Genomic DNA, 112220 nt, shown 5'->3' on the forward strand with positions numbered 1-112220 from the left:
ACGTGATGCACATCGTCTCCAACGTCACCGGCCAGCTGAAGGACGGCGTCTCCGCGATGGATGCGCTGCGGGCGATCCTGCCGGCGGGCACCCTGTCGGGTGCGCCGAAGATCCGTGCAATGGAGATCATCGACCAGCTCGAGCCGGTCAAGCGTGGCGTCTACGGCGGTGCCGTGGGTTACCTGGCCTGGAACGGCAACATGGACACCGCCATCGCGATCCGCACGGCGGTCATCAAGGATGGGCAACTGCACGTGCAGGCTGGCGCCGGCATCGTTGCCGACTCGGTCCCCGCACTGGAATGGGAGGAGACGCTGAACAAGCGCCGCGCCATGTTCCGTGCCGTGGCGCTCGCCGAGCAGACCACCAAGACCGACGCCTGAGGACCCTGCCATGTTGCTGATGATCGATAACTACGACTCCTTTACCTACAACGTGGTGCAGTACCTGGGCGAGCTGGGTGCCGATGTCCATGTGATCCGCAATGACGAGCTGAGCATCGCCCAGATCGAGGCGCTCAAGCCCGAGCGCATCGTCGTCTCCCCGGGCCCGTGCACCCCCACCGAGGCGGGCGTGTCACTGGAGGCCATCCTGCATTTCGCCGGCAAGCTGCCGATCCTGGGCGTGTGCCTCGGCCACCAGAGCATCGGCCAGGCCTTCGGCGGCGATGTGGTGCGGGCGCGCCAGGCGATGCACGGCAAGACCAGCCCGGTCTTCCACCATGACCAGGGCGTGTTCCAGGGCCTGAACAATCCGCTCACGGTGACTCGCTACCACTCGCTGGTTGTCAAGCGCGAAACCCTGCCGGAGTGCCTGGAGATGACCGCCTGGACCCAGCATGAAGACGGTTCGGTGGACGAGATCATGGGGCTGCGCCACAAGACCCTGAACATCGAGGGTGTGCAGTTCCATCCGGAGTCCATACTCACCGAGCAGGGGCACGAGCTGTTCGCCAACTTCCTCAAGCAACAGGGCGGGGTACGCTGACATGGACATCAAGGAAGCCCTCGGCCGCGTGGTCAACCAACTGGACCTGACCACCGAGGAAATGCAGGCGGTGATGCGCCAGATCATGACCGGGCAGTGCACCGACGCGCAGATCGGTGCCTTCCTGATGGGCATGCGCATGAAGAGCGAGACCATCGACGAGATCGTCGGGGCCGTGTCGGTGATGCGTGAGCTGGCCAGCCGGGTGGAACTGTCGAGCCTGGATCGCGTGGTGGACGTGGTCGGCACCGGTGGCGATGGCGCCAACATCTTCAACGTGTCCTCGGCGGCGACCTTCGTGGTCGCGGCGGCAGGGGGCAAGGTGGCCAAGCACGGCAACCGCGCGGTGTCCGGCAAGACCGGCAGCGCCGACGTGCTGGAGGCCGCCGGTATCTACCTGGACCTGAAGCCCGAGCAGGTGGCCCGCTGCATCGAGCATGTCGGCGTCGGCTTCATGTTCGCCCAGGTCCACCACAAGGCGATGAAGTATGCCGCCGGCCCGCGCCGCGAGCTGGGGCTGCGCACGCTGTTCAACATGCTCGGCCCGCTTACGAATCCGGCCGGGGTGAAGCACCAGGTCGTGGGGGTGTTCAGCCAGGCGCTGTGCCGGCCGCTGGCCGAGGTGCTCAAGCGCCTGGGCAGCCAGCACATTCTGGTGGTGCATTCCAAGGACGGGCTGGACGAACTGAGCCTGGCGGCACCGACCCATGTGGCCGAGCTGAAGGACGGAGTTGTCACTGAATACCAGGTGCAGCCGGAGGACTTCGGCATCAAGAGCCAGAGTCTGATCGGCCTGACCGTGGACAGCCCGCAGCAGTCCCTTGAACTGATCCGCGATGCCCTGGGGCGTCGCAAGACCGAGAACGGCCAGAAGGCCGCAGAGATGATCGTGCTCAACGCTGGCGCCGCGCTTTATGGGGCGGACCATGCGAGCACCTTCAAAGAGGGTGTGCAGTTGGCCCACGATGCCCTGCACACCGGCCTTGCCCGCGAGAAGCTGGAGGAGCTGGCCTCCTTCACCGCGGTGTTCCGAGTGGAGAACGAAGCGTGAGCGTCCCGACCGTCCTAGAAAAGATCCTCGCCCGCAAGGCCGAGGAAGTCGCCGAGCGGCGTGCCCGCACGTCGCTGAGCCAACTGGAAGCGCTGGCCCGTTCGGCCGACGCACCGCGCGGGTTCGCCCGGGCCTTGCAGGACAAGGTGGCGCGGCGCGAGCCGGCGGTCATTGCCGAGGTGAAGAAGGCGTCCCCGAGCAAGGGCGTCATCCGCGAGAACTTCGTGCCCGCGCAGATCGCCCGCAGCTACCAGGACGGTGGCGCCACCTGCCTGTCGGTGCTCACCGATGTGGATTTCTTCCTGGGTGCCGACGAGTACCTGAAGGAAGCCCGGGCGGCCTGCTCGCTGCCGGTGATCCGCAAGGACTTCCTCATCGACCCCTATCAGGTCGTCGAGGCCCGTGCGTTGGGGGCCGATTGCGTCCTGCTGATCGCTGCGGCGTTGTCCGACCTGCAGATGGCGGAGCTGGCTGCCACGGCGAAGGACGTGGGGCTGGATGTGCTGGTGGAAGTGCACGATGGCGATGAGCTGGAGCGGGCACTGAAGACCCTGGATACGCCGCTGGTGGGCATCAACAACCGCAACCTGCACACCTTTGACGTGAGCCTGGAGACCACCCTGGACCTGCTGCCGCGCATACCGCGCGACCGCATCGTCGTCACCGAGAGTGGGATTCTCAACCGGGCGGATGTCGAGCTGATGGAAGTCAGCGAGGTCTATGCCTTCCTCGTGGGCGAGGCGTTCATGCGTGCCGAGGAGCCCGGGACCGAATTGCGTCGGCTGTTCTTCCCGGAGCGTGGGCGGGTCAAGCTGAGCGCCGACCCGAACTGATCGATGTGCACATGGAAAAGCCGGCGTCCTGCCGGCTTTTTCATATGCGCGTCTCAGCGGGTCCCGAAGACCACCATGGTCTTGCCCTTGACGTGCACCAGGCCCTGTTCCTCCAGGCTCTTGAGCACGCGGCCGACCATCTCGCGGGAGCAGCCGACGATGCGGCCGATTTCCTGACGGGTGATCTTGATCTGCATGCCGTCCGGGTGGGTCATGGCATCGGGCTGCTTGCACAGGTCCAGCAGGGTGCGAGCGACACGGCCGGTCACGTCGAGGAAGGCCAGGTCACCCACCTTGCGGGTGGTGTTGCGCAGGCGGTCGGCCATCTGGCTGCCCAGGGCGTAGAGGATTTCCGGGTCCTGTTGCGTCAGTTCGCGGAACTTGGCGTAGCTGAGCTCGGCCACTTCGCACTCGGTCTTGGCGCGGACCCAGGCGCTGCGCTCTTTCTCGGCGCCTTCCTTTTCGAACAGGCCCATCTCGCCGAAGAAGTCCCCGGCATTGAGGTAGGCGATGATCATTTCACGGCCGTCGTCGTCCTCGATCAGGATGGTGACGGAACCTTTGATGATGAAGAAGAGCGTTTCACAGCGGTCGCCCGCATAGATGATGGTGCTCTTGGCGGTGTAACGGCGGCGGTGACAATGCGCGAGAAGCTTGTCGAGGTTCTTGATCTTTGGAGTGAGGGTAATAGCTACCATGCCCGAGTCCCGAAATATAAATAGATAAGCCCTTGTCCAACAGGCACTTTCTTATTAGTTATCTGGCTAAGTGTGCCAGTTATCCGACGTCAGCTTAACAGACGCACCGTGACCGGTGAGCCGATTTTGAGACGCAGATAACAACTGCCGGGGAACTATTCGACCAGCGTATGTGACGCCGGGGTGCCGCCAGGCGCTGTGATAAGCTGGCGCCCCTTTTTCTCAGAGCCTGGAGTCTGGTGATGAAAGCGCGTATCCAGTGGGCGGGCGAGGCCCTGTTCCTCGGCGAGTCCGGCAGCGGCCATGCGGTGGTGATGGATGGTCCGCCGGAAAGCGGTGGCCGCAACCTCGGCGTGCGGCCGATGGAGATGCTCCTGCTGGGGCTGGGCGGCTGCACCAACTTCGACGTGGTGAGCATCCTCAAGAAGTCGCGCCAGCCGGTGGAAAGTTGCGAGGCGTTCCTCGAAGCCGAGCGTGCCGACGAGGACCCGAAGGTGTTCACCAAGATCCACGTGCACTTCGTGGTGAAAGGACGCGGTCTCAAGGAAGCCCAGGTCAAGCGGGCCGTCGAACTGTCCGCCGAGAAATACTGCTCCGCCTCCATCATGCTGGGGCGGGCGGGCGTCGAGATCACCCACGACTACGAGATCGTCGAACTCGGCTGAGCCATCGACATCCGATCATCATATTGGGGGCGCAAACTCTGGTAGATGGCTTTCGTCATCTGCATAATGCGCCCCCTCGAATTCCAGGGGCCTTCAGCCCCAGAACCGATAACCACAATCGCCATCGCGAAGAGGTGTAAACCGTCCTACGCAGAAGTGTCGTGCGCTTCTGACGGGCATGCTCAACCACGCGGCAGAGCCGCACACGACGAGAGTTCACAAACGGTGAAAAGCAAACTCAAGCTCCACGGGTTCAACAACCTGACGAAGACCTTGAGCTTCAACATCTATGACATCTGCTACGCGGAAACCCCCGAGGACCAGCAGGCCTACGTCCAGTACATCGACGAAGAGTACGACGCCGAGCGCCTGACCCAGATCCTCACCGACGTGGTCGACATCATCGGTGCCAACATCCTCAACATCGCCCGGCAGGATTACGATCCCCAGGGTGCGAGCGTCACCATCCTCATTTCCGAGCAGCCGGTGACGCCCACCGACAGCCAGATCGAGGAATCCCCCGGCCCGTTGCCCGAGACGATCCTGGCCCACCTGGACAAGAGCCACATCACCGTTCACACCTACCCGGAGATCCATCCGGTGGAAGGCATCGCGACCTTCCGCGTGGACATCGACGTGTCCACCTGCGGCGTGATTTCGCCGCTCAAGGCCCTGAACTACCTCATTCACCAGTTCGACTCCGACATCGTCACCGTCGACTATCGCGTGCGTGGCTTTACCCGTGACGTGGAAGGGCGCAAGCACTTCATCGACCACGAGATCAACTCGATCCAGAACTACCTGTCCGACGACACCCGCGACGCGTACCAGATGACCGACGTGAATGTGTACCAGGAGAACCTGTTCCACACGAAGATGCTGCTCAAGGACTTCGAACTGGATAACTACCTGTTCGGCGATGCCACCTCCAACCTGACCGCTGAACAGCGCCAGCAGGTGGAAGAGCGCGTGCGCCACGAGATGCTGGAAATCTTCTATGCCCGCAACATGCCCCGTTGAGGGCAGCGAGCTGGAATGACAAAGGGCGCCGAATGGCGCCCTTTTGTTTTCACGTGCTGTGTCCGGATCAGATCCGGTAAGTGCTCTTGGTCATCACCTTGGACAGCAGCGTCATGCCGAACTTCACCGGGGCGGGGAAGCGCAGGCCGCCGGCTTCCAGGGCGGTGGTGGAGTGGTGTTCCTCGTCGACCCGCATCTGTTCGAGGATGGCGCGGCTCTTGGCGTCCTGCGGCGGGATCTGGTGCAGGTGCTCGTCCAGATGCTTGCAGACCTGGTCCTCGGTGGCCGCGACGAAGCCCAGGCTCACGCGGTCGCTGATCAGGCCGGCCATGGCACCTACACCGAACGACAAGCCATAGAACAGCGGGTTGAGCACGCTGGGGCGGCTGCCCAGTTCACGGATGCGCTGCTCGCACCAGACCAGGTGGTCGATCTCTTCCTCGGCGGCGTGCTCCATCGCCTGGCGCACCTCGGGCAGCTTGGCGGTCAGCGCCTGGCCCTGGTACAGCGCCTGGGCACAGACCTCACCGGTGTGGTTGATGCGCATCAGGCCGGCCACGTGGCGCGTGTCGTCCTCGTTCATCGGCGCATCGTCCTGCAGGTTGGCGGGCGACGGGCGGTAAGGCTGGCCCTTGAACGGCAGGAGTGTCTTGAGGGCGGCATCGGCCTGCAGCAGCAGGCGGTCGGCGGGTGAGTAGTGACGTTCGGTAGCCATGGGGCACCTCGACAGGCGAAAACTGGCGGAGAGTTTACTCCATTGCTCCCCGCCGGGCTTGATCGGGATCAGTCGCATTCCGGCGCTGCCCGCTGACTTGAGGCTCAGCCCGGGGGCCAGTCCAGCTGGCGCAGTCCGAGCACGTGCATATGGATGTGATAGACCGTCTGCCCGCCCAGTTCGTTGCAGTTCATCACCACGCGGAAGCCTTCCTCGCAGCCCTGTTCCCGGGCCAGGCGCTGTGCCGTGAACAGGATGTGGCCGGCCAGCTCGCGGTCATCCTCGGTGAGATGGTTGAGGGTTTCGATGTGTCGCTTTGGGATGACCAGGAAGTGCACCGGCGCCTGTGGGCCGATGTCATGGAACGCGACAACGTGATCGTCTTCGTACAACGTGCGCGCCGGGATCTGCCCAGCGACGATTTTGCAGAACAGACAGTCCACCTGGATTCTCCGGGCTGATATAAGAATCGCCCGAGTCTAGCGGCGGACCATCGACTCCGGCCAGCAGCGGAACCCCACAAGGAGCCTGTGTGAAGAACGATATCCACGACCTGGGCCTGGTGCTCGATTCCAAGGTCAAGCTCATCGTCATCGAGTCCTGGGATGAGCAGCGCGTGCTGGAGACCCTCACCACCCTCGCGGTCAAGCGGGGCATGAGCCTGTTCACCTGGTCGGTGACCGAGGGCCTGCAGCGTCTCGGCTTCGGCGGCGAGCCCCTGGGGGGCGAGGAGACGGTCGACCCCGAGAAGGCCCTGCGCCTGATCAAGGGTGACCTTCAGTCCAGCCTGTACGTGATGTGCGACTTGCACCCGTTCCTAGAGGACAACCCCCGGCTGGTGCGCCTGCTGAAAGAAGTGGCCATGGCCGACTCGCCCCAGCGCCCGACTCTGGTGCTGGTGTCCCACGCCTTGCGCCTGCCGCCGGAGGTGCAACGCTACAGCGCCCGCTTCACTTTGGCGTTGCCCAGCGAGGATGAGCTGCTGGCCATCGTCCGGGAGGAGGCGACCCGCTGGAGCGAGCGCAACCGTGGCGCCCGTGTGCGCACCGACAACCGCACCCTCCAGCAGGTGGTGAAGAACCTGCGGGGGCTCAGCCATGGTGAGGCGCGCTCCCTGGCCCGCAATGTGATCTGCGATGACGGCGCCATCACCCAGGAAGACCTGCCGGAACTGAACAAGACCAAGTTCCAGCTGCTGGATCTGGAGGGCGTGCTCAGTTTCGAATACGACACGGCACGTTTTGCCGAGGTGGGCGGCCTGGCCAACCTCAAGCGCTGGCTTGGTGAGCGCCAGGGGGCTTTCATCGACGGCGAGGCCGAGGACCGCCCCAAGGGCATGCTGCTGGTGGGGGTTCAGGGCGGCGGCAAGAGCCTGGCCGCCAAGGCGGTCGCCGGCCTTTGGGGGCTGCCCCTGCTGCGCCTCGACTTCGCCTGCCTGTACAACAAGTTCTTCGGTGAGACCGAGCGCAACCTGCGGGAGGCGCTGCGCCTCGCCGAGCAGATGGCGCCATGCGTGCTGTGGATGGACGAGATCGAGAAAGGCCTGGCCAGCGGCGACCATGACGGGGGCGTGAGCCAGCGAGTGCTCGGGACGCTGCTGACCTGGATGTCCGAGCGCAAGGCGCCGGTCTTTATGATCGCCACCGCCAACGCCATTCATCGCCTGCCGCCGGAGCTGGTGCGCAAAGGGCGCTTCGACGAGCTGTTCTTCGTCGACCTGCCGGACCCGGCGACCCGTGCGGAGATCTTCCGCATCCACCTGTCCCGCCGGGGCATGGACCTTGCCCTGTTCGACCTGTCGGCGCTGGCGTCGGCGTCCGATGGGTTTTCCGGTGCCGAGATCGAGCAGGCCGTCGTGGGCATGTACTACGCCGCTCAGGCAGCGCAAAGCGATGTCAGCCAGGCGCTGCTCCTGCAGCAATTGCAGGGGACGGCGCCGTTGTCGGTGATCATGTCGGAAGAGTTGGCAGCCCTGCGAAGCTGGGCGGCCAGTCGCTGCGTGCGCGCGGACTGAGCGGGCGCGTTCAGCCGGCCACGAAGCGGCGATTGATGCGGGCAGTGAGGCGACGCGTCAGCCAGCGCGGCATGAAGCGTGCTGCTTTTGCCGCCAGGCGGTTGCGCCAACCCGGGATGATGATGGCGCGGTTTTTTTCCAGGGCGCGTACGGTGTACAGCGCCACCTCTTCCGCACTCATCAGCAGGGGCGAGCCCTCCAGCTTTTCCCCGGCCATGCGGGCATGGCGGAAGAAGGCGGTGCGCACGGGGCCGGGGCAGAGGACGGAGACCTTCACGCCATGGCGCTTCAGTTCCTCGCGCAAGCCTTCGGAGAAGTGCAGCACGTAGGCCTTGCTGGCGTAGTAGTTGCTCATCCAGCCGCCGGGCTGGAACCCGGCAACGGAGGCGACGTTGAGGATCTGCCCTTCGCCCCGCCCGGCCATGGCGCCACCGATCTCATGGCAGAGCCGTGCCAGGGCGAGGATGTTCAACTCGATCAACTCCTGCTCATGGCCCCACGGTTGCTGGACATAGAGGCCGGCACTGCCGATGCCGGCGTTGTTGACCAGCAGGTCGATCTGGCGACCGCCCTGGTTGAGCTCATGCAGCAGGCCGGATAGCTGGAGAGGCTCGGCGAGGTCACAGGTGCGGTAGAGGACCTCGACGCCAAAGCGTTGGGTCAGCTCATAGGCGATGCTCTCGAGCGCATCACGCTGGCGAGCCACCAGGATCAGGTGGCGACCCCGGCGAGCCAGGGCCTCTGCGAGGGCCAGTCCCAGGCCGCTGGAAGCGCCGGTGATGAGGGCATAGCGGGGCATCGTGAATCTCCTGGTGGGGCCGGGTTGGACAGCGCCGGCCCCGGGAGGTTGCTCAGTTCGACTCGTAGTCGTCCTGTTCAGCCGGTGCTTCGGTTTCCACTGCCTGGTCGTCCGAGTACTCCGCCTCGTCGGCGGGGGCGGCGGCATAGTCGCTGCCGTCCACGTCGGCCGGCATCTCGTAGCTGCTGTCGGAGAAGTCGGAGTCCAGGGCGCTGAGGGCACCGACGCCGGCGAACATCAGAACGCCGATGATCGCCAGTACGCTGAGGATTCCGGTGCCGATGGAGATCCAGGCCATGACCAGCACCGAGGTGCTGTTCGGCGGCTGGATCTGGCCGTAGCGGTTGGGGCCCTGGGTACCGGGAATCACCATCATCAGCAGCGGGAAGACCGAGCCTACGAAGGGGACGAAGTTCAGCAGGTACAACCAGCCCGACCAGCCGATGTCGTGCAGGCGCTGGACGCCGAACTGCACGCTGACCACGGCCAGGGCGATGATTTCCAGCGCGAAGAGAATGCCGCCGAACACCGGGAACTGCGACATCAGCAGTGCGGTGAGGCCCATGACCGGCAGGGCTGCGATGATCAGGACCAGCGACCAGGCGATGTAGCGCATCCGACCGATGCGGCCGGTAACGCCGAAGGGGCGCAACTCGCCGAACTCTGGCAGGGAGTCGCTGACTTGGGCTTGGGGTGTGGCATAGGGAGATGCGGCGACGGTTCCCGGTGCGACCACGGCCGGCGTGCTCTCGGCGAGCTGGGCCTGGCGGGCCAGGAATTTCTCGATGACGATGCCGCAGGCCTGGCACTCGATGGCCTTGGGCTGTGCATGGCCGCACTTGGGGCAGGTCATGTTGGACTGCTCGTCTACGGTCATGATCGGAGCCGGAGCCGGAGCCGGAGCCGGGTTAGCTGAAGGCTGCAATTGGTGATCCTCGGTCTCCACCAGGCTCAGCCCAGCGGCGATGTCGGGCTCCTTGCGGACGTTGGCACCGGCACGTTGCAGGGCGGCCAGGTACTTGTCCGCTTCGCCGTCTTCGAGGTCGCGCTTCAGGGCGACGGGGCGGCCATTGAACAGGGCGTCGATCTTGTCTGCGTCGCTCTTGAACAGGCGGGCGAGGTTCTCCTTGACCGAGTCCAGTGCCGCACCGGGCATCAGTTCACCTTCGAATACGATCTTGTAGCGAGCGTCGGACATGCGGGCATCCTTGTCGGCTGTAGGGTTGAGGATGGCAAAGCGTACTGGTGGGGGCGCCCAGGTTACAAGCCGTGGAGGCTAGAAAAAGCGGGGGGCTTCACGCTGTGGGCAAGGGTTTCCAGCGTCCGACGAGACGACCGCGTCGCAACAGGCTCATGGAGCCGAACCGGGCCAGCAGGCCCTCGGATACCTGCGGACGGAGAAACACCCAGTCATCGGGCTGCAGGCCATTGGCCGCCGAGCCTATCAGTCGCTCCTGGTTGGCACTGCGGTCATAGAGCGGGTCGTAGGCGAGCCCGGCCGGCGAGGCCGGGATGGCTTGCCAGTCACCGCCATATAGATAGAAGGCCTGTTCGCGATTCGGGTTCCATGCGCTCACAAGGCGCTGGGTGTCCTCGAGGTAGGGCAGGGTGCCGCCCCCTGCCTTGAGCACGGGGGCGGCAATCCAGCAGGCGGCCTGGTAGGCGTCGAGGCTCTCGGCATCGAAGTCCGAGGGCTTGAGCAGCACCGAACCTACGGCGATCTCATTCAGTGGGCTGGGGCCTGTCAGATGGCGCATGCAGGTGAGGCTACCGGCACCATTCAATAGCGGTGTTTCTGGCCAGGCCTTTCTGGCGTGCGTGGCCTGTTCCAGGAACTCACGGTAGCGGGCATTGGCCTGGTCGAAGGCGTCTCCGACCCAGAAGGGGGCGTGGGCCACATGGGCGTCGTAGCCCATCAGCCCGCGTAGCTTGAGCACTTCGGGGGAGTGCTCGACTAGCGCGAGGCTGGCGGCGAGACGCTCGGGCGAGCGGTGTCCGCCACGCCGCAAGCCAATGTCGATCTCCAGGGCAATGGACAGTGGGCGCTGCAGGGCGAGTGCCATGTCACGGTACTGCACCAGGCGCTCCGGGCTGTCCACCAGCCAGGTGACCTGTCGATCCGGATCGAATGGCGCATTGGCGGCGAGCTGCTGGTAGAAGGCCAGGGCGGCAGCGACCGGCAGTGGCTTGCCGAGCAGCAGGTCGCTGTCGGGGAATGCCTCGGCCAACTGGTTGGCCTGGGGCTGGTGGAAGACCATGAAGCGCCGGGTGCCGAGGCGCTTGGAGAGATAGTCGAGCAAGCCCGTGGAGGCGAGCGACTTGCTCACCAGGCGCAGCTTCATGCTGCCGAGGCGGCTGCTCAGCAGGTCTGCGTTGGCGTCGAGCCGGTCGAGGTCGATGACCAGTTGAGGCACGCCGCCGCCCTGTTGGCGCAGCAGCCCCTGCAACTGTGCGAAGTAGGGGGCATGAGGCGCGCCTTGGTCGGCAGGGCGCGCTGCCCAGAGCCCCAGTGCGCCCAGCGCGCCGAGGCCTGCGAGCAGTTGACGGCGCTTCATCCCTGGTAGGGTTGGGCCAGGCGTGCGCTGTGCTGGAGGGCGGCGCGGTATTCGCGGTCGAGGCGCTCCACCAACTCGGCGACGGTGGGGAGGTCGTGGATGTCTCCGACGCCCTGGCCCGCCGACCAGACGGTCTTCCAGGCCTTGGCTTCATCGCTCACGGGCTTGAGCTTCTCGCCGTAGTTGACGTCTGCCTTGTCGTTCAGTCGGGCGAGGTCGTATCCAGCGGCCTCCAGGCTCTGGCGCATGAAGCTGGCGGGGACGCCCGAGACGGCCGGGGTGTGGATGATGTCGGCCGCCCGTGCGTCCAGCAGCATTTGCTTGTAGGCGGCGCTGGCCTGGCTCTCCTGGGTGGCGATGAAGCGGGTACCCAGGTAGGCGAGGTCCGCCCCCAGAAGCTGGGCCGCGAGGATCTCGTGGCCGTGGTTGAGGCAGCCCGCCAGGAGCAGGGTCTTGTCGAAGAACTGGCGGATCTCGGCGACCAGGGCGAAGGGGCTCCAGGTTCCGGCGTGACCACCGGCGCCGGCTGCGACGGCGATCAGCCCGTCTACACCGGCTTCTGCAGCCTTTTCGGCATGGCGGCGGGTGGTGACGTCATGGAATACCAGGCCGCCGTAGCTGTGCACGGCGTCCACCACTTCCTTCGCGGCGCCCAGGCTGGTGATGACGATCGGGACCTTCTTTTCCACGCAGATGGCCAGGTCGGCCTGCAGACGGGGGTTGCTGCCGTGGACGATCAGGTTGACAGCGTAGGGGGCCGCATCGGCTGTCAGGCCAGCGGCGATTTCATCTAGCCAGGCGGCGAATCCGGCGCTCTCGCGCTGGTTCAGGGCGGGGAAGCTGCCAACGACACCGGCGTTGCAACTGGCCAGGGCCATGGACGGTGCCGAGACCAGGAACATCGGAGCGGTGACGAGGGGCAGACGCAGGCGATTCTCGAGCAGGGCGGGCAGTGACATCCGACGGTCCTCTAGGATGGGATCAGAAGGGCTTGACCACGACCAGAATGACGATGGCCAGCAGGAAGAGCACAGGGACTTCATTGAACCAGCGGTAGAAGACATGGCTGCGGGCGTTCTCGCCACGGGCGAAGCGCTTGAGCATCGCGCCGCAGGCGTGGTGGTAGCCGATCAGCAGCACCACGAGGGTGAGTTTGGCGTGCAGCCAGCCCTGGCTGAACCAGCCAGGGTTGAGGTACAGCATCGCGCCGCCCAGCAGGAGGGTGGCAATCATCGAGGGACCCATGATGCCGCGGTAGAGCTTGCGCTCCATGATGCAGAAGCGCTCTCGGCTGGGTTGCTCCTCCGCCGCGGCGTGATAGACGAACAGGCGCGGCAGGTAGAAGAGGCCGGCGAACCAGCAGACGACGGCGATGATGTGGAAGGCCTTGAGCCAGAGGTAGAGCATGGAAAATGTCCGTTGTGTGAGATCGGTCCGATAGTAGAGGCTCAGGCGGCAGCGCGTCACCCCGGCGGTTGGCCCATGGCGGATCGGGCTTTATCATCGGCGCCTTTGCAATGGGCCGCTCTGGCCAGGTGGTTTCGCATGGCTCTTGCCTTCTCTGTCCTGTTCCGATCCCTGGACTGCGCCCGCTGATGGCCAGTTGGGAAGTCCGTGTCAGTGATCCACGTCGTGAACGTTTGCTGAGACTGGTGCTGTGTGTGCTGGTGCTGGCGTTGCCGGCTTCCTTCTTCGCCGGTGGTTGGCAGCAGGCGGAGCGTGCCCGCGAGGCGGTCGAGCAGCGGGACCAGTTGCTGCAGCAGAACCAGGAGCAGGCCCGCGAGCTGGAGCAACTGCGTCAGCGCCAGGCGGTGCTGGAGAGTGGCGAGCGCCTGGGCCAGCAGGCCAATGAACAGAGCCGGCAGGCCATCAAGATGATGGAGGAGCAGGTTTTTGCCCTGCAGCAGGAGCTGGCGGTCTACAAGGGTGTGCTGGCTCCCGAGCGCCAGGCGGATGGGTTGCGTATTCGCGCGCTGGAGGTGCACGGCACGGACACGCCGTCCCGCTACCGCATGCGGCTGATGCTGAGCCGGGTGGGCAAGGACGAGCGTGCGCTCGCAGGGGCTTTATCGATTCGCATCCTGGGTCGCCAGGGGAACAAGGAGACGGCCTTGCTCCTGGCTGATCTGGCGAAGGACCTGCCGAAGGGCGGTGTGCCTTTTTCATTCAAGTATTTCCAGGCCATTCCCGATGCCGGGCGCTTCATCGAACTGGAGTTGCCGGAAGGCTTCGTTCCACGTCGCATCGAGGTTAGCGCGCGGGTGGAGGGGCAGCGTGAGCCGCTGACGCGCACGTTCGACTGGACCGACGAGGAGTCATGAACCTATGTGGAACAAGCAGAAACCCAAGGCAGACCTGCAGCGTTACAGCGGCAAGACCAGCATCATCGCGACCGGCGCCGAGCTGGTGGGCGATCTGCGCTTCCAGGGCGCGGTGCAGGTGGATGGGCGCCTGACGGGCAACCTGTCCGCAGTGGAGGGTATGGTGCGCATCAGCGTGGACGGGTTGGTCCAGGGTGAGATCCGTGCGCCCCACGTCATCATCGACGGTGAGGTGCAGGGTGATGTGTACGCCAGCGAGCACCTGGAACTGGGCGCACGGGCGCGGGTGAAGGGTACGGTGTTGTATGGATTGATGGAGATGGCCATGGGCGCGCAGATCGACGGGCGCCTGGGCCAGATCAAGGAGTCCGCCAAGCCCCTCGAGCTGCCGTCGCGGGTCGATGAGGCCGATGCTTAATAGTTGACCAGTTTTCTAGGGTAAGCGGATAATGCGGCGCCATAGCGCAGTATGGCGGCGTCAAGCCGGGAGAGTTGCATCATGAGTGTCGAATCCTTCACCCCTACCGCCCTGATGTTCACCCAGGGAGCCGCAAGCAAGGTGAAGAACCTGATCGATGAAGAAGGCAATCCGCGCCTGAAGCTCCGCGTCTTCGTCACCGGTGGCGGTTGTTCCGGTTTCCAGTACGGTTTCACCTTCGATGAAGACGTGGCGGACGATGACACCATCGTCGAGCGTGACGGCGTGAGCCTGGTAGTCGACCCCATGAGCTTCCAGTACCTGGCAGGCGCCGAAGTGGATTACCAGGAAGGCCTGGAAGGCTCGCGCTTCGTGATCAAGAACCCCAATGCAGCCACTACCTGCGGCTGTGGGCAGTCCTTCTCGATCTGATCGGACTTTGTCTACCGAACGCCGTGCTCATGCACGGCGTTTTCGTTTCAGGCGGGGTAGATCGCGCCGAGGATGCGGGGGCCCTGGGCGCCAGTCACGCTCGGGCGATTGGCGGGTATGCCTTCCAGGCAGCAGTGGGCGAGCCAGCCAAAGGCCATGGCTTCCATCCAGTCCGCAGATACGCCGGCTTCATCGGTATTGCAAACCCGGGTAGAGGGGAGCAAGTCGGCCAATCGCTTCATCAGGGTGCTATTTCGCGCGCCACCGCCGCACACCAGCAGCTCATCAGTGCGCGGCTGAGCCGCCTGCAGGGCGTCGATGACCGTGCGTGCGGTGAACTCCAGCAGGGTGGCCTGGACGTCCTCGGCAGAAGGCGGCGTGTCCATTCGTGCCAGCTTGTCGTCCAGCCAGGGCAGGTTGAAGTGCTCCCTTCCCGTGCTTTTGGGGCCTTGAGCGAGGAAGAATTCGTCTGCCATCAGCGCCTGGAGCAGGGCTGCGTCGATCTTGCCGCTGGCGGCCCATTTGCCATCCGCATCGTAGGGTTTGCCTTGATGGCGGGCTATCCAGGCATCCAGCAGGACATTGCCGGGGCCACAATCGAAGCCGAAGACCGGGCGCTCTGGCTGTAGGAGCGAAAGATTGCTGAAGCCGCCGACGTTCAGGACGGCGCGATGGCAGTCGTTGCCGAAAAGGGCTTCATGGAAGGCAGGGACCAATGGGGCGCCTTGCCCGCCTGCGGCCATGTCCCGGCGACGAAAGTCACCGACAACGGTAATGCCGGTCAGCTCTGCCAGGAGCGCACAGTTGCCGATCTGGATCGTGAACCTCCGGGCAGGCTCGTGGCGTACCGTCTGGCCGTGACTGCCTATCGCCCGAATGGCATCAGGGGTGAGCCCTGCTTGCTGGAGGAGTTGCTGGATACCCTGTGCCGCGAGTCGTACCCAGCGTTGTTCCGTCAGGGCTGCACGGGCGAGTTCGTCCTCGCCGGGGGAGCACAGTGCGAGAAGGGCGTCCTTCAGGTCGCCAGGCATGGGGATGTAAAGGGAGGCGAGAAGCTGTGGGCGGTTGTCTTGCGCAATCAGGGCGATGTCCAGTCCGTCCAGGCTGGTACCGGACATGACCCCGATGTAGTACGGCATGCGTTTACTGCTGCTTGTTCTGGGCAAGCATGGTGGCCTTTTCCTGATCCATGCGTGCCATGAGCGGTTTACTCAGTTGCAGGAAACGCTTCTTCTCGCTGGCGATGAGCGGATCGGCCATGGGGAGCTTCACGCTGAGCGGGTCGACGTGCTCGCCGTTGACCTGGAACTCGTAGTGAAGATGCGGGCCAGTCGAGAGCCCGGTGGTGCCGATGTAGCCGATGATCTGGCCCTGCTTGACGCTCACGCCGGTCTTGATGCCTTTGGCGAAGCCCTGCATGTGCCCATAGAGGGTGCGGTACTTGCCGCTGTGCTGGATGATAACGGCATTGCCGTAGCCACCACGGCGCCCAGCGAGCATGACCTTGCCATCACCCGTTGCCTTGATCGGTGTTCCGCGTGGAGCGGCGTAGTCGACGCCCTTGTGCGCGCGGATCTTGTTCAGGATGGGGTGCTTGCGGCCCAGCGAGAAGCGGGAGCTGATCCGAGCGAAGTCTACAGGGGTACGGATGAAGGCCTTGCGCATCGCGGTGCCATCGTCACGGAAATAGCTGGCGATACCTTGGGCATTGGCAAAGCGGACAGCGGTATAGGTCTTGCCGCGGTTGGTGAATCGCGCTGCGAGGATGGCGCCCGAGCCTACTTCCTTGCCGTTGACGGTCTTCTTCTCATAGATGACCTCGAACTCGTCGCCTTCTCGAATATCGAGTGCGAAGTCGATGTCGTAGTCGAAGATGTTGGCCAGGTCCATGGTCAGGTTGTGGGAGAGGCCGGCACGTTTGGCGGAAAGGAACAGCGAGCTGTCGATCACGCCGTGTGCGTAAGCCGAGTGGATATCAGGCTTGGCAATATCGCGCTTGAAGTCGTAGCCCTTCTCGGTCTTGGTGAGCGTGACGGCTTCCAGATCACTCAGCTGGGAATGGAGGCTCTGGAACTCGCCTTCCGGGGTCAGCCGGAATTCGAAGGGCTGACCGACCTTGAGGCGGGTGAGGGACTTGGCATCCTTGCTGCTGTCGAGAATCTCGTGAAGCACGCTCGCCGAGAGACCGACCTTGGCAAACAGCGTGGACAGGGTATCGCCGCTATCGACCTTGACGGTCTTCAGGCCAGGATCGACGGGTGTACTCGAGGAGGAGGCTGATGTGGAAGCATCCTGCTCATCCGTGCTGGAATCGCTAGCTGCGCTGTCCTTGGCATCCGCGGACGGTTCGATGGTGGCAAAGGGAGTGCTCGCCTCGCCTTCGCTGGATAGGCCCTGTCGGAGATCGTCCTTCTCCTGAATCAGCGCTTCGGCGCCGTTGTCCATGTCCAGATTGATGTAGGTCTTCTTCGCCTCGACTTCCCGAGACGGGAACACCAGCAAGGCCAGGCTCAGAAGCGCAGCTACACCGCTTGCGGCCAGCAGATGGCTCTTCGGATAGCGCGGCGCTTTGGGAACGTTATGCGTCATGGCGTGTGGTGTTATTAAGAAAGTGATCTAACTGCCTAAAATATAATCAAATAGGCCCTCAGGCAACCTCGGGAACCGACCTTTCGGCGGTCGGTCTGGCTGCGGGCGCAAAACTTGTAATTAGTCAGCGATCTTGTATGTTTGGTTCCCTTTTGTTTTTACGTGGCACGGGGCCTTACATGAAGTCGGTTGAGGAGCAGCTTGCGCTTATCAAGCGCGGTGCGGAAGAAGTACTGGTCGAGGCGGAGCTGATCGAGAAGCTCAAGACGGGGCGTCCGCTGCGCATCAAGGCCGGCTTCGATCCGACGGCACCTGATCTGCACCTGGGGCACACCGTCCTTATTAATAAGCTGCGTCAGTTTCAGGAGCTGGGGCATCAGGTGGTTTTCCTGATCGGGGACTTCACCGGAATGATCGGTGATCCCAGCGGCAAGAGTGCCACTCGCCCTCCGTTGACTCGAGAGCAGGTGCTGGAGAATGCGGAGACCTACAAGGCGCAGGTTTTCAAGATCCTGGATCCCGAGCGGACCGAGGTGGCGTTCAACTCCACCTGGATGGATCAGCTGTCGCCGGCTGACTTCATTCGCCTGTCTTCCCAGTACACAGTGGCGCGGATGCTGGAGCGGGATGACTTCAGTAAGCGCTACGCCACCAACCAACCGATTGCGATCCATGAGTTCCTCTACCCGTTGGTGCAGGGCTATGACTCTGTTGCGCTTCGCGCCGATGTCGAGTTGGGCGGTACCGACCAGAAGTTCAACCTGTTGATGGGGCGCGAATTGCAGCGTGCCTATGGGCAGGCGTCCCAGTGCATCGTGACCATGCCGTTGCTTGAAGGGCTCGATGGGGTCAAGAAGATGTCCAAGTCCCTGGGGAACTATGTGGGCATCCAGGAAGCGCCGGGCGTCATGTACAACAAGCTCGTGTCGATGCCAGACAGCTTGATGTGGCGTTACTTCGAGTTGCTCAGCTTCCGCTCCATGGATGAAATCCAACAGTTCAAGCGTGATGTTGAGGCAGGGGCCAATCCTCGTGACATCAAGATCAAGCTGGCTGAGGAAATCGTGGCTCGCTTCCATGGTGAAGAGGCGGCGGCCAGTGCTCATCGCTCGGCCGGCAATCGCATGAAGGATGGCGAGCTTCCGGACGACCTGCCTGAGGTGGAGTTGCTCGCATCCGAGGGTATGCCGGTGTCGTCTGTCCTTAATAAGGCCGGATTGGTGAAGAACGCTGCTGCGGCGCGTGATCTCTTGGCGGCAGGTAGCGTGCGCGTCGATGGGCAAGTGGTCGATCGCTCGTTCGTTTTCGAGTTGGGCAAAAGTCATGTATGTCAGGCGGGTAAGAAGGCGTTCGCGCGTATCTCGCTGAAGGCGGAGTGATTTTTCGGAAATAGGTGTTGACGCCGTGGCTGAGGTCTCTATAATGCGCACCACTCCCACGGCGGGCAACGAAAACTCCTTGAAAATCAATGAGTTAAGTGTTTGAAGTGGGGTGCGGTTCCGGAGTGGTTGCGGAATCGCGGTGATTGATCTGCTTGCTGGGTTGATTGCTGAAAAGAGGTGTTGACAGCGAGTTTGAATGCTGTATGATTCGCCTCCCGCTGATGTTGAAGAGTGTTTCGACGGATGCGCAAGTTGTTGAGTAGAAAGAAAAAATTCTTCGAAAAACAGCTTGACAGAAAGAAAGGCTGCTGTATAATGCGCGGCCTCGGTTGAGACGAAAGACTTGATCGAAACGCTCTTTAAAAATTTGAATCAAGCAATTCGTGTGGGTGCTTGTGATGTAAGACTGGTAGTCGACTGATTATCAGCAACACAAGTAACACTCGTGAATTCGAGAGTTTATTTGCGATTGCTGAGCCAAGTTTAGGGTTTTCTCAAAACCCAAGCAGTATTGAACTGAAGAGTTTGATCATGGCTCAGATTGAACGCTGGCGGCAGGCCTAACACATGCAAGTCGAGCGGATGAGTGGAGCTTGCTCCATGATTCAGCGGCGGACGGGTGAGTAATGCCTAGGAATCTGCCTGGTAGTGGGGGATAACGTTTCGAAAGGAACGCTAATACCGCATACGTCCTACGGGAGAAAGTGGGGGATCTTCGGACCTCACGCTATCAGATGAGCCTAGGTCGGATTAGCTAGTTGGTGGGGTAATGGCCCACCAAGGCGACGATCCGTAACTGGTCTGAGAGGATGATCAGTCACACTGGAACTGAGACACGGTCCAGACTCCTACGGGAGGCAGCAGTGGGGAATATTGGACAATGGGCGAAAGCCTGATCCAGCCATGCCGCGTGTGTGAAGAAGGTCTTCGGATTGTAAAGCACTTTAAGTTGGGAGGAAGGGCAGTAAGTTAATACCTTGCTGTTTTGACGTTACCAACAGAATAAGCACCGGCTAACTTCGTGCCAGCAGCCGCGGTAATACGAAGGGTGCAAGCGTTAATCGGAATTACTGGGCGTAAAGCGCGCGTAGGTGGTTCAGCAAGTTGGATGTGAAAGCCCCGGGCTCAACCTGGGAATTGCATCCAAAACTACTGAGCTAGAGTACGGTAGAGGGTGGTGGAATTTCCTGTGTAGCGGTGAAATGCGTAGATATAGGAAGGAACACCAGTGGCGAAGGCGACCACCTGGACTGATACTGACACTGAGGTGCGAAAGCGTGGGGAGCAAACAGGATTAGATACCCTGGTAGTCCACGCCGTAAACGATGTCGACTAGCCGTTGGGATCCTTGAGATCTTAGTGGCGCAGCTAACGCGATAAGTCGACCGCCTGGGGAGTACGGCCGCAAGGTTAAAACTCAAATGAATTGACGGGGGCCCGCACAAGCGGTGGAGCATGTGGTTTAATTCGAAGCAACGCGAAGAACCTTACCTGGCCTTGACATGCAGAGAACTTTCCAGAGATGGATTGGTGCCTTCGGGAACTCTGACACAGGTGCTGCATGGCTGTCGTCAGCTCGTGTCGTGAGATGTTGGGTTAAGTCCCGTAACGAGCGCAACCCTTGTCCTTAGTTACCAGCACCTCGGGGGGCACTCTAAGGAGACTGCCGGTGACAAACCGGAGGAAGGTGGGGATGACGTCAAGTCATCATGGCCCTTACGGCCAGGGCTACACACGTGCTACAATGGTCGGTACAAAGGGTTGCCAAGCCGCGAGGTGGAGCTAATCCCATAAAACCGATCGTAGTCCGGATCGCAGTCTGCAACTCGACTGCGTGAAGTCGGAATCGCTAGTAATCGTGAATCAGAATGTCACGGTGAATACGTTCCCGGGCCTTGTACACACCGCCCGTCACACCATGGGAGTGGGTTGCTCCAGAAGTAGCTAGTCTAACCGCAAGGAGGACGGTTACAACGGAGTGATTCATGACTGGGGTGAAGTCGTAACAAGGTAGCCGTAGGGGAACCTGCGGCTGGATCACCTCCTTAATCGAAGACATCAGCTTCTTCATAAGCTCCCACACGAATTGCTTGATTCACTTGCGAAAAGCGATTGGGTTTAGACCCGAAAGTGTGACGATTGGGTCTGTAGCTCAGTTGGTTAGAGCGCACCCCTGATAAGGGTGAGGTCGGCAGTTCGAATCTGCCCAGACCCACCAATTGTCGAGGGCGCAGCAGGTCTGAAGGGGCCATAGCTCAGCTGGGAGAGCGCCTGCTTTGCACGCAGGAGGTCAGGAGTTCGATCCTCCTTGGCTCCACCATCCACACAATCGCTGAAAGTTCAGAAATGAGTACCTGGTTCAGGTATTGATTTCTGGTCTTTGCGCCAGAACGTTCTTTAAAAATTTGGGTATGTGATAGAAGTGACTTGTTGAGTGTTTCACTGCACTCAGCAACTCAAGGCAAAATTTGCGAGTTCAAGCGCGAATTTTCGGCGAATGTCGTCTTCACACCATGGCCACTGGCAGATTGCTTGGGGTTATATGGTCAAGTGAAGAAGCGCATACGGTGGATGCCTTGGCAGTCAGAGGCGATGAAAGACGTGGTAGCCTGCGATAAGCTTCGGGGAGTCGGCAAACAGACTTTGATCCGGAGATCTCTGAATGGGGGAACCCACCTAGGATAACCTAGGTATCTTGTACTGAATCCATAGGTGCAAGAGGCGAACCAGGGGAACTGAAACATCTAAGTACCCTGAGGAAAAGAAATCAACCGAGATTCCCTTAGTAGTGGCGAGCGAACGGGGATTAGCCCTTAAGCTTCTTGGATTTTAGCGGAACGCTCTGGAAAGTGCGGCCATAGTGGGTGATAGCCCCGTACGCGAAAAGGTCCTTGAAGTGAAATCGAGTAGGACGGAGCACGTGAAACTTTGTCTGAACATGGGGGGACCATCCTCCAAGGCTAAATACTACTGACTGACCGATAGTGAACCAGTACCGTGAGGGAAAGGCGAAAAGAACCCCGGAGAGGGGAGTGAAATAGAACCTGAAACCGTATGCGTACAAGCAGTGGGAGCCTACTTTGTTAGGTGACTGCGTACCTTTTGTATAATGGGTCAGCGACTTATATTCAGTGGCGAGCTTAACCGAATAGGGGAGGCGTAGCGAAAGCGAGTCTTAATAGGGCGTTTAGTCGCTGGGTATAGACCCGAAACCGGGCGATCTATCCATGAGCAGGTTGAAGGTTAGGTAACACTGACTGGAGGACCGAACCGACTCCCGTTGAAAAGGTAGCGGATGACTTGTGGATCGGAGTGAAAGGCTAATCAAGCTCGGAGATAGCTGGTTCTCCTCGAAAGCTATTTAGGTAGCGCCTCACGTATCACTCCGGGGGTAGAGCACTGTTTCGGCTAGGGGGTCATCCCGACTTACCAAACCGATGCAAACTCCGAATACCGGAAGTGCCGAGCGTGGGAGACACACGGCGGGTGCTAACGTCCGTCGTGAAAAGGGAAACAACCCAGACCGCCAGCTAAGGTCCCAAAGTTGTGGTTAAGTGGGAAACGATGTGGGAAGGCTTAGACAGCTAGGAGGTTGGCTTAGAAGCAGCCATCCTTTAAAGAAAGCGTAATAGCTCACTAGTCGAGTCGGCCTGCGCGGAAGATGTAACGGGGCTCAAACCACACACCGAAGCTGCGGGTGTCACGTAAGTGACGCGGTAGAGGAGCGTTCTGTAAGCCTGTGAAGGTGAGTTGAGAAGCTCGCTGGAGGTATCAGAAGTGCGAATGCTGACATGAGTAACGACAATGGGTGTGAAAAACACCCACGCCGAAAGACCAAGGGTTCCTGCGCAACGTTAATCGACGCAGGGTGAGTCGGCCCCTAAGGCGAGGCTGAAAAGCGTAGTCGATGGGAAACGGGTTAATATTCCCGTACTTCTAGTTACTGCGATGGAGGGACGGAGAAGGCTAGGCCAGCTTGGCGTTGGTTGTCCAAGTTTAAGGTGGTAGGCAGGGTGCTTAGGAAAATCCGGGCGCTCAATGCCGAGAGCTGATGACGAGTTATCTTTTAGATGACGAAGTGGTCGATGCCATGCTTCCAGGAAAAGCTTCTAAGCTTCAGGTAACTAGGAACCGTACCCCAAACCGACACAGGTGGTTGGGTAGAGAATACCAAGGCGCTTGAGAGAACTCGGGTGAAGGAACTAGGCAAAATGGCACCGTAACTTCGGGAGAAGGTGCGCCGGTGAGGGTGAAGGATTTACTCCGTAAGCCCATGCCGGTCGAAGATACCAGGCCGCTGCGACTGTTTATTAAAAACACAGCACTCTGCAAACACGAAAGTGGACGTATAGGGTGTGACGCCTGCCCGGTGCCGGAAGGTTAATTGATGGGGTTAGCGCAAGCGAAGCTCTTGATCGAAGCCCCGGTAAACGGCGGCCGTAACTATAACGGTCCTAAGGTAGCGAAATTCCTTGTCGGGTAAGTTCCGACCTGCACGAATGGCGTAACGATGGCGGCGCTGTCTCCACCCGAGACTCAGTGAAATTGAAATCGCTGTGAAGATGCAGTGTATCCGCGGCTAGACGGAAAGACCCCGTGAACCTTTACTGTAGCTTTGCACTGGACTTTGAGCCTGCTTGTGTAGGATAGGTGGGAGGCTTTGAAGCGAGGACGCCAGTTCTCGTGGAGCCATCCTTGAAATACCACCCTGGCATGCTTGAGGTTCTAACTCTGGTCCGTCATCCGGATCGAGGACAGTGTATGGTGGGCAGTTTGACTGGGGCGGTCTCCTCCCAAAGAGTAACGGAGGAGTACGAAGGTGCGCTCAGACCGGTCGGAAATCGGTCGCAGAGTATAAAGGCAAAAGCGCGCTTGACTGCGAGACAGACACGTCGAGCAGGTACGAAAGTAGGTCTTAGTGATCCGGTGGTTCTGTATGGAAGGGCCATCGCTCAACGGATAAAAGGTACTCCGGGGATAACAGGCTGATACCGCCCAAGAGTTCATATCGACGGCGGTGTTTGGCACCTCGATGTCGGCTCATCACATCCTGGGGCTGAAGCCGGTCCCAAGGGTATGGCTGTTCGCCATTTAAAGTGGTACGCGAGCTGGGTTTAGAACGTCGTGAGACAGTTCGGTCCCTATCTGCCGTGGACGTTTGAGATTTGAGAGGGGCTGCTCCTAGTACGAGAGGACCGGAGTGGACGAACCTCTGGTGTTCCGGTTGTCACGCCAGTGGCACTGCCGGGTAGCTATGTTCGGAAGAGATAACCGCTGAAAGCATCTAAGCGGGAAACTCGCCTCAAGATGAGATCTCACTGGGATCTTGAATCCCCTAAAGGGCCGTCGAAGACTACGACGTTGATAGGTTGGGTGTGTAAGCGCTGTGAGGCGTTGAGCTAACCAATACTAATTGCCCGTGAGGCTTGACCATATAACACCCAAACAATCTGGTGTTGTTGGTGAAGTCGACAAACCGAAAGTTCGATTGAACCGCAAAGTACTGTCACATACCCGAATTCGGGTGAGCGTCTCGACGATCACCCTAAAGAATTGCTTGACGACCATAGAGCGTTGGAACCACCTGATCCCATCCCGAACTCAGTAGTGAAACGATGCATCGCCGATGGTAGTGTGGGGTTTCCCCATGTGAGAGTAGGTCATCGTCAAGCACCTATACCAAACCCCCGATCATCGAAAGGTGATCGGGGGTTTGACTTTGCGCGGATGAAAATCGAATCGACCTTTCCTGCAGCAGGGCCCACTCGTTAAGGTCTGCACCCCATCCCTTTTCTATGCAACCCAACAGGGCGCCGTTATGATGCCTGCCTCGTAAAGAGGCTGAGCGTTATGTTGAATCTGATACGTCTCCTTCAGGATGGCCAGTTTCATTCCGGAGAGTTCCTGGGGGAGGCGCTTGGCATTTCCCGTGCTGCTGTCTGGAAGCATCTGAAGCACCTTGAGGCTGCTTACGGCCTGGATATCCATAGGGTCCGGGGAAAAGGTTATCGCCTTGCTTCTCCATTCGAGCCTCTTTCCCAGGAGCGTCTTTTCGCCCTAGGTGAGCCGTGGCCAATCTTTATCCATGAGAGCATTGACTCTACAAACGCGGAAGCACTGCGCTTGTTATCCCAAGGCGTACAGGCGCCATTTGTTGTCTTGGCGGAGCACCAGTCTGGTGGGCGCGGTCGTCGAGGGCGAGCCTGGGTATCACCCTATGGTGAGAATCTCTATCTCTCATGCGTAATCAGGATAGATGGAGGCGTCAGACAGCTTGAGGGAATGAGCCTGCTGGTTGGTGTTGCCGTGTTGCGGGTTCTTCAGTCGCTAGGTGTGAATTCCGCGCAGCTCAAGTGGCCCAATGATGTTTTGGTGGCGGAGCGGAAGATTGCCGGAATTCTCATCGAGCTCGTGGGAGATCCAGCTGATATCTGCAATGTCGTTATTGGTGTCGGGCTCAACGTCAATATGTTGAGCCGACAGGCAGAAATTACCCAGGAGTGGACGTCCGTCCGTTCCGAGATTGGATCCCTTCAGGATCGCACGCAAATTGCTGCTGCTCTTCTATGTGAGCTCCGCCGTTGCCTGGGAGAGGGGTTCGCTGCTGTTCGGAGGGAGTGGGAGCTCCATCATGCGTGGACCGGAAGGGAGGTATCCGTACTAACCGCCAGCAAGCGTGTGGACGGTGTGGTTCTTGGTATTGATAAAAGTGGCGCTCTTCGCCTTGATGTGGGGGGCACCGAGTTGCTGCTAAACGGGGGAGAGCTCAGTTTGAGGTTGCGAGATGATTCTAGAGCTTGACTGTGGCAACAGCTTCATCAAATGGCGCCTGCTTGGCACCGACAGTGAAGGAGCGCTCATTTCAGGTGTTGCTGCTGATGGCGACAATGTCATCCAGGCAATCAAGGCCTCCGACTACTCAGGCATTCAGCAGTGCCGATTAGTCAGTGTGCGCTCGGAGGAGGAAACTTCCGCGCTGCTGCAGGCTCTTGAACAAGCGTTTCATGCAAGGCCTCTGCTCGCATCCTCTTCGAAGGTATTGGCGGGAGTCGTTAATGGCTATGAGGATTTCCACAAGCTTGGACTGGATCGATGGCTTGCTGTCGTTGCCGCCTACCACGTCAGCAAGAGCGCATCGCTCGTGCTTGATCTCGGTACGGCGGTAACCTCCGACTTCGTAACTTCCAGTGGCGTGCATCTCGGGGGATATATATGTCCAGGAGTGCCACTCATGCGTAGCCAGCTCAGAACGCATACGCGACGAATCCGGTATGACGACGAAGCTGCCGCTCAAGCGGTGGCGCACATGAAGCCAGGGCGGAACACCGCTGAAGCCGTTGAGCGAGGTTGCCTTTTGATGCTCAAGGGGTTCGTGCGCATGCAATTGGATCTGGCCCGACAACAGTTGGGAGAGGATTTCTGCATTTTTCTCACCGGAGGGGATGCTGCATTGGTAAAAGAGGAAGTGCCCAATGCGAGATTGGCTCCTGATCTGGTTTTCTCCGGGCTTGCGATTGCGTGTCCATTTGACTGAGGTTGTCCATGCGCTGGCTGTTCCTGCTCTTATTGGTGCTGAATCTCTTCTATTACGTTTGGCACCAACAACAGGCCCCTCTCCAGGTCAAAGAAGTCGAGACACTGTCTCTTTACAGGGGGGGGCAGCAAGACATTCGTTTGTTGAGTGAGTCCAAGGAAAATACTGCCCCTCGTGCTCAGCAGCAGTCAGCGCCTTTGCCTGATGCTCAGGTTTGTCTGTTTTTGGGAGGCCTGGATCGTGAGGAGCAAGTGAAGGGTGTTGAGCAAAGGCTGCTAGCCCTGAATATCCAGAGCAGCATTCAAAGTGTGGATGCTGCTGCAGGCGTTGACTACTGGGTCTATCTCGCTCCGCTTGCCTCCAGGCAGGCATCGTTGCGGCAATTGAAGGAGCTCCAGGCTCGCAAGATCGACAGCTACCTGATCAGTCAGGGCGACCTGCAGAACGGCATCTCACTTGGGATTTTTCCAAGACTTGACTCGGCCGAGAGTGTAATGACGCGTCTCAAGGATGCGGGGTACGAGCCTCTTATGCGTGAGTTGCCACGCGCTCACCGCGATTACTGGGTTCGCGTGGATGGAGAGGGCCGTCGACTTGTGGATGACGCTTTGCTAGCGACGCTTGTGAAAGATTTTCCGGGTCTTCAGCACAAAATTATGCCCTGCCAGGGTGTTGCATCTCACGAATAGTTTGCATAGAATGGCGCCCGCTTCGCAGGCAGGCCTAAAGAGATGTTTGCCGAAGCGCTGTCAAAAATAGCTAACCTCAAGATTTTAATGAGAAAAAGCTTGACAGCAGGGGTGGCTACGATGAAAATGCCGCCTCCCGATTGGAGGGATTCCCGAGTGGCCAAAGGGATCAGACTGTAAATCTGACGTCATAGACTTCGAAGGTTCGAATCCTTCTCCCTCCACCAGATTCAAGCGTGAGCACCAGGCTCCGCGGGTATAGTTCAGTGGTAGAACCTCAGCCTTCCAAGCTGATGATGCGGGTTCGATTCCCGCTACCCGCTCCAGGTTTGATGTTTGTGCAATGTGTTTGGCTCATGTAGCTCAGCTGGTAGAGCACACCCTTGGTAAGGGTGAGGTCAGCGGTTCAAATCCGCTCATGAGCTCCATCTTACAAAGGCAGATATGAAAATATCTGCCTTTGTTTTAATGGTGGCGTGACTCGCTCAATTCATTGATGGGAGACGTTCTCGATGGCTAAAGAAAAATTCGAACGTAACAAACCGCACGTCAACGTCGGCACCATTGGTCACGTTGACCATGGCAAGACCACTCTGACTGCTGCCCTGACCAAAGTCTGCTCCGAGACCTGGGGTGGTTCGGCTCGTGCGTTCGATCAGATCGACAACGCTCCGGAAGAGAAAGCTCGCGGTATCACCATCAACACTTCCCACGTTGAGTACGATTCCGCTACTCGTCACTACGCTCACGTTGACTGCCCTGGTCACGCTGACTACGTGAAGAACATGATCACCGGTGCTGCCCAGATGGACGGCGCGATCCTGGTTTGCTCCGCTGCTGACGGCCCCATGCCGCAGACTCGCGAGCACATCCTGCTGTCCCGTCAGGTAGGCGTTCCCTACATCGTCGTGTTCCTGAACAAGGCCGACATGGTTGACGACGCCGAGCTGCTGGAGCTGGTCGAGATGGAAGTTCGCGATCTGCTGAACACCTACGACTTCCCGGGCGACGACACTCCGATCGTCATCGGCTCCGCGCTGATGGCGCTGGAAGGCAAAGACGACAACGAAATCGGTGTCTCCGCTGTTCGCAAGCTGGTAGAGACCCTGGACTCCTACATTCCGGAGCCCATTCGTGCCGTTGACCAGCCGTTCCTGATGCCGATCGAAGACGTGTTCTCCATCTCCGGCCGTGGCACCGTTGTGACCGGTCGTGTTGAGCGCGGTATCGTTCGCGTTCAAGAGGAAGTTGAGATCGTTGGTATCCGTGCTACCTCCAAGACCATCTGCACCGGCGTTGAAATGTTCCGCAAGCTGCTGGACGAAGGCCGTGCTGGTGAGAACGTTGGTATCCTGCTGCGTGGCACCAAGCGTGACGAAGTGGAGCGTGGCCAGGTTCTGGCCAAGCCGGGCACCATCAAGCCGCACACCAAGTTCGAGTGCGAAGTGTACGTGCTGTCCAAGGAAGAGGGTGGTCGTCACACCCCGTTCTTCAAGGGCTACCGTCCGCAGTTCTACTTCCGTACCACCGACGTGACTGGCAACTGCGAGCTGCCGGAAGGCGTTGAAATGGTAATGCCGGGTGACAACATCAAGATGGTCGTCACCCTGATCGCTCCGATCGCCATGGAAGATGGCCTGCGCTTCGCAATCCGCGAAGGCGGTCGTACCGTTGGCGCCGGCGTCGTCGCCAAGATCATCGAATAAGTAGTTGATCTTGCGTTAACAGGCCGGCATAATGGTCGGCCTGATTTTGTTACAGGCCAGTAGCTCAATTGGCAGAGCGGCGGTCTCCAAAACCGCAGGTTGGGGGTTCGATTCCCTCCTGGCCTGCCAGATTTCCCGGTCCTGGGGTCTGGCAATCTCCACACAAGGTCCTTTCCAATGAATGCCAAGCTTGAAGCCAAAGAAACTCGCTTCGATGCGTTGAAGTGGATCGTTGTGGCTTTTCTGGTTGTTGTGGGGGTTGTGGGTAACCACTACTTCGCTGATCAGCCGATTATCTATCGCGTCCTTGCTCTCCTGGTTCTGGGTGGTGCTGCCGCTTTTGTTGCGCTGCAGACCGTCAAGGGGCAGGCGTTCTTTTCTCTGGCCAAAGAAGCGCGTGTCGAGATCCGCAAGGTGGTCTGGCCGACTCGTCAGGAAACTACTCAGACCACGCTGATTGTGGTTGCGGTTGTTCTTGTCATGGCGCTGCTCCTGTGGGGCTTGGATTCCCTGCTGGGTTGGCTTGTTTCGATGATTGTTGGTTAAAGGGTGCCCCGTGGCTAAGCGTTGGTACGTTGTTCACGCGTATTCCGGTTATGAGAAGCATGTCATGCGTTCTCTCGTTGAGCGCGTGAAGCTTGCGGGTATGGAGGATCAGTTTGGTGAGATCCTCGTGCCGACAGAAGAAGTGGTCGAAATGCGCAATGGTCAGAAGCGCAAGAGTGAGCGGAAGTTCTTTCCTGGATATGTGCTGGTCCAGATGGAGATGAATGAAGCCACCTGGCACCTGATCAAGGACACTCCTCGTGTCATGGGGTTCATCGGTGGTACTGCGGACAAGCCCGCTCCCATCACTGAGCGTGAGGCTGAGGCGATTCTTCGCCGTGTTGCTGATAGTGGTGACAAGCCGAAGCCCAAAACCCTGTTCGAGCCGGGCGAGACTGTTCGTGTCATTGATGGTCCGTTTGCGGATTTCAATGGCGTGGTTGAAGAGGTTAATTACGAGAAGAGCCGCATTCAAGTTGCTGTGCTCATCTTCGGTCGCTCCACTCCTGTCGAGTTGGAGTTCAGCCAGGTCGAAAAGGTCTAGCTGTAGATGCATCCCATACCCCGCAGCCAATGGTTGCGGGGTTTTGTCGTCACTGGGATAAACGCAATGAAATCGGGGAGCCCTTGGGCGCTTGAACCCGCAAATGGAGTCATAAATGGCTAAGAAGATTCAGGCTTACATCAAGCTGCAAGTGAAGGCTGGCCAGGCCAACCCTTCGCCGCCGGTTGGTCCCGCTCTCGGTCAGCACGGCGTGAACATCATGGAGTTCTGCAAGGCGTTCAACGCCAAGACCCAGGGCATGGAGCCCGGTCTGCCCACTCCGGTGATCATCACTGTCTACAGCGACCGTAGCTTCACGTTCGAGACCAAGAGCACCCCGGCTTCCGTGTTGCTGAAGAAGGCGGCTGGCATCACCAGCGGCTCTTCCCGTCCGAACAGCCAGAAGGTTGGCACCGTTACCCGTGCACAGCTGGAAGATATCGCCAAAGCCAAGCAGGCGGATCTGACTGCAGCTGACCTGGATGCGGCCGTGCGTACCATCGCCGGTTCCGCTCGTAGCATGGGCCTGAACGTGGAGGGCGTGTAAATGGCAAAGCTGACTAAGCGCCAAAAGGCAATTGCTGCCAAGGTTGAAGCCGGCAAGCAATATGCATTCGAAGATGCAGCCAAGCTTCTTGCTGAGCTGTCCACCATCAAGTTCAAGGAGTCCGTGGACATCGCCATCAATCTCGGCGTTGATCCTCGCAAATCCGATCAGGTTGTTCGTGGCGCCACTGTCCTGCCGAATGGCACTGGCAAGAGCGTTCGCGTTGCCGTGTTCACCCAGGGGCCTGGTGTCGAAGCCGCTCTGGCTGCCGGCGCTGACAAGGTTGGCATGGACGAACTGGCCGCCGAAATGAAGGCTGGCGACCTGAGCTACGACGTGGTGATCGCATCTCCTGATGCAATGCGCGTTGTCGGTCAACTGGGTCAGGTTCTCGGCCCCCGTGGTCTGATGCCGAACCCGAAAGTCGGTACCGTTACTCCCGACGTGGCTACCGCAGTCAAGAACGCCAAGGCCGGTCAGGTACGCTTCCGTACTGACAAGAACGGCATCATCCATGCTTCCGTTGGCAAGGTTGATTTCGAGCCGGTCAAGCTGAAGCAGAACGTCGAAGCCCTGCTGTCCGACCTGAAGCGCCTCAAGCCGTCCACCTCCAAGGGTGTGTATGTGCAGCGCGTGACCCTGAGCACCACCATGGGTCCAGGTCTGCAGATCGATCAGGCTTCCCTGGAAGCTTAAGGAACAAAGTCGCAGTGGGTCTTGTGCCCGCTGCGCAGGTATTGGGGTCCCTGCCTGGCGGGGGCTATCCAAGACCGTAGGCGGCCATGCCTTAAACCGGGGAGCGATCCTCGAGCCTACGCAGATGGTGCTCCCGATTCGTTTGCCGAATCAGACACCAAAACGCCGTCCGGCCTCGGCTGGACGAACCGGTAACATCCAGGAGTGAACCCGTGGCAATTAAACTCGAAGACAAGAAGGCCATCGTCGCTGAAGTCAACGAGGCTGCCCAAGCTGCCCTGTCCGCTGTCGTGGCTGATGCCCGTGGCGTGACCGTGGCTGCCATGACCGGACTCCGTAAAGAGGCCCGCGCGGCTGGTGTTTACGTCAAAGTCGTACGTAACACCCTCGCCCGTCGCGCCGTCGAAGGCACTTCTTTTGAAGTGCTCGGCGACGTGTTCAAGGGCCCGACCCTCATCGCTTTCTCCAAGGAACATCCGGGTGCTGCCGCCCGTATCTTCAAGGAGTTCGCCAAGGGTCAGGACAAGTTCGAGATCAAGGCCGCCGCGTTTGAAGGCAAGCTGATCGCAGCCAACCAGATCGACGTACTGGCAACCCTGCCGACCTACGACGAAGCCGTATCCCAGCTGATGAGCGTTATCCAAGGCGCCACCAGCAAGCTGGCTCGTACCCTGGCGGCAATCCGCGACCAGAAGGAAAGCGCCGCAGCCTGATAAGGCCGCGCCCTTCCTTTCGCTTTATTCGATTAATTCGATGGCCGCCTGAGGCCATCCATCAATACAGGAATTAGAGTCATGGCTCTGACCAACGAAGACATCATCAACGCCGTATCCGAAATGTCCGTGATGCAAGTTGTTGAACTGATCAAGGCAATGGAAGAGAAGTTCGGCGTTTCCGCTGCTGCAGCTGTTGCTGCTGGCCCGGCTGCCGCTGCTGCTGTTGTTGAAGAGCAGACCGAGTTCACTATCGTCCTGGCTGAAGCTGGCGACAAGAAAGTGAACGTGATCAAGGTCGTTCGCGAGCTGACCGGTCTGGGCCTGAAAGAAGCCAAGGCAGTTGTTGACGGCGCCCCGGGCGTGGTCAAGGAAGGCGCTTCGAAAGAAGAAGCCGAAGCTGCCAAGAAGGCTCTGGAAGAAGCTGGCGCCAAAGTCGAGCTCAAGTAAGCGACGACCTTGCGTCTACAGCCTGAGCGGTAAGCGAAAGGCTGATGGCTGGTGGCTTAGGCCACCGGCCTTTTTCCGTTCTAGGTGGTCGCCTCGTGGCGGCTACCTGGAATGTGAGGCTCCCACCGACCAAGGTGGCGCAAACCAAGGGGTTTGCACGATTTTCTGGCTACTCCCGTCGGAGGAGCCAAATAAGCAGGTGACCAAGCTGGGGAACGCTGATGGCTTACTCATACACTGAGAAAAAACGTATCCGCAAAGACTTTAGCAAGTTGCCGGACGTCATGGATGTACCCTACCTCCTGGCCATCCAGCTGGATTCGTACCGCGAATTCCTGCAGGCGGGCGCGAGCAAGGAGCGGATCCGTGATATCGGCCTGCACGCGGCCTTCAAGTCTGTATTCCCGATCATCAGCTATTCCGGCAACGCCGCTCTGGAATACGTTGGCTATCGCCTTGGCGAGCCGGCCTTCGACGTCAAGGAATGCGTGCTGCGCGGCGTGACCTTCGCCGTTCCGCTGCGCGTCAAGGTGCGTCTGATCATTTTCGACAAGGAGTCGTCGAACAAGGCCATCAAGGACATCAAGGAACAAGAAGTCTACATGGGCGAAATCCCGCTCATGACCGAGAACGGTACCTTCATCATCAACGGTACCGAGCGCGTGATCGTCTCCCAGCTGCACCGCTCCCCGGGCGTGTTCTTCGACCATGACCGTGGCAAGACCCACAGCTCCGGCAAGCTGCTGTACTCCGCGCGGATCATTCCCTACCGTGGTTCCTGGCTGGACTTCGAGTTCGATCCGAAGGACTGCGTATTCGTTCGTATCGACCGTCGCCGCAAGCTGCCGGCCTCCGTCCTGCTGCGCGCGCTCGGCTACAGCACCGAGGAAGTGCTCAACGCCTTCTATGCCACCAACGTCTTCCATGTGAAGGGCGAAGGCCTGCACCTGGAACTGGTGCCTCAGCGCCTGCGCGGTGAAGTCGCCGTATTCGACATCAAGGATCCGTCCGGCAAGGTGATCGTGGAGCAGGGCCGTCGTATCACCGCCCGCCACATCAACCAGCTGGAGAAGGCTGGCATCAGCGAGCTGGAAGTTCCGCTGGACTACGTCCTCGGTCGCACCACCGCCAAGGCCATCGTGCATCCGGCCACCGGCGAGATCATCGTCGAGTGCAATACCGAGCTGACCACCGACCTGCTGGTCAAGATCGCCAAGGCACAGGTCGTCCGCATCGAGACCCTGTACACCAACGACATCGACTGCGGTCCGTTCATCTCCGACACCCTGAAGATCGACTCCACCAGCAACCAGCTGGAAGCCCTGGTGGAAATCTATCGCATGATGCGTCCTGGTGAGCCGCCGACCAAGGAGGCTGCCGAGACCCTGTTCAACAACCTGTTCTTCAGCGCCGAGCGTTACGACCTGTCCGCTGTCGGCCGCATGAAGTTCAACCGCCGGATCGGTCGCACCGAGATCGAGGGGCCTGGTGTCCTCAGTCGCGAAGATATCGTCGAGGTCCTCAAGACCCTGGTCGACATCCGCAACGGCAAGGGCATCGTCGACGACATCGACCACCTGGGTAACCGTCGTGTCCGTTGCGTTGGCGAAATGGCCGAAAACCAGTTCCGTGTTGGCCTGGTGCGCGTCGAGCGCGCGGTCAAGGAACGCCTGTCCATGGCGGAGAGCGAAGGCCTGATGCCTCAGGACCTGATCAACGCCAAGCCCGTGGCTGCTGCGATCAAGGAGTTCTTCGGCTCCAGCCAGCTCTCCCAGTTCATGGACCAGAACAACCCGCTGTCCGAGATCACCCACAAGCGCCGCGTTTCCGCACTCGGCCCAGGTGGTCTGACTCGCGAGCGCGCGGGCTTCGAAGTCCGCGACGTACACCCGACCCACTACGGCCGTGTGTGCCCGATCGAGACGCCCGAAGGTCCGAACATCGGTCTGATCAACTCCCTGGCTACCTACGCCCGCACCAACCAGTACGGTTTCCTCGAGAGCCCCTACCGTGTTGTAAAAGGCACCCAAGTGACCGATGAGATCGTCTTCCTCTCCGCCATCGAAGAGGCCGACCACGTCATCGCTCAGGCGTCTGCCACGCTCAACGAGCAGGGCCAACTGATCGACGAACTGGTGGCTGTGCGTCACCTGAACGAGTTCACCGTGAAGGCGCCGGAAGACGTCACCCTCATGGACGTATCGCCGAAGCAGGTCGTTTCCGTCGCTGCCTCGCTGATCCCGTTCCTCGAGCACGACGACGCCAACCGCGCACTCATGGGCTCGAACATGCAGCGCCAGGCTGTGCCGACCCTGCGTGCCGACAAGCCTCTGGTCGGTACCGGCATGGAGCGCAACGTTGCCCGTGACTCCGGTGTCTGCGTCGTGGCCCGTCGTGGTGGCGTGATCGACTCTGTCGATGCCAGCCGCATCGTCGTCCGTGTGAACGACGACGAAGTCGAGACTGGCGAAGCCGGTGTCGACATCTACAACCTGACCAAGTACACCCGTTCCAACCAGAACACCTGCATCAACCAGCGTCCGCTGGTGCAGAAGGGTGACAAGGTTTCGCGCAGCGACATCCTGGCCGATGGTCCGTCCACCGACATGGGTGAACTGGCCCTGGGTCAGAACATGCGCGTCGCGTTCATGCCCTGGAACGGCTTCAACTTCGAAGACTCCATCTGCCTCTCCGAGCGCGTGGTCCAGGAGGATCGTTTCACCACGATCCACATCCAGGAACTGACCTGCGTCGCCCGTGACACCAAGCTAGGCCCAGAAGAAATCACCGCGGACATCCCGAACGTGGGTGAGGCTGCGCTGAACAAGCTGGATGAAGCCGGCATCGTCTACGTCGGCGCCGAAGTACAGGCTGGCGACATCCTGGTCGGCAAGGTCACCCCGAAAGGCGAGACCCAGCTGACTCCGGAAGAGAAGCTGCTGCGCGCGATTTTCGGTGAGAAGGCATCCGACGTTAAGGACACCTCCCTGCGTGTGCCGACCGGTACCAAGGGCACCGTCATCGACGTCCAGGTCTTCACCCGTGATGGCGTGGAGCGCGACTCCCGTGCTCTGTCCATCGAGAAGATGCAGCTCGACGAGATCCGTAAGGACCTGAACGAAGAGTTCCGCATCGTCGAAGGTGCAACCTTCGAGCGCCTGCGTTCCGCCCTGGTCGGCCAGGTTGCAGAAGGTGGCGCCGGCCTCAAGAAAGGCACCGAGATCACCGACGAGTACCTCGACGGCCTCGAGCGCGGCCAGTGGTTCAAGCTGCGCATGGCGGACGACGCTCTGAACGAGCAGCTTGAGAAGGCCCAGGCCTACCTCTCCGACCGCCGCCAGCTGCTGGACGACAAGTTCGAAGACAAGAAGCGCAAGCTTCAGCAAGGCGACGACCTGGCGCCGGGCGTCCTGAAGATCGTCAAGGTGTACCTCGCCATCAAGCGCCGCATCCAGCCGGGTGACAAGATGGCGGGCCGCCACGGTAACAAGGGTGTGGTCTCCGTGATCATGCCGGTCGAAGACATGCCCCACGATGCCAATGGCACGCCGGTGGACATCGTCCTCAACCCGCTGGGTGTACCGTCGCGTATGAACGTCGGCCAGATTCTCGAAACCCACCTGGGCCTTGCGGCCAAGGGCCTGGGCGAGAAGATCAACCGCATGCTCGAAGAGCAGCGCAAGATCGCCGAGCTGCGCAAGTTCCTGCACGAGATCTACAACGAGATCGGTGGGCGTCAGGAGAGCCTGGATGAACTGAGCGATCAGGAAATCCTCGATCTGGCGAAGAACCTGCGCGGCGGCGTGCCGATGGCTACCCCGGTGTTCGACGGTGCCAAGGAGCGCGAGATCAAGGCGATGCTGAAGCTCGCCGATCTGCCCGAGAGCGGCCAGATGCGCCTGTTCGACGGTCGTACCGGCAACATGTTCGAGCGTCCGACCACCGTTGGCTACATGTACATGCTGAAGCTGAACCACCTGGTCGACGACAAGATGCACGCACGTTCCACCGGCTCTTACAGCCTGGTTACCCAGCAGCCGCTGGGTGGTAAGGCGCAGTTCGGTGGCCAGCGTTTCGGGGAGATGGAGGTCTGGGCGCTGGAAGCCTACGGCGCCGCCTACACCCTGCAGGAGATGCTGACCGTGAAGTCCGACGACGTGAACGGCCGTACCAAGATGTACAAGAACATCGTGGATGGCGATCACCGCATGGAGGCCGGCATGCCCGAGTCCTTCAACGTGTTGATCAAAGAGATCCGTTCGCTCGGCATCGACATCGAACTGGAAACCGAATAACACGCGACGCCCAGAACGCTACGGCTGGTCAAGGCCGGTCGTAGCGGGTCCGTGAGGAGGAAAGGCCTTGAAAGACTTGCTGAATCTGTTGAAAAACCAGGGTCAAATCGAAGAGTTCGATGCCATCCGTATTGGCCTGGCCTCGCCCGAGATGATCCGTTCCTGGTCCTTCGGTGAAGTGAAGAAGCCGGAGACCATCAACTACCGTACCTTCAAGCCGGAGCGCGATGGCCTGTTCTGCGCCAAGATCTTCGGCCCGGTGAAGGACTACGAGTGCCTGTGCGGTAAGTACAAGCGCCTCAAGCACCGCGGTGTGATCTGCGAGAAGTGCGGTGTGGAAGTCGCGCTGGCCAAGGTGCGCCGTGAGCGCATGGGCCACATCGAGCTGGCTTCCCCTGTTGCCCACATCTGGTTCCTGAAGTCCCTGCCGTCCCGTATCGGCCTGCTGCTGGACATGACCCTGCGTGACATCGAGCGCGTGCTCTATTTCGAGAGCTACGTAGTGATCGATCCGGGCATGACCACCCTTGAGAAAGGTCAGCTGCTGAACGACGAGCAATACTTCGAAGCCCTCGAAGAGTTCGGTGACGACTTCGACGCCCGCATGGGTGCCGAGGCTGTCCGCGAGCTGCTGAACGCCATCGATCTGGAGCACGAGATCGGCCGCCTGCGCGAAGAGATTCCGCAGACCAACTCGGAAACCAAGATCAAGAAGCTGTCCAAGCGCCTGAAGCTGATGGAAGCCTTCAAGGATTCCGGCAACCACCCCGAGTGGATGGTGCTGACCGTCCTGCCGGTGCTGCCGCCGGACCTGCGTCCGCTGGTTCCGCTGGATGGCGGTCGCTTCGCGACCTCCGACCTGAACGATCTGTATCGCCGGGTCATCAACCGTAACAACCGCCTGAAGCGCCTGCTCGACCTGGCCGCTCCGGACATCATCGTGCGCAACGAAAAGCGCATGCTGCAGGAAGCTGTCGACGCCCTGCTGGACAACGGCCGTCGTGGCCGTGCCATCACTGGCTCGAACAAGCGCCCGCTGAAGTCCCTGGCCGACATGATCAAGGGCAAGCAAGGTCGCTTCCGTCAGAACCTGCTCGGTAAGCGCGTGGACTACTCCGGTCGTTCCGTGATCACCGTGGGCCCGACCCTGCGTCTGCACCAGTGCGGTCTGCCCAAGAAGATGGCCCTCGAGCTGTTCAAGCCGTTCATCTTCGGCAAGCTCGAAGCCCGCGGCATGGCCACCACCATCAAGGCGGCCAAGAAGATGGTCGAGCGCGAACTGCCCGAGGTCTGGGACGTACTCGCCGAAGTCATCCGCGAACACCCCGTGCTGCTGAACCGTGCGCCGACCCTCCACCGTCTGGGTATCCAGGCGTTCGAGCCGGTGCTGATCGAAGGCAAGGCCATCCAGCTGCATCCGCTGGTCTGCGCCGCGTACAACGCCGACTTCGACGGTGACCAGATGGCCGTCCACGTTCCGCTGACCCTTGAGGCCCAGCTGGAAGCGCGCGCGCTGATGATGTCCACCAACAACATCCTGTCGCCTGCCAACGGCGAGCCGATCATCGTTCCGTCCCAGGACGTGGTTCTCGGCCTGTACTACATGACCCGTGAGGCGGTGAACGCCAAGGGTGAGGGTCGCGTCTTCGCTGACCTGCAGGAAGTCGACCGCGTGTTCCGCGCCGGCGAGGCGTCCCTGCACGCCCGTGTGAAAGTCCGCATCAACGAGACCGTGAAGGACAAGGACGGCGGTATCACCAAGAACACCCGCATCGTCGACACCACCGTCGGCCGCGCTCTGCTGTTCCAGGTGGTTCCGGCAGGCCTGTCGTTCGACGTGGTCAACCAGCCGATGAAGAAGAAGGCGATCTCCAAACTGATCAACCAGTGCTACCGCGTGGTGGGTCTGAAGGATACCGTCATCTTCGCCGACCAGCTGATGTACACCGGTTTCGCCTACTCCACCATTTCCGGCGTTTCCATCGGTGTGAACGACTTCGTCATTCCCGATGAGAAGGCGCGCATCATCGATGCCGCCACCGAGGAAGTGAAGGAAATCGAATCCCAGTACGCCTCCGGCCTGGTTACCCAGGGCGAGAAGTACAACAAGGTGATCGACCTCTGGTCCAAGGCGAACGACGAAGTGTCCAAGGCGATGATGGCCAACCTCTCGAAAGAGAAAGTGGTCGATCGCGAGGGCAAGGAAGTCGATCAGGAGTCCTTCAACTCCATGTACATGATGGCGGACTCCGGTGCGCGGGGCTCCGCGGCCCAGATCCGTCAGCTCGCCGGTATGCGCGGCCTGATGGCCAAGCCGGACGGCTCCATCATCGAGACCCCGATCACCGCGAACTTCCGTGAGGGCCTGAACGTACTCCAGTACTTCATCTCCACTCACGGTGCTCGTAAAGGTCTGGCGGATACTGCACTGAAGACCGCGAACTCCGGTTACCTGACTCGTCGCCTGGTCGACGTGGCGCAGGACCTGGTCGTGACCGAGATCGACTGCGGCACCGAGCATGGCCTGCTGATGACTCCGCACATCGAAGGCGGCGACGTGGTCGAGCCCCTGGGCGAGCGCGTCCTGGGTCGTGTCATCGCCAAGGACGTGTTCAAGCCTGGCAGCGACGACGGCGAAGTGATCGTCCCGGCCGGTACCCTGATCGACGAGCAGTGGGTCGAGTTCATCGAGCGCGCGAGCATCGACGAGGTTGTAGTCCGCTCGCCGATCACCTGTGAAACTCGCTATGGCATCTGTGCCAAGTGCTACGGTCGTGACCTGGCACGTGGTCACCAGGTGAACATCGGTGAAGCGGTCGGCGTCATCGCCGCCCAGTCCATCGGTGAGCCGGGTACCCAGCTGACCATGCGTACGTTCCACATCGGTGGTGCGGCCAGCCGTACCTCGGCAGCCGACAACGTCCAGGTCAAGAATGGCGGTACCATCCGCCTGCATAACCTGAAGCACGTCGAGCGTGTCGATGGCGCGCTGGTGGCGGTTTCCCGTTCCGGCGAGCTGGCAGTGGCTGACGAGTTCGGTCGCGAGCGCGAGCGTTACAAGCTGCCGTACGGTGCCGTGATCTCCGTGAAGGAAGGTGACAAGGTCGACCCGGGCGCCATCGTTGCCAAGTGGGACCCGCACACCCACCCGATCGTGACCGAGATGAAGGGTACCGTGACCTTCGTCGGCATGGAGGAAGGCATCACCATCAAGCGTCAGACCGACGAACTCACCGGCCTGACCAACATCGAGGTTCTGGATCCGAAGGATCGTCCGGCTGCCGGCAAGGACATTCGTCCGGCTGTGAAGCTGGTCGACGCCAATGGCAAGGAGCTGCTGCTGCCGGGTACCGACGTACCGGCCCAGTACTTCCTGCCGGCGAACGCCCTGGTTGGCGTGGCCGACGGTGCTCAGGTGGGCGTGGGTGATGTTATTGCCCGTATCCCGCAGGAAACCTCGAAGACCCGCGACATCACCGGTGGTCTGCCGCGCGTTGCCGACCTGTTCGAAGCTCGTCGTCCGAAAGAGCCTTCGATCCTGGCGGAAATCAGCGGCACCATTTCCTTCGGCAAGGAGACCAAGGGCAAGCGCCGTCTGGTCATCACGCCGAACGACGGTAGCGATCCTTACGAGGAGCTGATTCCGAAATGGCGTCACCTGAACGTGTTCGAAGGCGAACAGGTGAACCGTGGCGAGGTGATCTCCGACGGTCCGAGCAACCCGCACGACATCCTGCGCCTGCTGGGCGTCAGTGCGCTGGCCAAGTACATCGTCAATGAAATCCAGGACGTGTACCGCCTGCAAGGCGTGAAGATCAACGACAAGCACATCGAGACCATCCTGCGTCAGATGCTGCGTAAGGTAGAGATCGCGGAGTCCGGGGATTCCAGCTTCATCAAGGGCGACCAGATGGAGCTGACCCAGGTGCTGGAGGAGAACGAGCGTCTGGCTGGTGAAGATCGCTTCATCGCCAAGTACGAGCGCGTCCTGCTGGGTATCACCAAGGCTTCGCTGTCCACCGAGTCGTTCATCTCCGCGGCATCCTTCCAGGAGACCACCCGCGTCCTCACCGAGGCGGCGGTCACCGGCAAGCGCGACTACCTGCGTGGCCTGAAGGAAAACGTCGTGGTGGGTCGTCTTATCCCGGCCGGTACCGGCCTGGCCTACCACAGCGAGCGCAAGCGTCAGCGCGAAGCCGGCAAGCCGGTCCGCGTAAGCGCGAGCGAGGTGGAAGCAGCGTTGACCGAAGCGCTGAACTCCAGCGGCAACTAATCAGGCGGGCCCTGGGCGACTTTGTGTTGCCCAGGGCCTTGTCTTGACTGGGGGATTGAGTCTCTTTAGACTCATGCACCCCTAAATTTGGCAGGGCGCTGAGCTCTGCCATTTTGCTTTAGGGCAATAGCGTCGAAAGACAACAGTGGAGCTTATAGATGGCAACTATCAACCAGCTGGTACGTCAGCCGCGCAAGCGTATCGTCGACAAGTCCGACGTTCCTGCGCTGCAGAACTGCCCGCAGCGTCGTGGCGTGTGCACCCGCGTGTACACCACCACGCCGAAAAAACCGAACTCCGCACTCCGTAAGGTTTGCCGTGTTCGCCTGACCAATGGTTTTGAAGTCACCTCCTACATCGGTGGTGAAGGTCACAACCTGCAGGAGCACAGCGTAGTGCTGATCCGTGGCGGTCGTGTAAAAGACCTCCCGGGTGTTCGCTACCACACCGTTCGCGGTTCTCTGGATACCACTGGTGTCAAAGACCGTAAGCAGGGTCGCTCCAAGTACGGTACCAAGCGTCCGAAGTAATCCGGCGCTTCAACCTGAATTCTTTTTACTGAGTCGATAAGAGTAAGGTCGGCCGTAACCGAATGGTTATCGTGCTGGGCTAACCTGAAGACCGTTTGAGGGCTTATCAATGCCAAGACGTCGTGTAGCAGCCAAGCGTGAGATCCTGGACGATCCGAAATACGGAAGCCAGATCCTCGCCAAGTTCATGAACCACGTGATGGAAAGCGGCAAGAAGGCCGTAGCCGAGCGCATCGTTTACGGTGCCTTGGATACTGTCAAAGCACGCAAGAACACCGATCCCCTGGAGATCTTCGAGAAAGCTCTCGACGCCATCGCTCCGCTGGTCGAAGTCAAGTCCCGCCGTGTAGGCGGTGCTACCTACCAGGTGCCGGTCGAAGTTCGCCCGTCTCGTCGCAATGCGCTGGCAATGCGCTGGCTGGTGGACTCCGCGCGCAAGCGTGGCGAGAAGTCCATGGCCCTGCGTCTCGCTGGTGAGCTGCTGGATGCCTTCGAAGGCAAAGGCGCAGCCGTCAAGAAGCGTGAAGACGTACACCGCATGGCTGAGGCCAACAAAGCGTTCTCGCACTACCGCTTCTAATCACGGCATCAATACTTTTGCGAGGGCTTTATGGCTCGTACCACACCAATTAACCGCTACCGGAACATCGGTATCTGCGCCCACGTTGACGCGGGCAAGACCACCACTACCGAGCGGATCCTGTTCTACACCGGCCTCAGCCACAAGATGGGTGAGGTGCACGACGGCGCTGCTACCACCGACTGGATGGTGCAGGAGCAAGAGCGCGGTATCACCATTACGTCTGCTGCGATCACCACCTTCTGGGAAGGTTCGCGCGGTCAGTACGACAAATACCGTGTAAACGTCATCGACACCCCCGGCCACGTCGACTTCACCATTGAAGTAGAGCGCTCCCTGCGCGTGCTTGACGGCGCTGTCGTGGTGTTCTGCGGTACCTCCGGCGTTGAGCCGCAGTCCGAAACCGTATGGCGTCAGGCCAACAAGTACGGTGTTCCGCGTATCGTCTACGTGAATAAGATGGACCGCGCTGGTGCCAACTTCCTTCGTGTAGTTGGTCAGATCAAGAACCGCCTGGGTCACACCCCGGTTCCGGTTCAGCTGGCTATCGGTGCGGAAGATGACTTCCAGGGGCAGGTCGACCTGCTGAAGATGAAGGCCATCTACTGGAACGAAGACGACAAGGGCACCTCCTACCGCGAGGAAGAGATTCCTGCGGAGCTGGTCGACCTGGCCAATGAGTGGCGCTCCAACATGGTTGAGGCGGCTGCCGAGGCCAACGAAGAGCTAATGAACAAGTACCTCGAGGAGGGTGATCTTTCCATCGAGGAGATCAAGGCTGGTCTGCGTCAGCGCACCATCGCCTGCGAGATCGTTCCGGCTGTCTGCGGTTCTTCGTTCAAGAACAAGGGCGTGCCCCTGGTTCTCGATGCCGTCATCGACTTCCTGCCTGCTCCGACCGAGATCCCGGCCATCCAGGGTATCCACCCGGACCACATCGATCTGGGCGACGAGGCTCCGAAAGATGAGCGTCATGCCGACGACAACGCGCCGTTCTCCGCATTGGCGTTCAAGATCGCTACCGACCCGTTCGTTGGTACCCTCACCTTCGTGCGCGTCTACTCGGGCGTTCTGGAGTCTGGCCAGTCGGTCATCAACTCCGTGAAGAGCAAGAAAGAGCGCGTTGGTCGTATGGTGCAGATGCACGCCAACCAGCGTGACGAGATCAAGGAAGTGCGCGCAGGCGACATCGCGGCCCTGATCGGCATGAAGGACGTCACCACAGGTGACACCCTGTGCGATCCGGACAAGCCGATCGTCCTCGAGCGCATGGACTTCCCGGAGCCCGTGATTCACGTGGCTGTCGAGCCGAAGACCAAGGCTGACCAGGAGAAGATGGGTATCGCTCTGGGCAAGCTGGCCCAGGAAGACCCGTCGTTCCGTGTCAAGACCGACGAAGAGTCCGGCCAGACCATCATTGGTGGTATGGGCGAACTGCACCTGGACATCATCGTCGACCGCATGAAGCGTGAGTTCGGTGTAGAGGCCAACATCGGTAAGCCGCAGGTGGCCTACCGTGAGACCATTTCCAAGGACAACGTCGAGATCGAAGGCAAGTTCGTTCGTCAGTCCGGTGGTCGTGGTCAGTTCGGTCACTGCTGGATTCGCTTCTCGTCGGCTGACGTGGACGAAAAAGGCAACATCACCGAAGGTCTGGTATTCACCAACGAAGTCGTCGGTGGTGTGGTTCCGAAGGAATACATCCCTGCGATCCAGAAGGGTATCGAGGAGCAGATGAAGAACGGCGTTGTTGCCGGTTATCCGCTCATCGGCCTGAAAGCCACCGTATTCGATGGTTCGTACCACGACGTCGACTCCAACGAAATGGCGTTCAAGATCGCGGCCTCCATGGCGACCAAGCAGCTGGCCCAGAAGGGCGGTGGTAAGGTGCTTGAACCGATCATGAAGGTCGAAGTGGTGACCCCTGAGGACTACATGGGCGACGTGATGGGTGACCTGAACCGTCGTCGTGGCCTGATTCTGGGTATGGAAGACTCGGTTTCCGGTAAGGTTATCCGTGCCGAGGTTCCACTGGGTGAGATGTTCGGTTATGCGACCGACGTTCGCTCCATGTCTCAGGGTCGCGCCAGCTACTCCATGGAATTCTCCAAGTACGCCGAAGCTCCGTCGAACATCGTCGAAGCGCTCGTTAAAAAACAAGGCTAATCCCGCCCTTTAAGTAAGAGGTTTACTGTCGTGGCTAAGGAAAAATTTGAACGTAACAAACCGCACGTCAACGTCGGCACCATTGGTCACGTTGACCATGGCAAGACCACTCTGACTGCTGCCCTGACCAAAGTCTGCTCCGAGACCTGGGGTGGTTCGGCTCGTGCGTTCGATCAGATCGACAACGCTCCGGAAGAGAAAGCTCGCGGTATCACCATCAACACCTCCCACGTTGAGTACGATTCCGCTACTCGTCACTATGCTCACGTTGACTGCCCCGGTCACGCTGACTACGTGAAGAACATGATCACTGGTGCTGCCCAGATGGACGGCGCGATCCTGGTTTGCTCTGCTGCTGACGGCCCCATGCCGCAGACTCGCGAGCACATCCTGCTGTCCCGTCAGGTAGGTGTTCCCTACATCGTCGTGTTCCTGAACAAGGCCGACATGGTTGACGACGCCGAGCTGCTGGAACTGGTCGAGATGGAAGTTCGCGATCTGCTGAACACCTACGACTTCCCGGGCGACGACACTCCGATCGTCATCGGCTCCGCGCTGATGGCGCTGGAAGGCAAAGACGACAACGAAATCGGTGTCTCCGCTGTTCGCAAGCTGGTAGAGACCCTGGACTCCTACATTCCGGAGCCCATTCGTGCCGTTGACCAGCCGTTCCTGATGCCGATCGAAGACGTGTTCTCCATCTCCGGCCGTGGCACCGTTGTGACCGGTCGTGTTGAGCGCGGTATCGTTCGCGTTCAAGAGGAAGTTGAGATCGTTGGTATCCGTGCTACCTCCAAGACCATCTGCACCGGCGTTGAAATGTTCCGCAAGCTGCTGGACGAAGGCCGTGCTGGTGAGAACGTTGGTATCCTGCTGCGTGGCACCAAGCGTGACGAAGTGGAGCGTGGCCAGGTTCTGGCCAAGCCGGGCACCATCAAGCCGCACACCAAGTTCGAGTGCGAAGTGTACGTGCTGTCCAAGGAAGAGGGTGGTCGTCACACCCCGTTCTTCAAGGGCTACCGTCCGCAGTTCTACTTCCGTACCACCGACGTGACTGGCAACTGCGAGCTGCCGGAAGGCGTTGAAATGGTAATGCCGGGTGACAACATCAAGATGGTCGTCACCCTGATCGCTCCGATCGCCATGGAAGATGGCCTGCGCTTCGCAATCCGCGAAGGCGGTCGTACCGTTGGCGCCGGCGTCGTCGCCAAGATCATCGAGTAATCGACGATCCTGCATCAGAGAAAAGGGCCCTTCGGGGCCCTTTTCTTTTGGATTGGTTAAAAGTTGACACCCCCTGGGGCCGTCCGTACAATTGCGCCTCCTTTTAACAGGCGTAGTCCGTCTGTTGGGGGCAAGCAGAGATAGAGTCTGAGGTCAAAATGCAAAACCAACAAATCCGTATTCGGTTGAAGGCTTTTGACCATCGCCTGATCGATCAATCCACCCAGGAAATCGTGGAAACCGCGAAACGTACTGGTGCTCAGGTGCGTGGTCCGATTCCTCTGCCTACTCGCAAGGAGCGGTATACCGTTCTGATTTCTCCGCACGTCAACAAAGACGCGCGCGATCAGTACGAAATCCGCACTCATAAGCGTGTTCTGGACATCGTCCAGCCGACGGATAAAACCGTTGACGCGCTGATGAAGCTCGACCTTGCTGCAGGCGTGGAAGTGCAGATCAGCCTCGGCTAATGACCTTCGGGTTCTTAGTCGTGTAACGCTCTGAAATGGGCGGCCATAGCGGGTGAAAGCCCCGTACACTCATGAGGTTTACAACATGACTATTGGTGTAGTCGGTCGTAAGTGCGGCATGACCCGCATTTTCACCGAAGAAGGTGTCTCCATTCCGGTTACGGTCATCGAGATCGAGCCGAATCGTGTGACCCAATTCAAAAGCGAAGAGTCCGATGGCTATCGCGCCGTGCAGGTAACTGTCGGTGAACGTCGTGCCTCTCGCGTAACCAAGGCCCAGGCCGGTCACTTCGCCAAGGCGAGCGTGGCTGCTGGTCGTGGTGTCTGGGAGTTCCGTCTTGAAGAAGGCGAGTACCAGGCAGGCGATCAGATCACCGCCGAGATCTTCCAGGCTGGTCAGCTGGTTGATGTCACGGGTCAGTCCAAAGGTAAAGGCTTCGCCGGTACCATCAAGCGCTGGAATTTCCGTGGTCAAGACAATACCCACGGCAACTCCGTTTCTCACCGCGTCCCGGGCTCCATTGGCCAGTGCCAGACTCCTGGTCGTGTCTTCAAGGGCAAGAAAATGTCCGGTCACCTCGGTGCCGAGCGCGTAACCGTCCAGTCCCTGGAAGTGGTTCGTGTCGATGCTGAGCGCAACCTGCTGCTGGTCAAGGGTGCTGTTCCCGGCGCCACCGGTGGCGACGTGCTCGTGCGTCCGGCTGCCAAGGCTCGCGGTTAAGAGAGGAAGCTGAGATGCAATTGAATGTAAGTGGCGCTCAGGCTATCGAAGTCAGCGAGCGTACCTTTGGTGGTGAGTTCAACGAGACCCTGGTTCACCAAGCTGTCGTAGCCTACATGGCTGGCGGTCGTCAGGGCACCCGTGCGCAGAAGACCCGCTCCGAAGTTTCCGGTGGTGGCAAGAAGCCGTGGCGTCAGAAGGGCACTGGTCGTGCTCGTGCTGGCACCATTCGCAGCCCCATCTGGCGCTCCGGTGGTACCACCTTTGCTGCCAAGCCCCAGGATCACTCCCAGAAGCTCAACAAGAAGATGTACCGCGCAGCTCTGCGCTCCATCCTCTCCGAGCTGGTTCGTCAGGACCGTCTGGTTGTAGTGCCTGAGTTCGCTGTTGAAGCGCCGAAGACCAAAGCCCTGCTGGGTAAGCTGAATGGTCTGGGTCTGAGCGACGTGCTGATCATCTCCGATGACGTCGACCAGAACCTGTACCTTGCCGCTCGCAACCTGCCTCACGTCGATGTGCGTGATGTCCAGGGTTCCGATCCGGTAAGCCTGATCGCCTATGACAAGGTGCTGGTCACCGTGTCGGCCATCAAGAAATTCGAGGAGCTGCTGGCATGAACCAGGAACGCGTATTCAAAGTGCTGGTTGGCCCGCACATCTCCGAGAAGGCTACCGTTCTGGCAGATGGCAAGAGCCAATTCGTCTTCAAGGTTGCTTCCGATGCAACCAAGCTGGAAATCAAGAAGGCCGTAGAGAGCCTGTTCAGCGTGAAGGTCGCCGCAGTCAACACCCTGAACGTAAAGGGCAAGACCAAGCGCACCGTTCGTGGTCTGGGCAAGCGCAATGACTGGAAGAAAGCGTACATCGCTCTCCAGCCTGGCCAAGATCTCGATTTCGCCAGCAGCGCTGAGTAAAGGGGTGCATCATGGCAATCGTTAAATGCAAACCGACTTCCGCTGGCCGCCGTTTCGTGGTCAAGGTCGTCAACCAGGATCTGCACAAGGGTGCTCCCTATGCTCCGCTGGTTGAGAAGAAGTCCAAGTCCGGTGGTCGTAACAACAACGGCCGCATCACCACTCGCCACATTGGTGGTGGTCACAAGCAGCATTACCGCCTGGTCGACTTCCGTCGCAACAAGGACGGTATCCCTGCCGTTGTAGAGCGTATCGAGTACGATCCGAACCGTACTGCGCACATCGCTCTGCTGAAGTACGCCGACGGCGAGCGTCGCTACATCATCGCTCCCAAGGGTGTTGTGGCGGGTGATCAGCTGATCTCCGGTGCCCATGCACCGATCAAGGTTGGCAACACCCTGCAGCTGCGCAATATCCCGGTTGGTAGCACCGTTCACGGTGTGGAGCTGAAGCCGGGTAAAGGTGCTCAACTGGTGCGTTCCGCTGGTGCTTCTGCTCAGCTGGTCGCCCGTGAAGGTGCCTATGTAACCCTGCGTCTCCGCTCCGGCGAAATGCGCAAGATTCTGGCCGAGTGCCGTGCGACCCTGGGCGAAGTCTCGAACTCCGAGCACAGCCTGCGTTCGCTGGGCAAGGCTGGTGCCAAGCGCTGGCGTGGCGTTCGTCCGACCGTTCGTGGTGTTGCCATGAACCCGGTCGACCACCCGCATGGTGGTGGTGAAGGTCGTACTTCTGGTGGTCGTCATCCGGTTTCGCCGTGGGGCTTCCCGACCAAGGGTGCGAAGACTCGCGCGAACAAACGCACTGACAACATGATTGTCCGTCGCCGTAAATAATCGAGGATACGACTGTGCCGCGTTCTCTGAAAAAAGGTCCCTTTATCGATCTTCACCTGTTGAAGAAGGTCGAAGTGGCGGTGGAAAAGAACGATCGCAAACCGGTCAAGACCTGGTCGCGTCGTTCCATCGTTCTGCCGCAGATGGTCGGTCTGACCATTGCTGTACACAACGGTCGCCAGCATGTCCCCGTTCTCGTGAACGAAGACATGGTCGGCCACAAACTGGGCGAGTTCGCCGCTACCCGCACCTATCGCGGGCATGCTGCGGACAAAAAGGCCAAGCGTTAAGGGGTAAGGAAAGATGGAAGTAGCCGCTAAGCTGTCGGGCGCTCGAATCTCCGCCCAGAAAGCCCGCTTGGTCGCCGACCAGATCCGCGGGAAGAAGGTGGGCGAGGCGCTCAACCTGTTGTCCTTCAGCAGCAAGAAAGCCGCTGAAATCATGAAGAAAGTGCTGGAGTCGGCCGTTGCCAACGCCGAGCACAACGAAGGCGCTGATGTGGATGACCTGAAAGTCTCCACCGTTTTCGTTAACGAAGGGCGTTCGCTGAAGCGCATCATGCCGCGTGCCAAGGGCCGCGCTGATCGCATCGTCAAGCGGTCTTGCCATATCACTGTCAAGGTTGCGGACAAGTAACGGAGTCGATCAGATGGGTCAGAAAGTACATCCCACTGGCATTCGCCTGGGAATCGTCAAGGAGCACACCTCCGTCTGGTACGCAGATAAGCGCACTTATGCCGACTATCTGTTTGCCGATCTGAAGGTCCGTGAGTACCTCCAAGACAAACTAAAAAGCGCGTCCGTAAGCCGTATCGATATCCATCGTCCGGCTCAAACCGCACGCATCACCATCCACACCGCTCGTCCCGGCATCGTGATCGGCAAGAAGGGTGAGGATGTCGAGAAGCTGCGCCAGGACCTGACCAAGCAAATGGGTGTGCCTGTGCACATCAACATCGAAGAGATCCGCAAGCCGGAACTCGACGGTATGCTGGTTGCTCAGAGCGTTGCTCAGCAGCTCGAGCGTCGCGTTATGTTCCGTCGCGCCATGAAGCGTGCGGTACAGAACGCCATGCGTCTTGGTGCCAAAGGCATCAAGATCCAGGTCAGTGGTCGTCTCGGCGGTGCCGAGATCGCGCGTACCGAGTGGTACCGCGAAGGCCGTGTGCCCCTGCACACCCTGCGCGCCGACATTGATTACGCAACCTACGAGGCTCACACCACTTACGGTGTGATCGGTGTGAAGGTTTGGATCTTCAAGGGTGAGGTCATTGGTGGCCGCCAGGAAGAGCTGAAGCCCGTAGCGCCCGCTCCTCGTAAAAAAGCTGCTAAGTAAGGAGTACGCAAAATGCTGCAACCCAAGCGTACAAAATTCCGCAAGCAGATGACCGGCCACAACCGTGGTCTGGCTCACCGCGGTAGCAAGGTCAGCTTCGGCGAGTTCGCCCTGAAGGCGGTTTCTCGCGGTCGTCTCACCGCTCGCCAGATCGAAGCGGCACGTCGTGCCCTGACCCGTCACGTGAAGCGTGGTGGCAAGATCTGGATCCGTGTATTCCCCGACAAACCTGTCACCAAGAAGCCCCTCGAAGTTCGTATGGGTAAAGGTAAGGGTGGCGTCGAGTACTGGGTAGCCCAGATCCAGCCGGGCAAAGTGCTCTACGAGATCGAGGGTGTTTCCGAAGAGCTGGCGCGTGAGGCCTTCGCCCTGGCTGCTGCAAAGCTGCCGCTCGCCACCTCCTTTGTTAAGCGGACGGTGATGTGATGAAAGCGAATGAACTTCGTGAAAAAACCGCAGAGCAGCTGAACGAGCAACTGCTCGGTCTGCTGCGCGACCAGTTCAACCTGCGTATGCAGAAGGCAACTGGCCAGTTGGGGCAGTCTCACCTGCTCTCGCAAGTGAAGCGCGACATCGCTCGCGTCAAGACTGTGCTGAACCAGCAGGCAGGTAAGTGATCATGGCTGAAGCTCAGAAAACCGTCCGCACGCTGACCGGCCGCGTCGTCAGCGACAAGATGGACAAAACCATCACCGTCCTGATCGAGCGCCGTGTAAAGCACCCGATCTACGGTAAATACGTGAAGCGCTCGACCAAGCTGCACGCTCACGACGAAACCAACCAGTGCCGCATCGGCGACAAGGTCACCATCCGTGAGACCCGTCCGCTGGCCAAGACCAAGTCCTGGGCGCTGGTGGAAATCGTCGAACGTGCCGTGGAAGTCTAAGGACTAAGGGTCGGAGAAAGATATGATTCAGACTCAATCCATGCTCGACGTCGCTGACAACAGCGGTGCTCGTCGCGTTATGTGCATCAAGGTCCTGGGTGGTTCGCACCGTCGTTATGCCGGTATCGGCGATATCATCAAGGTCACCGTCAAGGAAGCGATTCCCCGTGGCAAGGTCAAGAAAGGCCAGGTGATGACTGCTGTCGTGGTCCGTACCAAGCACGGTGTTCGCCGTCCTGATGGCTCCATCATCCGCTTCGACGGCAACGCTGCTGTTCTGCTGAACAACAAGCAAGAGCCGATCGGTACCCGCATCTTCGGGCCTGTGACCCGTGAGCTTCGTTCCGAGAAGTTCATGAAGATCGTCTCGCTCGCCCCTGAAGTGCTGTAAGGAGAAGCCGTCATGCAAAAGATTCGTCGTGACGACGAGATCATCGTCATCGCCGGCAAAGACAAGGGCAAGCGTGGCAAGGTGCTCAAGGTTCTCGCTGACGACCGTCTGGTCGTCGGTGGGATCAACCTGGTGAAGCGCCACACCAAGCCGAACCCGATGTCCGGCATCCAGGGCGGTATCGTCGAGAAGGAGGCGCCCCTGCACGTCTCCAACGTCGCCATCTTCAATAGCGAAACCAACAAGGCTGACCGCGTTGGCTTCAAGATCGAAGACGGCAAAAAAATTCGTGTCTTCAAGTCCACCCAGAAGCCGGTTGGCGCTTGAGAATCATAGGTAGAACACCATGGCACGACTGAAAGAGATTTACCGGAAGCAAATCGCGCCCAAGCTGAAAGAAGAGCTGAAGCTGGCTAACGTGATGGAAGTTCCGCGTGTTACCAAGATCACCCTGAACATGGGTCTCGGCGAAGCTATCGGTGACAAGAAAGTCATCGAGAACGCAGTAGCCGACCTGGAAAAGATCACCGGTCAGAAGGCCGTCGTGACCTACGCCCGCAAGTCCATTGCCGGCTTCAAGGTTCGCGAGGGTTGGCCGATCGGTGTCAAGGTGACGCTGCGCCGCGATCGTATGTACGAGTTCCTGGATCGCCTGCTCTCCATCTCCCTGCCGCGCGTTCGTGACTTCCGCGGCCTGAATGCCAAGTCCTTCGATGGTCGCGGCAACTACAGCATGGGTGTGAAAGAGCAGATCATCTTCCCGGAAATCGATTACGACAAGATCGATGCGCTGCGTGGTCTGGACATCACCCTGACCACCACCGCCCGCAATGATGATGAAGGTCGCGCTCTGTTGCGCGCTTTCAACTTCCCCTTCCGCAACTGATTGGAGCAGGAATATGGCCAAACAGAGCATGAAGAACCGCGAGCTGAAGCGTCAGCTGACGGTCGCCAAGTACGCCAAGAAGCGTGCTGAGCTCAAAGCTATCATTGCCAACCCGAACTCCACTCCGGAAGCGCGTTGGGAAGCCCAGGTAGCCCTGCAGAAGCAGCCGCGTGACGCCAGCGCATCGCGCCTGCGTAACCGCTGCCGCATCACTGGCCGTCCGCACGGCGTTTACCGCAAGTTCGGGCTGTCCCGTAACAAGCTGCGTGAAGCCGCCATGCGTGGTGACGTTCCCGGTCTGGTCAAAGCCAGCTGGTGATGTCGAAGGTCGACGCCAGTCGTCGGCCTTTCATGGATGTGCCGAATCAAGCCCCGCAAGGGGCTTGATTCGTTTCTAGGGTCTCTCTAGAATATTCGGCTCGCCCGATTCAGGCCTTCTTGTGCCTGGAGCTCGCAGGTGACTCTAGCCGCAAGGCTATTCTTTTGTATTTAGGAGCAACTAGCCCATGAGTATGCAGGACCCGTTAGCGGACATGCTAACTCGTATCCGTAATGCCCAGATGGCTGAAAAGTCTGTCGTAAGCATGCCGTCCTCCAAGCTGAAGGTGGCGGTAGCCAACGTTCTGAAGAACGAAGGTTACATCACGGGATACCAGGTCAGCAGCGATGTTAAGCCTCTGCTGTCCATCGAGCTGAAGTACTTCGAAGGCCGTCCGGTCATTGAAGAGCTGAAGCGCGTAAGTCGTCCTGGCCTGCGCCAGTACAAGTCCGTCGATCAGCTGCCGAAGGTTCGTGGCGGTCTGGGCGTTTCGATCGTGTCCACCAACAAAGGTGTGATGACTGATCGTGCTGCTCGCGCCGCTGGCGTTGGTGGCGAAGTGCTTTGCACTGTGTTCTAAGGGGGTTGAAGCATGTCTCGCGTTGCTAAGAACCCCGTCAAGCTGCCCGCTGGCGTTGAAATCAAGCTGGCTGGTCAGCAACTTTCCGTCAAGGGCGCCAAGGGCACTCTTGAGCTGAAAGTACATCCGTCCGTGGAAATTCTGCAGGAAAACGGCGAGCTTCGCTTTGCCGCTCGCAACGGCGACCAGCAGAACAAGGCCATGGCCGGTACCACCCGTGCGCTGGTGAACAACATGGTCGTAGGCGTCAGCCAAGGCTTCGAGCGCAAGCTCCAGCTGGTCGGCGTCGGCTACAAGGCTCAGGCCAAAGGCCAAGTGCTGTCCCTGGCTCTCGGCTTCTCCCATCCGGTTGACTACGAGCTTCCGCAAGGCGTAACCGCTGAAACCCCCAGCCAAACCGACATCCTGATCAAGGGTATCGACAAGCAGCTGGTTGGTCAGGTGGCCGCCGAGATCCGCGACTTCCGTCCGCCGGAGCCTTACAAAGGCAAGGGTGTACGTTACGCCGATGAAGTCGTGCGTCGTAAAGAAGCTAAGAAGAAGTAGGGCATAGCAAATGAGCGTAAAGAAAGAAACTCGTCTGCGTCGCGCTCGCAAGGCACGCCTGAAAATGCGCGAGCTGGAAGCCGTACGCCTCTGCGTATACCGCTCTTCCCAGCACATCTACGCCCAGGTCATTTCGGCCGACGGCGCCAAGGTCCTGGCCAGCGCCTCGACTCTGGACAAAGAACTGCGTAGCGGTGCCACCGGCAACGTTGACGCGGCCAAGAAAGTCGGCCAGCTGGTTGCCGAGCGCGCGAAAGCCGCTGGTGTTACCCAGGTAGCGTTCGATCGTTCTGGCTTCAAGTACCACGGTCGCGTCAAGGCGCTGGCCGATGCTGCTCGTGAAGGCGGGCTGGAGTTCTAAGTTATGGCGAACAACGAGCAAAAGCGCGACGAAGGCTACATCGAGAAGCTGGTTCAGGTTAACCGCGTTGCCAAGACCGTAAAGGGTGGCCGTATCTTCACCTTCACCGCGCTGACCGTGGTGGGTGATGGTAGGGGTCGCGTCGGTTTCGGTCGCGGCAAGTCCCGCGAAGTGCCTGCTGCAATCCAGAAGGCCATGGAAGCTGCCCGTCGCAACATGATCCAGGTCGAACTGGATGGCACCACCCTGCAGTACCCCATCAAGTCCGCTCACGGCGCCTCCAAGGTGTTTATGCAGCCGGCTTCCGAAGGTACCGGGATCATCGCCGGCGGCGCCATGCGCGCTGTCCTGGAGGTGGCAGGTGTCCAGAACGTCCTGGCCAAGTGCTACGGCTCTACCAATCCGGTGAACGTGGTTTATGCCACCTTCAAGGGCCTGAAGAACATGCAGTCCCCTGAAGCTGTTGCAGCCAAGCGTGGCAAGAGTGTCGAGGAGATTCTCTGATCATGGCTACTGTAAAAGTTACGCTGGTCAAGAGCGTGAATGGCCGTCTGGCCAACCACAAAGCCTGCGTCAAGGGCCTTGGCCTGCGTCGTATCGGTCACACCGTAGAGGTTCAGGACACTCCTGAAAACCGCGGCATGATCAACAAGGCTTACTACCTTCTGCGTGTCGAGGGTTAATCCATGAAACTGAACGATCTGCGTTCCGCGCCGGGTGCCCGTCGCGAGAAGCACCGTCCGGGCCGTGGCATCGGTAGCGGTCTGGGCAAGACCGGTGGCCGTGGTCACAAAGGTCAGACCTCTCGCTCCGGTGGTACCATCGCTCCCGGCTTCGAGGGTGGTCAACAGCCCCTGCACCGCCGCCTGCCGAAGTTCGGCTTCGTTTCCCTGAAGGCCATGGATCGCGCAGAAGTGCGCACCTCCGAGCTGGCTAAGGTGGAAGGCGATGTCGTCACTCTGCAAGCGCTGAAGGATGCCAACGTGATCAACCAGAACGTGCAGCGTGTAAAAGTCATGCTGTCCGGCGAAGTTGCTCGCGCGGTCACCCTGAAGGGCATCGCCGCCACCAAAGGTGCGCGTGCGGCCATCGAAGCAGCTGGCGGTAAGTTCGAGGACTAAATGGCTAAGCAAGGTGCTCTCTCCGCGCTCAGCAATGGCGGATTGTCCGAGCTCTGGGCTCGACTGCGTTTCCTGTTCCTGGCGATCATCGTCTATCGGATCGGCGCGCACATCCCAGTGCCCGGTATCAACCCGGACCGGCTGGCCGAACTGTTCCGGCAGAACGAGGGGACCATTCTTAGCCTGTTCAACATGTTTTCCGGCGGCGCGCTGGAGCGCATGAGCATTTTTGCACTGGGGATCATGCCGTACATCTCGGCTTCGATCATCATGCAGCTCATGACCGCTATCAGCCCGCAGCTGGAGCAGTTGAAGAAGGAAGGTGAAGCTGGCCGTCGCAAGATCAGCCAGTACACCCGCTATGGCACCGTAGCCCTAGCACTGGTTCAGGCCATCGGCATGGCTGTTGGCCTGGCCAGTCAGGGCGTCGCTTTCTCGACTGATTTCGGCTTCCACTTCGTGGCAGTCACCACCTTCGTGGCGGGTGCACTGTTCATGATGTGGCTGGGCGAGCAGATCACCGAGCGCGGTGTCGGCAACGGTATCTCGATGCTTATCTTCGCGGGCATCGTTGCCGGTCTGCCGAGAGCGATTGGGCAGTCTTTCGAGTCTGCTCGTCAGGGCGATATCAACATCTTCGCCTTGATCGCCATCGGCCTCCTGGCTGTTGCGATCATCGGTTTTGTGGTGTTCATCGAGCGTGGTCAGCGCCGCATCGCGGTGCACTATGCCAAGCGTCAGCAGGGCCGCAAGGTTTTTGCTGCGCAGAACAGCCACCTGCCGCTGAAGGTGAACATGGCGGGCGTGATCCCGGCTATTTTCGCCAGCAGTATCCTGCTGTTCCCGGCCTCGCTGGGCGCATGGTTCGGTCAGTCCGAGAAAATGGGCTGGCTGCAGGACCTCTCGCAGGCGATCGCTCCTGGTCAGCCGTTGAACATTCTGCTGTTTAGTGCAGGGATCGTTTTCTTCTGCTTCTTCTACACAGCGCTGATGTTCAACCCGAAAGACGTGGCGGAGAACCTGAAGAAGTCCGGTGCCTTTATCCCGGGTATTCGTCCTGGTGAGCAGTCTGCGCGCTACATCGATGGCGTTCTGACTCGTCTGACCATGTTCGGTGCCCTGTACATGACGGCTGTCTGCCTGCTTCCCCAGTTCCTTGTGGTCGCGGCAAACGTTCCGTTCTACCTTGGCGGGACCTCGTTGCTGATCGTGGTCGTGGTTGTGATGGACTTTATGGCCCAAGTACAGTCGCACCTCGTTTCGCACCAGTATGAATCCCTCATGAAGAAAGCCAACCTGAAGGGCTACGGCGGCGGAATGCTCCGCTGACGCAGTGCCGTAAGGTTCTAGGAGTTACTGATGAAAGTTCGTGCATCGGTGAAGAAGCTGTGCCGTAACTGCAAGATCATTCGCCGCGACGGTATCGTTCGCGTGATCTGCAGCGCGGAGCCGCGTCACAAACAGCGCCAAGGCTGAGTGTGATTCACGCGTCGTGAGCCCGGCAGCTAGTGTGCTGCCGGGTTGATTATTCGTTATTACAGCGCTAATATCGCGCGCCCTATTTCTTGGCTTCCGGGGCACCGATAGCTGTCAACTGGAGTTTTCATTGAATGGCCCGTATTGCAGGCGTCAACATTCCAGATAACAAGCACACTGTTATCTCGCTGACCTACATCTACGGTGTTGGTCGCACCACCGCGCAGAACATCTGTGCGGCTACCGGCGTCAACCCGTCGGTGAAAATCAAGGACCTGACCGACGAGCAGCTCGAACAGCTGCGTGGCGAAGTGGCCAAGCTCACCACCGAGGGTGACCTGCGCCGCGAGATCAACATGAACATCAAGCGTCTGATGGACCTGGGTTGCTACCGCGGCCTGCGCCACCGTCGTGGTCTGCCTGTTCATGGCCAACGCACCAAGACCAACGCGCGCACCCGCAAGGGCCCGCGTAAGCCGATCCGCAAGTAATTTTGCGCCCGCGAATCGACAGGAATTAAGTCATGGCTAAGCCTGCTGCTCGTCCCCGTAAGAAAGTCAAGAAGACAGTGGTTGATGGGATCGCCCATATCCACGCTTCTTTCAACAACACCATCGTGACCATCACCGACCGTCAGGGCAACGCTCTGTCCTGGGCGACCTCCGGTGGTTCCGGTTTCCGTGGCTCCCGTAAGAGCACCCCGTTCGCTGCCCAGGTGGCTGCCGAGCGTGCCGGTCAGGCTGCTCTGGAATACGGTCTGAAGAACCTCGACGTCAACGTCAAGGGTCCCGGTCCGGGTCGCGAGTCCGCTGTGCGTGCTCTGAACGCCTGCGGCTACAAGATTGCCAGCATCACCGACGTGACGCCGATCCCGCACAACGGGTGCCGTCCGCCGAAGAAGCGTCGCGTGTAATAGGAGACAGTGAGAAATGGCTCGTTACATTGGTCCCAAATGCAAACTGTCCCGTCGTGAAGGCACTGACCTCTTCCTGAAGAGCGGCGCTCGTGCCCTCGAGTCCAAGTGCAACATTGAATCCGCTCCTGGTCAGCACGGTGCCCGTCGTGGCCGTCTGTCCGACTACGGCACCCAGCTGCGCGAGAAGCAGAAGGTCCGTCGTATCTACGGTGTACTGGAGCGTCAGTTCAGCGGTTACTACAAGGAAGCTGCCCGTCGCAAGGGCGCTACCGGCGAGAACCTGCTGCAACTCCTCGAGTGCCGTCTGGACAACGTCGTCTACCGTATGGGCTTCGGCGCTACCCGTTCCGAGTCCCGTCAGCTGGTTTCCCACAAGGCCATCAGCGTGAACGGCCAGACCGTCAACATCCCCTCCTATCAGGTCAAGGCTGGTGACGTAGTCGCTGTTCGCGAGAAGTCCAAGAACCAGCTTCGCATTGCTCAAGCCCTTGAGCTGTGTGCTCAGCGCGGTCGCGTTGAGTGGGTTGAAGTCGACGCCGACAAGAAGTCGGGCGTGTTCAAAAGCGTTCCGGCTCGTACTGATCTGTCCGCCGACATCAACGAAAACCTGATTGTCGAGCTCTACTCCAAGTAAGGGCTAGAAAATAGGTGCATCCATGCAGAGTTCGGTAAATGAGTTCCTGACCCCTCGCCACATCGATGTGCAAGCGGTCAGCACGACCCGCGCCAAGATCACGCTCGAGCCTCTCGAGCGTGGCTTCGGCCATACCCTGGGCAACGCGCTGCGTCGCATCCTGTTGTCCTCCATGCCTGGCTGTGCAGTAGTCGAGGCCGAAATCGACGGCGTACTCCATGAGTACAGCGCCATCGAAGGTGTTCAGGAAGACGTCATTGAAATCCTGCTCAACCTGAAAGGTCTGGCTGTCAAACTGCACGGCCGTGACGAAGTAACGCTGAACCTGGTCAAGAAAGGCCCGGGCGTTGTCACTGCTGCCGATATTCAGCTGGATCATGATGTCGAGATCGTCAACGGTGACCACGTCATCGCCAACCTGGCGGACAACGGCTCGCTGAACATGAAGCTGAAAGTGGCTCGCGGCCGTGGGTACGAACCCGCTGACGCGCGCCAGAGCGACGAAGACGAGAGCCGTAGCATTGGCCGTCTCCAGCTCGACGCTTCCTTCAGCCCGGTCCGTCGCGTTGCGTACGTCGTGGAAAACGCCCGTGTCGAGCAGCGCACCAACCTGGACAAGCTGGTCATCGACCTGGAAACCAACGGCACCCTGGATCCCGAAGAGGCTATCCGTCGCGCCGCTACCATCCTGCAACAGCAGCTGGCAGCGTTCGTGGACCTCAAAGGTGACAGCGAGCCCGTGGTCGTGGAACAGGAAGACGAGATCGATCCGATCCTCCTGCGCCCCGTCGACGACCTTGAGCTGACCGTGCGTTCGGCCAACTGCCTGAAGGCGGAGAACATCTACTACATCGGCGACCTGATTCAGCGTACCGAAGTAGAGCTGCTCAAGACTCCGAACCTGGGCAAGAAGTCCCTGACCGAGATCAAGGACGTCCTGGCCTCCCGTGGTCTGTCCCTCGGCATGCGCCTCGACAACTGGCCGCCGGCAAGTCTTAAGAAGGACGACAAGGCGACTGCCTGATCGTCGTAATCACCGAACGTCTTAGTTTGGTAAGGAATTGAACCATGCGTCATCGTAAAAGTGGCCGTCACCTCAGCCGCACCAGCGCTCACCGCAAGGCCATGTTCCAGAACATGGCGGTATCGCTGTTCGAGCACGAACTGATCAAAACCACCCTGCCCAAAGCCAAGGAACTGCGTCGCGTTGCCGAGCCGCTGATCACCCTGGCCAAGGAAGACAGCGTTGCCAACCGTCGTCTGGCCTTCGACCGTACTCGTTCGAAAGCCATCGTTGGCAAACTGTTCAACGATCTGGGCAAGCGCTACGCCAATCGTCAGGGCGGCTACCTGCGCATCCTGAAGTGCGGCTTCCGCGCTGGCGACAACGCCCCCATGGCGTATGTCGAACTGGTTGACCGTCCGGTCGCTGGTGAAGTCGAAGCCGCTGCCGAGTAATCGGTCGCTGCGAAGAAACCGGGCCTAGTGCCCGGTTTTTTTATGCCCGCGATCTTGTAAGAGTTATTTTCTATTGTTTTGTTACGGTTAATAAATTGGTTCTCTTGCTAATGGCATTCTAATCTTTCCTCCATCGCCGGCACGGGCCGGTGACGACCTGATAAGGAGCGATCACAGATGAGCCAGAAGCCCACGACCCCCGCCCAAGCCAAGTGCCCCTTTTCCGGTGGCGGTGCGCAGCATTCCGCCGGCGGTGGTACGTCCAACCGCGACTGGTGGCCTAACCAGCTGAACCTGAAGATCCTGCACCAGCACTCCAGCCTGTCCGATCCCCTGGACAGCGGCTTCGACTACGCCGAAGCCTTCAAGAGCCTCGACCTGCAGGCCCTCAAGCGTGACCTCCACGCCCTCATGACCGATTCCCAGGACTGGTGGCCCGCCGACTTCGGCCACTACGGTCCGCTGTTCATCCGTATGGCCTGGCACAGTGCTGGCACCTACCGTACGGCAGACGGCCGCGGCGGTGCGGGCACCGGCAACCAGCGTTTCGCCCCGCTCAACAGCTGGCCGGACAACGTCAACCTCGATAAGGCCCGCCGCCTGCTGTGGCCGATCAAGCAGAAATACGGCCAGAAGATCTCCTGGGCCGACCTGATGATCCTGACCGGCAACGTCGCCCTCGAGTCCATGGGCTTCAAGACCTTCGGTTTCGCCGGCGGCCGCCGCGATATCTGGGAGCCGGAAGAGGACATCTACTGGGGTTCCGAGCGCGAGTGGCTGGCCACCAGCGAGAAACCCAACAGCCGCTACAGCGGTGACCGTGACCTGGAGAACCCGCTGGCTGCCGTGCAGATGGGCCTGATCTACGTGAACCCGGAAGGCCCGGACGGCAACCCCGACCCGATCGCCGCAGCCCGTGACATCCGCGAAACCTTCGCCCGCATGGCCATGGACGACGAGGAGACCGTCGCCCTGATCGCCGGCGGTCACACCTTCGGCAAAACCCACGGTGCCGGCGACGCCGCCCATGTGGGAGCTGACCCGGAAACCGCCGGCATCGAAGCCCAGGGCCTCGGTTGGCACAGCAGTTTTGGCAGCGGCAAGGGCTCGGACACCATCACCAGCGGCCTCGAAGTCACCTGGACCCAGACCCCGGCCCAGTGGAGCCACTACTTCTTCGAGAACCTGTTCAAGTACGATTGGGAACTGACCAAGAGCCCCGCCGGTGCCCACCAGTGGGTGGCCAAGGGCGCTGATGCGGTCATCCCGGATGCCCACGACCCGTCGAAGATGCACCGCCCGACCATGCTGACCACCGACCTGTCGCTGCGCCTGGACCCGGCCTACGAGAAGATCTCCCGCCGCTTCCTGGCGGATCCGCAGGCCTTCGCCGACGCCTTCGCCCGTGCCTGGTTCAAGCTCACCCACCGCGACATGGGCCCGCGTGCCCGCTACCTCGGCCCGGAAGTCCCGGCTGAAGAGCTGATCTGGCAAGACCCGATCCCGGCCGTCGACCACCCGCTGGTAGACGCGCAGGACATCGCCCAGCTCAAGGCACGCATCCAGGCCTCCGGCCTCTCGGTCAGCGAGCTGGTGTCCACCGCCTGGGCCTCGGCCTCCACCTACCGCGGTTCCGACATGCGCGGCGGCGCCAACGGTGCCCGCATCCGCCTGGCACCGCAGAAGGACTGGGAAGCCAACCAGCCCGCGCAACTGGCTCGCGTTCTTGGCGTGCTGGAAGGCATCCAGGCCGACTTCAACCGCTCGCAAGCCGGTGGCAAGAAGGTCTCCCTGGCCGACCTGATCGTCCTCGCCGGTGGCGTGGGCATCGAGCAGGCTGCCAAGGCCGCCGGGCAGGCTCTGGAAGTGCCCTTCACCCCGGGCCGCATGGACGCTTCCCAGGAGCAGACCGACGTCGAGTCCTTCGCCGTGCTGGAACCCTTGGCCGATGGCTTCCGCAACTACCAGAAGGCGCGCTTCACCGTGACCGCCGAGGAGATGCTGGTGGACCGTGCCCAGCTGCTGACCCTCACCGCCCCGGAAATGACCGTACTGGTCGGCGGCCTGCGGGTACTGGGTGCCAACGTCGGGCAGACCGCCCACGGCGTACTGACCCAGCGCCCCGGCACGCTCAGCAACGACTTCTTCGCCAACCTGCTGGACATGGGGACGGCGTGGAAGCCCACCAGCGAAGCCGCCGAGCTGTTCGAAGGCCGTGACCGCAGCAGCGGCGCCCTGAAGTGGACCGCCACCCGCGTCGACCTGGTGTTCGGTTCCAACTCGCAGCTGCGCGCCATCGCCGAGGTCTACGCCAGTGCCGACGCCCAGGCGAAGTTCACCCAGGACTTCGTCGCCGCCTGGACCAAGGTGATGAACCTCGACCGCTTCGACCTGGCCTGATCCACCGCTCCACGAAAAAGCCCCGCATCAGCGGGGCTTTTTCGTATCAGGCGCGGTCGCGCTCCAGCAACGGCTTGAGGAAGTGCCCCGTGTGGGACTGCGGCATCGCCGCCACCTCCTCCGGCGTACCGGTGGCGATGATCTGGCCGCCCTTGGAACCGCCTTCCGGGCCCAGGTCCACCAGCCAGTCGGCGGTCTTGATCACGTCCAGGTTGTGCTCGATGACCACCACCGTGTTGCCGTGGTCCCGCAGCCGGTGCAGCACGTCCAGCAGTTGCTGGATGTCGGCGAAGTGCAGGCCCGTGGTGGGCTCGTCGAGGATGTACAGCGTCTTGCCGGTGTCGCGCTTGGACAGCTCGCGGGACAGCTTCACCCGCTGCGCCTCCCCGCCGGAGAGGGTGGTCGCCGACTGCCCCAGGCGGATGTACGAAAGGCCCACGTCCATCAGCGTCTGCAGCTTGCGGGCGATGGCCGGCACGGCATCGAAGAACTGGCGCGCCTCCTCGATGGTCATGTCCAGCACCTCGGTGATGCTGCGGCCCTTGTACTTCACCTCCAGGGTTTCGCGGTTGTAGCGCTTGCCCTTGCACACGTCGCACGGCACGTAGATGTCCGGCAGGAAGTGCATCTCCACCTTGATCACGCCGTCGCCCTGGCAGGCCTCGCAGCGGCCGCCCTTCACGTTGAAGGAGAAACGGCCCGGCCCGTAGCCCCGCGAGCGGGACTCCGGCACGCCCGCGAACAGTTCACGGATCGGCGTGAACAGCCCGGTGTAGGTCGCCGGGTTGGAGCGCGGCGTACGGCCGATGGGGCTCTGGTCGATGTCCACCACCTTGTCCAGGTGCTGCAGCCCGTCGAAGCTGTCGTGGGGGGCTGCCTCCAGGGTGGTCGCACCGTTCAGCGCCGTCGCGGTGATGGGGAACAGGGTGTTGTTGATCAGCGTCGACTTGCCCGAGCCGGACACGCCGGTGATGCAGGTCAGCAGGCCGACCGGGATCTCCAGGTCGACGTTGCGCAGGTTGTTGCCGCGCGCGCCCTTGAGCTTCAGCGACTTCTTCTTGTCCCGGGGCGTGCGGGTGGCCGGCACCTCGATCTTCACCCGACCCGACAGGTACTTGCCGGTGAGCGAATCCGGGTGGGCCATCACCTCGTCCGGCGTGCCTTCGGCGACGATCCGGCCGCCATGCACGCCGGCACCCGGGCCGATGTCCACCACATAGTCGGCCAGGCGGATGGCGTCCTCGTCGTGCTCGACCACGATCACCGTGTTGCCCAGGTTGCGCAGGTGGGTGAGGGTGGCCAGCAGGCGCTCGTTGTCACGCTGGTGCAGGCCGATGGACGGCTCGTCGAGGATGTACATCACCCCCACCAGGCCGGCACCGATCTGGCTGGCCAGGCGGATACGCTGGGCCTCGCCACCGGAGAGGGTGTCGGCGCTGCGGTCCAGGGTCAGGTAGTCCAGGCCGACGTTCACCAGGAACTGCAGGCGCTCGCGGATCTCCTTGAGGATCTTCGCCGCGATCTCGCCCTTTCGCCCCGGCAGCTCCAGCACGCCGAAGTAGTCCGAGGCCTCGCCCACTGGCAGGCCGGTCACTGCCGGCAGCGTCTTCTCGCCGACCCACACATGACGCGCCTCGCGGCGCAGGCGGGTGCCCCGGCAATCCGGGCAGGGCTGGGTGCTGAGGAACTTCGCCAGCTCCTCGCGCACGGTGTTGGATTCGGTCTCGCGGTAGCGCCGCTCCAGGTTCGGGACGATGCCCTCGAAGGGGTGGGAGCGCTTGACGATGTCGCCACGGTCGTTGAGGTAGCGGAAGTCCACGTCCTCGCGGCCGCTGCCCTGCAGGATCACCCGCTGGTGCTCCGGCGCCAGGTCGTCGAACGGCTCCTCCAGGCTGAAGCCATAGTGCGCGGCCAGGGAGCCGAGCATCTGGAAGTAATAGACGTTGCGCCGGTCCCAGCCGCGGATCGCGCCTTCGGCCAGGGTCAGCTCGCCGTTGACCAGGCGCTTGGCATCGAAGAACTGCTTCACCCCCAGGCCATCGCAGGTCGGGCAGGCACCGGCCGGGTTGTTGAAGGAGAACAGCTTGGGTTCCAGCTCGCTGATGGAGTGGCCGCAATGGGGGCAGGCGAAGCGCGCGGAGAAGATGATCTCCTCGCCCGGCTCGTCGTCCATCGGCGCCACCAGCGCAATGCCGTCGGCGAGGTTGATCGCCGTCTCGAAGGATTCCGCCAAGCGCTGCTGCAGGTCGCCGCGCACCTTGAAGCGGTCCACCACCACATCGATGGAGTGCTTCTTCTGCTTGTCCAGCTTGGGCAGCTCGTCCAGCTCGTAGAGGCGGCCGTTGACCCGTGCGCGGACGAAGCCCTGGGCGCGCAGTTCGTCGAACACCGCCAGGTGCTCGCCCTTGCGCTCGCGGATCACCGGCGCCAGCAGCATCAGCTTGCGGCCCTCGGGCATGGCCAGCACCTGGTCGACCATCTGGCTCACGGTCTGCGCCTCCAGCGGCACATCGTGGTCCGGGCAGCGCGGCGTACCGGCGCGTGCGTAGAGCAGGCGCAGGTAGTCGTAGATCTCGGTGATGGTGCCCACCGTGGAACGGGGGTTGTGGCTGGTGGATTTCTGCTCGATGGAGATGGCCGGCGACAGCCCCTCGATGGTGTCCACATCGGGCTTTTCCATCATCGACAGGAACTGCCGGGCATAGGCCGACAGCGATTCCACATAGCGCCGCTGGCCCTCGGCGTAGAGCGTGTCGAACGCCAGGGACGACTTGCCCGAACCGGACAGCCCGGTGATCACGATGAGCTTGTCGCGGGGGAGGGTGAGGTCGACGTTCTTCAGGTTGTGGGTACGTGCCCCACGGATGAGTATCTGGTCCACAGCGGCCTCGCATGGCGAGCGGAAAACGCCCGAGTATACGGGTGCCCCCAGGGGCGCGGCAAAGCGGCACGGCAGTGTCCTGACCGGCCGGGACTGCTAGAATGCGCCGCATTTTTCCGGCGCAGGCAGCAGCCGCGCACCCGGGGACCGGGTGCCAGCGCCCGACGCGGGGCATGACGCATTCCCGCACTTCCTGTCACGAGGCATCTATGCACGATCCCCATTCCGAACGCATGAGCGGTCGCGAGACCCGCGCCGCCGGTGGCCTGGCGCTGGTGTTCGCCTTCCGCATGCTCGGCATGTTCATGGTATTGCCGGTCCTGGCCACCTACGGCCAGGACCTGGCCGGCGCCACCCCGGCGCTGATCGGCCTGGCCATCGGCGCCTACGGCCTGACCCAGGCGGTGCTGCAGATCCCCTTCGGCATCGTCTCCGACCGCATCGGCCGCCTGCCGGTGATCTATATCGGCCTGCTGATCTTCGCCGCCGGTGCCGTGCTGGCCGCCAACGCCGACTCCATCTGGGGCGTCATCGCGGGGCGCGTCCTGCAGGGGGCCGGGGCCATCTCCGCTGCGGTCATGGCGCTGCTCTCCGACCTCACGCGCGAGCAGCACCGCACCAAGGCCATGGCCATGATCGGCATGAGCATCGGCGTCTCCTTCGCCGTCGCCATGGTGGTCGGCCCCCTGGTCACCCGCGCCTTCGGCCTGGCCGGGCTGTTCTGGATCACCGCCGCCATGGCCCTGGTCGGCATCCTGATCATCGCCCTGTTCGTCCCCCGGGCCGCCTCGCCGCTGCAGCACCGCGAATCCGGCGTGGCCCGCCAGGCGTTGCTGCCGACCCTCAGGCACCCCGACCTGCTGCGCCTGGACTTCGGCATCCTCGCCCTGCACGCCGTGCTCATGGCCAGCTTCGTCGCCCTGCCGCTGGCGCTGGTGGAGAAGGCCGGCCTGCCCAAGGAGCAGCACTGGTGGGTCTACCTCACCGCACTGCTGGTGGGGTTCTTCGGCATGGTTCCGTTCATCATCTACGCCGAGAAGAAGCGCCAGATGAAGCGCGTGCTGGTCGGCGCCGTCAGCGTGCTGGCCGCCTGCGAACTGTTCTTCTGGGCCTTCGGCGACACCCTGAGCGCCCTGGTCATCGGCACCATCGTCTTCTTCACCGCCTTCAACCTGCTGGAGGCCTCGCTGCCCTCGCTGATCAGCAAGGTCGCCCCGGCCGGCGGCAAGGGCACCGCCATGGGCGTCTACTCCACCAGCCAGTTCCTCGGCGCCGCCCTCGGCGGCATCCTCGGCGGCTGGTTGTTCCAGCATGGCGGCCTATCCGTCGTGTTCATCGGATGTGCGGCGCTCTGTGCGATTTGGGTCGCCATTGCTGTTACTATGCGCGAACCTCCGTACGTGACCAGCCTGCGCCAGCCGCTCGATGCAGCGGCCCTCGGCGATGCGACGCTGGTCCCGCGTTTGCTGGCTTTGCCCGGAGTGGCGGATGCCGTGGTGGTGGTCGAAGAAGCCGCCATCTATATCAAAGTGGATACCGAAAAACTGGACCGCACGTCCCTGGAGCGCCTGATCAAGCCGGCGCCCGAACGTGCTGAAGCCTAGGAGAACGTTATGGCCCGTGGGGTTAACAAAGTCATTCTGGTCGGCAACGTCGGCGGCGACCCTGAAGTCCGCTACATGCCCAACGGCAACGCCGTGACCAACATCACCCTGGCCACCAGCGAGAGCTGGAAGGACAAGCAGACCGGCCAGCAGCAGGAGCGCACCGAGTGGCACCGCGTGGTGTTCTTCGGCCGCCTCGCCGAGATCGCCGGCGAATACCTGCGCAAGGGTTCCCAGGTCTACGTCGAAGGCAGCCTGCGCACCCGCAAGTGGCAGGGTCAGGACGGCCAGGACCGCTACACCACCGAAATCGTCGTGGACATCAACGGCCAGATGCAACTGCTCGGCGGTCGTCCCGGCAGCGATGGCGACTCCGCCCCGCGCGCCCCGCGTCCGCAGCGCGAGCCGCAGCAGTCCGCCCCGCGCGAGTCCCGCCCGGCTCCGCAACCGGCCGCCCAGCCGGCCCCGGACTACGACAGCTTCGACGACGACATCCCGTTCTGACGAATACCTTAGAGAAAACTGTAAGATTTCTCTTGGAGAGCCCCGCATTAGCGGGGCTTTTTCATTTTTAACGATGTAAAAAGCCAATTGCTAGTCTTCAATGATCACACACCATGCAGAAATGTGAGATTTCGGAGGTGTGTGTTGGAGACATCAATCCGTAGGTTTATGGCCGCGAGTGGTGAGCGGTGTGCTGTGTTAGTCGACGGAGCAGGCATGCCGTTGTACTACCCGAATCTCTTTGCCACTTGGCGCTTACGTTCTCGCTCGCTGGCTGCTAATTCCGTCCTAAATGCGTTGAGCGTGATAAAGGTTTTGTATGCGTGGGAGACTGAAGTCGGCATTGACCTAGAGTCGTTTTTTTCGCGGGGCGAGGTACTTGCGGAGCCGCAAGTCAGGGAACTGTGCGATTTCCTACAACACACCGTTCCTTCCTATCGCCGAAGCCTGCCGGTTACCCGCACTCATGGAAGACGGCGGGCAGTATGTAGCAGTAACTACTATTTCAGATTAACTATCTCCGCCAACTACTTGGGTTTTTTGGCGAGTCGGCTAAGGCCCAATGGGCAAAGCGATTCGGATGCCGAAGCGATGGTCGAGATGATCAAAGCAGGCCGACCAAGCAAACCTAGTAACTCTGTTCTAGATAGAGACGAACGACACCTAGACGACGCTGTTGTTGATCTTGTACTGGCAGCTCTCAAGCCGAACTCCGAAAATAATCCTGCGCGGGATTATGCAGTCAAACTCCGCAATATGCTGATGTTCATGATCCTCCACGCGACGGGGCTCCGTCGTGGAGAGCTTCTCAATCTGAAGATTGACGACATCGATTTCCTCCAAGGAACATTAAGAGTAGTTAGACGCCCCGATTCAACAGGGGACGTCCGTGTTCACCAGCCTACAGCCAAAACACGACAACGTATTATCCCGCTCCTTTCAGAACTCATCTCTTATATCCACGACTATGTGCTGCGTCATCGAAGAAAGTTCCCGGCGGCGAAAAGTCATGGGTACCTGTTTATCACTCACAAGGAGGGGCCGACACAGGGGCTCCCGCTTTCAGTATCAGCCTTTCAGAAGTGGATGCGGACGATTGCATCTATTTCTGAAGGCTCTGGTCTTCATGCGCATGCCTTACGACATCACTGGAATTATTTGTTCTCCAAGATGATGGGTGCCGAGAGGGTGTCGCCTCAAAGAGAAGAAAAAATTCGTTCGTACCTTATGGGCTGGAAAGAAACATCTGGTACTGCAGCTATTTACAATGGAAGGCATATCAAGAAGCAAGCTGCTGAGGCCGTGCTTTCGCTCCAAGGCAGATATCTGAAAGGTGCGCGAGAGGATTGAAAGATGAAGGCGTCTACTCTTGAGGCATTAGCAGTTGAGGAATTTTATTCTCGCGACGGCTACAGGGTGGAATTCAGTAGCGATCGGTGGCGGCTAAACAAGGACGTGGCGATTCCCATCTCTAAGTTGAAGCCGTATTTGCAGGAACGGGACTATTCGGTTCGGCGTGTTCTCGAGTTTTATGCAAGGACAGCCTCTCCTACCTATTCGCAAGCTGCCTATGAGATGATTTTACAATACTGTAGGAAAATGGAAGGCTCTGAACTATTTTCCGTAGCCTCATTGATCTCATACCGCTCAACTCTGACAACGAAAACAGAGTGGCGAATGGGGGGGCTGCGCACGGTCATCCGACGATGGTCGAAATTAGGCCTCCCAGGTATCGCCGATGAGGTGCTGGTCTTGCTCAGCAAGTGGGTACTTAAGGGGGCGAGAAAGGGCGCATTGTTCAATCAATGTGCCCCGAGAGTGGCCCTCTTACCGATATCGAGCTTCAGGCAGTCGCCGCCGCGGTGATTGATGTATTTGCCGAACAGCGCTTGTCTTTGGCAGAAACCTGTATAGCGATGATCTTAGCTATGACAGGTCGGAGACCAGTGCAGATTGCAGCGCTGAAGCTCAAGGATCTTGTTTCCCCTATACCTGGCTCTTATGGGATCAATTTTCCTAGGGCCAAGCAGCGCAACTCGCCATGGCGCTCCGCTTTCAAGTTTTTCTACATTGTTGAAGATCTTTGGCTATTGTTGCAGCTGCAAGCCGAGGCAGTGAGACATGCGTTCTCAGAACAAGCAGGCGAAGTGCTCTCTAACGAAATAACGATGGGGCTCCCGTTATTTCCGGTTACGTACTCTCTCCGCGGGTTGTCAGATATTGAAGAGCTGCTGCGTAGCGATCGGCTGCATATTCCCAGTAGTCATGTGGGGGATATGATGTTGCATGTTGCCAGGGTGATCGCTGTATTTAGCGAGCGTACTGGAGCGCCGCTTCGCCTTAATCCTTATCGATTTCGCTATACCTTAGGTACAAATTTAGCTCGTGAGGGGAAAGGTGAATACATCATTGCCGAGGCTTTGGATCATACTGATACCCAGAACGTAGGGATGTATGTGAAAAATATACCAGATATTGTCGAGCGCCTTGATAAGGCAGTTGCTTTGCAACTCGCGCCTTATGCTCAGGCGTTCCGCGGCGTGCTCGTTAGGTCGGAGCTTGAGGCCCGTCGTGGAGATGATCCAAACAGCCGAGTTTTTACTGGTAAAAACCACGTAGGCACCTGCGGTAGCTATGGATTCTGTGGTGCGGCGGCCCCAGTTGCCTGTTACACCTGCAGCCATTTTCAGCCCTGGCTTGATGGTCCCCACGAAGAAGTATTGGAGCTGCTCACTCAAGAGAGAGATCGAGTTTACGGCAACACCGGTGATCTGAAGATAGCTTCAGCAAACGATCGCCTTATTCTTGCTGTGGGTGATGTAATCAACCGTTGCAGAGATATGAGAGGTGAAGTAGAGAGTGTCTAACATTCTGCTGTTTGTGCCGAAATATCAAAGAGATTGCAAAGGGAACCTGAATGATTTTGTCGCAATGTGTCGCGATCAGTTAACCGTGTTTGGAGCGGATCTGGACTGGGATGCGAATGCATGGCCTGGAGTAGGTAATTTTACTGTAATGGGAGCACCTGCTCGAGGATTCACTCTTTCTCAGATGTTGAATGCTGAAATTGTTCCTTTTGCTAAAGCCTACATACGCTACCAGCAGGGTCATAAGCCTACGAAGCTAAAGAATGAGTTCAAAGCGATCCGCTGTATTGAGAGGGCTCTTTTGACCGCGAAGGGTAAGGCGGACATCACCTTGGTAGATCACCTCGTAATGGATGTGGCAGGTGAAGTAGCTCGTGAATACAAGTCGACAAGTTATCAGGCTGCTATCAGTCTTGTGGCACTGGTCGAGTTCCTCAACGGAAGTGGCATCATTCCAAGCAGGCTTGAATGGCATCACGCAATTAAGAAGCCAACAGAGCTCAATCATACGGATAGTGAAACAAAACAAAGAAGAACAGAGAAAATTCCAGAGGATTATCTGTTGGAATCCATGGCCGAGATGTTCGCCAATGATTTACCTAGCGCTAGGGATCGCTTTACCACTTCTATTTTTGGACTCTTGATGTGCGCACCGTCGCGGATTACCGAGGTGCAGGATTTGCCTGCTAATTGTCTGCATCCTGAGGTGGACGCTCAAGGTGTCTCTCGTTTGGGGCTGCGGTTCTATGCGGGTAAAGGTTTCGGATCTGATATCAAGTGGCTGCCGACTTCGATGACTGATGTTGCGAAAGAAGCTGTTCGCCGGCTGACTGAGCTCTCAGCGGAAGGGCGGAAACTCGCCAACTGGTATGAGCAGCACCCTGATAAATTCTATCGGCATGAAGACTGTCCGGATGTTTCTGAGGATGCGCCATTATCTATGGCGCAAGCATGCTCCGCGTTGGGTCTCAGGTGGAGCGGGGGTAGTTATCTTCTTCATGCTTACTTCAAAAATTACCCACCGTATGCCGTGCTGCGACAGAGCGGAGCGCCTTTAACCCTCGCGTTCTTAAATAAATTCTGCCACAGCAAACTTCCCTCTGGCTGGCCATGGCTTAACGAGGAGCGAGGGGTTAAGTACTCCAATGCTCTCTGCTGCTTCCGTGCTCATGAACTTAGGGATGATCTGGCTACCAGTAGGATAAAACTATGGGTGCCGGGTAAAAGCGCATTCACCACTGACCTGAACCACATCGACGGACAAGAAAGGAGCATCTGGCGGCGCCATGGCTACAAGAACCCTGATGGAACCGAGATATCGTTTACGTCCCATCAGGTACGCCATTTCCTGAACACTATTGCTCAGCGTGGTGACTTAGGGCAGCTAGACATCGCCAGATGGTCTGGCCGAGCCAATATTCACCAGAACGCGGTCTACAACCACATGAGCGACAGCGAATATGTCGACCTGGCAAGAAGCGTTGGGGTTGGTGGTGTGCTCGGAAAGGTGCAGGCCAATGTGCCTGTCACCTATGCAGACCTAGAGGCAGTTGGAGAGGGCATCGCTCATGTCACAGAGTATGGATTCTGCGTACATGACTATTCGATGCTGCCTTGCCAGAAGCATCGAGACTGTCTGAATTGCAGTGAGCAGGTTTGCGTGAAGGGCGATGCGACCAAACTTGAGCGCCTCAAGCAGCAACAGCAGTACACCCGGGAACAGTTGGCGAAGGCTAAAGCTGCTGATGCTGTTGGGACGTACGGCGCTGATCGATGGAGCCAACATCAGTTCAAGACCCTGGAGAGGTTGGATCAGTTGATTCAGATGCTGGAGTCTTCTGAGCTTCCTGATGGCGCAGTTATCCGGCTTAGCAACGACCAAGAGTTCAGCCCTTTGAAGCGTGAGCTTGCTGCCAGAGAGGAGGCTTCAAAAATAGCGGCTATCGAGCCGCCTGTAGATGAGCTGCGCGTTTTGCTCGGAGTGTTTTAACCATGGCGAAGCACCTAACGGACAGAGATATCCGGTTGGTAATCGGTCTCATCGATGCCTGGGATGGCAAACTCACTTGGGAGGCCTTGTGTGACAAGGCTGAAAGCCTGATTGGGACGAGACCGACTCGCCAGACCTTCAATGCACATGATCCGATTAAGAGCGCCTTCAGCAACAAGAAAGTCCAGCTGAAGACCGGATTGAAGCCTACGAAGCGGCCGCAAAGCTTAGCGATCGCAGAGCAGCGTATCCATCGTTTGGAGAGCGAAAGTCAGCGCCTTAAGGCTGAGAATGAGCGTCTGCTAGAGCGATTCATTCGATGGCAGTACAACGCTCAGAAGCGAGGTCTGTCTAGGGAAATACTTGATGCTCCGCTTCCAAGAATTGATCGTGACTCGTCTGAGGAAAACGCTTAGGTGAGCCTACCGAAGAGGGCGCGATGCCGCTTACCACGGAGGAGGTGCTAGCAGTAGAGTTAGGGTTAGATGAGGCTGACCGTATCCGGCTTCGCACGGAGATGGAAATGACAATGCCAGATGAGCGCTCACGCGCGGTGGTGCAAACCCGAGATTTCCTCGTCAACTTGTCTCGAGATAGCAGCCTGCCCGAGAAAGTGCGGAGCGATGCCATATTTCTCTTGCGCCACTTCCCTTCGCGCAATGATGTGATCCTTGCTGGGAGGATAGAGGAGCAATCGGAGACCTTGCCACTGGGGGCTATGGGGCCAGTCTTCAGCTCCACATTCAAAGAGTTCGCTCCGACTTCTGCCGGCCAGAAATGATAAAGGCGGCCTCAGGGGCCGCCTCGAACCAAGTTTCATCACCGGTACAACGCCCGGGAGAGGAAGCTCTTGGGCTGCGTGCTTAGGGTAGCTGGCAGGGGATCTCGAAACCAGATTATTTCTTAGGGGGCTTCGGAGTGGAGCCGTCCCAAGTACTCACAAGCTCATCTATACGGTCGGGGATCTGCGGCGACTTACTGAGCACGAGGCAGCGAGTGGTGCCGACGGCTCCGGCGCCATCCCAGTCTTCGATTTTTACCTGTATCGACTTCATCTAGGCAAATCTCTCACAGGCTGCCCTTCAGGCTCGTGATTTCTCGTTGGATTTTCTTCAACAGCTCATCAGGCTTCAGTCCAGGCGTCTGCTTTTGATATGCCAGAACCAGCAGGGTTAGAGGATGAATGCCGACCACCTCCGCGATCTGCTCAACCTTTTCAATGGATGGTTTCCACTTGCCGCGTTCAATCGCGCTGATGTAGCTCTGGCTGGGTCCTAAGCCTTCCTGAGACAGCTCCTTCGCATTTCTCAGATTCTTGATCACCAGACCAAGCGCTTCATTGAGTTCCACTTTGCTGTCTCGCAAAAGGAACGATGAAGCCTTTTTGGTGCTTTCAGGGCTATGCTATATATAGCTTAAAAGGGGGTGTGCTGATGTTTATCACGTACAAGTGCGCTGAAATCGCGTATCCACCGATGTTTGGAGATGAATTCCAAATGTGGCGGTGCGTTGAGCTTGAGGAGCACCGCCCTTGGTTTTACGTGATGGTTAACCGCCCTCAGAAGGCAGCAGCATGGAGAACGATGCTCCTGATTTCTTCAGAGGATGAGCTGGAACACATGCTGGAGAAGCGTACAGCGGGAACCCTGATCGAGGCAGTTCAGGTTGTGCTTCCAGCCCGGCTGAATGGCTCCAGTGATTGGACGATGGAGAGGTTGACCGAGCTAGTAAGGGTCTATGACCGGGACGATCGAGTCTTGGGCTACGACTTCAAGACGGCATCCGGCCAGACCTACTCGCACAGGGATTGCCAGAACTCTCAGGAGGCATCCAAGCGCCAGATATATTGCTCGGTTGTGTGCCCTGTTTAAGATGCTAGTAGCCGTAGTCCTTGGGAAGGTGTTGACCGGCTAATGAAGACTCTCCCCGAAAAGATCCTGGGCATCACTCAAGAGTTTCCAGAGGGCGAGGTCCTGACGGTAGGCTCATTCCTGCATCTTGGATCTCGCTCTACAGTACAGCGAGGTCTTTCCCGCTTGGTCGTAGGCGGAAGGCTGTTTCGCGTCGCTCGGGGCTTCTATGTGTCAGCAGTCGCTAGCCGTTTTGGCGTCCGCCCGCCGGCACCTGAGTTGGTTGTCCGCTCACTGGCTAAAGCGCTGGACGAACTGATAGTCGTCACAGGTGCTAGTGCTGCAAATACCTTGGGGCTGATAACGCAGAATCCTGTTCGGTATATCTATCTAACCACTGGGCGATCCAGAGAGCTTCAGGTCGGCAAGACCATCGTCACAATTCGACATGCGCCTCGGTGGTTGATGGCTCTGGGGCCGACTGAAGCGGGGGATGCCGTCCGAGCGCTTGAGTGGCTTGGCCCAGCTTGGGTGCACAATGCGGTGCCCAGACTCCAGGAGCTGTTGCCCGAAAATGAATGGGCAGCCTTGGAGAGCGCGCGAAGTTCTTTCCCCGCTTGGATTGCGAATGCAATTCGCGCTCATCCGGCATCGACTTGATGTGGCGTCCGGCCGCGAATGGCCACTAGCTGTCCCCCAACTCCTTGTCTAGGCGGGGCTTTTTCCATCCTGTGCTACCTTCCCTGTCAGACCTCCGTCGCTTCGAGGAATAGGGGATGTTTAATCTGTTGGTAGCCGGCCATAGCGACATGTGGGAGACCCAGCCGTCCTTAATCGGCTTGGATTGTTTCAAGGAATATAGCGGCCATGAAGCCGGGGATACGCCGGTGCTTCGCTATAGGCTAGAAAATGTCTATTAGAGCGGGGTAGTCCAATGAGGCTCGGAGGTCTCTAGGGAAGCGGGGCCTATTCAAGTATCATTTTGCGACATTACAAGAGAGCTCGGGAGGCCAGGGAGTGGAACAGGAATTTTTGTTGAAATTTCTTGAAATTGGAGCGATCGACCTCAAGGGCGATGACGCCAAACTCGAAAAACTTCGGTCCACGGCTAAAGATCTGTCAGCCGATCTTCGAAAAAAACCGTCAAAGACTGCCATCTTCACAATGGTGGCGGCCGATCCCAACATCCCATCTACGGACCCAACAGTAGAGGAGGCTATGGCCTTCCTCCGCAAGCAATGGGAGACCGTTGCTAACGCCTTTCCCGGTCGCCCGGTCGCCATATTACGAGCCATCCTCTTGGACGCGATCATGCAGGCGGCGCGTTTGGACGATGCGATTGCCGTTGCGTTCACAAACACGGCCCGCAATGTCCTGGGGCACACGGAGACATCTGACGAAGCTGGTATCTGGCGCGAAGCTGTTTGCGAAATTGAGGTGAGGGTTGATGCGCGCGCCGAGGCGGAGTGGGCAACGCCGGATACTATTACGGTCGATCCCTTGCAGTACACGCCGCCAGCTCCAGCATCTATGGACTATGAGACACCCACTATTGATCAGAGTACGCTGCGAGAGAACATCTATTCTGCCGCGGGGCCTTGGGGCAGTAACAATCCGAATCAGCATCAATCTAACCAGCCCCAGTACTGGACGGGACCGTTTGCAGACAAGATGAGTGCCGCCATTGCAGACGTATTCAATGTGTTGGCCGAAGACCTGGCTCCAGTACCAGTTGACCTTTCAGGTCCGCTGTCCACCCTGGCTAAGGCTGTCACTAATCACGTTGACAAAGCGTTAGCCAGCTTTAGCGGGGCGACGGCCGGTTTGCAGCGCCGCACGAGCCTGCTTTGGTGGAAGGAAGCGCTTTACTCTCCAAGTGCTCATGCGAGTTATCTTGACTTACCACCTTTCGAAGCTTCTGCGTTGATGGCACTCGACCTGCACGAGCAGGTGCCAACTTTTTCACCCGCGAGCGTATCGGCCTTTCTGCGTGAGGCCATTCGTGCCCTTCCGATTGATAGGGAGGGACAAGGTAACGGTGAGCTTGACGTCGCTAGCCTTGTGCATGAAGCCAAGACAGCTGAAATTATGCAGCCGTTCCGCACGTTGGCAGCTCAGTACGCAGCTGCACCCGTTGGCAGAGGCCCGCTGTTGTCGCTGATTGGGCACCCGAATGATTCAGGCGCAGACGAAGTGGCGACCTTACGTGCTATCAGTGGTCTGGACGCCTACACCAAGATGACCCCCTCCGATTGGGGGGCATACCTCTTCCGCGAGCTTCAGGCCGCACGTGCCATAAGCGATACCTCAACCAAGCGGGCTAAGAAGAAGTAGAACGCCCATGAACCGGTGCCCCCATCCCAACTGTTTCGCTGACGACAACACCACCTGCACGCTTGGCCATATCTGTCTTGATATGTGCCCCGAGTGGAAGCACGTTAGCAAAGGTGAAGTAGTCGCTTCGACTGACTCCGATCAGATGCTGCTCCCATGGAGCGGCCTAGCAATGGGAGAGGCTGACCTCAACTTCGTCAGCGGCAAGATCAAGCCCATTACTATCGGCATCGTGGGCCCGGAAAGCGCAGGTAAGACGACCATTCTCGGTGCGTTTTATCTGCTGCTAGGGCGAGGCGCATTGACTACAGATGCCAATGTATTCAGCAACTCGTACACGCTGGCCGGCTGGGAGGCGGTGGCGACCAGTCTGCGCTGGAAGCCGGGGCTGCCCCCAAGCTTTCCGCCCCACACGCCGAGCGGAGCGGCACGAGCACCGGGCATGCTTCACCTCAGCTTTCGTCGTGAGGATGGTTCGCTGCGCGACTTTCTTTTTGCCGATGCCCCCGGAGAGTGGTTTCAGAAATGGGCGATCAATGAGCAGGCCGCTGATGCGGAAGGGGCCCGTTGGATCGCCCGGTACGCAGACGTCACGCTATTGATTGCTGACCGTGAGGCACTTGCTGGCCCTAAGATGGGAACAGCCAGGAACGATTTCCAGCTGCTTGCTCAGCGCGCTATGGCTGAGGCTCGCGGGCGGCGCATGGCGCTCGTCTGGACGAAGGGGGACGTAGACGTGGCGCCAGCCATGGAGGCGCAGATCCGAAAGGCGGTCGTGTCTGGCTCATCAAGCATCCCGGAGTTTACAGTTAGCGTTTATCCCCAGGCTGACGCTGCAGAGGGCTTCCGCGAGCTTTTTAACTGGATTCTTTCCACTAAACGCTTAGGGGTGAATTTGCCTACGGCAGAAACTTCTGGTCATGACCCGTTTTTTCGATTCGGTAGGAGATAGTTGGTGGCAGCTCAACACACCATCCTGTTGGTCGGCGAGTCGAACGTCGGGAAGACTCACTACGGGGCCCAGTTCTTGAAGCGGCTCATGGTCAAGGCGTGTGCACTCAAGATGTCCGGCGCCCCAACGAATCTGGAGGCGTTCAATACGGCTCTCAGTTGCCTGACTGAGGGAAGGTCGACCAACCATACGCCAGCCGGTGCATATGTTGAAAGTGTCTGGCCAATTACGGACGAGGACGGCCACGATGCGGAACTGGTTTGGCCGGACTACGGTGGCGAGCAAGTTCGCAACCTTGTCACGCAGCGCCGGATTCCGGTCGCTTGGCGCGAGCGTGTGCTCGGAGCCACGGACTGGGTCTTGCTCATCAGGCTGCATTCACTTAGGTCCGAAGACGACCTGTTCTCGCGTCCGCTGCAGTCATTCGCTGCGGTTGGGGACGAGGGAAAGACAGCAAACGAGTTGTCAGATCAGGCAAGGACAGTAGAGCTCCTGCAAATGCTGCTTTACCTGGCGCAGTTCCATTTGGACCGGCCGCTTTGCAAGCCTCGCCTGACTATCTTGCTGAGCTGTTGGGATGAGCTGGAAACCACAGAACTTCCAGTTGACCTCTTGGCGTCTCGGTTGCCGATGCTATGGTCGTTTGTGCGCAGCAATTGGACCTCACCCACTGTCATTGGCTTGTCGGCCCTGGAGCGCGCGCTCAGCCAGACGAATGCGGACCAGGAGTACGCAATTCGCGGTCCTGAAGAGTTCGGCTACGTGGTGTTACCCAACGGTGTGAAGAGCACCGACATCACCTTACCGATCCAGCGCTTGATGGCTGACCGGACCTGAGCGAATGCGAGTTGAACAGGCCGTTTATGGCGAGATCCTAGGCCGAGGTCACGGACTCAGAGCATCGAGTACGAATGCGCCCATAGCTGCTGCCATAGCATCAAAACTCGACTTGCCAGATGCCGTGCCTGCAGGCGTCCAAGCATGGTCGCCCTTCATTCGCGGCTTTCCTATCGATGACCACTACGTTCTCGCTCGTACGTTCCTAGACTTGAGCGCCTCGCGCGGTGGCATGGTGCTGACTCATGCGCTAATCGCCAGCTTGGACGATATGGGTGTGGTCGAAAGCCTGGCCGTGCTGTTTAGTCGGCTGGCACCCTCGGCTGCAGACTGCCCCATTTCGGTGACTACGCTTGAGCTTGATACTGCCGAGAGTGGCCACGCGTCGGCCGCTGACTTGATCGGTACGGCCAATGCGTTGGCAGTCCAAGGGGACGCTCCAGTTGTCCGACTGGGTACTGAGGGCTTCGAACACCTCGTCGATTCCTTATGGAGGAACCTATGGCCGGCCTTAAGGCGAACCTTTGCGTTCCGACTGAGCTTCGGTCCAAAAGACGTGGTAGAACTACCCACTCCGACGCTTGTATGCACGCCAGAACAGCTCCAAGCTCGCTGGGCGAAGCACTCTATAGTCAAGTCAGACGATCAAGTACCGAGTTCTGAATCCTCTCGCATTCTCTGTGGTCAGCGCGACGTGCAACCACTCCTGGCTCTTGCCGAGGACCTAGGCTCCGACGTACGTACGCTCAGAGAATTGAGCCGGCTTGAACGGCTATATACCCTTCTCTCCGGCGGTGAAAGCTTCGATGATTTGTTGGCAGCCATACGGCTGGTAGACGGCCTCTCAAATCAGCCGGCGCTCGGCACAGGCATCAAAGACGAGCTCATTGGGCGGTTCATTGGTTTGATTCCAAGCGCTGGCTGCAGGCAGCTGTTGCTAATGAGGAATTTGGTGCTGTCTGGCTTTGCCAATACGCGGTCGCTGTGGTCGGCCGTTGAGCTCTTCGTCAGTAACCTCGGATTTATTCCTACGGACGACGACTATTTAATGGAGATGGTCGTGGCCTCGGTTGATGAGGGGCTTGCGTTGCCGCCGTGGCGCGATGCAGTAACAGCCGGATTAATTACTGCAGCTTGTCGAGATGACCCCTTCATTGCACGAGCTATTTGGAGATGGGCTGAGCGCAGTTGCGGCGTATTTGCCGCGGTCTTGGACATTCTGCCGGCTGATGCAGCAGTTGAGCAGCGACTAGCAGGGGAAGTGCCCAGAAAGCTCAACGTTATCGCACCGAATGCTCTGCTCTCGCCGCTGTTGAAAAAGCACTGGCTAACCGCATACGGTGCCGTACTAGCTGCAATGCTACCGCCTCTCGATGCAGCAGGTCAGCAGCTTAAAGTCGACAAGGGCCCTGACCACTACGCTGGTTTGCTGTCGGCTCTTCGGTACGCGAGTCCTTTCCAGACACTGGAATGTGCGCTCGTGCATAAAGACCCGCGTTTGATCGAGTTGTGCGCGGAACAGGCTGCTGCCCATCCTCAGGTCCTGTCTGATATCCGCGGCGATGACATCACCGAGCAGCAGGTGTGGGGCGCTGCGATTAAAAAGAATTCTTCTCTTTGGAGCGCTCCCCAAAACGCCGCCGCTGTACGCGATACGGTGTTAGCTCTACTCGCCGAAGGACTTCCCGTCGACACTGGCTTACTTGAGGTGCTGGCACATACCCCCCTGGCTGATCTCTGCGCCACCCCAGAGCGGGCGCGGTTGTGGTCGCTCCTGCCCGCATCAAGGCGTGATCGCTACATACAGGCGACCGCAATCGGTTGGCTGGCGGTTGCTGCGAAAGACGAGATAATGACTTTCCCTGAAGCCCCGCTTGAGCTTGCAGTCATGGCAAGTTCTAGCTTGCTGTCCACGCTGGAAAGGTCATCGGTGGCGGTTAACGTGCGCCTAGCAATCGTCAGTGCTCTCTCATCATTCCCCGAAGGTATGTTCATCACATGGCTGAACAACCTCTTAAAGGAAGCTCGCATGCTTTCTCCTGCCGACTCTATGCAGCTGGGAGCACTTATGGCGTCTCGGCATTGGGCGGGCGCGGCAAAACATCTTGCAGACCGATTTGCCGATCATCGTTCAGATCTCATACCAGGGCTTCGGCTTTGCGCTAACTTGCTTGGCTTATATACACGCTGGAAGCTTGGAGTCTCAAAGCCAACCGCTGCTGAAAAGTGGCAAGCCTTTGAAGATGAGGCCGGCGAACTCTATCCAAGTGGTCCGGATAACAACGAGCTATGGTCACGAGCTGGAGGCAAGAATGCCGATCTGCCAGGAAAGTCTCAAAACGGGGCAACACGTTGGCACAAGGCATTGAGTTCAATCCGTTCCGGCGGTCGTCCGACTGCGCGTGAGCTCCTTACGGTGATGTGCCTAGACTTTCCTGTAAACGAGAAGCTGCGCCTGTTTATTAACGACACGGACATCGTTGGCTGGCGTTGATGCTTCCACATACCCATGGTTGAAACATGAGCCCAACTGGCTACCCGCAAGGCCACGCCCTTCTTATCGGCGTAGCGAATTATCAGCAAGTCTCCAGCCTGCCTGCTGCGATTCTGAACGATGTCAACGACGTTGCCGCGACGCTCTCATCGCCGCAGTTCTGTGCATATGATCCCGCCAACGTCGTCACTCTGATAGACGCAGGCGCTACTCGGGCAGCTGTGCTGAAGGGGCTAGATGAGCTGGTTGCTCGGGCTGGGCCCGATGACACGGCCTGCGTGTTTTTCTCCGGTCACGGTGCGGTCGTGGGCCCCCCTGGCAATGAGGACAGCGTGCTGGTCACAGTGGACAGCGATCTCGCTGACATTGAAAGGACAACCATTAACTCGAATGAGTTGGCTATGGTTCTTGCGCAGATAAAGGCGAAGCGACTGCTGGTTTTTATCGACGCCTGCCATGCTGGGGGGGCTGCAATTTCGAAAGGATTGACTGATGGTAAGGGCCACGAGTTCAAGTCTGGCTATACCCAAAACACCTTTGCGAAGCTGGCGGTCGGGAGTGGGCGTGCGCTGATGGCATCGTGTCGTGCTGATGAAGTGTCGGCTGTATTTGCCGGTGCGAGAAACAGCGTCTTCACAACTGCACTACTCGCAGGTCTGCGGGGCGCGGCTGACACAAGTGCCAGCGGCTTCATCAAGGTCTTTGATCTGTTTAACTACGTCTCCGAAGAGGTGCCAAAACTGGCCCCATACATCCAGCACCCAGTTTTTAAGGCGGACAACCTTGAGGGGAACTTTGCTGTCGCGCTGAGTCAAGGCGGGAAAAAGTCGCCTTACACTCCTGAGACAAAGCCGACGGTCCAGGAAGACATCCCTTGGTCACAGCTAGAGGATATCTTGGTCGAGCTCTACCCATTCGGCCCGAGAGACCAAGAGATATGGAGCCGGGCTGGTGGGGACTTGTCTCGTCTCCAGCTCCACTCCACGGGGCAGGCAGCTTGGCATGCGGCGATTCGCACGTTGAAGCAGGGCGGTGGAGGCAAGAGTATTAACTTCGGCAGTTTGCTTAGCGCTGCGAGGGAAGACTTTTCTAACCATCCACAGCTAGCGAGGCTATAGCACTCTAGCCTACGCTTGGCCCAGGCTTTCCTAGCGTAGCGTTTCTTTGCCGCCTATGTCTCGTGACCGATGTGCTTGAGGCCTGCTCAAGTCACATTTGATCCTCGCCTCCCGCACCCTTCGGCTATACCTAGAGATAGATCGGCTGCTTTATAGGTTGAGCAAATGCATGGGAGGGATACTGTGTATGGCCATTAAAGGAAAGACGGTTGGTTTGGCCTTGTCAGGGGGCGGATATCGGGCCACGCTCTTCAGTCTGGGAAGCCTGTGGCGTCTGAATGAGGCAGGCTTGCTAGGCCAATTGGATCGTATCTCTAGTGTCTCGGGCGGGTCGATTTTGGCAGGATTGCTTGCCCACCGCTGGCGGAAGCTCGACTTTGTCAACGGGAGTGCTAAGAACTTCCAAATTGAGGTGGTGGATCCTATACGGAAGTTCTGTAGCGAAACCATTGACGTTGCAGCAGGAGTCAAAGGCTTCTTTACCCCATTCAAATCGGCTGGCCAATATTTGACTGAGTGCTACGACAAGCATCTCTTTCATGGTGCAGCCACCAACCAAATGCCGGACCCCACAAAAGGAGAAGGCCCTCTTTTTGTTATTTACGCAACCAACCTGCAAACAGGCCGAAGTTTCCGTATACGGCAGGACATGTTGGCCGATTGGAAGATTGGAGTGGCACGTGGTGTCAGCATCCCACTTGCACAAGCAGTCGCAGCATCAAGTGCCTTTCCGCCAGTGTTCTCGCCAATCATTGTACAGACTGATTCTTCAGCGTGGGCTGGTGGCGAAGACATACCTTATCTAAATGAGCTACGTCGCCGAATCGTTTTGGCCGATGGTGGCGTATACGACAACATGGGGCTGGAAACTCTCATTGACAAAGTCGATGTAGTACTCGTGAGCGACGCAGGGGCCCCATTTGAAATTGAGCCTGAGCCTTCGGAAACTCCGTTGCAGATGAACAGGGTCCGAGACATCCTGATTGATCAGTCTCGAGCATTACGAAAGCGATGGTTAATAAGTGACTTTGAGAAGAAGAATAGATATGGAGCTTACTGGGGCATCGACACACACATAGGAGACTACAAGGACAAGCTCGCAGTAGCACAAGACACAACGGTCACTGGCTCCTTGGCACGGCTCCCGACGCGCCTTGCTGATTTTGGTCGCGAGTCTGAGGAGCGTCTCATCAATTGGGGCTATGCGTTGGCTGATGCTGCACTACGGACGCGTGCGGAGTTTGCGATTGAAAAATCTCTCGGCCTTCCTATGCCCGATTCAAAGTTAACTGAGTAAAGACGTATGACCGTGCTACTTGATGATGGTAAAGCCGATCCAGGTACTCATGTTCTATTGATTGGCGTTGGTCGCTATCCATTCCTGAACGATGGCGGCGATCCTGCAAACCTTTTTCCTTTGCATATGGGCATGGGGCAGTTGTCTTCTCCTCCCTTATCAGTTTCTGCTTTCGCCACATGGCTTATGGACTCTGGTGCTGGCTTTCATAATCCTGATCGTCCTTTGCGATCGCTTCAGGTGCTTTGCTCGGCAGATGTGCCAGTCTCGATCAGGGATTCAAGTGGGACGCTTCAAGTTGTCCAGTCTGCACAGATGCATTTGGTTCGACAGGCGGTGCGGGATTGGATGAAGCGTGCTGGCAGGAACCCAGAAAATATGGCGGTCTTCTTCTTCTGTGGACATGGGCTTGCCTTTGGAGAGGTGGAAAATGCTCTTTTACTAGAGGACTTCGGCGGCGACCATGGTAATCCCATGGCAGATGCTATCGCCTTCGATAGCATGCGTTTGGGTGTAATGCGTCACTGCGGCGCCAACCATCAAGTACATTTTATTGATGCCTGCCGTACGCCTCCAAACAAGCACTTCCTTGCCACATATGGAGATAAGGCGACGGGAGATCCCATAGCGGCTGCCGGACTCAGTCGGGATCTACGAAACAAAATCGCTCCAGTCTATTTTGCTGCAGGCCTGGCATCTGCTGCGTATGGTTTAGACGGTCAGCCCAGCCTGTTCACTCAGGGGCTGCTGCAGTCTATGCATGGGCCTGCAAGTCGCGACAAGGGTAATCACTGGGAGGTGCAAGTGCCTGCGCTCGCAGAGGGTATCAATAAGTGCGTTGCGAGCATGGCCTTTCAAGTGCAGCCGCAGTATTGCCAGCCTAGAGACACGGGGCCTGAGTTGATGATTCACCGGCTTCGCGCGGACCCTAAAGTGGTAGTCAAGGTATTCACGCATGATCTCAATTTGCTTCCTCAAACCGTCTTAGCACATATCGATGAGGGGACACAGAAGCGTGAAGTGCGTTCACCTGCACCGTCACCATGGTGGGTCACGCTTCCAGCTGGTGCGTATCGTTTTGAGGCCCTCGATGCAGCTGATACAGCACAGGTCTTGGGGCAGAGAAGAAAATACGTCATGCCTCCAGGTGCGGAGGTAGGGCTATGAGCACTGGGAGACTAGCGATCAGTCTGTCGTCGCCGAGCGGAGGGGCTAGCTCAGAAAGCGTAGCAATGGCAGACGTAAGAATGGTCCCCGGGAAGGACTCAGAGAGCCCAAGTCAAAAGGTTCTTCTGAGTGTTGACGAGGGCCCCAAAGAACTTTTACTCGACGCTGGCTCATACCTAATTCGGCTCTTCCTTCCAAACGGTGATGTACAGGCGGAGCGTATTGAGGTTCGAGATAGGCATCTAACAGAGATCAATTTTGAAGTTATAAAATCGCCGCATGAGTGGCTTGGCGCGGCATCAAGTGTGGGCATCGTGCAAATATTGCCCCGTGCGAGCGAGGCTAGATCACTCGAACTAACCCTTAGTCAGGCGACGCCTGTTATTTTGAAGGGGGGGGCACTGATTAAGGATGTGTTTGACAGACAGTCTCCGAAGTTCAGGGAGCTTGCAGCTCAGGCGGTAGTGTCATTAGACCGCAGTACTGATGATATCCAGCGAATTAGTGGTCATGAGCGCGTCTCTCGATCAAGTGGACAGCGTTGGATCAGGTGTCAGGATCCAAAGCGCAACTTCCCAACGGGAGAAATGTCGCCCCAAGATTTGGTGGACTGGTGGACGGGCAAATCGGTATCTGCCCCTGTGAATCTCTCCATTATGCAATCTGATGCGCGTAATGCACGATTAGTCCTACCCCCAAGTGCTTCGCCGATCTATTCCAGGTATGGTGGGAAGCGCGCATATGCAGTTGTTCACGATCCCATCGGAGGCATTTACTGCGCCGTCTTTCCTGAGGGGTGGAAACGCGTCTCGCTAAATAACGTGGGCAGCCCTTGCTGGCCATCAATCCTGCTGACAGTTGTCGTAGATACGGCAATGACCTCTAAAGATTCGTCCACGAGCTCAGCACGCTGGCGATGCGCCCCTGAGCTTGATGATGCAGAGGCTATGAGCCTCCTTGGCTTTCTACACCATGGGCAGATCGAGGCGGGGCAGATGATGATCGAACTCGCCAATACATGGTTATTTGAGAAGATCGAGAACCCGGTGGCGGCGGCAGCTGGAGCGTACATGCTTCTTTCGCACCCAAAGGAAGCAAATACTCGGTTTGCCGCAAGTTGGCAGCGCTGGATCCGCAATCTTTACAAATGGTTCCCCATGCTGCCTGACGGAGCCATCGCAATGGCGCAGATGGAGTTGATTTGCGGAGAAGGTAAGCGTGGCGAGGAAGTGAATGTTGAGAGGCTCCGACAGTACGTGTTAGAGGCCGTACGTCGTGGCCTTCCTTTCTTGAGTACGGGAGTCCGCCGACTGACTGAGATGCTGGTTATGCTTGAAGGGGATGACCGGGAAAAGAAGCGTGAGGGGCCGGAGATTGAAGAAACACGTCGAGCGTTATCGCTTATACGTCAGTTGGGGCGCATAACTGTTCCTAGCGAGTTCTTTACAGTGCTTAGGCAAGACGGGTTAAACATATGAGCAACGTATTCAGAATACATGTCCTCCCGGCCCAGCGGGGTGATTCGTTGTGGATTGAGTATGGGACCGAGAGTGCGCCGAGCCACATCATAATCGATGGGGGAATCACCACGACGGGGGGGGATCATCTTTTTAAGCGATTAAAGGAAATTGCCCCGCCTTTCCACATTGAGCTTCTGGTTGTAACGCATATAGATTTGGATCATATACAAGGGGTCATAAAATTTCTGGAAGATTTGCCTAGTGGCATTACCTTTGGTGATATTTGGTTCAACGGCCTAGAGCAAATTAGGTCCACTGGTCTCAACCCAATGGGTATTAAGGAGGGTATCCGTCTCTCTAAGATTCTGCGAAAAAACCATAACTCGACTTGGAATAAAGCCGCGAATGGCAACGCTATCGCGCTCAATCCGAATGGCGGCACCGTCTCCCATTCCCTTGATGGAGGTATGGTTGTGACTGTGCTTGGGCCGACGCTCGAGCAGCTTACGCTGTTAGGAGAACAATGGGACCTTGTGATGGAGGAGTTCGCCGCGGATGAAGAAGCCGAGACTGAGAGCAAGGACCCGCCAGGGCTCAGTCTGGAAGCGCTTGGCCTGAGAGCAATGGGAGGGGTCGACATTGAAGGGTTGGCCAAAAGTGATTTTGTAGAGGATAAAGCTATCCCTAATGGCTCTAGCATCGCGTTATTGCTAGAGTTTAAAGGGCGGAGTGCATTGATGCTCGGTGACGCCTATCCGTCAGTAATAGCAAGTAGTATTCGTCAGCTTTCAGATAACGGATATTTCAAGGCCGATGTTGTGAAGGTTGCTCATCACGGTAGTCGCAATAATACCGATTTAACCTTGGCAGGGTTGCTGTCGGCGCCTGCATGGATTTTTAGCTCCAATGGAGCTAATAACACCAAGCATCCGCACTTGGAGTCTGTTGCGCGGGTTCTTTATGGCAGTGGCGGTGGGGAGGAGAAAACGTTAATTTTTAATTATCGAACAAAATTCAACGAGATTTGGTGTGATAAGGGGCTTATGGAGGAATTTAGATACCGCACCGTATACGGAGACGGAGAGTCCTCTGTCTTGTTGGAATTGCTTTAATTGGTGAAAGAGCAAGGCCTTTAGCTGTATCGTGATGTTTCCATTTCACTGGGGGCACCCACTGTTGGCCGATAACTGCTTCTCACCGACGACCACTATCGGCCCAAAGCGAGCTGCTCCGCAGTTGCTTAAAGACCTCTGTTGAAGCTTGAAGGTATTTACGAAGCTAGGGGCGATTCACATCGGGCGGCTGCGGTAGCCAGAACCATAGAGCTCTGCATGTCAGCTTAACGAGGGCACACTCCGCCGCGGGGCCATAGTCTGGGGGAGTAACCTACTTTTTAGCACTTTGTTTTGGCTGAGATGCGGCTATAGCCGGCTTGCTGGAGAAGCTTGCTTGCCTCCTCAGTGTCTAGGCGCTCCCGCTTAGGATCCATGAGATCGGTATAAAATGATGCACAGCCACCAACTATATTGTAGCTGAGTATTGTATATTCCCGGCGCCCACGTCCCGTTAAATTCAGCAAGATATTTTTGATGCCTCCTAAAGCGCGGCTAGTGTAGGGGTTTCGATTGCTAATGTAACTGAAATCGTTGAGGTGTATGGGGAGGCGCAATCCTTCAATATGATCGCCGAAGTCAAGTATGATGTTGAAGGTTAGGAACTCTACTCTGACCCCAGGCAGATCTTGCTTGAGTATTCTATTTAAGACGTTGTCGCGGCCTTCGTCCGTATTATACATGCTCGTCCAAACCCCTTTCTGAGAGGATTGGGCCACTATGATATGCGCTCGCTGCAACATGCCGGCGTCATCGATGACTATGGCGTACTCAGCAACGCAAGGCTGGCGGTGGTTTCCGGCAAAATAGATTTTATTCAAAGCTGCTCCCTAGCAAATTTGCTTGCTTAGGAAGTTAATAAGCTTGCTGCCAAAATCCGTTGTTTGTTTGGATAGGCAGCTCTCTTGGCTAAGTACTTGCTCTAGCTGTTGCACAGCAACAAGGCCTCTCTGATATAAATCTGCCCAAACTGTTTCCAGGATGTCTCGCTCATGAAACAAATCTGGCATGGCGTGAGCTACAACTTGAGACAAGGATACGGTTGGGCGATAGGGCATGGGGCGGCTATTCAGTGAGAACCACTCTTTCGGGGCGTCGAATAGTTTCAAAAGCCTAATGTGTGTGACAGTCGATATATCGACAAAATTTAAGAATATTTGGCGGTAGTCATCATTGGGGCAGGTGGGGAGCGCTGAGTTTATTACCGCATTTCGCAGTGCAGATAATTTTTCCTCTTGGTGGGTTCTTAGAGAAATATTGCAGACCTCAGCCACGGTGCTTAGGAAGGCTTCGTTCTGCTGGAGCCCTACTTCCGTGACTAGCCCTTTTTCGATTAGGCCATTAAGCGTCTCTCCAATTTGAAGCAGTATCTCGTTGCGTCTCCTGCTCAATGGCGGCTCTAGGACTGAATTCAGCATCTCCAATGCCAGAGCACCTGCCACCGGGATCGCTCCCACCGCTACTCTCCCAGCCCGATGGAATTTTTCGGCGATAGGCTCGACTGCGGGATCAAGATCGGTTAAATCGACTTTATCCATACTTTACTTCCTCCCTCTCTGGCAGCGGCAAGCTTCATGCCCCGCTCACCTCTCGTCAGTCCGTTGGGCATGCGTGTTCATGGGCAAATAGGCCCTGAGTGCGGCTTAGGCTCATATTTAGCACCGCTCTGCCCGCTGGTGAACAAATACTTGGTTGCGCTGGTTGCAATCCTCAGGTCTCAGACGTCAGCAGAGCGAGTACGAGAGGCTCCTTCCTGGGCAAAGATGTTCATCGAGCGGATGCCCCGGAGTGGGTGATAGCTTTCAGCTACTGATATTGGATGTTCAGTAGTGAGGGCGTGCTAGGTTCTGTACGAAAAGTACTGCCGCAGGCATCGCAGCGTGCAAGCCAGCGTGACCATTGCGGCAAAACTCCTGGCGAGCTTGTCGTAACGGGTGCCAATTCTCCGGTTTTCTTTTAGCCAGCCAAACATCCGCTCGATGATGTTCCGCTGCCGGTATTTCGGACGATCAAACAGTCGGTGTAGTCCTGGCTTGGGTTTGCGCTTCATGGTGCGCTGCGGAATCACCGGCTGCATGCGGTAGCGGTCGCAGTACTGGCGCAGATGCTCGGCATCGTAACCTTTGTCTGCCAGTAACCAACGGCAGCGCTTACGAGGCCGTCCCGACTTTCCGGGGATATGTACCTGATCTAAGAGTGGCTGAGCATGGCCAATGTCGCTGGCCTGCCCGGGTGACAGCATGAAGCGAAGAGGTATCCCGTTGGCATCGCAGATCAGGTGGATCTTGGTGGTTAGGCCGCCTCGGCTACGTCCCAATGCATGATCTACTGGTTCTTCTGGCCCCCCTTTTTCCCGGCGCCAGAAGAGGCTCGGGTTGCACGCACCGCGGTGGAGTCGATCATCCACGTATCCAGGTCGATCAGGCCTTCCTGATTCAACCGGACGTGCAATCGCTCAAGTACTCGGTTAAACGTGCCGTCGTCTCGCCAGTCACGGAACCGTTGATAAACCGCCGACCACGGGCCGAAACGTTCCGGCAGATCACGCCAGGCGGCTTCGGAGCAGAGGATCCAAAAGATGCCGTTGAGCACCAGCCGATCATCACTCCGAGGTCGGTCCATCTTCTGTTCCGGGGCAACCAGATCCTTGATCAACTCCCAGCCCGCATCTGGGGGTTCGTAGCGCCTTGCCATGTGGACCTCCAGCCAATCGTGGTGGCGATTCTGCCTGTACAGACTTTTCGTACAGAGCCCAGGAAGGCTTAGCCGGCACTCTACCAATTCGTACGGTGCCCCTTCCTTGCCGCTGATTGATCTGATCGACAGCAGCCATCAGTCGCTCGGCGCCACGTCGCGGTTCGGGCGCAAACAGATCCGGAGTTATCTCACCTGCGAAATTGCACTGACTTGACCACCGAATTGCATTCCAGCTGACCAGGCATTTGCATTCGTATTGACCACCCGATTGCATGCGGCTTGACCAATATACGCCGTAGTGACGACCGGCCGAAGTCGACCCGAAGCGGCCAGTTGCATCAAGCAGCAATCGGCCAGAAGCGGTCATCTCCTTGTGGTGGTCTACAACCGCCAGCTTGAACGGTTCGACTGAAATGGTGGGTGACTTCTGTGGCCCGGTCACTAAAGGTCTTGGTATTTTGGTAAAGCTTGCCGAGCTTGTCGGACGCGCTAAATTCGACTTGGATGTCGTCCATGTTTCCTATGCCTTTAGAAAACACATGAAGCCTTGAGGGTAAGCTGGAGCTAGCAGCGATGGCATCATCCAAGGATGCTTTCAGGAGGCCTGCGGACTGGCGATATCGACTCTATTCCGCCAGGTACCAAAAGGCAGCGAGGCTGCGAAGCAGCCTCAAAGTACCCCTAAGAGCGATCAGTCCTCATACGAATTAGTGTAGGAATCGACCTTCTTACCGTTCTTCACCAACTCGACAGTCATCTTGTTCCGGTCTGGCTTGATCTGGAAGGGAGAGCTTGTGTCCCAAGATCTCACTACGAGTGTTACAGTCGCACCGGTGGCGTCTGAATACTCATAGGTGAAGCCTAGGGTCATGATGCTAGGGTCTTTTCGGCCGCCCTGCATGCCGGATTTTTCTGCAGCAGCAGTCGCCACTGCAAAACTCTCCTGTTCAACTGCCTGGTCGATCGCAGCCTTCAACTGGGTGAACAGCTCTCCTGCCAGTATTTGGGGGGCATTCATTCTGGGCTCCTTATATTATGGATTTGATGGAAGCGTAGCGCGGAGATCCAGTTTCTCACCCGAATGTGTGGAGACTGGCCAGCGTCGCGGCCTTCTACCCTGATAGGCGCATGTTCTTGAATGCTGTGGCTAATTCATCATAATCCTCAAATTCGATGAATCCTGCCTGTTTGCCACGAGCCAATATAGCATTCAGTGGTTCTATCCCTGAAGCAATATCCACCAAGACGCCTTCAATGAAGCCACTGACAACCTGTATTTGGTTTGCATGAACCGCATCAATGTCTTCTTTGGGTGGTTTTTTCTTCGGGTTCTTCGAATAGGCTTCTAAAATAGCAAGCCCCTCAGCCTCCTTGCCTTGAAAGAGCATTAGCATGCCTTTGAGATATCTGGCACTTGACGAGTGAGTTGCCGAAAGTTGATCTAACATGCTTTCAAGCAGACTAGATTCTTTGCTCTTTGACATACTAACCAAGACGCCAATGCCGAAGATGCTCATGTAGGCGAGATCGCACCCGCCATCGGCGGATACTATCAGGCATCGTAAAGCTTCTATGTGATTACCCCTGGATTTTAGGTGTGCTGCCATTTCGTAGCACGCCCCGATATGCCCCCGGTTGTGAGCCATCGATAACCACAATAAACAATTGTCATCCTTGGTATTCCTGAGGGTAGTACCGATCCAGTACATTGCGGCAACGTGCCCATTGCTCGCTGCCCTCAGGATTTCATAGTGCTCTTCCTCAGAGAGCTTATGCTGTGCCATTAGAAGAGGTACGCACGTGTCATTTATTTTTCGCTTAGCCACGCTGATGAGCTTGTCCCACTCAAGCCCAAAATCACGCCGCGAGCATCTATCGAGGTACTTTTTGGCCGACGAGCATGGTCTTTCGGACTGAGTGTCGTACTCAGACCTTTTTTCAGCCTTGTAAATACCTGCTTTCTGCTCATTTGGCAGTAGAATATCTTCTATAGCTATCTCAAGGATTGCCTCCAAGAGGTTGCTATTACGATGCTGAAGCCAGCCTCCTATGCTGAGGTCATATGTGGCGTCGTTATGCGAAACGGAAGTCGTTTGCTTGTTCATAGCCGTCCTCGCTTAGCCATGAGCTCGATCGCAGTATGCTTGCGCCGCGAAAACGGCCTGGCTCCAGGACATGCCAGGGTGGCGTTCCAAGTAGTCAATTGCAATGTTGAGAACCAGGCGCTCCGCACCAAGTGGGCCTGAGGCCAGCATCTTCTGTTCGCGATCAATACGTGCCAGCGCACGACCTTTATGCTTGCGGAGATCAGAACTAGCGAGGGGGGATGGGACAGAATCTGTCATTTTTCAGTCTCCTAACTGAGATTTAGGAGGCTGATCGCGCAGATATACGGATCCACCTCCCACTATTTCGTACAAGTGAGATAAGAGAATCCGTAATTTGCGTGTGCCGGCCACGAATGATGCCGTATTGGTAATATGACTAGTACTCCGAAAAAAATCAACCACCACATCCGCTTTTTTGGCCAAAAGATCCTAGTGCTGAATGGCGCAGGCTGACTCGGTTCGAGCGAGACCTGTTCGAGACAGGGGGGCTTGCACTCTTGGATAGGAGCGGGGCCGCCAAAAATCGGTAGGCCCCAGCCTGCAGCCCCCCCCCCCGGTGGGCCAGACGAAACGGGGCAACCAGTACCACTCTGGCACAGCGGTGCCGACAGCGCGTCTGGTCTGGTGCACAGCGTGGTATCCCATGTCATCCAAGTCGGAAATGACCACTTTTGGCCGGTTGCTGCCTGTCGCGACCGGCAGCTTGTGGTGGGTATCTGCCTCTCGCCAGGGCCAGCAAGCGGCCATTAACGGACATGGCATGTTTGGCGGCCGCAGCCATAAATGTCATGCGGTGATTGGAGCCGGACAGCAAGTACCGCACGCAATATTCCGCGCCATTCGGGACAAGTGGAGCGCGCAGTCAGGTCGCTGCTGGAAGTTTGAGTTGCAACGCCCCCAGGGCGACCCGCAGCTCGAAGGGGCCCGCCTTCCCTCCTCTTAGCCGCCGAGCCGAACCAAACGCCCCAAAAAACGGCAAACTAAGTAATCGCAGCTCACCATACTCTTCAAGGTGAACATCCTGGCGCTCGGACAAGCGTCTAGTTCGAAGTATTCGTTTAACACGGCTGAGACTCGGCCGGGAGCGCCGGTTAACGAACATCGATTGGCTGGACGGGAGCGGCGGCAGCCGTGGCGGCAGCACTTGCCGCTGCCTCTGCGGCTGCTGAAGCAGTGGGACCAGCGGATTCGCTCAAGGCTTGTCGGACCCGCGGCCTCTTTTCTCCCTGGAGAAGCTCGGCGGTTTTTCGTTCGATAGTTGCCTGTGCCGCATTCTCGGCAGCAATTTGAGCTGCGACCTGTGCTGCAGCTTGCGTCTGCAGTAACGTCGGCGCGGTCCCTGAAACAGCTGACGCTTGTCGCACTGTTTGGGTTGCTGCTGTAGCTGCTGCTGTCGCCGCAGCATCAGCTGCAGCGTTGGCGATAGTTTTGCGTGCTACTTCGATGGTTTTCTGTTCGGCAGTGGTGGCGCCGGATGCGACTGGTATGGCTGCCGCGCTCACAGCCGCTTCACCGGCTGCGTCCGATGCCTTTGCTTGTGCATCTGCTTTGGTTTCCACCGGTTTCACTGCCGCTACTGGTTTTTCTCCAGCAGCTGTTCCGCTTTTTTGAAGTTCGTTCAGTGCACGTACTACTTCAGCATCCGCTCTTCCGACGGCCATTTTGCAGTCATAGGCGATATCCATTGCGGCTAGCACTTTGATGAGATTGTCGTCAGAGTTTGCGACTTGCTGCCTGGCCGTAGTACCTGCGCTGGCGATCTCGGAGCGACGGCGGACGTTGATCGCGTTTGAAAAACTCTCATTCAGGGCTGACTGTAGTGCGTTGGTTGAACCTGACAGGCCTGACCATGCATCTTTTGCGCTACCACCAGCGATTGGTGCGAAAACAGCACCGGAAAGAGTACCTACCGTTGCTATCCAAAAGCGCGATGAGTTGATGGCGTCGCCTCCATCCTCATAGGCATTCGCATAGTCAATGCAGTATCTCTGCGCCTTGTTATACGTCTCTACGACATCGCTGATATCACAGGTCCGCGGGTCCGTTGCTGCTCCCGCAGATGAGCCGGTCGACGGCCTAGAACAAGGAACTCCGTCAGCCCAGGGCCACTTAGGCTCCTTCGAGAAATTTGAACATCCCGTCGTTAGCAAGCAAAGACACAGCAGAAAGGCGATGCGCAACATCCGGTCCCTCAGATGAGTAAGTAGCGATAGGCCACTATATGGATAGACGCTATTTGCCAATATGCAAGACAAGCATCAAAGAGCCTTTGATTTGCCTAGGGGGCAGCTTGTACGAGCAGAGAATTGGCTGCGCCGTCGGAGGCGCAGCCTCTTTACCGAGTAGGCGAAAACCACAAAATTGAGCTCAGAGTGGTCTCGTATTGCTTACGTTTCGTCCTGGAAGTATCCTGTGCACAAGGTCATCCCAACCTTACCTGCCGCCGGGTAAAACGGGACCTCTCCACACCCATTGACGTCTTCCCCACCAGGGTCGAAGCGTAATCGGCGGACGCGACCCATAATTCGTGGAGAAGGTCATGCTCTTCATCGCTCCGTGCGCGCAGGCAGTGCGCGTTGTCAAGTCTCGGCTCGCAGCTGCTTTTCCCAATATTCCCTCCTCTCATCTTACAGAGGCACTCGCGGCCGCCTCTGGGTTCAACACCAATGCAGCTTTAAGGGCCTCGCTCTGGGAACCAGGAGCGGATCCTGCAGCGAAGCGTAGTCTCGAGTTTGACGATTCAAAATTCCTCAAGCGCCTTCTATCCCTCGGCCACGATGATCATTGGGATTGGCCTGGTTTTTCACGATTTGCCGAAACTGAGTGGGTGGGCGGGTTATACAACTCTCCACGTAGTCGATGTGCGCGAAATCTGATGACTGCGGCGGTCGCTTCAGGGCTGCTGCAAAAAATCTTCGGTCTAGGGGCGGACGAAAATTTCTGGCCTGGGTCAGAGGAGCGACATGGACACTTCTTCCACGTATGGATGCCGGTCGGCATCCCCGCTGTCGCCTGGGTGAATGACGTCGGTATGGGAGAGCTTGTTATTCACGTGGCTTGCTGGCCGAAGGGTGACATGATCCGTTATCACGGCGGCTTTGAGGCGGGAGAGGCCACTGCTGTCGGTTGGTTGGAGCGTGCTGACGGAAAATGGATCATGAACGACTATCGAGGCGGGATTGACCTTTCGGTGCGCCGAGCACTACACCCTCGGCTTTCTCAGGCAATCACACCGACATTAGGCTTCCTTGATCAGGGCATGTTCTTCTCGTAACTGGTTTTGGATCAATCGTGGATAGGTAGCGCCGAAGAGGGCGACCCTTGTGGGTCGCCCTCTTGCTTTGCGCTAATGCCCCGAATTGGTTGGCCGCAAGGATATTTCCCATAACTACGTTCTAATCGTCGTGCCGGCTTTCACGAGTCTGACTGCTTCTACAGGTGGTCGCAGCAACCAGCGCGAGACAAGGGAAATGAGCAGGCGAATCCTCCGGATCTCTGATGTGATCAGTTAGGTGCGTAACTGCATCGCACTTGACCACCCAATAGCATTGCTGCTGACCACCGTTTGCATCCAACTTGACCAGTAACGCGAAGAGGTGACCGGCAGAGAACGGCCAAAAACAGCCATTGTGTGTCTATAGGTTCAGGGCCGATTCAGTCATTACCTGATGCACCGCTACAACTGGATCAGACCACATCAATTCAACGGGGGGCTACCGTCCGCGGTGGCCGAAGAAAAACTTAACTCACTGTCTGGGATGGGTTGATCACTACACTCGTATCGTCAAAGCTCAAGTGAAAGCCATCGTACTAAGCGGATCTACCTGAGATGAAGCTGCCATACTGCACTTACTGCGCGAGGGCGAGTTTATGACTATCACATCTGAAAGCTGGCGAGTTGTATGCCAAGACCCTGGGGATGGCAGCGGAGACGTCGTAATTGAGCTTCCATCCGAGCTACTCGAACAGCTCGGATGGAGTCTGGGTGATGAGCTGTCAGTTGAGGCGGGAGAGGGAAATATTTGCCTAAAACTCAAGCAGCGAGCTGATGGTGCCTCGTCATAGCAATCCAAACAATGTCTGATCGTAGTTGATTACTTCGCTTCACGAACAGTGAATTGCCCCTAGTTTCGTAGACACCTCTAGGCCTCATAATACGGCCCATCAGGGGGTGCCATGAGCAACCCGCGTTATCCCGAAGAATTCAAAATCGAAGCAGTCAAACAGGTGACCGAACGAGGTCTGCCAGTGGCTGAGGTCGCTGCTCGTTTGGGCATGTCGACCCACAGCCTGTATGCCTGTGTTAAGCGCTACAGCAAGCCCCAAGAGCAGCGCGCGCAAGAAGACGATCAGCAAGCTGAGCTGCGTCGTCTTCGTGCCGAACTCAAGCGCGTGACCGAAGAGCGAGACATCCTAAAAAAGGCCACCGCGTACTTTGCCAAGGAGTGCGACTGAAGTACGCCTTCATCAACCAGCTATCCGCTGACTATTCGGTTCGCCGCCTGTGCCTGACGCTAAAAGTACATGCCAGCGGTTACTACGCGTGGCTGGCTGAACCGAAGTCGGCACGAGTCAAGGATGATCAACGCCTGCTTGGACTGATCAAGCACGCGTGGCTAGAGAGCGGCGGTGTGTACGGCTACCGCAAAATCCACGACGACCTGCGTGAGCTTGGAGAAGCATGCGGCAAACATCGTGTTGCTCGACTGATGCGCTTGGAAGGGCTGCGCTCACAGATAGGGTATCGTCGTCGACCGGGCCACTATGGTGGTAAACCTCCAGCGGCCTCACCGAATCATCTGGAGCGCCGATTCAATGTCACCGAACCTAACAAGGTCTGGGTAACGGATATCACCTACATCCGCACCTATGAGGTCTGGTTGTATTTGGCGGTGGTGCTTGATCTGTTCTCGCGACAGGTAATCGGTTGGTCAATGAAACCGCAGATGACCAGCGATCTGGCTATTGATGCGTTGCTGATGGCAGTTTGGCGGCGTAAGCCAAAGCAGGAGGATCTGATTCACTCAGATCAGGGGAGCCAGTTCAGCAGCGGCGACTGGCAGAGCTTCCTGAAAGCCAACAACTTACTTGGCAGTATGAGTCGGCGCGGCAATTGCCATGACAACGCAGTAGCGGAAAGCCTTTTCCAGCTGCTGAAGCGGGAACGGATCAGGCGAAAAATCTATAGCACCAGGCAAGACGCACGCGCTGATGTGTTCGACTATATCGAGATGTTTTACAACCCAAAACGCCGACACGGTTTCAACAACCAGCTGTCACCGGTAGAGTTTGAGAAGCGACATTTACTGAGCCTGGAAAGTGTCTAAAAAATCCGGGGCGATTCAGTATCTCGTTGCGCCTCCTGCTCAATGGCGGCTCGAGAACTGAATTCAGCATCTCCAATGCCAGAGCACCTGCCACCGGGATCGCTCCCACCACCACTCTCCCAGCCCGATGGAGTTTTTCGGCTATAGGCTCGACTGCGGGATCAAGATCGGTTAAATCGACTTTCCATACTTTACTTCCTCCCTCACTGGTCGCGGCAAGCTTCATGCCCCGCTCACTTCTCGTCAGTCCGCTGGGCATGCGTGTTCATGAGCAAACGGACCCTGAGTGCGGCTTAGGCCCATATGTAGCACCGCTTGGCCAGTTGGTGAACAGATACTTGGTTGCGTTGGTTGCGTTGGTTGCAGTCCTTAGGTCTCAGAAGACGGAGCGAGTACGAGAGGCTCCTTCCTAGGCAAAGATGCCCTCGAGTGGATGCTGCGGAGTGGGTGATAGCGTTCAGCCACTGATATTGGATGTTCAGTGGTGAGGGTGTGTTAGCAGAGTCGGGGGATTGCTGCACTAAGCGGTGCGTTGCGATTTACTCGGCGCGTTGCGTGGAGATAGGCCGACAGGGTTGCTTTCTTGTTTCAAGGTGGTATGACCTGCCACTCGTGACGTGGAGCGCTGGCCTGCGCAAATAGATGTCGGCGCCGAGGCTAGTGTCGTTGGCCTAGATATGTGAATTGGTGTGAAGTCTGCTGGTGGGCAGGGTGCAGCTGTAAAGAATCTAAGGGAATAGGCCGGTTATTTTTACAAAAAAAGATACAGATCCTTAGCGCTTAGCTTCTATAGCGCTCTAGGTAGGGGGTGTGCGATAGACGTCTCTCCGTCAGATATCACCAAGGTATTTATTACCGTTCTGAGTCGAGCCGTCCGGCACAGACAAAGGCGCAGCCCCAGGCTGCGCCTTTTTCGTTTCAGGAGGATGAAAAGCGGCGCCTGCCGAGGCGGTTATCCACAGCCGTTCGTCGCCTCTTGGAGAGGCCTGCAGCCCCCGTGGGACGGGACTTTGTGAATGCAAAATCACATTCAGGCCGGGCTCTGGACGCTGGCAAACCGCCTCTATAGGCTTGCCCACCATTCCATCGACCGCCCTCCCGGAACCCACCATGAAACTCAACGGACTGACCGCCGTTCTGCTTCTGGCCGGCCTGCCCCTGTGCAGCATCGCCAGCCCCTACCAGACCCTCGCCCGTGACGCGGAAAGCAGTGCCCGCTGGGGCCTGCTCGGCAGTGCCGCCGAGCAGTACCGCGCCATCCTCGCCGACCCGAGCCTGAGCGCCAGCCACCCCCGCGCGCGCCTGGCCCTGGCCAAGGTCTATGCCGACGCCCTCGACTACCCGGCCGCCAAGGCCGAGCTGGCGCGGCTCAAGCAGGACGCCCCCGACTCCGCGGAGGCCAAGGAAGGCGCGAAGCTGGCCAAGCGCATCGCCAAGAAGCTCAAGACCCACACCTTCGGCGGCCGCGTCGCCGTGGCCCGGGTGCATGACACCGACACCGCCAACGCCAGTGCCGGCATGACCCAGGACCCCTCGTTCGATGACGAGGACGACGAGGACATGGACGACATGGCCTTCGAGGACGACGACAGCCTCGACGACCTGCTCGACGACATCGACCTGGACGAGGACGACCTGGCCGACGACGGCGAAGACGAAGACGACGACACCGCGCCCACCCCGGTCGCCAAGCCCAAGTCCACCGTCCACGACAACCGCTGGCAGGCCGCCGGCAGCCTGCGCTACGGCTACGGCTTCGACGACCGTGGCAGCCGCTGGAACCTCGGCGCCAACATCGCCCAGGCCCGCCAGGACGACCGCGACGAGCTCAACCGGCAGACCTGGGCGGTCTCCACCGGCCCCACCTTCGTCATCCCGGCCTGGCGCCTGAAGATCAACGCCGCCGTCACCTACCTGCAGCTCTACAAGGACCACCAGTACGACCTCTCCAGCACCATCTGGTCCCTGGGCGCCAGCCACAAGCTGAACCGCGTGCTGGAGCTGTACACCCGCTACAACTACGAGAACCGTGGCCTGGAGAACGACAGCCCGCTGGACATCGAAGTCGACACCTTCAAGGTCGGCACCCGCTTCAAGCCCACCGGCAAGGACAGCTTCGACCTCAGCTACTCGCCCAAGGTGGAAGACAACGACAAGCGCAACAAGGACAAGGAGCAGGAAGGCTGGAAGATCAGCTACGCCCGCAAGCTGCCCTGGGACAGCTTCGCCAGCGTCGCCTACAGCCGCCGTCACACCGACTTCAAGCACGACCCCTCCGGCAAGGAAGAGGACGAGACCAAGCACGTCGTCACCCTCGGTCACAAGCTCACCAAGGACCTGGTGATGACCGTCAGCTACGAGCACAAGGACAAGGACTCCAACCTGCCCGGTCGTGACAAGAACAACGAAAGCACCTCCCTCGGCCTGAGCTACAAGTTCTGACCGAAAGCGGCTCGCCGCCCCTCGCGGGCGCGGGCCGCACTGGCGCGCCGGGCCTGCCGCTTGCGCCACCAGATGACCACGCCGGTGACGCTCAGCCCGGCGATGGCCAGCCCCAGCAGCGCGATCACGATGCGCCCCGGCAACCCCGCGATGCGCCCGCCGTGGATCGGCGCCTGCAGCCGGTAGAAGCGCTCACCCGGCGTGCCGCGCCCGGCGACCTCCGCGCCGATCAGGCGGCCGTCGGCCCCATCGAAGAACAGCCATGACTTCTCCAGCGGGTTGGCGTCGTGACCGCCGAACCCCGCCCCGAAGAAGTTGTACTCGACGCTGTAGTACAGCTCGCCGATGCCCCCCTCGATGCCCTGCCGCGCGCCTTCCGCCTGCGCCAGCCGGTACACCTGCTGGTAGTCCAGGCGCGTTTCCCCCAGTGCCTCGCGGGGCATCTGGCTGCGCTGCTGGTAGGTGCTCGGCGGCGCCTCGGAGAACAGCGACACCACCGGCTTGAACACCGGCTCCGGCAGGTTCATCGCCACGCTGCTCACCGCCACCGGCAGGAGCAGCAGCCACAGCCAGAGCCCGCCGGCGCGGTGCTGGTCTAGGGTGCGCCGGTAGCGTCCGGCGCCGCGCTTCAGCGTCCAGGCCGTCCACCATTTCTTCAGGAAGGGCCGGCCACGGGGCAGGGTCAGCCAGGCGCCGGCGAAGCAGTCGATGACCCAGAGGATCGCCACCAGCCCCATCAGGATCAGCCCCCAGTTGCCCGGCAGCGCCAGGGTGTAGTGGAACTCCAGCAGGAAGGGGATGAGGTTCTGCGCCTGCAGGCAGCACGCCCCCCACTGGCGCATGCCCAGCTCGGCGCCGCTCACCGGGTCCAGGTAGATCACCCGGTGGTGCAGGTCGTAGGGCGCACCGGTGGCCGGGTCGGTACGGGGCACCGCCGCCATCAGCGCCGAATGGCCGGCTTCGTCCGGCACCTCCATGTACCAGACCTGCAGGCGCGGCTCGGCCTGCTCGATGCGCTGCACCAGCTCGCCCGGTGACAGCAGCGGCCCCTGTGCGGGCGCGTCGTAGAAGGCCGGGTTCAGCCATTCATCGATCTCGTGCTGGAAGGCCAGCAGGCTGCCGGTGAGCCCGGCGAGGGCGAGGAACAGCGCCGTGGCCAGGCCGAGGTAGCGGTGCAGCAGGACGATAAGGGGGCGCATGGGCGCGTTCCTGTGGCAAGTCTGTCACGCACATGAACGAGGCCGTCCCGGCGCCGGGGCGACCTCGTCCAGGCGCCGGTCAGAACTGGTAGCTGAGGGTGGCGGTGACGTTGCGCTGCTCGCCGAAGTAGCAGAAGTCCAGGCTGTAGCACGAGGCCACGTAGTCCTCGTCCAGCAGGTTGTTGGCGTTCAGCGCCAGGTCCATCCCGGGCAGGCCCACCTTGCCCAGGTCGAAACCGATCAGCGCATCCACCAGCGTGTAGGACGGCACGTGCAGCGTGTTGGCGCGGTCCGCCCAGCTGCGGCCCACGTAACGTGCCCCCAGCCCGGTGCGCAGGCCGTCCAGCGCACCGGCATCGAAGCGGTACTCACCCCAGATCGAGGCCATGTACTTCGGCGCCTGGTTCGGCGTGTTGCCCCGGGAACCGTCCAGCGCCTGGGTGTAGGTGATGTCGGTGTAGGTGTAGCTGGCCAGCAGGCGCAGGCGTTCGCTCAGCTGGGCATTGGCCTCCAGCTCCAGGCCCTGGGAGCGCACCTCGCCCACCGACTCGTAATAGCTGTACTGCGGCAGCTTCGACGCCACGTTCTGCTGGACGATGTGGAACAGCGAGGCGGTGTACAGGCTGTTGCTGCCCGGCGGCTGGAACTTCACCCCGGCCTCCCACTGGGTGCCCTCGGTGGGCTCCAGCGGCTTGCCGCTGGCGTCGGAGTAGGCGTTGGGGTTGAACGACTCGGAGTAGCTGACGAAGGGCGCCACGCCGTTGTCGAACAGGTACAGCACCCCCGCGCGACCGGTGAAGCGGCGCCAGTCGGCCTCGCTCCTGGTCCCGCTGGTGCGGTTCTCGTCGGAGACCGACACCCAGTCCTGGCGCATGCCCAGGGAGAAGCGCCAGCGGTCCAGGTCGATCAGGTCCTGCACGTACAGGCCGGTCTGCTCCAGGCGGCGGGTGTGGTTGTCCGGGTACAGGGTGCCCAGCGTCGCGTTGCCGTAGGCGGGGTTGAACGCATCCAGCGGCGAGACGCTGGCCGAGGTCCAGTCCACGCGCGTCTTGCGATTCTGGTAGTCGAGGCCGGTGAGCAGGGTGTGGCGCGCGCTGCCGGTGTCGAATTCGGCCTGCAGCATGTTGTCGACGATGTAGGCCCGCAGCTTCTCGCTGGCGCCGGAGTAGTAGCGGGTCAGGGTGTTGGCCGCCGGTGCCGTCCACTGGTAGCCGTAGACCTGCGACAGGTCCACGCTGGCGTCCAGCACCCGCAGGTTCTGCCGCGCGCTCCAGACGTCGTTGAAACGGTGTTCCAGCTGGTAGCCGGCCATCCGCTGGGTGCGGTCGAAGTCGTCCAGCCCCGGCTCGCCGTCGAAGAAGTCACGGTCGATGCGCTGGCCGTTGTGGGGATGCAGCGCCCCGTCGGCCGGCACGCCGCTGTGGTAGCCGCCGTTGGGGTCGTGCTGCAGGTAGCCCAGCAGGGTCAGCGAGGTGTCTTCGCTGAAGTCGATGGAGAGGGACGGCGCGATGGCGTAGCGCTCCTCGCGGGCGTGGTCGAACTGGGTGTCGCTGCCCTTGCCCAGGCCCACCACGCGGTAGGCGATGTGCTGCTCCTCGTCCAGCGGGCCGCTGAAATCGAAGCCCAGGCTCTTCTGGTTCATGTTGCCCACCGAGGCCTGCACCTGGTGGTAGGGCGTGTAGAGCGGCTTCTTGCTGGTCAGCGCCACCAAACCGCCCGGCAGGCTGCGGCCGTAGAGCACGGACGACGGGCCCTTGAGCACATCGATGCGTTCGAGGAAGTACGGGTCCACCTGCAGCGAGCTGAAGGTGCCGCTGTCGCCCATGGTCTTCAGGCCGTCGAGGAAGACGTTGTCCACGCTGTTGTCGGCGAAGCCGCGCATCACGATGTAGTCGTAGCGGTTCGAGGCGCCCACCTGGCCGGTGAAGATCCCGGGGGTGTAGCGCACCGCCTGCTGCACAGTCTTCGAGCCCTGGTCGTCGATCTGCTCGCGGGTCACCACCGACACGCTCTGCACGGTTTCCAGCAGCGGCTTGCTGGTCTTGGTCGCCACGTGGCTGTGGGTCGCCTGGTAGCCCTCGGCGCTGCCCAGGGCATTGCCCAGCGCGAACACCTGGGTGCTGCCCAGTTCCAGCGCCGCGTCCGAGGGCGCCTCGCGCAGCACGAAGCGGCCATCCCCCAGGGGCTCGGCCTGCAGCGGCGTGCCTTGCAGCAGGCGGGCGAGCCCTTCCTCCACCCCGAAGTGGCCCGACAGCCCTGCGCTGTTCAGGCCCTGGGTCTGCTCCGGCGTCGCCGACAGGCTGATGCCCGCCTCGCGGGCGAAGCGGTTCAGCGCCTCGGCCAGCGGGCCGGCGGGAATCGCATAGCCCTGGCTGGCGCTGGCCTGGGCGGTCTGCGCCGAGGCGCTGGCGGGCAGCAGGGGCGTGGCGAGGGCGGCGGCGATCAGGGCGCCGCGAACGGCAAGGGCAAGGCGGGAAGGGCAGGAAGCGCGCATGGCAGGGTCCGTGGTTGGCAAGGTGAATGGGTGTTATTCCCATTGCCGGGCTTCGCCGGAAAACCCGCCAAAAAAATTCGCAGGGATCATCGGGCGGCTGATCCGCTCAGGCCCGCGCCTCCACCGTCACCCACCAGCGGGTCCGGTAGCGCAGCTGCACGGGCAGCGTCTGTGGCAGCAGTGTCAGCAGCCGCTCGGTGTCGTCCAGCCGGTAGACCCCGGACAGCCGCAGGTCGGCCACGGCCTCGCTGCAGGCCAGGCGGCCAGGGCGGTAGCGGGCCACCTCCGCGACGAAATCCCCCAGCCGCACATCGCGGGTGACGATCAGCCCATCCGCCCAGGCCCCCGGCTCCATGGCCGGCGGCGGCAGCTCGCGGACCTCGCCGGCACGGACTTCGACGTTGCGCCCAGCCCCCACCGTGCGGCCCCCGGTGCCGCTGTGCAGCACCTCCACCTCGCCGCCCAGCAAGCAGAGGCGCAGCGCCCCTGCGTCCAGCCGGGCGACGAAGCGCGCAGCCCGGGTACGCAGCCAGCCCTGCGCGCTGCGCAGGTGCAATGGTTCGGCCTGGGGCGCTGCCTCCAGCAGGATCTCGCCCCGGCGCAGGTGCACCTGGCGCTGGCCCGCCGCCATGCGCAGGTCCACCGCCGAGTCGGTGTTCAGCAGCAGGCGGCTGCCATCGGCCAGGCGCTGGCCGTGGCGCTCGCCCGTGGCGGTGGCCAGGTCCGCAGTCAGGCGCTCCCAGGGCGTCAGGTCGCGGCTCAGCCAGAGCGTTGCGCCCCCCACGGCCGCCCCGGACAGCAGCTTCAGCGCCTGGCGCCGGCGCAGGCCGGCACGGGCGTCTTCCAGCACCTGGCGCGACTGCGGCAGGGCGCGCAGGCCGACGCCCAGTTCCTGGTCCAGCTGCTGCACCCGCTGCCAGGCCAGTTCGTGGCTGGCGTGCTGGTTGCGCCAGTGCTCGCAGGCCTGCAGCGCGCCAGTGTCGGGCTGGCCGCGCAGGCGCAGCATCCAGGCGATGGCCTGGCGCACCACCTGCTCGTCGGGTTGAGCGGGGCGCGGGGTCATTCGGCGAACCGCAGCTGGTAGCAATGAAACAGCGCATCGGCCACGTAGCGCTCCACCGAGCGCAGGGAGATGCCCATGCGCTCGGCCACCTCGCGGTGGCTCAGCCCTTCGCACTGGGCCAGCAGGAAGGCCGTGCGGACCTTGGGCTTGAGGCGGTCCAGCAGCGCCGCGATCTGCTCCAGCAGCTCCAGGACCAGCTCGCGGGTCTCGGGGGAGGGCGCCTCGGCCTCCGGCACCTGGGCCAGGGCCTCGCGGTAGGCCCGCTCCAGCTCCTCGCGGCGCCAGTGGTCGATCACCAGCCCACGGGCCACGGTGCGTAGGAAGGCGCGCGGGGTGTGCAGCTCCAGCGCCTCGCCCCTGCCCAGCAGGCGCAGGAAGGTGTCCTGCGCCAGATCGGCGGCATCCGCCGCGTTGCCCAGCTTGCTGCGCAGCCAGGACTTCAGCCAGCCGTGGTGCTCGCTGTACAGCGCCTGGATCGAAAGGGAAGAGGCCATGGGGTCACCGCGAGAAGCAGTATCAAATGAAAATTGATCGCATTTTCTCGGCGGCGGGGGGTTTTGGCAATAACCCGCCCTTGGGGGCGTTGAGGTGCGCCTGGTGGCGCTGGCGCGCGGACGAAAAAAAGGGCGGCCCTGCACGCAGGGCCGCCCTAAATCACGGAGTTGCTTACATCGCGTGGCCGCGATGACTTGCGGCCACGGGTATTGGATTACTTCTCCAGGATTGCAGTCACACCCTGACCGCCCGCCGCGCAGATGGAAATCAGCCCGCGGCCCTGGCCCGCCGCATCCAGCAGCTTGGCGAGGTTGGCGACGATGCGACCACCGGTCGCCGCGAAGGGATGGCCGGCGGCCAGGGAGCTGCCCTTGACGTTCATCTTGCTGCGGTCGATGGCGCCCAGCGGCTGCTCCAGGCCGAGGCGGGTCTTGCAGTACTCGGCGTCTTCCCAGGCCTTGAGGGTGCACAGCACCTGGGCGGCGAAGGCCTCGTGGATCTCGTAGTAATCGAAGTCCTGCAGGGTCAGCCGGTTGCGTGCCAGCAGGCGCGGCACGGCGTAGACCGGCGCCATCAGCAGGCCTTCCTTGCCGCTGACGAAGTCCACTGCGGCGGCTTCGCCGTCCTTGAAGTAGGCGAGGATCGGCAGGCCGCGCGCCTTGGCCCACTCCTCGCTGGCCAGCAGCACCACCGAGGCGCCGTCGGTCAGCGGGGTGGAGTTGGCGGCGGTGAGGGTGCCGCGCGGGCCGCGCTCGAACACCGTCTTCAGGGTGCCGAGCTTCTCCAGGTTGATGTCCGCCCGCAGGTTCTGGTCGCGGGTCAGGCCGAGGAAGGGGGTCATCAGGTCGTTGTGCCAGCCCTCGGCATAGGCCGCCGCCAGCTTCTGGTGGCTGGCCACGGCGAGCTTGTCCTGCTCGTCGCGGGGGATGGCCCAGGTCTGCGCCATCAGCTCGCAGGACTCGCCCATGGACAGCCCCGTGCGCGGTTCGCCGTTGCGCGGGATGTGCGGCGCCAGGTGGCGCGGGCGCACCTTGAGCAGGGTCTTGATCTTGTCGGCGGTGGTCTTGCCGCGGTTGGCCTCCAGGAGGATCTTGCGCAGCTCCTCGTGCACGCCGATGGGGGCGTCGGAGGTGGTGTCCACGCCACCGGCGATGCCGCTCTCGATCTGCCCCAGGGCGATCTTGTTGGCCACCAGGATGGCCGCTTCCAGGCCGGTGCCGCAGGCCTGCTGGAGGTCGTAGGCGCTGGTTTCCGGCGCCAGGCGCGAGCCGAGCACGCATTCGCGGGCCAGGTTGAAGTCCCGGGAGTGCTTGAGCACCGCCCCGGCGACGAATTCGCCGATGCGCTCGCCGTGCAGGTTGTAGCGCTCCACCAGGCCTTCCAGCGCGCTGGTCAGCATCTGCTGGTTGGTGGCGGTGGCGTACACCGTGTTGGAACGGGCGAACGGAATGCGGTTGCCGCCGACGATGGCGACCCGGCGCAGCTGGGTCATGGGTGACTCCTTGCCTGGGGAAATGGATGCGGGGTGCAGCAGGTGGGCACAAGACTAGCCGCCAGGCCATCCCTCGCATTGGCCGCCTTGCCGGCGCGGCGGGCAACGCGGTCAATTGCGGGCCGGCGCTGTCTGCGTAGAGTGGCCCCACTTCTTATGCGTGCAGGAGCCTGCCCCCATGTCCGACCGTTATCTCGCCTTCGCCAACTCCACCACCGGCCGACGCCTGGTCGGCGCCCTCGGCCTGCCCGCGCCGCTGCGCCTGGAGCGCTGGACCGCAGGGCGCGTGCGGCCGGTGGACGGTGCCCTGCTGCTGGGCGGCGAGGGGGCCCTGGCCGACGCCGCCAGCGCCGTGCTGAACAAGCTCACCGACCAATCCTTCGCCGCCGAGGAAGGCCGCTTCGGCCTGCCGCGCTGGACCGCCGAGCACGGGCCCAAGCTCAAGGCCTTGGTGTTCGACGCCAGCGGGCTGACCCGCTTCGAGCAGCTGATCGAGCTGCGCAACTTCTTCCAGCCCACCTTCAAGGGCCTGGGCAAATGCCCGCGCGTGGTGGTGCTGGGGCGCCCGCCGGAAAGCCTCAAGGACCCGATCGCCGCCAGCGTGCAGCGCTCCCTGGAGGGCTTCACCCGCTCCCTGGGCAAGGAGATCCGCCGGGGCGGCAGTGTGCAGCTGGTGTACGTCGGCAAGGGCGCCGAGGACCAGCTCGAAGGCGCGCTGCGCTTCTTCCTCTCGCCCAAGAGCGCCTACGTCTCGGCCCAGGTGCTGCGGCTCGCCGCCAGCAGCGCCCAGGTCAAGGACTGGAGCCGTCCCCTCGGCGGCCAGCGCGCGCTGGTCACCGGGGCCTCGCGGGGCATCGGCGCGGCCATCGCCGAGACCCTCGCCCGGGACGGTGCGGAGGTGGTGTTGCTGGACGTGCCCCAGGCCAAGGACGCCCTCGAAGCCCTGGCCGCCCGCCTAGGCGGCCGCGCGGTGGCCCTGGACATCTGTGCCGAGGACGCCCCCGCGCGCCTGGTGGAGGCGCTGCCCGACGGGCTGGACATCGTCGTGCACAACGCCGGCATCACCCGTGACAAGACCCTGGCGAAGATGAGCGAAGCCTTCTGGGACTCGGTGATCAACGTCAACCTCAAGGCCCCCCAGGTGCTGACCCAGGCCCTGCTGGACGCCGGCAAGCTGCACGACAACGGCCGCGTGGTGCTGATCGCCTCCATCAGCGGCATCGCCGGCAACCTCGGGCAGAGCAACTACGCGGTGAGCAAGGCCGGCGTCATCGGCCTGGCCCAGGCCTGGGCCCCGGCGCTGGCCAAGCGCGGCATCACCATCAACGCCGTGGCGCCCGGCTTCATCGAAACCCAGATGACCGCCGCCATCCCGCTGACCATCCGCGAAGCCGGCCGGCGCATGAACTCCATGAGCCAGGGCGGCCTGCCCCAGGACGTGGCCGAAGCCGTGGCCTGGTTCGCCCAGCCCAGCTCCGGTGGCCTCACCGGCCAGGTGATGCGGGTCTGCGGGCAGAGCCTGCTGGGCGCCTGACCCGCCGGCGGCCGCTTCAGGCCGCCTGTGCCGCCAGAGCCGCGCCCCGCTGGGCGTAGCGCTCGGCCATCACCGAGCAGACGATCAGCTGCATCTGGTGGTACAGCATGATCGGCAGCAGGATCAGCCCCAGCGCGGGGTTGGCGCCGAAGATGATCCCCGCCATCGGCGCACCGGCGGCGAGGGATTTCTTGGTGGCGCAGAACACTGCCGCAATCTCGTCCTCATGGCTGAAATCCATCGCCCGCGCCGCGCGGGTGGTGGACCAGAGCATCAGCGCCAGCACCAGCGCACTGCCGAGGAAGGCGATGGCCAGGGTCTCCGGCCCCTGCTGCTGCCAGATGCCGGCGGCCACCGAATCGCTGAACGAGGCGAACACCAGCAGCAGGATCACCAGCTTGTCGAACACCGAGGTGTAGCGCTTGTAGCGGGCGAAGAAGCGCCCCCACAGCGGGCGCAGCCCCTGGCCCAGCACCAGCGGCAGGAGCAGCAGCAGGCTCAGGTCCAGCAGCGTCTTGCCCAGGTCCATGCCGCCGTTGGCATCGGCCACCAGGCTCACCAGCCAGGGCGTGATGAACACCCCCAGCAGGCTCGACAGGCTGGCGTTGAGGATCGCCGCCGGCACGTTGCCGCCGGCGCTGCCGGTCAGCGCCACCGACGAGGAGATGGTCGAGGGCAGCGCGCACAGGTAGAAGAAGCCCAGCATCAGCGCCGTCGGCAGGTGGGTGCCCAGGAGGCGGTCCGCCGCCAGCCACAGCAGCGGAAAGGCGGCGAAGGTGAACAGTTGCACCATCAGGTGCAGGCGCCAGTTGCCCAGCCCTTTGCGGATCTGCTCGGTGGAGAGGTTGATGCCGTGCAGGAAGAACACCAGGAACACCCCGGCGTTGATCAGGTTCTCCGCGTGCAGCAGGCCGCCGTGGCGGCCCACGTTGGGGAACAGCCAGGCCAGCGCCACGGCCAGCAGCATGCCGCCGAGGAACCAGTCGGTGACCAGGCGCTTGAGGGGTTTGAGAGCGGACATCGGGGGCCTCCGGGGCAGCGGGGGATTGAGGCGGCAGGGTAGCTGGGGCAGAATCCGACCGTCTAACGACAAAGGATCAATCCATGTCGACAAACGGACAGCAGCGCGGCCCCGCCCGGCTGATCCCCACTCTCGATGCCCTGCCGCGCCCGCTCTACGCCCGTGCCGAGAGCCTGCGCGCCGGCTCCTGGACGCCGCGCCACCGCCACGACTGGGTGCAGTTCTCCTACGCCATCAGCGGCGTGCTCGGCGTGCACACCGCCGACGGCAGCTTCTTCGCCCCGCCGCACTGGGCCGTGTGGGTGCCGGCCGGGCTGGAGCACGAGGTGGTCAGCTCCATGCACGCCGAGATGCGCAGCCTCTACGTGCGCCGCGATGCCTGCGCCTGGGCCCCGGAGCAGTGCCGCGTGCTGGAAGTGACCCCGCTGGCCCGCGAACTGATCAAGGCCTTCTGCCTGCTGCCGGTGGAGTACCCCGAGGGCGACAGCGCCGAGGCGCGCCTGGTGGCGGTGCTGCTGGACCAGCTGCGGGCCCTGCCCGAGGCCGGCTTTTCCCTGCCGATGCCGGCCGACGGCCGCCTGCGGGTGCTCTGCGACGAACTGGCCGCGCAGCCCGACCTGGCCCTCGGCCTGGGGGACTGGGCAGCCCGGCTCAACACCTCGGAGAAGACCCTCAGCCGCGCCTTCCTGCGGGAGACCGGCCTGAGCTTCCGCCAGTGGCGCCAGCGCCTGCGCCTGCTCGCCGCGCTGCAGCCGCTGGAGGGCGGCGCCAGCGTCACCGAAGTGGCCCTGGCCAGCGGCTACGAGTCCCCCTCGGCGTTCATCGCCGCCTTTCGCGGGCTATTCGGCGTCACCCCCGGCGAACTGTTCCGCTGAGCCGCCCGGCGCCCGCCGGGTGGCTAAGCTGAAGCGGTCAAGACCGCGATACAGGGACCGATCATGCTGCGACTGCTCGGCCGGCTGGTGCTGCTCCTGCTGCTGGGGAGCAGCACCTGCCAGGCCGCCGAACCGCTGGAGTTCTCCACCGCCGAAGCCCGCTGGCTGCAGGAGCACGGGCGCATCCGCGTGGGCCTGGAGCGCAAGGGCTGGCCACCGTTCGACCTGATGGGCGAGGACGGCAGCTACCAGGGCATCAGCGCCGACTTCCTGCGCCTGCTCGGCGAGCGCCTCGGGCTCGGCGTGGAGCCGGTCTACTTCGACGACTGGCCCCAGGCCCGCGAAGCCCTGCGCCGGGGCGAGGTGGACGTGGTGCCGTCGGCGGCCAAGACCCCGGAGCGGGAGCGCTGGATGGCCTTCAGCGACCCTTACCTGACCACCACCAGCCTGATCTACTCCCGCCGCGAAACGCCCTACCGCAGCCTCGACGACCTGGCCGGGCGCCGCGTGGCCGTGGAACGCGGCTACGCCATGGAGGACCGCCTGCGCCAGCGCAGCCGCGACCTGCAACTGGTGGAGACGAGCGACACCGAGGCCGCCCTGCGGGCACTCTCCTCCGGCCGGGCCGATGCCTACGTCGGCAACATGATGGCGGCCGGCTACCTGATCCACCGGCTCAACCTCAGCAACCTGGAGGTCAGCGGCGATCCCGGCCTGGCCGGCAGTGCCCTGCACTTCGCCGTGCTCCGCGAGCAGGCGATGCTCGCCGAGCTGCTCGACCATGCCCTGGCCAGCGTCACCAACAGCGAGCGCGAGGCCATCCTGGCGCGCTGGCTGCCCCCCGCCGACAGCGTGGACTGGCACGAGCTACTGGCCCTGGGCTGGCCCTACGGGCTCGCCGTGCTGGTGCTGGTGACCTTCGTGCTGGTGTGGAACCGCCGCCTGGCGGTGCAGGTGGTGGAACGCCAGCGCGCCGAAGCCGAGGCCCAGCGCCAGCGCAGCACCCTGCAGGCGCTGGTGGACGCCATCCCCGACCCGATCTGGTTCAAGGACACCGGCGGCCGCTACCTCGGCGCCAACCAGGCCTTCGCCGAACTGATCGGGCAAAACCTCGACGGCCTGGTGGGGCACACCGATGCCGAGCTGCTGCCCACCGAACGTGCCCGCCTGCGGTTGATCCAGGACCAGGCCGCGCTGGCCATGAGCCGGCCCATGGAAAGCGAGGACTGGGTGCTCCAGCGCGACGGCCGCAAGCTGCTCTACGCCACCGTGCGCGCCACCTTCGACGATGAAGACGGGCACCTGCTGGGGCTGGTGGGCGTGAGCCGCGACGTCACCGCGCGCAAGCAGAGCGAAGAGGCCCTGGAGCGCGCCAAGGAACTGGCCGAAGAGGCCGCGCGGCTGAAGGCGGACTTCCTCGCCAACATGAGCCACGAGATCCGCACGCCGATGAACGCCATCGTCGGCATGACCCACCTGGCCCTGCGTGCCGGCCCCGAACCGCGCCAGCGCGACTACCTGGAGAAGATCCGCCAGGCCAGCCAGCACCTGATGGGGCTGATCAACGACATCCTCGACTTCTCCCGCATCGAGGCCGGCAAGCTGGAGGTGGAGCAGATCGACTTCGACCTCACCCTGGTGCTGGAGAACCTCGCCGCCCTGGTGGGCGAACGGGCGGCTGACAAGGGGCTGGAACTCATCTTCCGCATCGACCCGCAGGTGCCCCGGCACCTGGTGGGCGACCCGCTGCGCATCGGCCAGATCCTGATCAACTTCGCCAACAACGCGGTCAAGTTCACCGAGCGCGGCGAAGTGGAGGTGGCCGTGCGCGGTGAACCGCGCGACGGCGGCTGGCTGCTGCAACTCTCGGTGCGCGACACCGGCATCGGCCTGGACGCCGCCCAGCAGGCGCGGCTGTTCGAGTCCTTCCAGCAGGCCGACACCTCCACCACGCGGCGCTACGGCGGCTCCGGCCTCGGCCTGGCCATCTGCCGGCGCCTGGCCGAAGCCATGGGCGGTGATGTGGGCGTGGACAGCCAGCCCGGCGAGGGCAGCCTGTTCTGGTGCCGCCTGCTGCTGCCCATCGCCCCCGAACAGCCCCAGCCGGACCTGCTGCGTCCCGACCTGCTCGGCCTGCGTGCCCTGGTGGTGGACGACAACCCCAGCGCCCGGCGTGCCGCCAGCGACCTGCTGGCCAGCCTGGCGCTGCGGGCCGAGCACTGTGGCGACGGCGACACCGCCCTGGCCCGCCTGCAGGAGGCCGACGCCCAGGGCAACCCGTTCAGCCTGGTGATACTCGACCGCCATATGCCCGGGCTCGATGGCCTGGAGACCGCCCGGCGCCTGGCGGCCCTGCCCCTGGGCAAGACACCGTGGGTGCTGCTCGCCAGTACGACAGGGGAGGGCGAGCCCAGCGTCGACGTCATCGACCAGTACCTGGAAAAGCCCCTCACCCTGCCGCGCCTGCTGCATGCCATCCACGCCTGCCAGCTGCAGCGCCAGGCCGCCGCGCCGCGCAGCGAGGCGACCCACATGCCGCAGTTCGACGGCCAGCGCGTGCTGCTGGTGGAGGACCACCCGCTCAACCGCGAGGTGGCCGGAGAGCTGCTGGAGATGGCCAACCTCCAGGTGGACCTGGCGGAGAACGGCCTCGACGCCCTCGACCGCCTGCGCTGGCAGCCCGACGGCCACTACGCGCTGGTGCTGATGGACATGCAGATGCCGGTGCTCGATGGCCTGGAGACCACCCGCCGGCTGCGCCAGGAAGGGCGCTTCGCCCGCCTGCCGATCATCGCCATGACCGCCAACGCCCTGGCCGACGACCGCGAGCGCTGCCTGGCGGCCGGCATGAACGACCACATCGCCAAGCCCATCGAGCCCCGCGAACTGTGGGGCACCCTGTCGCGCTGGCTCGGCCCCCGCCCGGCAGCGGTTCCGCTCGTGGCGCCGCCGCTGCCGGCCTGGCACCTGCCGGGGGTCGACATCGCCGACGGGATACGCCGCGCCCTCGGCCGCGAGGACGCCTACCGCCGGCTCCTGGTGCGCTTCGCCGAGGGCCAGCGCGACTGGGGCCAGCGCCTGCGTGCAGCCCTGACCAGCGGCCAGCGCAGCCTGGCCGAGCGCCAGGCCCACGACCTGCGCGGCCTGGCCGGCAGCCTCGGGGCCCATGGGCTCAAGGCTCAGGCCGCCACCCTCGAACAGGCCCTGGCCGATGCAGCGGAGCCGGAGCGCATCGAACCGCTGCTGACCGAGCTGGAACCGCCACTGCTGGCGCTGGTCGGAGCCATCGAGGCCCTGCAGCGCGAGGCCGCTGCGCCGCCCCCGGCAGCCCCCGACGACAGCGCCGCGCTGGCGCGCACCTGCCGCCAGCTCGCCCGCCTGCTGGAGGAGGACGACCCACGGGCCGCGCGGCTGCTCGACGAGCAGGCCGGAATGCTGCGCAGCGCCTTTAATGAAGGCTACGGGGCCCTGGAATCGGCCGTGCGGGCCTATGACTTCGAGACAGCGCACCAAGCGCTGCGCGCGCTGGCCGACCAGCGCGAAATCACGTTATGACGAGGTGCCGTGATGACCGGGATGCTGGACAGACCGGAGCGTGAAGTGGTGCTGGTGGTGGACGACACGCCCGACAACCTGGAGCTCATGAGCGAGCTGCTGATGGACCGCTACCGGGTCAAGGTCGCCGGCAACGGCGAGAAGGCCCTGCGCATCGCCGGCGGCCGGCAGCCGCCGGACCTGATCCTGCTGGACGTGATGATGCCGCAGATGGACGGCTACGAAGTCTGCG

General features: G+C 60.1%; 108 protein-coding genes, 6 tRNA genes, 3 rRNA genes and 1 pseudogene (2 of these 118 cut by a window edge). 92 read left to right on the plus strand and 26 right to left on the minus strand.

The window, feature by feature from the left end; all coding sequences use genetic code 11:
• The 4 genes in view from trpE to trpC are tightly spaced (at most 10 nt apart) and all read left to right on the plus strand, a layout consistent with a single transcriptional unit that may run on beyond the window.
• On the plus strand, positions 1–383 hold the 3' end of the coding sequence (trpE, locus tag PotMrB4_RS03130; protein WP_044405708.1) for an anthranilate synthase component I. It extends 1105 nt beyond the left edge of the window; 383 of the gene's 1488 nt are visible here — the last part of the coding sequence; its start codon lies off the left edge, out of view; the stop codon is at positions 381–383.
• A 10-nt stretch (positions 384–393) separates the two neighbouring features.
• Positions 394–987 carry an aminodeoxychorismate/anthranilate synthase component II gene (locus tag PotMrB4_RS03135; protein WP_074967498.1) on the plus strand — a complete coding sequence of 198 codons (594 nt, stop codon included), beginning with the start codon at positions 394–396 and terminating at the stop codon, positions 985–987.
• 1 nt (position 988) lies between these two features.
• Positions 989–2038: an anthranilate phosphoribosyltransferase gene (trpD, locus tag PotMrB4_RS03140; protein ID WP_172432498.1), complete on the plus strand. Its 1050-nt coding sequence runs from the start codon at positions 989–991 to the stop codon at positions 2036–2038.
• Positions 2035–2871 carry an indole-3-glycerol phosphate synthase TrpC gene (gene trpC / locus PotMrB4_RS03145; RefSeq protein WP_044405713.1) on the plus strand — a complete coding sequence of 279 codons (837 nt, stop codon included), beginning with the start codon at positions 2035–2037 and terminating at the stop codon, positions 2869–2871. Before trpD ends, trpC begins: the two co-directional genes overlap by 4 nt.
• Before the next feature lie 53 nt (positions 2872–2924).
• Here the strand turns inward: trpC and crp are convergent, their stop codons facing one another.
• On the minus strand, positions 2925–3569 hold the full coding sequence (crp, locus tag PotMrB4_RS03150) for a cAMP-activated global transcriptional regulator CRP (RefSeq protein WP_044405715.1): 645 nt from the start codon (positions 3567–3569) through the stop codon (positions 2925–2927).
• A 242-nt stretch (positions 3570–3811) separates the two neighbouring features.
• On the opposite strand from crp, the gene PotMrB4_RS03155 reads away from it, so the two are divergent.
• Together PotMrB4_RS03155 and speD are read left to right on the plus strand one after the other, a co-directional pair.
• Positions 3812–4234: an OsmC family protein gene (locus tag PotMrB4_RS03155; RefSeq protein ID WP_074967502.1), complete on the plus strand. Its 423-nt coding sequence runs from the start codon at positions 3812–3814 to the stop codon at positions 4232–4234.
• 225 nt (positions 4235–4459) lie between these two features.
• Positions 4460–5254, plus strand: a complete 795-nt coding sequence (speD, locus tag PotMrB4_RS03160) for an adenosylmethionine decarboxylase (RefSeq protein WP_044405718.1) — start codon at positions 4460–4462, stop codon at positions 5252–5254.
• Positions 5255–5321: 67 nt separating this feature from the next.
• On the opposite strand, the gene coq7 is transcribed toward speD, so the two are convergent.
• The gene (gene coq7, locus PotMrB4_RS03165; protein ID WP_044405720.1) at positions 5322–5969 is read right to left on the minus strand and encodes a 2-polyprenyl-3-methyl-6-methoxy-1,4-benzoquinone monooxygenase; all 648 of its coding nucleotides are present in this window, start codon (positions 5967–5969) and stop codon (positions 5322–5324) included.
• A gap of 104 nt (positions 5970–6073) precedes the next feature.
• Positions 6074–6412 (minus strand): histidine triad nucleotide-binding protein, encoded by a 339-nt coding sequence (locus PotMrB4_RS03170; protein ID WP_172432499.1) that lies wholly within the window; start codon positions 6410–6412, stop codon positions 6074–6076.
• Between the two features lie 89 nt (positions 6413–6501).
• On the opposite strand from PotMrB4_RS03170, the gene PotMrB4_RS03175 reads away from it, so the two are divergent.
• Positions 6502–7983, plus strand: a complete 1482-nt coding sequence (locus PotMrB4_RS03175) for an AAA family ATPase (protein ID WP_172432500.1) — start codon at positions 6502–6504, stop codon at positions 7981–7983.
• A gap of 10 nt (positions 7984–7993) precedes the next feature.
• On the opposite strand, the gene PotMrB4_RS03180 is transcribed toward PotMrB4_RS03175, so the two are convergent.
• From PotMrB4_RS03180 to hemJ, 5 genes are all read right to left on the minus strand, one after another.
• Positions 7994–8782 carry an SDR family NAD(P)-dependent oxidoreductase gene (locus tag PotMrB4_RS03180; RefSeq protein WP_044405725.1) on the minus strand — a complete coding sequence of 263 codons (789 nt, stop codon included), beginning with the start codon at positions 8780–8782 and terminating at the stop codon, positions 7994–7996.
• A 52-nt stretch (positions 8783–8834) separates the two neighbouring features.
• Entirely contained in the window at positions 8835–9980 is a 1146-nt protein-coding gene (locus tag PotMrB4_RS03185) for a DUF805 domain-containing protein (protein WP_172432501.1), read from the minus strand.
• A 97-nt stretch (positions 9981–10077) separates the two neighbouring features.
• A complete protein-coding gene (locus tag PotMrB4_RS03190; protein WP_172432502.1) occupies positions 10078–11337 on the minus strand; it encodes an alanine racemase in 1260 nt (419 codons plus the stop codon).
• Positions 11334–12296, minus strand: coding sequence for an NAD(P)H-dependent flavin oxidoreductase (locus PotMrB4_RS03195; protein WP_172432503.1), 963 nt, complete (start codon positions 12294–12296; stop codon positions 11334–11336). The genes PotMrB4_RS03190 and PotMrB4_RS03195 overlap by 4 nt, the downstream gene beginning before the upstream one ends.
• A 22-nt stretch (positions 12297–12318) precedes the next feature.
• Positions 12319–12744 carry a protoporphyrinogen oxidase HemJ gene (gene hemJ, locus PotMrB4_RS03200; protein ID WP_172432504.1) on the minus strand — a complete coding sequence of 142 codons (426 nt, stop codon included), beginning with the start codon at positions 12742–12744 and terminating at the stop codon, positions 12319–12321.
• Between the two features lie 188 nt (positions 12745–12932).
• On the opposite strand from hemJ, the gene PotMrB4_RS03205 reads away from it, so the two are divergent.
• The 3 genes from PotMrB4_RS03205 (at position 12933) to erpA (ending at position 14508) form a co-directional block, all read left to right on the plus strand.
• Positions 12933–13658 carry a DUF6776 family protein gene (locus tag PotMrB4_RS03205; RefSeq protein WP_232060788.1) on the plus strand — a complete coding sequence of 242 codons (726 nt, stop codon included), beginning with the start codon at positions 12933–12935 and terminating at the stop codon, positions 13656–13658.
• Positions 13659–13662: 4 nt separating this feature from the next.
• Positions 13663–14076: a bactofilin family protein gene (locus PotMrB4_RS03210; RefSeq protein WP_044405734.1), complete on the plus strand. Its 414-nt coding sequence runs from the start codon at positions 13663–13665 to the stop codon at positions 14074–14076.
• Positions 14077–14157: 81 nt separating this feature from the next.
• A complete protein-coding gene (erpA, locus tag PotMrB4_RS03215) occupies positions 14158–14508 on the plus strand; it encodes an iron-sulfur cluster insertion protein ErpA (protein WP_044405735.1) in 351 nt (116 codons plus the stop codon).
• A gap of 47 nt (positions 14509–14555) precedes the next feature.
• On the opposite strand, the gene PotMrB4_RS03220 is transcribed toward erpA, so the two are convergent.
• Both PotMrB4_RS03220 and PotMrB4_RS03225 read right to left on the minus strand, forming a co-directional pair.
• Entirely contained in the window at positions 14556–15647 is a 1092-nt protein-coding gene (locus tag PotMrB4_RS03220) for an anhydro-N-acetylmuramic acid kinase (protein ID WP_172432505.1), read from the minus strand.
• A gap of 4 nt (positions 15648–15651) precedes the next feature.
• Entirely contained in the window at positions 15652–17097 is a 1446-nt protein-coding gene (locus tag PotMrB4_RS03225; RefSeq protein ID WP_172432506.1) for a peptidoglycan DD-metalloendopeptidase family protein, read from the minus strand.
• A gap of 179 nt (positions 17098–17276) precedes the next feature.
• Between PotMrB4_RS03225 and tyrS the strand changes: the two genes are divergently transcribed.
• From tyrS to katG, 55 genes are all read left to right on the plus strand, one after another.
• A complete protein-coding gene (tyrS, locus tag PotMrB4_RS03230; protein ID WP_172432507.1) occupies positions 17277–18476 on the plus strand; it encodes a tyrosine--tRNA ligase in 1200 nt (399 codons plus the stop codon).
• 516 nt (positions 18477–18992) lie between these two features.
• Positions 18993–20527: ribosomal RNA gene (locus PotMrB4_RS03235) — 16S ribosomal RNA — on the plus strand.
• A gap of 93 nt (positions 20528–20620) precedes the next feature.
• Positions 20621–20697, plus strand: a tRNA-Ile gene (locus PotMrB4_RS03240).
• 26 nt (positions 20698–20723) lie between these two features.
• Positions 20724–20799: transfer RNA gene (locus tag PotMrB4_RS03245), tRNA-Ala, on the plus strand.
• Positions 20800–21023: 224 nt separating this feature from the next.
• Positions 21024–23913: ribosomal RNA gene (locus tag PotMrB4_RS03250) — 23S ribosomal RNA — on the plus strand.
• 122 nt (positions 23914–24035) lie between these two features.
• Positions 24036–24151: ribosomal RNA gene (gene rrf, locus PotMrB4_RS03255) — 5S ribosomal RNA — on the plus strand.
• The 16S, 23S and 5S rRNA genes sit together here with 2 tRNA genes alongside, the layout of an rRNA operon.
• 178 nt (positions 24152–24329) lie before the next feature.
• Positions 24330–25280, plus strand: a complete 951-nt coding sequence (gene birA / locus PotMrB4_RS03260; protein WP_172432508.1) for a bifunctional biotin--[acetyl-CoA-carboxylase] ligase/biotin operon repressor BirA — start codon at positions 24330–24332, stop codon at positions 25278–25280.
• A complete protein-coding gene (locus tag PotMrB4_RS03265) occupies positions 25264–26013 on the plus strand; it encodes a type III pantothenate kinase (RefSeq protein WP_074974301.1) in 750 nt (249 codons plus the stop codon). Before birA ends, PotMrB4_RS03265 begins: the two co-directional genes overlap by 17 nt.
• An 8-nt stretch (positions 26014–26021) precedes the next feature.
• Positions 26022–26702: an SPOR domain-containing protein gene (locus tag PotMrB4_RS03270; protein ID WP_074974299.1), complete on the plus strand. Its 681-nt coding sequence runs from the start codon at positions 26022–26024 to the stop codon at positions 26700–26702.
• Between the two features lie 142 nt (positions 26703–26844).
• Positions 26845–26929: transfer RNA gene (locus PotMrB4_RS03275), tRNA-Tyr, on the plus strand.
• A gap of 25 nt (positions 26930–26954) precedes the next feature.
• Positions 26955–27028 (plus strand) — tRNA-Gly (locus tag PotMrB4_RS03280).
• A gap of 26 nt (positions 27029–27054) precedes the next feature.
• Positions 27055–27130 (plus strand) — tRNA-Thr (locus PotMrB4_RS03285).
• 84 nt (positions 27131–27214) lie between these two features.
• Positions 27215–28408: an elongation factor Tu gene (gene tuf / locus PotMrB4_RS03290; RefSeq protein WP_044410941.1), complete on the plus strand. Its 1194-nt coding sequence runs from the start codon at positions 27215–27217 to the stop codon at positions 28406–28408.
• A gap of 53 nt (positions 28409–28461) precedes the next feature.
• Positions 28462–28537 (plus strand) — tRNA-Trp (locus tag PotMrB4_RS03295).
• Positions 28538–28585: 48 nt separating this feature from the next.
• The gene (gene secE, locus PotMrB4_RS03300; RefSeq protein WP_142012515.1) at positions 28586–28954 is read left to right on the plus strand and encodes a preprotein translocase subunit SecE; all 369 of its coding nucleotides are present in this window, start codon (positions 28586–28588) and stop codon (positions 28952–28954) included.
• 10 nt (positions 28955–28964) lie between these two features.
• Positions 28965–29498: a transcription termination/antitermination protein NusG gene (gene nusG, locus PotMrB4_RS03305; RefSeq protein WP_044410915.1), complete on the plus strand. Its 534-nt coding sequence runs from the start codon at positions 28965–28967 to the stop codon at positions 29496–29498.
• A gap of 115 nt (positions 29499–29613) precedes the next feature.
• Positions 29614–30045, plus strand: coding sequence for a 50S ribosomal protein L11 (rplK, locus tag PotMrB4_RS03310; protein WP_044410918.1), 432 nt, complete (start codon positions 29614–29616; stop codon positions 30043–30045).
• Positions 30046–30741: a 50S ribosomal protein L1 gene (rplA, locus tag PotMrB4_RS03315; RefSeq protein ID WP_044410921.1), complete on the plus strand. Its 696-nt coding sequence runs from the start codon at positions 30046–30048 to the stop codon at positions 30739–30741.
• 212 nt (positions 30742–30953) lie between these two features.
• Positions 30954–31454, plus strand: coding sequence for a 50S ribosomal protein L10 (gene rplJ / locus PotMrB4_RS03320; protein WP_044410923.1), 501 nt, complete (start codon positions 30954–30956; stop codon positions 31452–31454).
• 81 nt (positions 31455–31535) lie between these two features.
• Positions 31536–31904, plus strand: coding sequence for a 50S ribosomal protein L7/L12 (gene rplL / locus PotMrB4_RS03325; protein WP_044410925.1), 369 nt, complete (start codon positions 31536–31538; stop codon positions 31902–31904).
• Positions 31905–32125: 221 nt separating this feature from the next.
• On the plus strand, positions 32126–36199 hold the full coding sequence (rpoB, locus tag PotMrB4_RS03330) for a DNA-directed RNA polymerase subunit beta (RefSeq protein WP_044410928.1): 4074 nt from the start codon (positions 32126–32128) through the stop codon (positions 36197–36199).
• Between the two features lie 67 nt (positions 36200–36266).
• Positions 36267–40472: a DNA-directed RNA polymerase subunit beta' gene (gene rpoC, locus PotMrB4_RS03335; RefSeq protein ID WP_044410930.1), complete on the plus strand. Its 4206-nt coding sequence runs from the start codon at positions 36267–36269 to the stop codon at positions 40470–40472.
• A gap of 158 nt (positions 40473–40630) precedes the next feature.
• The gene (gene rpsL / locus PotMrB4_RS03340) at positions 40631–41002 is read left to right on the plus strand and encodes a 30S ribosomal protein S12 (RefSeq protein ID WP_044410932.1); all 372 of its coding nucleotides are present in this window, start codon (positions 40631–40633) and stop codon (positions 41000–41002) included.
• A 109-nt stretch (positions 41003–41111) separates the two neighbouring features.
• Positions 41112–41582 carry a 30S ribosomal protein S7 gene (rpsG, locus tag PotMrB4_RS03345; RefSeq protein WP_044410935.1) on the plus strand — a complete coding sequence of 157 codons (471 nt, stop codon included), beginning with the start codon at positions 41112–41114 and terminating at the stop codon, positions 41580–41582.
• A 30-nt stretch (positions 41583–41612) separates the two neighbouring features.
• A complete protein-coding gene (gene fusA, locus PotMrB4_RS03350; RefSeq protein WP_074974281.1) occupies positions 41613–43748 on the plus strand; it encodes an elongation factor G in 2136 nt (711 codons plus the stop codon).
• A gap of 30 nt (positions 43749–43778) precedes the next feature.
• Positions 43779–44972, plus strand: a complete 1194-nt coding sequence (tuf, locus tag PotMrB4_RS03355; RefSeq protein ID WP_044410941.1) for an elongation factor Tu — start codon at positions 43779–43781, stop codon at positions 44970–44972.
• A gap of 158 nt (positions 44973–45130) precedes the next feature.
• Positions 45131–45442 (plus strand): 30S ribosomal protein S10, encoded by a 312-nt coding sequence (gene rpsJ, locus PotMrB4_RS03360; RefSeq protein ID WP_003243886.1) that lies wholly within the window; start codon positions 45131–45133, stop codon positions 45440–45442.
• A gap of 85 nt (positions 45443–45527) precedes the next feature.
• Positions 45528–46163 carry a 50S ribosomal protein L3 gene (gene rplC / locus PotMrB4_RS03365; protein ID WP_044410965.1) on the plus strand — a complete coding sequence of 212 codons (636 nt, stop codon included), beginning with the start codon at positions 45528–45530 and terminating at the stop codon, positions 46161–46163.
• A gap of 14 nt (positions 46164–46177) precedes the next feature.
• Positions 46178–46780 (plus strand): 50S ribosomal protein L4, encoded by a 603-nt coding sequence (gene rplD / locus PotMrB4_RS03370; RefSeq protein ID WP_044410967.1) that lies wholly within the window; start codon positions 46178–46180, stop codon positions 46778–46780.
• Positions 46777–47076 (plus strand): 50S ribosomal protein L23, encoded by a 300-nt coding sequence (gene rplW / locus PotMrB4_RS03375; RefSeq protein ID WP_044410970.1) that lies wholly within the window; start codon positions 46777–46779, stop codon positions 47074–47076. The genes rplD and rplW overlap by 4 nt, the downstream gene beginning before the upstream one ends.
• An 11-nt stretch (positions 47077–47087) precedes the next feature.
• A complete protein-coding gene (rplB, locus tag PotMrB4_RS03380) occupies positions 47088–47909 on the plus strand; it encodes a 50S ribosomal protein L2 (protein ID WP_044410973.1) in 822 nt (273 codons plus the stop codon).
• Between the two features lie 14 nt (positions 47910–47923).
• On the plus strand, positions 47924–48199 hold the full coding sequence (gene rpsS, locus PotMrB4_RS03385; protein WP_027590504.1) for a 30S ribosomal protein S19: 276 nt from the start codon (positions 47924–47926) through the stop codon (positions 48197–48199).
• A gap of 13 nt (positions 48200–48212) precedes the next feature.
• A complete protein-coding gene (gene rplV / locus PotMrB4_RS03390) occupies positions 48213–48545 on the plus strand; it encodes a 50S ribosomal protein L22 (RefSeq protein WP_044410997.1) in 333 nt (110 codons plus the stop codon).
• Between the two features lie 13 nt (positions 48546–48558).
• A complete protein-coding gene (gene rpsC / locus PotMrB4_RS03395) occupies positions 48559–49245 on the plus strand; it encodes a 30S ribosomal protein S3 (RefSeq protein ID WP_044411000.1) in 687 nt (228 codons plus the stop codon).
• Positions 49246–49257: 12 nt separating this feature from the next.
• The gene (gene rplP / locus PotMrB4_RS03400; protein WP_044411003.1) at positions 49258–49671 is read left to right on the plus strand and encodes a 50S ribosomal protein L16; all 414 of its coding nucleotides are present in this window, start codon (positions 49258–49260) and stop codon (positions 49669–49671) included.
• Positions 49671–49862: a 50S ribosomal protein L29 gene (gene rpmC, locus PotMrB4_RS03405; protein WP_044411006.1), complete on the plus strand. Its 192-nt coding sequence runs from the start codon at positions 49671–49673 to the stop codon at positions 49860–49862. The genes rplP and rpmC overlap by 1 nt, the downstream gene beginning before the upstream one ends.
• Before the next feature lie 2 nt (positions 49863–49864).
• Entirely contained in the window at positions 49865–50131 is a 267-nt protein-coding gene (gene rpsQ, locus PotMrB4_RS03410) for a 30S ribosomal protein S17 (RefSeq protein ID WP_044411009.1), read from the plus strand.
• Between the two features lie 22 nt (positions 50132–50153).
• The gene (rplN, locus tag PotMrB4_RS03415; RefSeq protein WP_003448734.1) at positions 50154–50522 is read left to right on the plus strand and encodes a 50S ribosomal protein L14; all 369 of its coding nucleotides are present in this window, start codon (positions 50154–50156) and stop codon (positions 50520–50522) included.
• A 12-nt stretch (positions 50523–50534) separates the two neighbouring features.
• Complete coding sequence (gene rplX, locus PotMrB4_RS03420; RefSeq protein ID WP_069562478.1) at positions 50535–50849, plus strand: 50S ribosomal protein L24; 315 nt, start codon at positions 50535–50537, stop codon at positions 50847–50849.
• Between the two features lie 19 nt (positions 50850–50868).
• The gene (rplE, locus tag PotMrB4_RS03425) at positions 50869–51408 is read left to right on the plus strand and encodes a 50S ribosomal protein L5 (protein WP_044411014.1); all 540 of its coding nucleotides are present in this window, start codon (positions 50869–50871) and stop codon (positions 51406–51408) included.
• Positions 51409–51421: 13 nt separating this feature from the next.
• The gene (gene rpsN / locus PotMrB4_RS03430; RefSeq protein WP_044411017.1) at positions 51422–51727 is read left to right on the plus strand and encodes a 30S ribosomal protein S14; all 306 of its coding nucleotides are present in this window, start codon (positions 51422–51424) and stop codon (positions 51725–51727) included.
• Between the two features lie 187 nt (positions 51728–51914).
• Positions 51915–52307, plus strand: a complete 393-nt coding sequence (gene rpsH / locus PotMrB4_RS03435) for a 30S ribosomal protein S8 (protein WP_069565396.1) — start codon at positions 51915–51917, stop codon at positions 52305–52307.
• Positions 52308–52319: 12 nt separating this feature from the next.
• Positions 52320–52853: a 50S ribosomal protein L6 gene (gene rplF / locus PotMrB4_RS03440; RefSeq protein ID WP_044411021.1), complete on the plus strand. Its 534-nt coding sequence runs from the start codon at positions 52320–52322 to the stop codon at positions 52851–52853.
• A gap of 10 nt (positions 52854–52863) precedes the next feature.
• Positions 52864–53214, plus strand: coding sequence for a 50S ribosomal protein L18 (rplR, locus tag PotMrB4_RS03445; RefSeq protein ID WP_044411023.1), 351 nt, complete (start codon positions 52864–52866; stop codon positions 53212–53214).
• 3 nt (positions 53215–53217) lie between these two features.
• A complete protein-coding gene (gene rpsE, locus PotMrB4_RS03450) occupies positions 53218–53718 on the plus strand; it encodes a 30S ribosomal protein S5 (RefSeq protein ID WP_172432509.1) in 501 nt (166 codons plus the stop codon).
• 2 nt (positions 53719–53720) lie between these two features.
• On the plus strand, positions 53721–53897 hold the full coding sequence (gene rpmD, locus PotMrB4_RS03455; protein WP_036991154.1) for a 50S ribosomal protein L30: 177 nt from the start codon (positions 53721–53723) through the stop codon (positions 53895–53897).
• A 3-nt stretch (positions 53898–53900) separates the two neighbouring features.
• Positions 53901–54335 carry a 50S ribosomal protein L15 gene (gene rplO, locus PotMrB4_RS03460; RefSeq protein WP_069562476.1) on the plus strand — a complete coding sequence of 145 codons (435 nt, stop codon included), beginning with the start codon at positions 53901–53903 and terminating at the stop codon, positions 54333–54335.
• Positions 54336–55664 carry a preprotein translocase subunit SecY gene (gene secY / locus PotMrB4_RS03465; RefSeq protein ID WP_044411046.1) on the plus strand — a complete coding sequence of 443 codons (1329 nt, stop codon included), beginning with the start codon at positions 54336–54338 and terminating at the stop codon, positions 55662–55664.
• A 30-nt stretch (positions 55665–55694) separates the two neighbouring features.
• Positions 55695–55811 (plus strand): 50S ribosomal protein L36, encoded by a 117-nt coding sequence (rpmJ, locus tag PotMrB4_RS03470; RefSeq protein WP_003093693.1) that lies wholly within the window; start codon positions 55695–55697, stop codon positions 55809–55811.
• Positions 55812–55945: 134 nt separating this feature from the next.
• On the plus strand, positions 55946–56302 hold the full coding sequence (rpsM, locus tag PotMrB4_RS03475; protein WP_044411054.1) for a 30S ribosomal protein S13: 357 nt from the start codon (positions 55946–55948) through the stop codon (positions 56300–56302).
• A gap of 32 nt (positions 56303–56334) precedes the next feature.
• Positions 56335–56724, plus strand: a complete 390-nt coding sequence (gene rpsK, locus PotMrB4_RS03480; RefSeq protein WP_003093689.1) for a 30S ribosomal protein S11 — start codon at positions 56335–56337, stop codon at positions 56722–56724.
• A gap of 16 nt (positions 56725–56740) precedes the next feature.
• Entirely contained in the window at positions 56741–57361 is a 621-nt protein-coding gene (gene rpsD / locus PotMrB4_RS03485; RefSeq protein WP_044411057.1) for a 30S ribosomal protein S4, read from the plus strand.
• Positions 57362–57383: 22 nt separating this feature from the next.
• Complete coding sequence (locus PotMrB4_RS03490; RefSeq protein ID WP_044411060.1) at positions 57384–58385, plus strand: DNA-directed RNA polymerase subunit alpha; 1002 nt, start codon at positions 57384–57386, stop codon at positions 58383–58385.
• Between the two features lie 44 nt (positions 58386–58429).
• Positions 58430–58819, plus strand: coding sequence for a 50S ribosomal protein L17 (gene rplQ / locus PotMrB4_RS03495; RefSeq protein WP_016490551.1), 390 nt, complete (start codon positions 58430–58432; stop codon positions 58817–58819).
• A 177-nt stretch (positions 58820–58996) separates the two neighbouring features.
• On the plus strand, positions 58997–61219 hold the full coding sequence (gene katG, locus PotMrB4_RS03500; protein WP_172432510.1) for a catalase/peroxidase HPI: 2223 nt from the start codon (positions 58997–58999) through the stop codon (positions 61217–61219).
• Between the two features lie 46 nt (positions 61220–61265).
• On the opposite strand, the gene uvrA is transcribed toward katG, so the two are convergent.
• Positions 61266–64100, minus strand: a complete 2835-nt coding sequence (gene uvrA / locus PotMrB4_RS03505) for an excinuclease ABC subunit UvrA (protein WP_044411066.1) — start codon at positions 64098–64100, stop codon at positions 61266–61268.
• Between the two features lie 209 nt (positions 64101–64309).
• Between uvrA and PotMrB4_RS03510 the strand changes: the two genes are divergently transcribed.
• The 7 genes from PotMrB4_RS03510 to PotMrB4_RS28120 all read left to right on the plus strand — a co-directional run bounded on the left by PotMrB4_RS03510 (position 64310) and on the right by PotMrB4_RS28120 (position 71846).
• Positions 64310–65704, plus strand: a complete 1395-nt coding sequence (locus PotMrB4_RS03510) for an MFS transporter (RefSeq protein ID WP_172432511.1) — start codon at positions 64310–64312, stop codon at positions 65702–65704.
• Positions 65705–65713: 9 nt separating this feature from the next.
• Positions 65714–66208, plus strand: a complete 495-nt coding sequence (locus tag PotMrB4_RS03515; RefSeq protein ID WP_044411072.1) for a single-stranded DNA-binding protein — start codon at positions 65714–65716, stop codon at positions 66206–66208.
• 216 nt (positions 66209–66424) lie between these two features.
• Positions 66425–67558 carry a site-specific integrase gene (locus tag PotMrB4_RS03520; RefSeq protein WP_232060789.1) on the plus strand — a complete coding sequence of 378 codons (1134 nt, stop codon included), beginning with the start codon at positions 66425–66427 and terminating at the stop codon, positions 67556–67558.
• A 455-nt stretch (positions 67559–68013) separates the two neighbouring features.
• Positions 68014–69075: a site-specific integrase gene (locus PotMrB4_RS03525; RefSeq protein ID WP_232060790.1), complete on the plus strand. Its 1062-nt coding sequence runs from the start codon at positions 68014–68016 to the stop codon at positions 69073–69075.
• Positions 69068–71065 (plus strand): integrase, encoded by a 1998-nt coding sequence (locus PotMrB4_RS03530; RefSeq protein ID WP_172432513.1) that lies wholly within the window; start codon positions 69068–69070, stop codon positions 71063–71065. Before PotMrB4_RS03525 ends, PotMrB4_RS03530 begins: the two co-directional genes overlap by 8 nt.
• 2 nt (positions 71066–71067) lie before the next feature.
• Positions 71068–71481, plus strand: coding sequence for a hypothetical protein (locus PotMrB4_RS03535; RefSeq protein ID WP_172432514.1), 414 nt, complete (start codon positions 71068–71070; stop codon positions 71479–71481).
• Between the two features lie 113 nt (positions 71482–71594).
• The gene (locus tag PotMrB4_RS28120) at positions 71595–71846 is read left to right on the plus strand and encodes a BPSL0761 family protein (protein ID WP_330592409.1); all 252 of its coding nucleotides are present in this window, start codon (positions 71595–71597) and stop codon (positions 71844–71846) included.
• A 287-nt stretch (positions 71847–72133) separates the two neighbouring features.
• Here PotMrB4_RS28120 and PotMrB4_RS03540 read toward each other — a convergent pair whose 3' ends face one another.
• Positions 72134–72415, minus strand: coding sequence for a helix-turn-helix domain-containing protein (locus tag PotMrB4_RS03540; protein WP_172432515.1), 282 nt, complete (start codon positions 72413–72415; stop codon positions 72134–72136).
• Between the two features lie 83 nt (positions 72416–72498).
• On the opposite strand from PotMrB4_RS03540, the gene PotMrB4_RS03545 reads away from it, so the two are divergent.
• From PotMrB4_RS03545 to PotMrB4_RS03590, 11 genes are all read left to right on the plus strand, one after another.
• Positions 72499–72936: a hypothetical protein gene (locus PotMrB4_RS03545; protein WP_172432516.1), complete on the plus strand. Its 438-nt coding sequence runs from the start codon at positions 72499–72501 to the stop codon at positions 72934–72936.
• 42 nt (positions 72937–72978) lie between these two features.
• The gene (locus PotMrB4_RS28125) at positions 72979–73575 is read left to right on the plus strand and encodes a DUF6088 family protein (RefSeq protein ID WP_232060792.1); all 597 of its coding nucleotides are present in this window, start codon (positions 72979–72981) and stop codon (positions 73573–73575) included.
• Between the two features lie 357 nt (positions 73576–73932).
• Positions 73933–75249 (plus strand): GTPase-associated system all-helical protein GASH, encoded by a 1317-nt coding sequence (locus PotMrB4_RS03550; RefSeq protein ID WP_172432517.1) that lies wholly within the window; start codon positions 73933–73935, stop codon positions 75247–75249.
• A 172-nt stretch (positions 75250–75421) separates the two neighbouring features.
• Entirely contained in the window at positions 75422–76201 is a 780-nt protein-coding gene (locus PotMrB4_RS03555; RefSeq protein WP_172432518.1) for a TRAFAC clade GTPase domain-containing protein, read from the plus strand.
• 3 nt (positions 76202–76204) lie between these two features.
• Complete coding sequence (locus tag PotMrB4_RS03560; protein WP_172432519.1) at positions 76205–77038, plus strand: TRAFAC clade GTPase domain-containing protein; 834 nt, start codon at positions 76205–76207, stop codon at positions 77036–77038.
• Between the two features lie 4 nt (positions 77039–77042).
• Positions 77043–79532, plus strand: a complete 2490-nt coding sequence (locus tag PotMrB4_RS03565; RefSeq protein WP_172432520.1) for a GAP1-N1 domain-containing protein — start codon at positions 77043–77045, stop codon at positions 79530–79532.
• Between the two features lie 26 nt (positions 79533–79558).
• On the plus strand, positions 79559–80650 hold the full coding sequence (locus tag PotMrB4_RS03570; RefSeq protein WP_172432521.1) for a caspase family protein: 1092 nt from the start codon (positions 79559–79561) through the stop codon (positions 80648–80650).
• Positions 80651–80837: 187 nt separating this feature from the next.
• Positions 80838–81947, plus strand: a complete 1110-nt coding sequence (locus PotMrB4_RS03575; RefSeq protein WP_172432522.1) for a patatin-like phospholipase family protein — start codon at positions 80838–80840, stop codon at positions 81945–81947.
• Between the two features lie 6 nt (positions 81948–81953).
• The gene (locus tag PotMrB4_RS03580) at positions 81954–83114 is read left to right on the plus strand and encodes a caspase family protein (RefSeq protein ID WP_172432523.1); all 1161 of its coding nucleotides are present in this window, start codon (positions 81954–81956) and stop codon (positions 83112–83114) included.
• A gap of 995 nt (positions 83115–84109) precedes the next feature.
• A complete protein-coding gene (locus PotMrB4_RS03585) occupies positions 84110–84592 on the plus strand; it encodes a hypothetical protein (protein WP_172432524.1) in 483 nt (160 codons plus the stop codon).
• Positions 84589–85686, plus strand: a complete 1098-nt coding sequence (locus tag PotMrB4_RS03590) for a ComEC/Rec2 family competence protein (RefSeq protein WP_172432525.1) — start codon at positions 84589–84591, stop codon at positions 85684–85686. The genes PotMrB4_RS03585 and PotMrB4_RS03590 overlap by 4 nt, the downstream gene beginning before the upstream one ends.
• A 281-nt stretch (positions 85687–85967) precedes the next feature.
• On the opposite strand, the gene PotMrB4_RS03595 is transcribed toward PotMrB4_RS03590, so the two are convergent.
• The 8 genes from PotMrB4_RS03595 to PotMrB4_RS03630 form a co-directional block, all read right to left on the minus strand.
• Entirely contained in the window at positions 85968–86507 is a 540-nt protein-coding gene (locus tag PotMrB4_RS03595; RefSeq protein ID WP_172432526.1) for a hypothetical protein, read from the minus strand.
• Positions 86508–86516: 9 nt separating this feature from the next.
• On the minus strand, positions 86517–87224 hold the full coding sequence (locus PotMrB4_RS03600) for a hypothetical protein (protein WP_172432527.1): 708 nt from the start codon (positions 87222–87224) through the stop codon (positions 86517–86519).
• Between the two features lie 302 nt (positions 87225–87526).
• Positions 87527–88380 (minus strand): IS5 family transposase gene (locus PotMrB4_RS03605; protein WP_172432528.1). Its coding sequence is split into 2 segments (ribosomal slippage): positions 87527–88038 and positions 88038–88380, totalling 855 coding nucleotides; the frame shifts between segments, so codons are not numbered across the junction.
• Positions 88289–88750 (minus strand): DUF4113 domain-containing protein, encoded by a 462-nt coding sequence (locus tag PotMrB4_RS28440; RefSeq protein WP_172432529.1) that lies wholly within the window; start codon positions 88748–88750, stop codon positions 88289–88291. The genes PotMrB4_RS03605 and PotMrB4_RS28440 overlap by 92 nt, the downstream gene beginning before the upstream one ends.
• Entirely contained in the window at positions 88722–88898 is a 177-nt protein-coding gene (locus PotMrB4_RS03615) for a hypothetical protein (RefSeq protein WP_172432530.1), read from the minus strand. The genes PotMrB4_RS28440 and PotMrB4_RS03615 overlap by 29 nt, the downstream gene beginning before the upstream one ends.
• A gap of 176 nt (positions 88899–89074) precedes the next feature.
• Complete coding sequence (locus PotMrB4_RS03620) at positions 89075–89401, minus strand: hypothetical protein (protein WP_172432531.1); 327 nt, start codon at positions 89399–89401, stop codon at positions 89075–89077.
• A gap of 94 nt (positions 89402–89495) precedes the next feature.
• A complete protein-coding gene (locus tag PotMrB4_RS03625) occupies positions 89496–90488 on the minus strand; it encodes an SEL1-like repeat protein (RefSeq protein ID WP_172432532.1) in 993 nt (330 codons plus the stop codon).
• Positions 90489–91582: 1094 nt separating this feature from the next.
• Positions 91583–92674 (minus strand): hypothetical protein, encoded by a 1092-nt coding sequence (locus tag PotMrB4_RS03630; protein ID WP_172432533.1) that lies wholly within the window; start codon positions 92672–92674, stop codon positions 91583–91585.
• Between the two features lie 356 nt (positions 92675–93030).
• On the opposite strand from PotMrB4_RS03630, the gene PotMrB4_RS03635 reads away from it, so the two are divergent.
• From PotMrB4_RS03635 to PotMrB4_RS03645, 5 genes and pseudogenes are all read left to right on the plus strand, one after another.
• Entirely contained in the window at positions 93031–93765 is a 735-nt protein-coding gene (locus tag PotMrB4_RS03635; RefSeq protein WP_172432534.1) for a hypothetical protein, read from the plus strand.
• 370 nt (positions 93766–94135) lie between these two features.
• Positions 94136–94258: pseudogene (locus PotMrB4_RS28470) on the plus strand (IS3 family transposase); the annotation flags it as partial.
• Between the two features lie 103 nt (positions 94259–94361).
• Positions 94362–94556 (plus strand): AbrB/MazE/SpoVT family DNA-binding domain-containing protein, encoded by a 195-nt coding sequence (locus tag PotMrB4_RS28135; RefSeq protein WP_232060793.1) that lies wholly within the window; start codon positions 94362–94364, stop codon positions 94554–94556.
• Positions 94557–94667: 111 nt separating this feature from the next.
• A protein-coding gene (locus tag PotMrB4_RS03640) for an IS3 family transposase (protein WP_172432535.1) occupies positions 94668–95818 on the plus strand; the annotation gives its coding sequence in 2 pieces (ribosomal slippage) (positions 94668–94911 and positions 94911–95818; 1152 coding nt in all).
• A gap of 1110 nt (positions 95819–96928) precedes the next feature.
• Positions 96929–98260 carry a hypothetical protein gene (locus PotMrB4_RS03645; RefSeq protein WP_160158610.1) on the plus strand — a complete coding sequence of 444 codons (1332 nt, stop codon included), beginning with the start codon at positions 96929–96931 and terminating at the stop codon, positions 98258–98260.
• On the opposite strand, the gene PotMrB4_RS03650 is transcribed toward PotMrB4_RS03645, so the two are convergent.
• The 5 genes from PotMrB4_RS03650 to PotMrB4_RS03670 form a co-directional block, all read right to left on the minus strand.
• Positions 98248–99459: a PepSY-associated TM helix domain-containing protein gene (locus tag PotMrB4_RS03650; protein WP_172432536.1), complete on the minus strand. Its 1212-nt coding sequence runs from the start codon at positions 99457–99459 to the stop codon at positions 98248–98250. The two genes, PotMrB4_RS03645 and PotMrB4_RS03650, sit on opposite strands and share 13 nt — an antisense overlap.
• Positions 99460–99538: 79 nt before the next feature.
• Positions 99539–101953, minus strand: coding sequence for a TonB-dependent siderophore receptor (locus PotMrB4_RS03655; protein ID WP_172432537.1), 2415 nt, complete (start codon positions 101951–101953; stop codon positions 99539–99541).
• 106 nt (positions 101954–102059) lie between these two features.
• On the minus strand, positions 102060–103016 hold the full coding sequence (locus PotMrB4_RS03660; protein ID WP_172432538.1) for a FecR domain-containing protein: 957 nt from the start codon (positions 103014–103016) through the stop codon (positions 102060–102062).
• Complete coding sequence (locus tag PotMrB4_RS03665) at positions 103013–103510, minus strand: sigma-70 family RNA polymerase sigma factor (protein WP_172432539.1); 498 nt, start codon at positions 103508–103510, stop codon at positions 103013–103015. Before PotMrB4_RS03665 ends, PotMrB4_RS03660 begins: the two co-directional genes overlap by 4 nt.
• Before the next feature lie 215 nt (positions 103511–103725).
• Positions 103726–105003, minus strand: a complete 1278-nt coding sequence (locus PotMrB4_RS03670) for an acetyl-CoA C-acetyltransferase (protein WP_172432540.1) — start codon at positions 105001–105003, stop codon at positions 103726–103728.
• Between the two features lie 178 nt (positions 105004–105181).
• On the opposite strand from PotMrB4_RS03670, the gene PotMrB4_RS03675 reads away from it, so the two are divergent.
• Entirely contained in the window at positions 105182–106537 is a 1356-nt protein-coding gene (locus PotMrB4_RS03675; protein ID WP_044411092.1) for a 3-oxoacyl-ACP reductase, read from the plus strand.
• 16 nt (positions 106538–106553) lie between these two features.
• On the opposite strand, the gene PotMrB4_RS03680 is transcribed toward PotMrB4_RS03675, so the two are convergent.
• Complete coding sequence (locus PotMrB4_RS03680) at positions 106554–107558, minus strand: bile acid:sodium symporter family protein (RefSeq protein ID WP_172432541.1); 1005 nt, start codon at positions 107556–107558, stop codon at positions 106554–106556.
• 83 nt (positions 107559–107641) lie between these two features.
• On the opposite strand from PotMrB4_RS03680, the gene PotMrB4_RS03685 reads away from it, so the two are divergent.
• From PotMrB4_RS03685 to PotMrB4_RS03695, 3 genes are all read left to right on the plus strand, one after another.
• The gene (locus PotMrB4_RS03685) at positions 107642–108433 is read left to right on the plus strand and encodes an AraC family transcriptional regulator (RefSeq protein ID WP_172432542.1); all 792 of its coding nucleotides are present in this window, start codon (positions 107642–107644) and stop codon (positions 108431–108433) included.
• A 63-nt stretch (positions 108434–108496) separates the two neighbouring features.
• On the plus strand, positions 108497–111988 hold the full coding sequence (locus PotMrB4_RS28350; RefSeq protein WP_172432543.1) for a response regulator: 3492 nt from the start codon (positions 108497–108499) through the stop codon (positions 111986–111988).
• A 12-nt stretch (positions 111989–112000) separates the two neighbouring features.
• Positions 112001–112220: the beginning of a response regulator gene (locus tag PotMrB4_RS03695; RefSeq protein WP_172432544.1), read on the plus strand. The gene runs 992 nt beyond the window's last position; only the first 220 of its 1212 coding nucleotides appear in the window; its start codon is at positions 112001–112003; its stop codon lies off the right edge, out of view.

The sequence above is a fragment of the Metapseudomonas otitidis genome (assembly GCF_011397855.1).
GTDB lineage: Bacteria > Pseudomonadota > Gammaproteobacteria > Pseudomonadales > Pseudomonadaceae > Metapseudomonas > Metapseudomonas otitidis.

Coding starts and splice junctions, on each gene's coding strand:
- PotMrB4_RS03580 (WP_172432523.1), top strand. CDS start 81,954: ATGACCGTGCTACTTGATGATGGTAAAGCCGATCCAGGTACTCATGTT.
- PotMrB4_RS03490 (WP_044411060.1), top strand. CDS start 57,384: ATGCAGAGTTCGGTAAATGAGTTCCTGACCCCTCGCCACATCGATGTG.
- PotMrB4_RS03590 (WP_172432525.1), top strand. CDS start 84,589: ATGAGCAACGTATTCAGAATACATGTCCTCCCGGCCCAGCGGGGTGAT.
- PotMrB4_RS03265 (WP_074974301.1), top strand. CDS start 25,264: ATGATTCTAGAGCTTGACTGTGGCAACAGCTTCATCAAATGGCGCCTG.
- rplN (WP_003448734.1), top strand. CDS start 50,154: ATGATTCAGACTCAATCCATGCTCGACGTCGCTGACAACAGCGGTGCT.
- PotMrB4_RS03205 (WP_232060788.1), top strand. CDS start 12,933: ATGGCCAGTTGGGAAGTCCGTGTCAGTGATCCACGTCGTGAACGTTTG.
- rplB (WP_044410973.1), top strand. CDS start 47,088: ATGGCAATCGTTAAATGCAAACCGACTTCCGCTGGCCGCCGTTTCGTG.
- PotMrB4_RS03185 (WP_172432501.1), bottom strand. CDS start 9,980: ATGTCCGACGCTCGCTACAAGATCGTATTCGAAGGTGAACTGATGCCC.
- birA (WP_172432508.1), top strand. CDS start 24,330: ATGTTGAATCTGATACGTCTCCTTCAGGATGGCCAGTTTCATTCCGGA.
- PotMrB4_RS03180 (WP_044405725.1), bottom strand. CDS start 8,782: ATGCCCCGCTATGCCCTCATCACCGGCGCTTCCAGCGGCCTGGGACTG.
- PotMrB4_RS03680 (WP_172432541.1), bottom strand. CDS start 107,558: ATGTCCGCTCTCAAACCCCTCAAGCGCCTGGTCACCGACTGGTTCCTC.
- PotMrB4_RS03545 (WP_172432516.1), top strand. CDS start 72,499: ATGTTTATCACGTACAAGTGCGCTGAAATCGCGTATCCACCGATGTTT.
- rpsN (WP_044411017.1), top strand. CDS start 51,422: ATGGCCAAACAGAGCATGAAGAACCGCGAGCTGAAGCGTCAGCTGACG.
- PotMrB4_RS03655 (WP_172432537.1), bottom strand. CDS start 101,953: ATGCGCGCTTCCTGCCCTTCCCGCCTTGCCCTTGCCGTTCGCGGCGCC.
- tuf (WP_044410941.1), top strand. CDS start 27,215: ATGGCTAAAGAAAAATTCGAACGTAACAAACCGCACGTCAACGTCGGC.
- katG (WP_172432510.1), top strand. CDS start 58,997: ATGAGCCAGAAGCCCACGACCCCCGCCCAAGCCAAGTGCCCCTTTTCC.
- rpsC (WP_044411000.1), top strand. CDS start 48,559: ATGGGTCAGAAAGTACATCCCACTGGCATTCGCCTGGGAATCGTCAAG.
- trpD (WP_172432498.1), top strand. CDS start 989: ATGGACATCAAGGAAGCCCTCGGCCGCGTGGTCAACCAACTGGACCTG.
- PotMrB4_RS03630 (WP_172432533.1), bottom strand. CDS start 92,674: ATGTTGCGCATCGCCTTTCTGCTGTGTCTTTGCTTGCTAACGACGGGA.
- PotMrB4_RS03645 (WP_160158610.1), top strand. CDS start 96,929: ATGAAACTCAACGGACTGACCGCCGTTCTGCTTCTGGCCGGCCTGCCC.
- PotMrB4_RS28125 (WP_232060792.1), top strand. CDS start 72,979: ATGAAGACTCTCCCCGAAAAGATCCTGGGCATCACTCAAGAGTTTCCA.
- rplK (WP_044410918.1), top strand. CDS start 29,614: ATGGCTAAGAAGATTCAGGCTTACATCAAGCTGCAAGTGAAGGCTGGC.
- coq7 (WP_044405720.1), bottom strand. CDS start 5,969: ATGGCTACCGAACGTCACTACTCACCCGCCGACCGCCTGCTGCTGCAG.
- PotMrB4_RS03270 (WP_074974299.1), top strand. CDS start 26,022: ATGCGCTGGCTGTTCCTGCTCTTATTGGTGCTGAATCTCTTCTATTAC.
- PotMrB4_RS03225 (WP_172432506.1), bottom strand. CDS start 17,097: ATGACGCATAACGTTCCCAAAGCGCCGCGCTATCCGAAGAGCCATCTG.
- rplX (WP_069562478.1), top strand. CDS start 50,535: ATGCAAAAGATTCGTCGTGACGACGAGATCATCGTCATCGCCGGCAAA.
- rpsE (WP_172432509.1), top strand. CDS start 53,218: ATGGCGAACAACGAGCAAAAGCGCGACGAAGGCTACATCGAGAAGCTG.
- rplC (WP_044410965.1), top strand. CDS start 45,528: ATGACTATTGGTGTAGTCGGTCGTAAGTGCGGCATGACCCGCATTTTC.
- rplR (WP_044411023.1), top strand. CDS start 52,864: ATGAGCGTAAAGAAAGAAACTCGTCTGCGTCGCGCTCGCAAGGCACGC.
- rplF (WP_044411021.1), top strand. CDS start 52,320: ATGTCTCGCGTTGCTAAGAACCCCGTCAAGCTGCCCGCTGGCGTTGAA.
- PotMrB4_RS03190 (WP_172432502.1), bottom strand. CDS start 11,337: ATGAAGCGCCGTCAACTGCTCGCAGGCCTCGGCGCGCTGGGCGCACTG.
- rpsH (WP_069565396.1), top strand. CDS start 51,915: ATGAGTATGCAGGACCCGTTAGCGGACATGCTAACTCGTATCCGTAAT.
- PotMrB4_RS03515 (WP_044411072.1), top strand. CDS start 65,714: ATGGCCCGTGGGGTTAACAAAGTCATTCTGGTCGGCAACGTCGGCGGC.
- PotMrB4_RS03555 (WP_172432518.1), top strand. CDS start 75,422: ATGGGAGAGGCTGACCTCAACTTCGTCAGCGGCAAGATCAAGCCCATT.
- PotMrB4_RS03625 (WP_172432532.1), bottom strand. CDS start 90,488: ATGAACAAGCAAACGACTTCCGTTTCGCATAACGACGCCACATATGAC.
- tyrS (WP_172432507.1), top strand. CDS start 17,277: ATGAAGTCGGTTGAGGAGCAGCTTGCGCTTATCAAGCGCGGTGCGGAA.
- PotMrB4_RS28350 (WP_172432543.1), top strand. CDS start 108,497: ATGCTGCGACTGCTCGGCCGGCTGGTGCTGCTCCTGCTGCTGGGGAGC.
- PotMrB4_RS28120 (WP_330592409.1), top strand. CDS start 71,595: ATGCCAGATGAGCGCTCACGCGCGGTGGTGCAAACCCGAGATTTCCTC.
- rplD (WP_044410967.1), top strand. CDS start 46,178: ATGCAATTGAATGTAAGTGGCGCTCAGGCTATCGAAGTCAGCGAGCGT.
- PotMrB4_RS28440 (WP_172432529.1), bottom strand. CDS start 88,750: ATGACCGCTTCTGGCCGATTGCTGCTTGATGCAACTGGCCGCTTCGGG.
- PotMrB4_RS03155 (WP_074967502.1), top strand. CDS start 3,812: ATGAAAGCGCGTATCCAGTGGGCGGGCGAGGCCCTGTTCCTCGGCGAG.
- crp (WP_044405715.1), bottom strand. CDS start 3,569: ATGGTAGCTATTACCCTCACTCCAAAGATCAAGAACCTCGACAAGCTT.
- PotMrB4_RS03570 (WP_172432521.1), top strand. CDS start 79,559: ATGAGCCCAACTGGCTACCCGCAAGGCCACGCCCTTCTTATCGGCGTA.
- rpsK (WP_003093689.1), top strand. CDS start 56,335: ATGGCTAAGCCTGCTGCTCGTCCCCGTAAGAAAGTCAAGAAGACAGTG.
- PotMrB4_RS03600 (WP_172432527.1), bottom strand. CDS start 87,224: ATGGATAAAGTCGATTTAACCGATCTTGATCCCGCAGTCGAGCCTATC.
- PotMrB4_RS03210 (WP_044405734.1), top strand. CDS start 13,663: ATGTGGAACAAGCAGAAACCCAAGGCAGACCTGCAGCGTTACAGCGGC.
- PotMrB4_RS03675 (WP_044411092.1), top strand. CDS start 105,182: ATGTCCGACCGTTATCTCGCCTTCGCCAACTCCACCACCGGCCGACGC.
- fusA (WP_074974281.1), top strand. CDS start 41,613: ATGGCTCGTACCACACCAATTAACCGCTACCGGAACATCGGTATCTGC.
- PotMrB4_RS03565 (WP_172432520.1), top strand. CDS start 77,043: ATGCGAGTTGAACAGGCCGTTTATGGCGAGATCCTAGGCCGAGGTCAC.
- rplE (WP_044411014.1), top strand. CDS start 50,869: ATGGCACGACTGAAAGAGATTTACCGGAAGCAAATCGCGCCCAAGCTG.
- rplP (WP_044411003.1), top strand. CDS start 49,258: ATGCTGCAACCCAAGCGTACAAAATTCCGCAAGCAGATGACCGGCCAC.
- PotMrB4_RS03575 (WP_172432522.1), top strand. CDS start 80,838: ATGGCCATTAAAGGAAAGACGGTTGGTTTGGCCTTGTCAGGGGGCGGA.
- PotMrB4_RS28135 (WP_232060793.1), top strand. CDS start 94,362: ATGACTATCACATCTGAAAGCTGGCGAGTTGTATGCCAAGACCCTGGG.
- rpmD (WP_036991154.1), top strand. CDS start 53,721: ATGGCTACTGTAAAAGTTACGCTGGTCAAGAGCGTGAATGGCCGTCTG.
- rplQ (WP_016490551.1), top strand. CDS start 58,430: ATGCGTCATCGTAAAAGTGGCCGTCACCTCAGCCGCACCAGCGCTCAC.
- hemJ (WP_172432504.1), bottom strand. CDS start 12,744: ATGCTCTACCTCTGGCTCAAGGCCTTCCACATCATCGCCGTCGTCTGC.
- PotMrB4_RS03535 (WP_172432514.1), top strand. CDS start 71,068: ATGGCGAAGCACCTAACGGACAGAGATATCCGGTTGGTAATCGGTCTC.
- PotMrB4_RS03670 (WP_172432540.1), bottom strand. CDS start 105,003: ATGACCCAGCTGCGCCGGGTCGCCATCGTCGGCGGCAACCGCATTCCG.
- rpmC (WP_044411006.1), top strand. CDS start 49,671: ATGAAAGCGAATGAACTTCGTGAAAAAACCGCAGAGCAGCTGAACGAG.
- secE (WP_142012515.1), top strand. CDS start 28,586: ATGAATGCCAAGCTTGAAGCCAAAGAAACTCGCTTCGATGCGTTGAAG.
- PotMrB4_RS03520 (WP_232060789.1), top strand. CDS start 66,425: ATGCCGTTGTACTACCCGAATCTCTTTGCCACTTGGCGCTTACGTTCT.
- rplV (WP_044410997.1), top strand. CDS start 48,213: ATGGAAGTAGCCGCTAAGCTGTCGGGCGCTCGAATCTCCGCCCAGAAA.
- PotMrB4_RS03195 (WP_172432503.1), bottom strand. CDS start 12,296: ATGTCACTGCCCGCCCTGCTCGAGAATCGCCTGCGTCTGCCCCTCGTC.
- PotMrB4_RS03665 (WP_172432539.1), bottom strand. CDS start 103,510: ATGGCCTCTTCCCTTTCGATCCAGGCGCTGTACAGCGAGCACCACGGC.
- rpsQ (WP_044411009.1), top strand. CDS start 49,865: ATGGCTGAAGCTCAGAAAACCGTCCGCACGCTGACCGGCCGCGTCGTC.
- PotMrB4_RS03685 (WP_172432542.1), top strand. CDS start 107,642: ATGTCGACAAACGGACAGCAGCGCGGCCCCGCCCGGCTGATCCCCACT.
- PotMrB4_RS03620 (WP_172432531.1), bottom strand. CDS start 89,401: ATGAATGCCCCCCAAATACTGGCAGGAGAGCTGTTCACCCAGTTGAAG.
- PotMrB4_RS03510 (WP_172432511.1), top strand. CDS start 64,310: ATGCACGATCCCCATTCCGAACGCATGAGCGGTCGCGAGACCCGCGCC.
- rpmJ (WP_003093693.1), top strand. CDS start 55,695: ATGAAAGTTCGTGCATCGGTGAAGAAGCTGTGCCGTAACTGCAAGATC.
- rplW (WP_044410970.1), top strand. CDS start 46,777: ATGAACCAGGAACGCGTATTCAAAGTGCTGGTTGGCCCGCACATCTCC.
- PotMrB4_RS03525 (WP_232060790.1), top strand. CDS start 68,014: ATGTGCCCCGAGAGTGGCCCTCTTACCGATATCGAGCTTCAGGCAGTC.
- erpA (WP_044405735.1), top strand. CDS start 14,158: ATGAGTGTCGAATCCTTCACCCCTACCGCCCTGATGTTCACCCAGGGA.
- rpsM (WP_044411054.1), top strand. CDS start 55,946: ATGGCCCGTATTGCAGGCGTCAACATTCCAGATAACAAGCACACTGTT.
- PotMrB4_RS03220 (WP_172432505.1), bottom strand. CDS start 15,647: ATGCCGTACTACATCGGGGTCATGTCCGGTACCAGCCTGGACGGACTG.
- rpsG (WP_044410935.1), top strand. CDS start 41,112: ATGCCAAGACGTCGTGTAGCAGCCAAGCGTGAGATCCTGGACGATCCG.
- PotMrB4_RS03135 (WP_074967498.1), top strand. CDS start 394: ATGTTGCTGATGATCGATAACTACGACTCCTTTACCTACAACGTGGTG.
- rplL (WP_044410925.1), top strand. CDS start 31,536: ATGGCTCTGACCAACGAAGACATCATCAACGCCGTATCCGAAATGTCC.
- rplA (WP_044410921.1), top strand. CDS start 30,046: ATGGCAAAGCTGACTAAGCGCCAAAAGGCAATTGCTGCCAAGGTTGAA.
- PotMrB4_RS03615 (WP_172432530.1), bottom strand. CDS start 88,898: ATGGACGACATCCAAGTCGAATTTAGCGCGTCCGACAAGCTCGGCAAG.
- PotMrB4_RS03660 (WP_172432538.1), bottom strand. CDS start 103,016: ATGACCCCGCGCCCCGCTCAACCCGACGAGCAGGTGGTGCGCCAGGCC.
- rpoB (WP_044410928.1), top strand. CDS start 32,126: ATGGCTTACTCATACACTGAGAAAAAACGTATCCGCAAAGACTTTAGC.
- PotMrB4_RS03650 (WP_172432536.1), bottom strand. CDS start 99,459: ATGCGCCCCCTTATCGTCCTGCTGCACCGCTACCTCGGCCTGGCCACG.
- PotMrB4_RS03635 (WP_172432534.1), top strand. CDS start 93,031: ATGCTCTTCATCGCTCCGTGCGCGCAGGCAGTGCGCGTTGTCAAGTCT.
- secY (WP_044411046.1), top strand. CDS start 54,336: ATGGCTAAGCAAGGTGCTCTCTCCGCGCTCAGCAATGGCGGATTGTCC.
- rpsJ (WP_003243886.1), top strand. CDS start 45,131: ATGCAAAACCAACAAATCCGTATTCGGTTGAAGGCTTTTGACCATCGC.
- rpsL (WP_044410932.1), top strand. CDS start 40,631: ATGGCAACTATCAACCAGCTGGTACGTCAGCCGCGCAAGCGTATCGTC.
- PotMrB4_RS03585 (WP_172432524.1), top strand. CDS start 84,110: ATGATGATCGAACTCGCCAATACATGGTTATTTGAGAAGATCGAGAAC.
- rplO (WP_069562476.1), top strand. CDS start 53,901: ATGAAACTGAACGATCTGCGTTCCGCGCCGGGTGCCCGTCGCGAGAAG.
- rpsD (WP_044411057.1), top strand. CDS start 56,741: ATGGCTCGTTACATTGGTCCCAAATGCAAACTGTCCCGTCGTGAAGGC.